Genomic DNA, 109945 nt, shown 5'->3' on the forward strand with positions numbered 1-109945 from the left:
GCGGAACGTCTCGCGAAGGAGCTCGATCTACCGCTGCCGGACGCGCCCTGGCACACCCATCGCGACCGCATCGCGGAGGCTGCGTCAGCCTTCGCGATTCTCGCCGGAAGCTGCGGCAAGATCGCGCGCGACGTCTCGCTGATGATGCAGACCGACGTCGCGGAGGCCTTCGAGCCTGCCGGCGAAGGCCGCGGCGGCTCCTCGACCATGCCGCACAAACGCAACCCGGTCGCCGCCGCAAGCGCGCTGGGCGCCGCCACGATGGCTCCGCAGCTTGCCGCGACGATCTTCGCGGCCCAGGTGCAGGATCACGAGCGCAGCGCAGGGCCCTGGCACGCGGAATGGCCGACGCTGCCGCAATTGATGCTGGTCACCTCGGGGGCGCTGGCCGCCATCGTCGACATCGCCGAGGGCCTCGAGGTCGACGCCGCGCGCATGCGCAGCAATCTCGATGCGACGCACGGGCTGATCATGGCGGAAGCGGTGACCTTCGCGCTGGCCGCCAAGATCGGCAAGAGCGACGCGCATCATCTCATCGAGACCGCCAGCAAGCGCGCGGTCGCCGACAAGAAACATCTGCGCGAAGTGTTGTCGGCCGATTCGCAAGTGACGGCGCATCTTTCGCCAGAGAAAATTGCGGCATTGTTCGAGCCGATGGCCTATCAAGGGGTTTCCCAGGCCCTGATCGACCGGCTGCTCGCTTCCCTGGACCTTTCCTGATGTCATTGCCGGGCTTGACCCGGCAATCCATCATCTGGAAAGACTGATTGTCAGATGGATGCGCGGGTCAAGCCCGCGCATGACGAGGAAAATACCATGCCCATGATCGATGCCGACGGTTGCCTGCTCAACGTCTCCGTCGAGGGCCGCGACGGCGGGCCGACCTTGATGCTCTCCAATTCGCTCGGCTGCACGCTGCAGATGTGGGAGCCGCAGATGAAGGCGCTGACGCAGGTGTTCCGCGTCATCCGCTACGACCGCCGCGGCCACGGCAAGTCCAACGTTCCGCCCGGCCCCTACACGATGGAGCGGTTCGGCCGCGACGTGCTCGCGATCCTCGACGACCTCAACATCGAGAAGGTGCATTGGTGCGGCCTGTCGATGGGCGGCATGGTCGGGCAATGGCTCGGCGCCAACGCGCCCGAGCGCTTCGGCAAGCTCATCCTCGCCAACACCTCCTGCTACTATGCCGAGCCGACCAAATGGCTGGAGCGCATCGACGCCGTGAAGAAGGGCGGCATCGCCGCGGTCGCCGATGCCGTGATCGCGGGATGGCTGACGCAGGATTTTCGCGACCGCGAGCCTGAGATCACGGCGAGGATGAAATCAATGCTGCTCGCCTCCCCCGTCGAAGGCTATCTTGCCTGCTGCGAGGCGCTGTCGACGCTCGACCAGCGCGAGTTGCTGCCCAAGATCAAGAGTCCGACGCTGGTGATCGCCGGCCGCCACGACCAGGCCACCCCGATCTCGGCGGGCGAGTTGATCCGCTCGAAAATTCCGGGCGCCAGCATGACCATCATCGACGCCGCGCATATTTCCAACGTCGAGCAGCCGCACGCGTTCACCGACGCGGTGGTGGGCTTCCTGACGCAGCGTTAGCAACAACCGTCATTGCGAGGAGCGCAGCGACGAAGCAATCCAGACTGCCTCCGCAGACACATTTCTGGATTGCTTCGCTACGCTTGCAATGACGGAGGGGAGGATAGAAATGGACGACCAGAAGCGCCGCGATGCCGGCATGAACGTGCGCCGGAAGGTGCTGGGCAATGCCTGGGTCGACAAGTCGATCGCCAACCGCAATGCCTTCAATACTGATTTCCAGGACATGATCACGCGCTATGCCTGGGGGGAAATCTGGACCCGGCCGCATTTCGACGAGCGCACGCGGCGGGTGCTGGTGATCGGCACCATGGTCGCACTCGGGCAATGGGACGAGTTTCGCCTGCACGTGCGCGCGGCGCTCGCCGAAGGCGGCTTCACGCCCGACGACATCAAGGAGATCCTGCTGCAGCAGGCGATCTATTGCGGCGTGCCGGCAGCGAACCACGCCGTCAAGGAAGCCTCAGCGATTGTGCAGGAGCTCGGCCTGCTCAAGTCCTAGCGACGCAGGGATATCGGCAGGCGTCTCGACGGTCTGCGGAGCCGCCTCGGGCCGCTCGATCAGGATCACGATGGCAGCACCGAGCAGCAGCAACAGCTCGGTGGCATGCAGCCGCAGCGCGGCCATTTCGCCGACCTTCGAAGCCATCACCATGCTGGCAAACGAGATCAGGCTGCCGATCGCCAGCGCGATCCCGAGCGCCTCGTCGCTGCCGCCGGACTTGCGGATGCGGGGAATGCAGAGCAGCACGAGGTAGATCGCAAAGAACGCCACGACGGTCAGCCGGCCGAGCGCAAGCAGCCAGGCGGCACGCACCGTTTCCATGCCAGCCATCTGGAGATGGTCGCTCAAATAGAGCGCAACGGCGACGCTCGGCCGCTCATAGAGGCCGTGAACCGGTGCGACGATGATGTTGAAGGCGACAAGGGTCCAGGCCGGAATGAAATAGGCCGCCAGCAGCGCGCCGTTGACCGAGCCGATCCGCCAATTCCTGAACATGCCACTTCCCGCTTCGTCGATCACGCGCCTTCGCTGGGAAGGCTTTGCCGGGAGCTAACTCGCATCAGACTGTGGCGGCAATTTAAACCCTTTGTTTACCTTAACTGCCCCTCGAGAGGTCGCCGTGCCGGTTCCGGCTCGGCGCCGCCCGGAATGACGACGGAGACGACCAAGAAAAAGGCCCCGCCTGTTGGCGGGGCCTCCTGCTCTTGGGCTCCCAAACTCGTTATTTCTGGCCGTGCTGGCCGCCCTGCTGGCCGGGGCGATCGCCCTGGCGCATCGGATCATTCTGCTGCTGCTGCCCGGGTTTCTGACCCCCGCCCTGCTGCTGACCGGGCTGTTGATCGGGGCGCTGCTGGCCGGGATTCTGACTCTGCTGACCCGGATTCTGGTTCTGCTGCTTCGTCATTCGGGGAACTCCCTTGTTAGACGTCAGAGACGAGATAACCGCTGCCGCCTCGTTTGGTTGCCCACAAAGCCGGGTTCCTCGCAGTTGCGGAACCGGACAACCAAATCAGCTCTGTACAAGACCTTTTGCGGTGGCGTGAGCTGTTGCAGCCGCCAGTTCCCTCCTGTTACAAATCCGGAAGAATGCTTAGGGGCTGCCGGGGCCCAAGAACCTACACTTCCACTCTCCCAAGAGCTCCCTTTTGAGCCCGCGTCAGGTTTGGTACGGCAGCCCATGGATTACTTCGCCCAGCAGCTCATCAACGGTCTCGTTCTGGGCTCGATCTACGGCCTGATCGCCATCGGCTACACGATGGTCTACGGCATCGTCGGCATGATCAACTTCGCCCATGGCGACGTCTTCATGATCGGCGGCTTCATTGCCCTGATCACCTTTCTGCTTCTGATCTCGACCGGCCTGACTGCAATCCCGGTGATCCTGCTGATCGTACTGCTGGTCTCGATGGCGATCACCGCGCTCTATGGCTGGACCATCGAGCGCATCGCCTACCGGCCGCTTCGCCACTCCTTCCGCCTCGCCCCGATGCTGTCGGCGATCGGCATGTCCTTCGTGCTGACCAACTACTCGCAGGTCGCGCAGGGCGCACGAGTCAAGCCGATCCCGCCCGTCATTACCGGCGGCTATACCCTGCACGAGAGCGCGGACGGCTTCGTCATCCAGCTCTCCAATATCCAGATCATCGTGGTCATCACCACCATCGTGCTGCTGGCGATCTTCACCTGGCTGGTGTCGCGGACAAGGCTTGGCCGCGACATGCGCGCCTGCGAGCAGGACCAGACCATGGCGGCCCTGCTCGGCGTCGACGTCGACCGCACCATCTCGATGACCTTCGTGATCGGTGCGGCGCTCGCTGCGGTCGCGGGCCTGATGTACCTGCTCTACTACGGCCTCGTCGATTTCTTCATGGGCTTCGTCGCCGGCATCAAGGCGTTCACCGCTGCCGTGCTCGGAGGTATCGGCTCGCTGCCGGGCGCCATGCTCGGCGGCCTCGCGATCGGCCTGATCGAAACGTTCTGGTCGGCCTATTTCTCGGTCGAGTACAAGGACGTCGCCGCGTTCTCGATCCTGATCGTGGTGCTGATCTTCATGCCGACCGGCCTGCTCGGCCGTCCCGAAGTCGAAAAAGTCTGACGGTCGCACGCGTGACAGCTCCCTCGACCAACCCGGCCAAACCCGCAACGAGCATTCCCGCTCTCCTGAAGACAGCCTTCGTCAACGCGCTGATCGCGCTGGTGCTGTTCTCGCTGATGATCGGCATCCGCACCGAGGCGGGCTCCTCCGGCCAGCTCACCTATTGGACCCGCTTTGGCGACCTCGCCTCCATCGTCGCCGCCGTGTTCGGCGGCTCGATCGTGATCGAACTGCTCAGGCAATGGATCGGCCCGACCGGCGCCGAGAAGCTGGTGCCGCCGGCGGTGCAGAGCGGCATGTCGTTCATCGGCCGGTACCTCGCGCCGGCGCTCCTGATCTTCACGCTGCTGGTGCCTGTCATCTTCTATAACCAGCGCTACATCCTCGACCTCGCGATCCTGGTGCTGACCTATGTCATGCTGGGCTGGGGCTTGAACGTGGTGGTCGGGCTCGCCGGCCTGCTCGATCTCGGCTACGTCGCCTTCTACGCGGTCGGCGCCTATTCCTACGGACTGCTCGCGACCAATTTCGGCTGGTCGTTCTGGATCTGCCTGCCGCTCGCCGGCATCCTCGCCGCGTTCTGGGGCGTGCTGCTCGGCTTCCCCGTGCTGCGCCTGCGCGGCGACTATCTCGCCATCGTGACACTGGCCTTCGGCGAGATCATCCGCCTCGTCATCATCAACTGGCAGGATCTGACCGGCGGCCCCAACGGCGTCTCCGGAATTCCCCGCCCATCCTTCTTCGGCATCCCGCTCGACAACAGCGACGACGGGCTCGCCGCCAGGCTCGGCATCGAATATTCGCCGACGCACCGCATCGTCTTCCTGTTCTATCTGATCCTGGCGCTGGCGCTGCTGACCAACTGGGCGACGATCCGCCTGCGCCGGCTGCCGATCGGGCGAGCCTGGGAAGCCCTGCGCGAGGACGAGGTCGCCTGCCGCGCGCTCGGCATCAACACCACGACGACCAAGCTCACGGCGTTCGCGACGGGCGCGATGTTCGGCGGCTTTGCCGGCGCGTTCTTCGCCACCCGGCAAGGCTTCATCAGCCCGGAATCCTTCACCTTCCAGGAATCGGCTCTGGTGCTCGCCATCGTCGTCCTCGGCGGCATGGGCTCGCAGCTCGGCGTCGCGCTCTCCGCGCTCGCCATGATCGGCGGCTTCGAATTGTTCCGGAGCCTGGAGGGCTATCGCATGCTGGTGTTCGGCATGGCCATGGTGCTGATCATGATCTGGCGGCCGCGCGGCCTGATCGGTCATCGCGCGCCAACCGTGTATCTGACCAAGGCGAAAGCGATCTCCTCCGACCTCGTCAAGGAAGGGCACGGATGAGCGGCGACAAGATTCTCAACGTCGACCGGCTCGCCATGCGCTTCGGCGGCATCGTTGCCGTGCAGGACCTTTCCTTCGGCGCCGAGCGGAAAAAGATCACCGCGCTGATCGGGCCGAACGGCGCCGGCAAGACCACCGTCTTCAACTGCATCACCGGCTTCTACAAACCGAGCGGCGGCGCCATTCGCCTCACCCATGACGGCGGCAGGACGATCGCGCTGGAGCGGCTGAACGATTTCCGCATCGCCAAGCAGGCCAAGGTGGCCCGCACCTTCCAGAACATCCGGCTGTTTCCCGGCATGACCGCGCTGGAAAACCTGATGGTGGCGCAACACAACGCACTGATGCGCGCCTCCGGCTTCACTTTCCTCGGCCTGATCGGCGCCCCCGGCTATCGCGACGCCGAAAAGCGCGCGATCGAGCTCGCCACGGACTGGCTCAAGCGGGTCAATCTGCTCGACCGCGCCGACGATGCCGCCGGCAATTTCGCCTATGGCGACCAGCGCCGGCTGGAGATCGCGCGCGCGATGTGCACCGAGCCTGCACTATTGTGCCTGGACGAGCCCGCCGCCGGCCTCAATGCGCGCGAGAGCGCGGCCTTGAGCGAGCTCTTGCTCTCGATCCGCGACGAGCTCGGAACCTCGATCCTCCTGATCGAGCACGACATGTCGGTGGTGATGGAGATCTCCGACCACATCGTGGTGATGGACCATGGCGTCAAGATCGCCGAAGGCACGCCGCGCGAGGTCCGCGACGATCCCAAGGTGATCGCCGCCTATCTCGGCGCCGATGAGGAAGAGGCGGCGGCCGTGATGGAGGGCGGCTCATGACCGCGGCACCGTCCCCTCTGCTCGCGATCCGGGGTTTGCGCGCCGCCTACGGCAAGATCGAGGCGCTGAAGGGCGTCGACGTCGAGATCAATGCCGGCGAGATCGTGGCGCTGATCGGCGCCAACGGCGCCGGCAAGTCGACGCTGATGATGACGATCTTCGGCAAGCCGCGCGCACGCTCGGGGCAGATCCTGTATGAAGGCCGCGACATCACCGACGTCCCCACCCACGAGATCGCGCATTTGCGCATCGCCCAATCGCCGGAGGGCCGCCGCGTCTTCCCGCGCATGAGCGTGGCGGAAAACCTCCAGATGGGGGCGGATGCCACCGAATGCACCGAGGCCGAACGCGAGGCGACGCTGCAACGCGTCTTCACGCTGTTTCCGCGCCTGAAGGAACGCTACGCCCAGCGCGGTGGCACCCTGTCCGGGGGCGAGCAGCAGATGTTGGCGATCGGCCGCGCCTTGATGAGCCGTCCCCGCCTGCTCCTGCTCGACGAGCCCTCGCTCGGCTTGGCGCCGCTGATCGCGCGCCAGATCTTCGATGCGATCCGCACGCTGAACCGGCAGGACGGCCTGACCGTCCTGATCGTCGAACAGAACGCCAACCACGCCCTCAAGCTCGCCCATCGCGGCTACGTCATGGTCAATGGCCTGATCACTCTGGCCGGTACGGGTGCCGAATTATTGCAGCGCCCCGAGATTCGCGCGGCCTACCTGGAAGGCGGCCGGCACGGCTGACCGGGCCGCCAAGCCCGACCGGCGTCCGGCCGAAGGTGGCGAGATATCTCGCTCGATGCCCGTATTTTGCCGGTGACTTCTCCTCGAATTCATTCGAGAATGGCTTTGGTTTGGACCGGGCACGCCCGGCAACTTCCACAGGCGACCACCCGCGAGGTATCTCATGAAATCACTGAAGCTCATCGGTCTGGCATTCGGCGCATCGCTCGCGCTGTCGGGCGCGGCATTCGCGCAGGATGTCACCGTCGCAGTCGCAGGCCCGATGACCGGCGGCGAGTCCGCCTTCGGCCGCCAGATGAAGAACGGCGCCGAAATGGCCGTGGCCGATATCAATGCCGCCGGCGGCGTCAACGGCAAGAAGCTCGCGCTGTCGGTCGAGGACGACGCCTGCGACCCGAAGCAGGCGCGCTCGATCGCCGAAAAGATCGCCGGCGCGAAGATCCCGTTCGTGGCCGGGCATTATTGCTCGTCGTCGTCGATCCCGGCTTCGGAAGCCTATGCCGACGGCAACGTTCTGCAGATCACGCCGGCCTCGACCAACCCGCTGTTCACCGAGCGCAAGCTCTGGAACGTGGCGCGCGTCTGCGGCCGTGACGACCAGCAGGGCCTGATCGCGGCGCAGTACATCGCCAAGAACTTCAAGGGCAAGAACATCGCGATCCTCAACGACAAGACCACCTATGGCAAGGGTCTCGCCGACGAGACCAAGAAGGCGCTCAACAAGGCCGGCGTCACCGAGAAGATGTACGAGTCCTACAACAAGGGCGACAAGGACTTCAACGCGATCGTCTCGCGCCTGAAGCGCGACAACATCGACCTCGTCTATGTCGGCGGCTATCATCAGGAGAGTGGCCTGATCCTGCGCCAGATGCGCGACCAGGGTCTCAAGACGATCCTGATGGCCGGCGACGCGCTCGCCGACAAGGAGTATGCCTCCATCACCGGCCCAGCCGGCGAAGGCACGCTGTTCACCTTCGGTCCCGACCCGCGCAACAAGCCGACCGCGAAGAAGATCGTCGACGCCTTCAAGGCCAAGAACATCGACCCCGAAGGCTACACGCTCTACACCTACGCGGCGATGCAGGTCTGGTCGCAGGCGGCCAAGAAGGCCGGCACCACCGACGCCAAGAAGGTGATGGAAGCGATGAAGGCCGGCAAGTGGGACACCGTGATCGGCCCGATCGAGTACGACGCCAAGGGCGACATCAAGCAGCTCGACTACGTCGTCTACAAGTGGGACGCCAAGGGCGGCTACGCCGAGATCAAGGGCAACGGTACCTGAGCGCCCTTTCCCGGGCTCGAGATTCCAACACGCCCCGGCTTGCCCGGGGCGTTTCTTTTGCGCGGCGGGTTCAGACGGCCGCAGGCAGCTCGCCGCCGGCTGCAGCCTGGGCTTTCCGAAGCGCCTGCAGCAGATCGTTCGGCCGAAACGGTTTCTGCAGGCAGACCACGCTGGCGAGGTGGGGCGACTGCTCCATGAAATCCAGCGCCGTCATTCCGGACACCGCAATGACGGGAAGCCCCGGGGCGCGCTCGCGCAGGGTCGCGATGACGTCGACACCGCTGATGTCGCCAAGGAAGATATCGACAATCGCAGCGTCAAAGGAGCCTTCCGCGAAGGTGTTCAGCCCGGCGGCCCCGCTGTCGGCCTCGGCAACCTCGTAATGATTGACCCGAAGCACGATCGCGACCATCGCGCGTACGTCCTTCTGGTCGTCGATGATGAGAATACGAGGCATGGGAACAACTCCCGCAGATTGATCAAATCGTTGATTCAAACCTGGAACCCGCCGCAACGGGAGGGCATTATGACACCGCCCAGTAAAGCGCATCTTACCCGATCCTCATTCCGCGTTCCCACCAAAATTAAGTAAGCTGTAACCCTCGGTTGAGTCGTTGCTGCAACAGTTCGCGACACGTGCCCAGAACGGGGTACCCGTGGGGGTCAAGAACGGCCAAACCTTGGAATTGCGGTGATGCTCAAGACGGGTCTGGATGAGATGAACGCGCCTGCGATCGACCGAAGCACGTTTCTTTCAACGTTGCCGGCCACATCGGCCGACCGGACCGCGGCATCATGGATCATCGGCGTTTCTTCGATCCTGTTCGCCTTGACGGTTCCGTTCGCAGGTATCCCGTTACTTCCAATGCCTGCTTTCGTCGCGAGCTATCAGGCAGCCCTGGCGGTGAGCGACATCGTCACGGCCGTGCTGCTGCTGTCGCAGTTTTCGGTGTTGCGGACCCGCGCCCTGCTGTGGCTGTCGAGCGGCTACCTGTTCACCGCTGCGGCAGCGCTGATTCACGCCCTCACCTTCCCCGGCCTGTTCGCACCGACCGGACTGTTTGGCGCCGGCGCCCAGACCACAGTCTGGCTCTACATGATCTGGCACGGCGCCTTCCCGCTGTTCGTACTGGGCTATGCCTGGCTGAAGGAAGAGGACGGCGGCCCCAGAATCCGTGGCGCGACACGCAACGCGATCTACGCCGTCGTGCTCGGCGTGATCGCGACCATCGGTGCCTTCACCTGGATCGTCACGGCCCAGCACGACCTGTTACCGGTGCTGCTTCGCGACGGCCGTTACACCCCGACCATGATCGGGGTCGTGTCCTTCGTGTGGTCGCTGAGCTTCGCCGCAATCGTTTCGCTGTGGTTCCGGCGCCCGCATTCGGTCATCGACGTCTGGCTGATGGTCGTGATGTGCGCATGGTTGTTCGACATCGCGCTGTCCGCAATCGTCAACGTCGCGCGTTTCGATCTCGGATTCTACACGGGGCGTCTGTATGGCCTCTGCGCCTCGAGCTTCGTGCTCGCTGTGCTGTTGATCGAGAACGTTCGCCTCCAAGCTCGGACGGTGGGTCTCGTCGGCCGGCTGCGCGAGCAATCCGCATCGGATCGCGACTTCTATGGCAAGCGCCTCGCCCTGTATGGCGCCGTCGTCGAATCCTCCAACGACGCCATCATCACGCAGTCGCTCAACGGCGTCATCACCGGCTGGAACCGCGCCGCCGAGCGCCTGTTCGGCTATCCTGCCGCAGAGGCCGTCGGCAAGCCGATCGACATCATCGTACCTGAGGACCGCAAGCCGGAAGTCAGGAGCATTCTCAATCGCATCAGCGGCAACGAGTCGATTGCCCAGCACGAGACGGTCCGTCTCAGGAAGGATGGTCGCGCGCTCGACGTCGTCCTCAACGTCTCGCCACTTCGGGCGGAGAGCGGCGAGATCATCGGCGTCTCCAAGATCGCCCACGACATCACCGAGGAGAAGCAATCCAGGGAAAAGCTTCGCCGCGAGATCGAGGAGCGCCAGCGCATCTTCGAGACCTCGCAGGACCTGATCCTGGTCACCGACGGTTTCGGCAATTTCATCCAGGTCAGCCCGAGCGTAAAGGACATCCTCGGATTCAGCCCGGAAGATCTGACCGGTCACAGCGCGACCGAGTTCATTCACCCCGACGACCTCGATAGAACCCGGGAGGAGATGCGCGCGGCACGGCGCGGCGCGGTCAAGCGCAGCTTCGAGGCGCGCTACTATCACTACGACGGACACGAGGTCGCGCTGAACTGGATGGGCACCTGGTCCGAGCCGGCAAAGCGTCACTTCTTCATTGGCCGGGATCTCACGGAGAAGCAGGCCGCCGAAGCCCAGTTCCGGCAGGTCCAGAAAATGGATTCCATCGGCCAGTTGACCGGCGGCGTCGCTCACGACTTCAACAACGTGCTGACCGTCATCACCGGCACGATCGGCATCTTGTCTGACGCGGTCGCCGATAGGCCCGAGCTGGCTGCGATCACCAAGCTGATCGACGACGCCGCCGAGCGCGGCGCGCAGCTGACCAGGCACCTGCTCGCCTTCGCCCGCAAGCAGCCGCTCCAGCCCCGCGAGATCGACGTCAATGCGCTGGCGCTCGAAGCCGCCAAGCTGCTGCACCCCACCTTGGGCGAGCAGATCACCATCATGCCGCAGCTCACCGAGGACGCCTGGCCGGCGCTGGTCGACCCCGGCCAGCTTTCGACAGCGATCCTCAATCTCGCGCTGAACGCGCGTGACGCCATGCCCGAGGGCGGCACCCTGGTGCTGGAGACCCGCAACGTCTTCCTCGACGACGGCTATGCCAGCATGAATGCCGACATGGTCCCCGGCAATTACGTGATGATCGCGGTCAGCGACACCGGCTCCGGAATTCCGCCGGAGCTGATCGACCGGGTGTTCGACCCGTTCTTCACCACCAAGGAGGTCGGCAAGGGCACCGGGCTCGGGCTCAGCATGGTGTTCGGCTTCGTCAAGCAGTCCGGCGGCCACATCAAGATCTACAGCGAGGAAGGCCACGGCACGAGCGTCAAGATCTACCTGCCGCGCTCGAGCGGCGTGCAGGAGAGCGATATCGAGGCTCTGCAGAACGCGCCCATCACCGGCGGCGACGAGAAGATCCTGATCGTCGAGGACGATGCGCTGGTTCGGCAATATGTGGTGACCCAGGTCAAGAGCCTCGGCTATACCGCGCTCGAGGCTGCCAACGGCGCCGAGGCCCTGGCCATCATCGACAGCGACAAGACCATCGACCTGCTGTTCACCGACATCATCATGCCGGGCAACATGAACGGTCGCCAGCTCGCCGATGAAGCCGCCCGCCGCCGCCCCGACCTCAAGACGCTGTTCACCTCGGGCTACACCGAGAACGCCATCGTCCACCATGGCCGGCTGGATTCCGGCGTGCTGCTCCTGGCAAAGCCTTACCGCAAGTCCGAGCTTGCCAAGATGCTCAGGACCGCGCTCGCCGGTTGAGCCCGCGTCCTCCCTGCGCTATCGCAGATCGCGAAATGCACTCAACGATGAGGCCGTCTTGAAAAATCTGCTCACCGATATTGCCGGCGTCCGCGTCGGCCATGCCGAAGATGCGAAAGTGGCCTCCGGCACGACCGCGATCATCTTCGACCAGCCGGCAGTCGCGGCGATCGATGTTCGCGGCGGCGGACCCGGCACGCGCGAAGACGCACTGCTCGATCTGGCCAACACCGTCGAGCGCGTCGACGCAATCGCACTTTCAGGCGGTTCCGCGTTTGGCCTCGATACCGGAGGCGGGGTGCAGGCCTGGCTCGCCGAGCAGGGCCGCGGCCACCGGGTTCGGGAAGCGCTGATCCCGATCGTGCCGGGCGCCATCCTGTTCGATCTGCTCAATGGGGGGGACAAGGCCTGGGGACGGTTCTCGCCCTATCGCGACCTCGGCTACGCCGCGGCGGCCGCCGCCGGCACCGACTTCGCGATCGGCAGCGCCGGCGCCGGCCTCGGTGCCACCACAGCCACGTTCAAGGGCGGGCTCGGCTCGGCGTCGGCGGTGACGCCTGACGGCGTCAAGGTCGCCGCGATCGTCGCCGTCAACGCGGTGGGAAGCGTCACGGTCGGCGATGGACCTTGGTTCTGGGCGGCGCCATTCGAGGTGAACGGCGAGTTCGGCGGACGCGGCCTGCCGGACAAATTCACCGACGACATGCTCCGCATGCGCATCAAGGGCGGCCCTGCCGCGAACGCGCGCGAAAACACCACCATTGGCGCCGTCGTCACCGACGCGGTGCTGACCAAGCCCCAGGCCAAGCGGCTGGCGATGATCGCGCACACCGGATTTGCCCGCGCAATCTATCCGGTGCATGCCCCCCTCGACGGCGACGTGCTGTTTGCGGCGGCCACCTGCGAGAAACCGATCGAGCCGCTGGCTGGCCTCACCGAGCTCGGCATGGTCGCCGCCAACGTGGTCGCGCGCGCGATCGCAATCGGCGTCTATCATGCGACAGCGCTGCCCTTCCCCGGCGCGCTGCCGGCGTGGAAGGACAGATTCGGTTAGAAACGAAACGGTCGATACGGCATTATCCTGGCGGCCGAAGGTGTTCCGCCATGCCGTCTTCCGTGATCAGGTTCTTCCGCTATGCGCCGGACACCCGCGAGCTGAAGGTGACTTTCGTCAGTGGGCGCTTCTATGTCTACGAGGATGTTCCGCCCGAGGTCGCCGCCGCGTTCAGGGAAGCGCGTTCAAAGGGAGCGTTCTTCAACGGCGAAATCCGTGACCGGTATGTCTATCGTGACATCACGCAAGAGTATGCCGGCTGATCCCGGATGCCGCTCAAACGCTCATCGACATCGACGAACCGGCAGCCGCCGAAGAACCCTGCCCCTGCCCGCCTTGCTGCTGCATCAACTGCGCGAACAGATCGTAAGCCGAGTTGCGGGGGCTGGAGGCGCCCGGCACCGTCTTCGACATCTTGAATCCGTCGGCATAGGTGACGGTCGTCGTGGTCGAGCCGTCGGCAGCGGTCGTCGTGGTCGAGGTCGATCCGCCGCCGGGCTTCGACGAGGAATCCGATCCGTCGCCGGCGCCGCCCGCACCTTGCGCGTGATGGTGCCCGTGGCCGCTCTTCAGCGCCTTCGACATCTCATCCAGGCTCACGCCGCCGTCAGCATTCGAATCCAGCTTGGAGAATACGTCGTCGGCCTTTGCGAGGTTGGTCCCGCCGGCGCCGAGTGCGTCCTCGAACTCGGACTTGGTGATGCTGCCGTCACCATCCGCATCAATTTGCGAGAACAGGTCCTTCAGTGCTGCATCCCGGCTCTTCGAGGTCGAAGAGGTCGAGCTTGAGGAGGTCGAACTCGTCGCGCTGCCGGTGTTACCCGCCGACTGGCTCTGCGCTGCGAAGAGAGCGTTCATCGTCTCCGGCGAGATCTGCGGATATTTGCCTGAATTGACCGATGAGGTCGCACCGCTGGTCGTGCTGCTGCTGCTATCGATCGCGAACGGATTGGTCGCGCCCTGCGAAGATCCCGCTTTCTGCGTCGACGATGATGACTTCGAGTTCGTCAGCGACTGGATCGCGTCGAGCGCGCTCGATACGGCACCAAGGGCGAACAACATTGCACAACTCCAACCGATGCGGCATGCCGCAGCCAATGTTCTGCAGGTGATGTCAGCAAGCGGCGTGCCAGCGCAAAAAGTTCAATGAAATCCGCGCTTCGTGCGCATCGCCGAGCCCCGAAACACCGGCAATTCGTGCCGGCGGCGGCAGAAATTTCCGCCCACAGGAAGCACGCCAGCCCTGCATTGCCCGCCGGGGGGGGCCATGTTAGGCGAGGCTCAATCTTCTTTCGGCCGCCACGGGAAACCGCGTCATGACCCAAGCCTTCGCCCCCCGCCCCCTGGCCATTGCCCCCTCGATCCTGGCCTCGGATTTCTCCAGGCTCGGCGAGGAGGTGCGCAGCGTCGACGCCGCCGGCGCGGACTGGATCCATCTCGATGTGATGGACGGTCACTTCGTTCCCAACATTTCCTACGGCCCCGACATCATCAAGGCGATGCGCCCGCACACGAAGAAAGTGTTCGACGCGCACCTGATGATCTCGCCCTGCGACCCCTATCTCGAGGCCTTTGCAAAAGCCGGCTGCGACCACATCACCGTGCATGCGGAGGCCGGTCCGCACTTGCACCGTTCGCTCCAGGCGATCCGCGCACTCGGCAAGAAGGCCGGCGTCTCACTCAATCCCGGCACGCCGGTCAGCACGCTCGAATATGTCCTCGATCTCGTCGACCTCGTGCTGGTGATGTCGGTCAATCCCGGCTTCGGCGGCCAGGCCTTCATCCCCTCCGCGATCGGCAAGATCCGCGACATCCGCGCCATGACGGCGGGACGCCCGATCGACATCGAGGTTGATGGCGGGGTCGGCCCCGACGTTGCGGGCGCGCTCGCGGCGGCGGGCGCCAACGCCTTCGTTGCCGGCACATCCGTATTCCGGGGCGGCACGCAGGAAGCCTACAAGACCAACATCGCCGCGATCCGCAACGCGGCGCTGGGGGCGCGCGGCGAAGCGATCTGATCCGGATCGAGAGCCCACGCGAACGATCGGAATTTTCGCGGCTTTTACGGGTGTTGCAACGCGCAATGCCTAAAATTGCAACCTTGATCCGTACTCATCCGGACTTCACTGATTCGCGCAAATCACCGCAAGTGATTCCTGCCTGCTTTTGACGGGAGGACATCATGACGACGACCCTGATTTGGACTGGCGTAGCATTGTGGCTCGGGTTCAACGCGGCGGTTGCAGCTCGCAGCCGTCATGTAGCGCAGCCGGCGAAGGTTGCGGATTGCGCCCGCATCGTTCACCTTCATCGTCGGCGGGGCTGAGCGCCATGCAGATCGCCCTCGTGAAGCGGCAGCCGAAGCGCAGGTGCAGAATCCCGCGCCGCCCGCATCCGAGCCTCGATTATTTCTTCGGCCGCCTCGAGCGCACTGACGGCGCGCTGGACGACGATGCAGCGCTCGACACGACGGACCTCGATCATTGCTTTCCCTCGCAACGCCGACACTGAGACTTCTTTTCCGGACCGCCCCATGAAACCCCACTGCCCGAACTGCCTGAAAGAAATGTCCAAGGCATCCGCCTCGCGTAACCTGTTCAATTGCGAGCCCTGCCGCGAGATCATCCAGTATTTCGGCGGCAGCGCGGATCACGGCGAGCCCGGCCCGCAATTCTCGTGGCCGATCCGCCGCAAGCGCGTCGCCCACACCGCGCACGCCGCCTGACCACCTTCAAGTCGCCACGCGAATTATCCCGGCGCTCCGCCAGCTTCGGCCTCGCCGACGTCCCCAGCCATCCGCGGCGGCCGTACCACGGTTACGGTGCAACTCGCTTCCGAAGCCACCTTGGCTGAGACGCTGCCGAGCAGCGTGCGCCGGAACGAGCCCTGCCGCGCGCCGATGATGACGTGGTCGACCTGGTTGACCTCGGCGAATTCCAGGATCGCGGCGGCGGGATCGACCGCCTCCAACACATGGGCCGACAGCCGGCTCTCATCCAGCTTGAGCGGCGTCGCCCAATGCCTGAGCGCGACCAGGCGATCGATATGCTTGTTGGAGCCCTGCTCGTCCAGGGTCCGGTCGATCGCGATCCGGTTCAGCTTGAGCACGTTGACGCAGGCAAGCCGCGCTGACGGCAAGGTGGCAAGGATGCGCTCGGTGGTCACGCGCAGCGCCTCGTTCAACTCGGGCGCGCCTTCCATCGTATCGAGCGCCACGGCGAGGATCGGGCTCGATGCGATCTGGGCGGCGACGTCCGATTTCGCGCGTGGCGCCATGACGCCCTGGTTGAAGCGGCGCCGCCAGGCGATGCTGAGGGGGTCGCGTTTCATCCGTTCCGAGCGCGTCGTGAGCCTGACCTGATCCGGATGGGTCAGATCGAAGGCGAGCTGGGACGCCGTCGGATAGCGCCGCACCGGCTCGATCTCGAGGCACCGCAAGACCACCTCCTGGAGCCATGGCGGATAGTCCGCTCGCAACCTTCGCGGCGGATACGGATCGCGCCACAGTCGGCGCCGCATCGCGCGCAGCGTCTCGCCCTCGCCGAACGGCCGCTCGCCGGTGGTGAAGAAATAGAGCAGCACGCCGAGCGAAAACAGGTCGCTGCGCGGATCGTCGCGCACCCCTGACAGCCGCTCGGGTGCCATGTAGGGCGCGGTGCCGTAAGGCAGCCGGAACTCCTCCTGCAGGAGATCGGGCAGGTGATTGTGATGCGACAGGCCATAGTCGATCAGCACCGCCTCGCCGCTCTCGCGGAACATGATGCTGCTCGGCTTGATGTCGTGATGGATCACGTTCTGCCGGTGCAGGTCGGCAAGCGCGGTTGCGATCCTGGCGACGAGCTGCCGGGCTTCGTCGTAAGGCAGCGGCAGCTCAGGCAACCGCTTGTAAAGCGTGGTGCCGCCGATTCGCTCGATCACGACATAGGCCTGGTGCGCGAAATCGCCGGTGCCGAAACAGGCAGGGACGTGTGGACCCGCCAGCCGCGGCAGGATCATCATCTCCATTTCGAAGGAGACGATGGCGGCGGGGTCCTCGCCCTCCGACACCCGCGGGATCTTCATCAGCAGGGGCACGTCGATGCCGGGATGGGTAACCGTCCACAGCGTCGCCATGCCGCCGGCATGAACGCATTCACCGATGGTGTAACCATCGATCACCGCACCGGATTTGACCAGGGGCTTCGGCATCGGCCTCTACCGCCCCTCCGAGAGCCGATCGGCGAGCCAGTGCGGCAGGCCGTTGTCGCGAATCCTGTCCGCCGCGGTGCCGATGTCGTAGGGCGCGCGGCAGTAGGTGATCTGGCACGATTCGGTGTCGAACAGCACGAAGGCCGCCGACGGATCGCCGTCGCGGGGCTGGCCGACCGAGCCAAGCACCGCGAGCCATTGCCGTCCGCGCAGAAGCTGCACGGGAACGTCGGTCTTCGGCACGAAGCTCGTCATCTTCGCCGTCACCGACATCGAATAGAGCGCGGGACGATGGACATGGCCGCAGAACGTGACATGGGCGGGCGTCGCAATCAGACTCTTGGCGGCGTCCACCGTCGAGCGGACATAGTGCCAGCGTTGGGGGCTGGAAGCGTCCGAATGCACGAAGAGACGATCGCTATCCTCGATCAGCATCGGCAGTTCGGTCAGGAACCGCCGCTGCGCGGCGTCGAGCCGGCCGCGGGTCCATTCGATTGCGATTTGCGCCTCGGCGTTCATGGTCTCCGTCGGGGAATTGACCGCCTGGTCGTGATTGCCGCGGACGGCGATCGCCCCCTGGGCAACGAGCTCCATCGCGGTATCCACCACCCATTCCGGATCGGCGCCATAGCCGACGAAATCGCCGAGCAGCACGAACCGCTCAGCGCCCTTGGCGCGGGCAACCTTCAGGCAGGCCTCGAAGGCCTGCCTGTTGCCGTGGATATCCGAAAAGACAGCGAGCAGCACGCACCCTCCACCCTCCAATTCTTATTGAAGGCCGGTAAGGCCAAATTGAGGGAAGTCAAAACCATGCGCCAGCGGCGCGCCGTTTACCAGCGCAGCCTGTCGGCGATGATCCTGCGGAGGATCTTGCGGTGGCGGTGACGAGCCTATTGCTCGTCCTTTGGCGGCATCCGGGGCGGCGGCAGCGGGGTGAAGCTCACGCCTTGCGCGCCGGCCGGCGGGGCGATGAATTCGCCGGTCGAGGAATCACCGCCGGTCGTTTCCATGATCGTCTTGGGTGTCACATATTCCCGTACCATATCAATGAGGCTGCCATCGCCGCCGCCGAAATCCGCGGCGCGGCCACCTTGCGGATGTCCCAGGGCGATCTCGTTCTCCGCGGCATGGGTCTTGTCGGCAAGGGCGTCGTTATAGGGCACGCGGAACGCCCGTGGGATACCGCTTGGGCGATTGTCCTCGTCCAGTTGCTCGACCCACAGATAGATCGAGCCGGGATCGCCCTGAAGCGAATGCGGCTCGACGATGCGGGCCTTCAGCAGCTTGAAGGTCGCCGGCAGCCGGTCGGAGCTGGCCCAGCCGAGCAGCCCGCGCATTTCGCTGAAGCTGACGACGTAGAAGGCACTGGTCACGACCACGGCGACCGCCTTCAGCGACCAGTGCAGCCGCGCATAGACCAGCACGACCAGCAGCAGCGCGCCGATCACGGCGTAGGCGAGCGACAGCGTGAGGATGACCGTTTTCAAATCACTCACGGAGCGTCCTCGCTGCGGGAATCCTCACCCCGGTGTTGGGATCGACACCGGCCCCGTTGGCTCGCACGTTGCGGAAGGTCTCCAGCAGCGATTTAGGTCGCTGGCTCACGTCGATGACCTTGCCCTCGGCATCGAGCCGGAACCGCACCGCCGTCTTCTCGTCGCCGGTGTGGTCGAGCGTGAACTTGTTGTCGAAGACCACCTGCGCGGTCGGATTGAGCTTCTGCACCTTCACATTGGCCGTGACGGGTTCGCCGGTGGTCGCGACGAAATGCGAGACGTTGACGGTGTATTCACCGGGGATCATGCCGCGCAGCGTCACGATCTCCTCGCGGATCGGCGAGGCGATCTTCTTGCCGGCGACCATGATGAAGTCGTTGGCCCCGCCTCGGTCGTCGCGATCGAGGGTCAGGAAGCCGGCCTCGCGATGGCGGTACCAGGCGATGTTGCCGGCGGGATCCTGCACGAACAGATCGAGATCGTCGGGGTGATTGTCCGGCCAGTCCAGCGTGATGATGAACTCCGCCTTGGAGTCGATCTTGCCCTCCTTGGCATCCGGGGAGACCGCGAGCAGCGCGAGGAAAAACAGGAACGCGATCACCTGGAGCGCCTTGAACAGCATCACGCCAAGCGGATCGAACGGCTCCTCGCGCGGATAGAGACCGAAATCATCCATCATGGCGGCATTCCAGAGCCCTGGTCAGAACTCTTTTCCGAGCCCTTGCGCTCCAGCACGGGCGTCACATAGGTTTCGGTCAGCACGACCGCATCCGAGAACACCCGCTGGGTCGCGGCGTCCAGCATGTAGTACTGAATACGGACCAGGATCGAGCCGACGAGGCCGGCGAGCGTCGTGTACATCGCAACCGCCATGCCGTCGCTCATCAGCCCCATCGAAGAGCGCATCGCGACCTTGTCGGCAGCATCCAGCCCCGCGATCGGCGCCAGCATGATGATGAAGCCGACGATGGTGCCGAGCAGGCCGAGCTTCATCAGCGTATCCGAGACGAAGGCGCCGAACCCGTTGGAGCCGCGCAGCCGGTCCGCGAGCGTCCGCAGCAGCAGCGTCTGGTCGACCGGACGGTAATCCTGCGCGGCCGCTTTCGTTACCAGGCTCTGGATGTGGTCGCGCACCAGCCCGCGCGGCAGCACCGCCGCGTTCGCATCGAGCACCTTGCCGCCGTCAGGCGCCGCGAGCGCCTCGCGACAGCGCCGCGCCGCGGCGCCTTCACGCGCGATCGCGCGCGTGCGCAGGAAACAGTGGCCGCAGGTCAGGACATAGAGCACCGCGATGACGCTGGAAATGTAGGTCCGGTCCGAACTCAGCATCAGATGGATCAGGCCGAACCGCCACAGCAGCACAACAGCGAAGATCGAGAGCCCGGTGAAGATCATCCAGAACAGCAGCGCGCTGCGCTCGGATGGGTCCGTCGTAGCAGACGCGATCGGTCCAATCGTGATCGAACTCATGCTGCACTGCTCCTCGCCGGTAACGTTTCCCACTCGATTAGATCAAAACCGCCGTATCCGGTCCAAAGACCCATGCCCAATCCGGCTTGGGAAATTTGCCCGAGCTGCACTCCGGCCACACCCCGCAATTGGCAAGGCGCGGCGGCGTTGTTAGGCTGAGCTTATCAAACGTCGAGGGTGATCGCATGCGCCTCGTGCTTCAGCTTGTCGCCCGCCTGCTGCTTATCGTGGCTCTGTGCCTCGGTGCGGCAACGATATGGGCCACTTTCGACGCCTATCGCAGCGTCGACCGCTCGACGGCGGCCTCGGCGCAGCGGGTCGCGCAGGCGCTTCAGGCCTTGTACTGGCATGAGTTCTTGTTGCGCAGCAGCAGAACGCGCGAGCAGCTTTTGCCGGTTCCGGAATGGCGCACCCTGGAGACGATGAAGCTGATTTCGCCGGGAGTCTGCGTCGAGTTCCAGCCGGCCATCGCATTTGAAAAGCCGCTCTGCGGCCAGAGCGAGGGGCTGGGCAAAACCCCGCCGCGCTGGTTCGCATCGATCGTGCCGATCTTCCTCGGCAGCCATGCCGAGGTGGTGCGCCCGGTCAGCCCCCGCGCCGCCTCGGCCGGAACGGTGGTCGCGACGCCGGATGCCGCGGCCGCGATCTCGCTCGCCTGGGAGTACATCCTCAACGTGATCGACATCGCGCTGTTGATGGCGGCCGCAATCGCACTGCTGGCTTCGCTGGCGATCGCCCATGCGCTGGCCCCGGCGCGCACGATCGTGACCGCCCTGCAGCGCATGGCGCGCGGGCAGTATCGCACCAAGCTGCCGCGCTTCCGCTCGATGGAGCTGGCGATGATCGGCGGCGCCGTCGACGAACTCGGCGGCCGGCTGGAGGAAGCCACCGAGCAGCGCGCCGCGCTGACGCGTCGCCTGATCGAGATCCGCGAAGACGAGCGCCGCGCCCTCGCCCGCGAGCTGCACGACGAATTCGGGCAGAATCTCTCCGCCATCCTCGCCTTTGCCAATACGATCGAGACGGCGAGCACAAAGGGAAAAACCGACCACGGCATCGCACAGGATGCGCGCATGATCTCGCAGGCCACCCATCATCTGATGGCCTCGCTCCGCGATGCGCTGAAGCGCCTGCGCAATCCCCTGCCCGAGGAGCTCGGGCTCGAGGCAAGCCTCGTCAATCTCGTCGACAGCTGGCGCTCGCAGACCGCGGCGCGGCCAACGATCCAGCTCGATCTCCGGGGTGACCTCACCGACATCAGTGGACCGGCCGCCACCACGGCCTATCGCGTGGCACAGGAATGCCTGACCAACGCGCTGCGTCACGGCGCGGCGCGCAAGATCTCTTTGCGCATCGAACGCCGGGCCGGCGAGGACGACGCCCTGCTGATCCGCGTCGAGGACGACGGCGGCGGCGATGCGGAACGCGTCGCGCAATCGGCCGGCTTCGGCCTGACCGGCATCCGCGAGCGCATCACGGCGGCCGGCGGATCGCTCTCGATCCTGCCTGCCCGCGGCGGCCTCAGCGTCGCCGCCACCATCCCGCTCGCCGCATGAGGGCGGAATGAGCGGGGTCGCGGCAACAGGCATCTCCGTGCTGCTGGTCGACGACCACCCGATCGTCCGGCAAGGCTACCGGCGCGTGCTGGAAAGCCAGGGCGATCTGCATGTCGTGGCGGAAGCCGACAACGCCGCGGACGCCTACGGCGCGTTCAAGGCGCATGATCCCGATGTCGTCTTGCTCGACATCTCGATGCCCGGCGCGAGCGGCCTGGAGGCGATCCGCAACATCCGCGCGCGCAGCCCGCGGGCGCGGATCCTCGTCTTCACCATGCACAACGAGGCCGTGCTGGTGAAATCAGCCTTCAGTGCCGGCGCCAGCGGCTTCGTCACCAAGAGCAGCGAACCGTCCGCCGTCGTCACTGCGATCCGCGCCGTGGCGCGCGGCGAGCGGGCCATGAGCGACGATATCGCGCACATTCTTGCCGAGGACAGTTTGTCGGCGGGCTCAGTGTTGGATCAGCTGGGCGAACGCGAGATCGAGATCCTGCGCCAGTTCGCGGGCGGCGCCACCACCGAGCAGATCGCGACGCGTCTCAATCTCAGCGTTAAGACAGTGCAGAACTACCACTATCTGATCAAGACCAAGACCGGCGCGCGCACGGACGCTCAGCTGGTGCGGCTCGCGGCGACGTCCGGGCTGACGCGGATCTAGCAGCAGAGCTGCCGCACTGCGCCGGCTCCTTGAAGCTTCTCAATCCGCCGAACGAAATTGGAACGGACTCCATCGGGCTCTGGTTAGTACCGCAGTGAAGGAGTCACAAGGTCATGAGTAAAGGTCATCACAAGGCAGTCGACCATCCCCCGATCATCACGGTAGGCGAACTCATCGACGAACTCTGCCGCCTGCCGGACACAGCCGTCGTCCACTTCCGCTGCCCAATGCTCGATCAGGAGCTAACCTTCTACCGTCTTCGCAAGCGGTCGAAGGACGCCGTCGAAATCGCGGTCAATGCCTATCCGAACAGTCCGCCGGTCGTGCCATCGTCCAATCCTGCCTTCCACGCGCGAGGAGATGCGGCTCCCCCGTCCTCGCTTCGCGACGGCGGCCTGCTTCACAAGGCGAGAGGTTGATCGGCAGATCAGCGGATCGAACGGGGTCCTGCGGCCTCAGGCCGCCTTCAGACCGCGCAGCAGCAGCGCGAGCGTCGCATCGACGCGCGCGGAAAGATCGGCATCCTTCCACTCGTCGGCATGGGCCGGATGATGGAAACGAACGGTAGCATCGAAGATCGCGCGCGCGGTGGTCTTGACGTCGCCGATGGCGAATGCGCCCTGCTTCACCCCGTCAGTCAGGATCGCCGAGATCTGGTCGATCATCGTTTCCTTGTGGCATTTGACGGCCGCGCAGGCTTCGCGGGCCAAGGTCAAATAGGTGTCGAACATTTCTGGGTCGTCGAGCACGCGCGATCGCTTGGCGTGGAACAGCGTGCGCAGCCAGCGATCGAGCCTGGCCGGCGCCGGGCCCTGCTCCCCGGCGATCTGGCGCAACGGCGCATCGATGCGGTCCAGCCAACGTTTGGCGACGGCCTCGCGCAGCGAGGCCTTGCTCGGGAAATGGCGATAGACGCTGCCGTGGCTCACATCGAGCGCACGGGCAACGTCGACCACGGTGGCCTTGGCAAGTCCAAAGCGCCTCAGCACGTCCTCGGTGACTTCGAGGATCCGCTCCGGCGTCAAGACAACGGCTTCATTCATGCCAGCACCATGTTCCCGTTCGGGGCTCAGTTGTCCGGCGATGGAGCGGCTTCCGAAGCGCCCATTGCCGGTCGTTCGGAAAGCTCTCGCCTCAATGAGGCAGTTTTGCAGCCTGCGCCGCGATCTGGCGCGCCACCAGTAAATTGAGCCAATGCCCAATTGTGCCGGTGAGATTGATGATTTCGGTCGTCATTTTCTTATATCTCCATTCGTCCACGGCCCTCGCCCTTTCGCTGGCGACCTTCGATCCGAGAGGTATTTCGGATCTCCGGCTCCCCCTTGGAGGTGACCGCGGGACACCCAATCGGAGCGTCCGGGAACGGATATACACGCCTCGATGACAGATTTCAATATCTGTCAGTCAATGATCCGTGATTGACAGTTAATATTTTCGGCTGACGTCGCCGCCCCCTGCTGACCGGTCCGGTGGATAGCTCGGCGATCCCGCTCTCCCGGGGGCCAGACCGTTTGTTTCGCCCTGCCTGCTCTGCTAAATCACGGCGTAAAAAGCATTTTGGCCGGCGCCGCCCTCAGGGCCGCCCGCCCACCTTCGTGGAGCCGTCAGATGATCCCCCGCTATACCCGCCCGGAAATGGCCTCGATCTGGGAACCGCAGACCCGGTTCAAGATCTGGTTCGAGATCGAGGCGCATGCAGCGGACGCCCTCGCCGAGCTCGGGACCATCCCCAAGGAGGCCGCCAAGACGGTCTGGGCGAAGGCCAGGGATGCCGTTTTCGACGTCGCCCGCATCGACGAGATCGAGCGCGAGACCAAGCACGACGTCATCGCCTTCCTCACCCACCTTGCCGAGATCGTCGGCCCCGATGCGCGCTTCGTCCATCAGGGCATGACCTCCTCCGACGTGCTCGACACCTGCCTCAACGTCCAGCTCACCCGCGCCGCCGACCTGCTGCTCGCCGACCTCGACAAGGTGCTGGCTGCCCTCAAGAAGCGCGCCTTTGAGCACAAGATGACGCCGACCATCGGTCGCAGCCACGGCATCCATGCCGAGCCCGTGACCTTCGGCCTCAAGCTCGCTTATGCCTATGCCGAGTTCTCGCGCGCCAGGGACCGCCTGATCGCGGCGCGCAAGGAAGTCGCGACCTGCGCCATATCAGGCGCCGTCGGCACCTTCGCGCAGATCGATCCCCGCGTCGAAGAGCACGTCGCCAAGGCCATGGGCCTCGTCCCCGAGCCGATCTCGACCCAGGTGATCCCGCGCGACCGCCACGCGATGTATTTCTCGACCCTCGGCGTGATCGCCTCCTCGGTCGAGCGCCTCGCAGTGGAGATCCGCCACATGCAGCGCACCGAGGTGCTGGAGGCCGAAGAATTCTTCTCCGAAGGGCAGAAGGGCTCCTCCGCCATGCCGCACAAGCGCAATCCGGTGCTGTCGGAGAACCTCACCGGCCTCTCCCGCATGGTGCGCGCCTATGTGACGCCGGCGCTGGAGAACGTCGTGCTCTGGCACGAGCGCGACATCTCGCATTCCTCGGCCGAGCGCATGATGGGCCCGGACGCGACCGTCACGCTCGACTTCGCGCTGGTGCGCCTCGCCGGCCTGATCGACAAGCTGCTGGTCTATCCCGCCAACATGCAGAAGAACCTCGACCGCCTCGGCGGCCTCGTGCACTCGCAGCGCGTGCTGCTGGCGCTCACGCAGAAGGGCGCAAGCCGCGAGGATGCCTACAAGCTGGTGCAACGCAACGCGATGCCGGTCTGGCGGGGAGAAGGCGATTTCCTTGTTCTGCTGAAGAAGGACGCCGAGGTGAAGAAATATCTGACCGACGCCGAGATCGAGGAGCAATTCGACCTCGGCTATCACCTCAAGCACGTCGACACGATCTTCAAGCGCGTGTTCGGCGAGAGCTGAGCGCGCGACCGTAGCCCGGGTGAGCGCAGCGATACCCGGGAGCCGACACACAGAAGTCCCGGATGTCGCTTCGCTCATCCGGGCTACGACAACAGAGACGGATACCCCTCATGCCCATCGTCAACCGCGTTGCCGCCCTCTCCGACGAAATGGCCGCCTGGCGCCACGACTTCCACGAGAACCCCGAGCTGCTCTACGAGGTCCACCGCACCGCCGGGATCGTTGCCGAGAAGTTGCGCGAGTTCGGCTGTGACGAGGTGGTGACGGGCATCGGCCGCACCGGCGTCGTCGGCGTGATCCGCGGCCGCAAGTCCGCATCCGGCAAGACCATCGGGCTCCGCGCCGACATGGACGCGCTCCCGATCATGGAAACCTCGGGCGTGGCCTATGCGTCCAAAGTCCCCGGCAAGATGCACGCCTGCGGCCATGACGGCCACACCGCGATGCTGCTGGGCGCTGCCAAATATCTCGCCGAGACGCGCAATTTCGACGGCACGGCGATCGTGATCTTCCAGCCTGCCGAAGAAGGCGGCGGCGGCGGCAAGGCGATGGTCGAGGACGGGCTGATGACGCGCTGGAACATCCAGGAGGTCTACGGCATGCACAACATGCCCGGCCTGCCCGAAGGTCATTTCGCGACCACCCCCGGCGCGATGCTCGCCTCATCCGACAACATCCAGATCACGGTCCACGGCAAGGGTGGCCACGCCGGCGCGGGTCCGCACAAATCCGTCGACAGCGTGCTGATCGGCTCGCAGATCGTCAACGCGCTGCAGTCGATCGTGGCGCGCAACGTCGATCCGTTGAAGTCGGCCGTCATCTCGATCACGCAATTCCACTCCGGCACGGCCTTCAACATCATCCCTGAAATCGCCGAGCTCGGCGGCACCGTGCGCACGCTCGATCCTGAAGTGCGCGATCTCGTCGAGCGCCGCATCGGCGAAGTCGCCGAGAGCGTCGCCCGTGCCTATGGCGGCTCGGCCGAGACCAAGTACACGCGGATGTATCCGGTGACGATGAACCATGCGCGCGAAGCCGGCCTTGCCGCCGACGTCGCCCGCGACATCGTCGGCGCCGATCGCGTCAACGACAAGTTCATCCCGATGATGGGCGCCGAAGACTTCTCCTTCATGCTGGAGGCGCGTCCCGGCGCGATGGTGCTGGTCGGCATGGGCGACGGCAACGAGTGCCATCACCCCGCCTACGTCTTCAACGACAACATTTTGGGCCACGGCGCCTCGTTCTGGGCGCGTCTGGTCGAGACGCGGATGCCGGCGGGATAGGGCCGCACACCTTGCTGCTGTAGCCCGGGTGAGCGAAGCGACACCCGGGAACGTCCTGCCTGACTGATCCAGTCGCCCGGATATCGCTATCGCTCATCCGGGCTACGATCCAGCGCACGCTGTCTTACCCCTGCACGACCTCATGCCGCATCACGAACGGCGCGAGCAGCGTGTGCACCTCGCCCGCAACCGCCTCGCGCTGGTCCGCCGGCAGGCCCGCGAGCGTCACGGTTGCGATCGAGCCGTGGCTGCCGTGCGCGCCGACCCTGACCTTGCAGTCGATCCCGCGCTCGATCAGCGGCGACAGCACCTTGGTGAACACCCGTTCGGCCGCGTCCCAGCGCAGCTGCGGCTTGAACACCTTGCCGACGCCGGTCACCGGCATCGGGTCGATCGGAATGACCTGGACCGGGACGGCGGCCCGCTCCGGCGTGCGCTCGCGAACCCACGATTCCAGTTCACCGGGCTGTACGCTCGCGCCCGGCTTCAACTGCACGTAACCAACCGGCAATTCGCCGGCATAGGCGTCGGGCTGGCCGACCACAGCGGCGAAGCCAACCGCCGGGTGCTGGAACATGATCTCCTCGATCGGCGCCGGATCGATGTTGTGGCCGCCGCGGATCACGAGATCCTTGGCGCGGCCGGTGATCCATAGATAGCCGTCGGCATCGAGCCGGCCGAGGTCGCCGGAATTGACCCACACATCGTCGACGAACGCGCCCTTGTTGTGCTCGTCGTTGAGATAGCCGCCGAACACGCCGGGTCCAGCCATGATGACGACGCCGATCTCGTCGGATGCGCAGTCGCGGATCGGCCGGCCGTCGGCATCGAGCTGCACGATGCGCACGCGCGCGTAAGGCATGGGAAGCCCGACCGAGCCGAGCCTGATCGGCCGCGACGGATAGGCCAGTGTGTGCACGCTCGACGTCTCTGTCATGCCGTAAACCTCGACCACTGGCAGCTTGAGCTTGTCCTGGATCGCCGAGCCGACGGCGACGGGGATCGCCGAGCCGCCGCCGGCGGCATATTTCAGGCTGGAGATGTCGGCGTTACCAGGCGGCACGCCGAGCGTCGCGGCCAGCACCGTCGGCACGCTGGACAGCGCCTCGGGCTTGAAGCGCTCGACCAGTCTCCAGATGTTCTTCACCGCATTCGGGTTGCGCCAGCCACTCGGCGACAGCACGACCAGCGAGCCGCCGCTCGACAGCATCGTCAGCACCTGTGTCAGCGAACCCCCGACGTGAAACAGCGGCATGCCGAACAGCAAATTGGCGCCGGGCTTCGACTTCAGCAGCAGATTGAGCGCCCAGGCCTGATAGACCTGATTGGCGTGGGTGTGCCGCACCAGTTTTGGCGTACCGGTGGTGCCGCCGGTGTGGAAATAGGCGGCGACGTCGCCGCCCGAGATCTTGCGCCCGCTGACCAGCCGGTCGGACGGCTGCTGCTTGATCAAATCGTTGAAGGCAAAGATGCCCTTCGCCGGATCGCCCCCGCCGAACACCTGCACGATCGCCTTGAGGTGTTTCAACTGCGGGCGGATCTGCTCGACCTTCTGCCAGATGTCGGCGCCCGGCATCGGCCCAAGAGCCACCAGGATCTTGGTGTTCGCGGCTTCCAGGATCTCCGCGATCTGGTGCGGCTCCAACAGCGGATTGACGGGATTGGCAATGCCGGCGGCCTCTGCGCCGAACAGCGTCACGAAGGCATCCGGCACCAACGGCAGCATGAAGCTGATGACGTCGCCTTTCTCCGCGCCGAGCGCGTGAAACATGTTGGCAGCCTGCGTGACACGCGCAATGAAATCGCGGTACGTGACCACCAGTGGCGTGTCGGCGGGATCGGCGTTTTGCAGAAACTGGATCGCCGCCCCGTCGGGATTGCGCGCCGCACCAAGCTTGATCGCGTCAAACGTGCTCTCGGCGGCGATGCGGTCCGCATAGGGGACTTGCTCGAACGCCCGGACCTCCTCGTCTGTCAAAAGATCCGGATAGTCGTTGCCGATAAGCCGATCGAGCGCGTGGATGCCCGCCATGGAATTCCGTCCTCCCTCAGATACATATCCCCGCCCCTGTCTTTTGACATTTTGGTTCGGCGAGGTCCCGACCGATGGCCGGCCGGGAGCAGATAGAATGATCGATGATTTGGCGTTCGTCCATGGCCGGCTGCAACAGCTCGCGCGGCGAGACGCCGGCGTGGCTTTATGGACGATCCGGCGACCAGCCTATTGCGTTGAAATCGGCAGGCGCAGGCATCACGTCGGGCTCGGCGGTTGCCTTACACAGAATTGCGTCTGCACGATTTCGGTCCGACACTTCGATCGGCACGCCCTCTTTGTCCACAGCGAGTATTCCCGTCATCTCGGGCGGTGCGGTCATTCCGTAGCCGTCTCCCTGGCGTTGACGCGGTCGAGTATCTTCCTACCCATCGCAAAAGCTTGCGCATCGCCACGCTCGATCATGGCACGCGCGGCGACGGCGGCGCGGGACAGCAGATCGGGAAGCCGATCGAGATCGATATTGTCGAGAATGCGCGGTCCGTAGCGACGGAGTGCATTGTCGAGCAGCGACTGCAGTTCTTTGGTCAGGCGGTGCTCCGCGCGCATGCGCGAGGCAAGCGCCAGGACTTCGTCGCGTGCAGCCGGCGGAATCAGGACTTCGACACGCACGAGGTCCGCCGCACCCTGACGCGATTGTTCGCAGGGATCATCGGCTTTCTGCCTCATGAAACATCGACGCTGCCACACGTATCCCGGGCACGCAAATTTGTATCCCGGTTACGATAACAAACCATTGTTATGGCTCAGTTTTATTTAATCAGGTTCGAAAGGGATGAACCTCCTCACGCCGTACACGGACCAACTGGCAGCAGCGGCTTGGCCGGACGACCGGCCGCGAGAGCCGAGGACATCATGACCACGCCCCTGCGAGACCACATCACCCCGCTGCTCCTCGCACTTGCCGTGACATCGGGGATCTTGGCATCGGCGATCGCGCTGCCCCGCGAGGCGCTCGCCGCCGACAGCGGGCTCGACAAGATGCGCGCCAGGATCGCGGCTTTCGTCGGCGACAAGATGGAAAAGCTCGGCGGCTCGCGCATCGTCTACAAGGTCGACAGCGACGGCCTGCGCGAGACCGTCGTGGCGGATTTGCGTGACGACGTCTACAAGATCCTGCGCGAGGACAAGATCGCCTTCTCCGGCCTTGCGGTCCGCGACGGCGGCGTCGAACTGAAGATCGCGGACGCCAAGTCGCGCGCGCAGCTCGCGCGCAAGCTCGCGTCAGCCGCGGAGGGATTGCCGTCGCATGCACTCACCGTGACAGATCTCGGCGACGGATTGGTCCGCCTGGCGCCGACCGAGGCCGCGTCCACGGCGCGGCTGCGCGAGCTTGTCGATGATAGCATCGACATGATCGAACAGCGCCTCAAGGATTCCGGCATCAAGCTCGCCAGCGTCCAGCCCGACGGCACCGACCGCCTCCGGATCTTCGTGCCGGGCGAAATGGACCCTGAGCGAGTGGCCGCAATCTTTGCCCGGAAAGTCAAGGTCAGCTTCCGCCTCGTGGACGTTTCGATGCCGGGCGCGCAGGCGCAATCCGGCAGCCCGCCCGAAGGCACCGAAGTCCTGCTCGGCTTCAAGGACAAGATGCCCTATCTGGTGGCCAAGGATAGCGTGCTCGAGGGCGAGGACATCAGCGATGCGACGCCGATCTTTGCGGCCGGCACGAAGGAACCGATCGTCTCGTTTCGCTTCAACGGGCGCGGCACGCGACGCTTCGCCCACGTCACCGCAGAGAATGTCGGAAGGCCCTTCGCCATCGTGCTCGACGACAAGGTGATCTCCGCCCCCGTGATCCGCGAGCCCATCACCGGCGGTTCGGGCCAGATCTCCGGCAATTTCACCCTGGAGGAAGCAAGCAGCGTCACCATGCTGCTGCGCGCCGGCTCGCTGCCTGGACGTCTTGGCCTCGTCGAGCAACAGGTCGTCCAAGCCGCCGCCAAGCCATAACGCGAAGATCGTCCGACGCGCCCCGCCCCGGGCCTCCGCCCCCTCCGCGACGCCGAAGCTCGCCACCGAATCACGGCCGCGTGCGACCAGGGGCACAACCAACGGGCAATTGCCGAAACGGCCGATCAGGCTAAAATTTGCCTCTTGCAGCGTGACGGCCAAAGGCTTCATTTCAGGCGGCCGTCACTCATTTTCGGCTATAGGTGTCGAGCATACCGACCAGGACTGAAGGCCTTACGCGGGGTTAGTACCATGCCGTCCGGCAGCGCAGACATTTCCTCGATCCTCGACCGCATTCTCGATGCGGCAACGGACAACCTCAGGATCGCGAAGATCCTGGTCCAGATGGGCCTGGATCCGAACGACGTCACCTATGATGCGATCTTCAACCGGCTGCTGGAGATCTTCGTCCATAATATCACGCTGGCCAATCTGTTCGCCGCAGTCGGCGCCGGCTTCTTCGTCGCGACCCTCCTGATGCGGACGATGGTGCCCCTGCGCGTCGCCAACATGATCGGCTGCGCGTTCTTCGCCGTGTTCGGTGCACTCTCCGCCAATGTCTCCACCTTCCTGCTCTATCTGTTGCTGCTTCCGATCAATGCCCTGCGCCTGCGGCAGATGCTCAAGCTGGTCAAGAAGGCGCGCCATGCGGCCGAAGGCGACATGTCGATCGAATGGCTCAAGCCGTTCATGACCGAGCGCAAATATCGGCGCGGCGACACGCTCTTCAAGCTCGGCGATCCCGCCAAGGAGATGCTGCTCACGGTCACCGGCAAGTTCCTGGTCAAGGAGATCAACGTCGAGATCGGGCCCGGCGCGCTGATGGGCGAGCTCGGCTTCCTGACGCCGGACAACCGGCGCACCGGCACGATCGAGTGCATCGAAGACGGCCAGGTCCTGACCATCACCTATGACCGGCTGCTGGAGATCTACTTCCAGGATCCGCAGTTCGGCTACTATTTCCTGGTGCTGACCAGCCAGCGCCTGCTGCAGAACATCGATCGCCTGCAGAAGCAGCTGGCGACGGAGCGGGCGGCCACGACGAACAGGATCGCGTGATCGCCGCCGCTCAGTCCAGCAGCAGCGCCATGCCGGGATCGCCCTTCTCCATCGCGCGCCGGTAGGCCGGGCGGGCACTGACGCGGCCGAGATATTTGACCACGTTCGGGCAGCGCGCGACATCATAGGGCTGGAAGTAGCGCATCGTCGTCAGCGAAAAGCCCGTCATGATGTCGGCGGTGGTAAAGGCCTTGCCCGCCAGATATTCGGCTTCGCGAAGACGCGCATCGAGCAGATCGTAGGCGCGATCGAGCCGTCCCTTCATGGCCCGCAGGGTCGGGTTGTCCTTTGCAAGATCCAGCCGATTCAGAATCATCATTCGCCCCATGCTGGGCTGCAACGTGCCATTGGCGAAGTGAAGCCAGTACAGGAACTGCGGGAAGTCGGGATCATTGGGGCCGAGCACCAGACGGCCGTTGCCGTACTTTGCAATGATGTAGTCGACGATGGCGCCGGACTCCGCGAGCACGAGATCGCCGTCGGTCACGACGGGCGCCGCCCCGATCGGGTGCAGCGCCTTGTACTCAGGCGGCGCCAGCATGGTGACGGGATCGCGTGCGTAGCGCTTCAGTTCGTAGGGTAGCCCCAGTTCCTCGCATAGCCAGACGATGCGCTCGGACTGGGACTTGCCGAGATGATGGACGGTGAGCATGGGGCCTCCTGCCGCGGTAAGTTGGGCACGTCATGATATGCCTATAGCCCGCCATTGCCGGGGCCGCATCTCGGCTTGTGCCTGCAGGCAGCGCGTCCGGCCTCCCCCCGAGTAGACCCGCCGCAAAATCGCCCTAAAAACCGAATGGTAACCATGACGGGCTAGGATAATGACGTGACCAATTCTCCGACGATCCTGGTATTCGATTCCGGCCTCGGCGGGCTCACGGTGCTCCGCGAGGTTGTCGCCGCGCGTCCGGACGCCCATTTTGCCTATGTCGCTGACGACGCCTTCTTCCCCTACGGTCACCATAGCGAGGACGAGATCATCGCCCGCGTCGTGCCGCTGATGGGTGAACTGATCGGCACGCATGATCCCGACCTCGTCGTCATCGCCTGCAATACGGCGTCCACCCTGGTGCTGTCTCACTTGCGGGCCGCTTACTCCGTGCCCTTCGTCGGCACCGTGCCGGCGATCAAGCCGGCCTGCGCGCAATCGAGGACCCGCCGTGTCTCCGTGCTCGGCACCAAGGGCACGGTGAAGCGCGAATACACCAAGGCCCTGATCCGCGATTTCGCGCAAGGATGCGAGGTGACGCTGGTCGGCTCGCCCGAGCTCGCTTCGCTGGCTGAAGCCGAGCTCAGCGGCGCTTCCATCAGCGACGGCGCCATCCTGGCCGAACTCGCCCCCTGCTTCGTCGGCGAAGACGCGACCTCGCGTACCGATACGGTGGTGCTCGCCTGCACGCACTATCCGCTGCTGCTCGACCGGATGAAGCGGCTGGCGCCCTGGCCGGTCGACTGGATCGACCCGGCGCCGGCGATCGCCCGCCGCGTCTCGGATCTGCTCGGGCCGCCTGGCGATGGCATCGCACAGTCCGGCGCCGAGATGATCTTCACGTCGAACCGCGTGCACGGCCTCTCGGCCACGCTGACGCCGTTCTTCGGCGGCCGCGCGCTGGCCTGACTTTGCGCCTCGGTGCTGCGCTGCTAGGTTTTGTCGTCGCCACCTCACCGCAGGCCTTCCATGTCGGACCAGACCCCGCCGCTCAACCGCCTCCGCCAATTGTGGCGCGAGGGCCGCCCCGCCTTCGGCGCGATCGCGACCATCCCGTGCGTGCAGACGGTGCAGATCATGGCGCGCTCGCTCGACTGGATCATCGTCGATCTCGAGCATGGACCGATCGGCCTCACTGAAGCGCACGCGATGATCGCCGCGACCACGGGCACGCCGTGCACGCCCCTGGTGCGGATCGCGGCGAACGAGCCGTGGCTTGCGAAAGCGCCGATGGACATCGGTGCCTTCGGCATCAACTTTCCGATGATCACGAACCGCACTGAGGCCGAGAAGGCGGTCCGCAGCGTGCGTTACCCGCCCCGCGGCGACCGGCTCTGGGGACCGTTCCACGCCCCGTTCCGCTGGGGTCAGTCGATGTCCGACTACATGGCAAGCGCCGATGACGAAATGATCTGCATGATCACCATCGAGCATGTCGATGCCGTCAACCGCATCGACGAGATCATGGCGACGCCGGGCATCGACGTCGCGGTGATCGGGCCCGGCGATCTCGCGACGTCCATCAACAAGCGCGGCCAGATGGACGATCCGGAATTGCTGGAGCTGGTCGCGCGCGCCGAGGCCGGCATCCTCAGAAGCGGCGTGCCGATCGGCGGCGTGGCCCGTACCGCCGACCAGGCCAACGCCCTGGTCGATCGCGGCTACCGCGCCATCGCGCTCGGCTTCGACTGGTCGCTGTTCCAGCGCGGCATCATGGCGGCATTCGAGGGCATCAGACGCTGAGCAGGCCGATGCCACCTTGCCGGGAACTGCGGCCCTGCTAGGGTCGCTACCTGGGAGGAAACAATGCTCAAAAAGACCTTGCTCGCTCTTGCCTTCACCGGCCTCGCCTTCGCGGCCTTCGCCCAGCAGCCCGGAATCAAGCGCACCCCGCTCCAGAAGGTCGAATTTCCGGACGGCTACAACACCGTCACCGCCATCGCGGAAGTCCCGGCAGGAGGCTCCGCCGGACGCCATACCCACCCGGGAATCGAGACCGGCTACGTACTCGAAGGCGAGCTCAATCTCCTGATCGACGGTCAGCCGGAGAAAACCCTGAAGGCCGGTGATTCCTACCAGATCCCGGCAGGCGTCGTGCACGACGCCAAGGCCCATGGCGATAAGGCCATGAAAGTGTTGGGAGTTTACGTCGTCGACAAGACCAAGCCGCTGGCGTCGCCGGCTCCCTGAACGGTCGAACCGTTCACCCCCTGATGGGTTGGTTCGTGCTAAGGGAACGGCGAGTGGGAACCCGCTCGCTGCACATTTTGTCATCTTTAGGAACCGAAGACCGATGCGCGGGACGCCAAAGCCCATTTCGCTGCCGCGCCGCCTGATTTGCGACCTCATGCGCGCGTCGATGGACGTTCCGTTCGTTTCGCTCTCCCGTTCGCTCAATATCCGCCCCCTGCTCGAGGCACGCGCCAGCGCCGCCGCACCAGCGGGCTGGGCCGCGACCTTCGTCAAAGCCTTCGCCCTGGTCGCCAGGGACGAGCCGATCCTGCGCACGGTCTACGCCAAATGGCCCTGGCCGATGTTCTACGAATTGCCCCACAGCGTGGCGTCGGTGGCGATCGCCCGGGTCGAGGACGGCGAGGAATGCGTGATGCCGCAGCGAATCGCAGCCCCCGAGGCCATGGCGCTGGCCGCGATCGACGCCGAGATCCGGCACGGCAAGACCGCTCCGATCGCAGACGTCCCGATGTTCCGAAAGATCATGCGGGCAACCCGCCTGCCGCTGCCGCTGCGGCGGCTGTCCTGGGCGATTGGCCTGAATTTCGGCCGCCAGCGAGGCAATTGGTTCGGCAGCTTTGCGGTGAGCTCGGTGGCCGCCTATGGCGGCGGCGAGCTCCACCCCATTACGCCCGGCCCCTTCATCGTCAGCTACGGCCTGGTCGAGCCCGATCAGACCATCCATGTCGTGATCCGCTGGGACCACCGGGTTACCGATGCGGCGCCGATCGCCCGGGTCCTGACCCGGCTGGAACAGGTCCTGAACACGGAAATCGCTGCCGAATTGTGGGCGGCCGGCGCGAAGCCGATAAGGGCGGTCGGAACATGATTCCGAGCCCATTCGCATTGACAGAACGGGCCGAACTCACCTAAAAGCCGCCTGCTCGCGGGCCGATTTCGGCCCGCGAAGCGTTTCGCGACCCGTGGTCCACTCCCTTAAGCTTTGGGGATCGGACCTGTCAGTGCCGGGCTAGCCCGGCACCCAGGAGGGCGCGTTTCCTCAAACCATGTACCTGAAGAGGACGCGATGACTAAGCGCAGTGAGGCGAAGTACAAACTCGATCGCCGTATGGGCCAGAACATCTGGGGCCGCCCGAAGAGCCCCGTCAACCGCCGCGAATACGGCCCCGGCCAGCACGGCCAGCGCCGCAAGGGCAAGCTCTCGGACTTCGGCGTGCAGCTGCGCGCCAAGCAGAAGCTGAAGGGCTACTACGCCAACATCAGCGAGCGCCAGTTCCACAGCATCTATGTCGAGGCGAGCCGCCTCAAGGGTGACACCGGCGAGAACCTGATCGGCCTCTTGGAGCGTCGTCTCGACGCGGTGGTGTACCGCGCCAAGTTCGTCTCGACGATCTTCGCCGCGCGCCAGTTCATCAACCATGGCCACGTCAAGGTGAACGGCCGCAAGGTCAACATCTCGAGCTATCAGGTCAAGATCGGCGACGTGATCGAGGTCAAGGAAGCCTCCAAGCAGCTCGCTCACGTTCTCGAAGCCAGCCAGCTCCCCGAGCGCGACACTCCCGACTATCTCGAAGTCGACCACGGCAAGATGACCGCGAAATACGTGCGTATTCCCCATCTCTCCGACGTGCCGTTCCCGGTGCAGATGGAGCCGCATCTGGTCGTCGAATTCTATTCGCGCTGATAGGCTCGGCAGAACGATATTCAAAGGCCCCGGTTTTCCGGGGCCTTTCTCGTTTGAGGCGACCACTCCATCTCACGATTCTCTTGTGCTAAAGTCGCGAGCAACGGAGCTCGATCATGACGCGCCCTCTCGACGAGGCCTTCGACAAGGTTGATGATCGGCCTCCGCTAAAGCGAGGCAGAGGCTGAAATCGCCCGCGGCGAGTTAGCCAATGCCGACGAAGTTCGAGCCATGTGGAAGAAGCACGGTCTGTAATGTCCTACACCCCTCCCCCCGTCGATCCCAAAGCGCCGCCGGTGCGCATCAATTTGCTGTCCGACACGCAGACCAAGCCGACGGCTGCGATGCGCGAGGCGATGGCACGGGCGGAGGTCGGTGACGAGCAGGTCGGCGACGATCCGACCGTGAACGCGCTGTGCGAGCGGGTCGCCGAGCTGCTCGGCAAGGAAGCCGCGGTCTACATGCCGTCGGGCACCATGTGCAACGTCACCGCGACGCTGGTGCATTGCCGTCCCGGCGACGAGATCCTCGCCCATGAGACCGCGCACATCATCGCCCGCGAAGGCGGCGCGCATGCCGCAATCGGTGGCTTCCAGGTCACCCAGCTGAAGGGCCCCGACGGCCAGTTCACGCCGGAGACATTCCGGAAAGCCCTGCATCCGCGCACGCGCTACCAGCCGCCGCAGACCGTCGTCAGCGTCGAGCAAACCGCCAATATCGGGGGCGGCACGATCTGGAAGAAGGCCGCGCTCGACGAGATCGTCGCGATCGCCAAGCAGCACGGCCTCGTCACCCACATGGACGGCGCGCGCCTGCTCAACGCCACCGTCGCCAGCGGCATCTCACCGCGCGACATGACCGCCGGCTGGGATTCGGCCTGGATCGACTTCTCGAAAGGACTGGGCGCACCGATCGGCGGCGTGCTCGCGGGCTCGCGCGCCTTCATCGACGCGGTCTGGCAATGGAAGCAGCGCCTCGGCGGCTCGATGCGACAGGCCGGCATCTGCGCCGCCGCCTGCATCTACGCGCTCGACCATCACGTCGACCGCCTCGCCGACGACCACGCCAATGCGCGCGCGCTGGCCCGTGGGCTGTCGCAGATCGCAGGAATCGAGGTGCAGGAGCCCGAGACCAACCTGGTGTTCTTCAAGCCCGACGGCGCGGGCATTGCCGGCGACAAGATGGTTGCGGCGCTGCGCCAGCGCGGCGTGACGCTGGCGATGATGGATGGCCGCATCCGCGCCTGCACCCATCTCGACGTCAATGCGGCCCAGGTCGAGGAGACCATCGGATACGTGCGCGAGATCGTGCGCGGAGCGTAAATCCCGTAGCCCGGGTGAGCGAAGCGATACCCGGGGACTGACACGCAGCGATCCCGGATATCGCTTCGCTCATCCGGGCTACGAAGGTGGTGAGACCGCCTCTCAGCGCCCCATCGCCTGATAGATCAGCGTCTTCAGCGCCAGCTGGATCCGGCCGCGCTGCGAGGGCGTCTGCACCATGAAGATTCCGAACAGATCGTCTTCGGGATCGATGAAGAAGAAAGTGCCGCCGACGCCGTCCCAGCGATATTCGCCCAGCGGCCACGCCGTGCCCGGCGGCACCGCAGTGCGCACGGCGAAGCCGAGGCCGAAGCCGGAACTGCCGCCCGGATAATAGCCCTGGTCGCGCGCGATCTTGGTCTCGGGGCCGATGTGATCCGATGCCATCAGCGCGACGGTCTCGGGCTTGAGATAGCGCCGGCCGTCATAGGTCCCGCCGTTCAGCAGCATCTGCGCAAAACGGGCGTAGTCGCCGACGGTGCCCACCATGCCGGCGCCGCCCGATTGCCAGATCGCCGGACGCCTGATGTCGCGAACCGGCGTCGTTGGATTGATGTTGCGATCGGCCGGCATCGGTTCGGCAATGCGCGGGAATTTGGCGGGGTCGCTGACGAAGAATGCCGTCTCCGTCATGCCGAGCGGATCGAGCAACCGCTCCTTCTCGAACTGCAGCAACGTCTTGCCCGAGACGACCTCGACGACGCGGCCGAGCACATCGGTGGCAAAGCCGTAGTCCCACAGCGTGCCCGGCTGCTCGGCGAGCGGCAGCGTGGCGAGCTTCGCGACGAAATCGGCATTGGACACATCGCCATTGAAGAGGTTGGCGGCCGCGTAGAGCTCGCGCACGGCACCGCCGCCAGATGAACCGTAAGGCAGCCCCGCGGTGTGGCGCAGCAGGTCCTTGATCGTGACCGGACGCGCCAGCGGCTCCAGTGCCAGCGAAACCTTGCCGTCCTCCGCCTTCTTCTCGACGCCGACCTTCATATCGGCAAAGGCCGGAATGTACTTTGCGACGGGATCGTCGAGCGAAAGCTTGCCCTCCTCGACCAGCATCATCGCCATGACCGACGTGATCGGCTTCGACATCGAGTAAAGGCGGAAGATCGTATCCGCACTCATCGAGATTTCGGTCGCGACGTCACGGACGCCGAAATTCTCGTAATAAACGGGCTTGCCATGCTGCTGGAGCAGCAAGATGGCGCCGGGGATCTTGCCGGTGGCAACCTCATTCCGGATGTAGTCGGAAACTTTTGTCAGGCCCTCGGGCGAGAAGATGCGTGTGGCGCGCTCGGAGCCTGCCTGCGCGCTCGCGGCACCGACCAGAAACACGAGCGCCGCGATGAGCACGCGGCGCCCGAACGTGTCACTTTTCCATGGCTTCATAGACCAGCTGCTTCAATGTCCGCTGCACGCGCTGGCGCTCGGTCGGGGTCTGCTCCAGCAGCACGAAGAACATGTCCTGCTTGGGATCAATCACGAAATAGCAGCCGGAAGCGCCATCCCATTTCAGTTCGCCGAGATCGCCGGGCGGCGGCGGCTTGGCGTTGCCGGGATCGGTTCGGACGGCGAGCCCGAGGCCGAAGCCAAAACCATCGCCGGGGAAGTAGAAATAGTCGCGATCGACACCTGAGCCCGGGCCGATCTGATCGGTCGTCATCAGCTTGAACGTCTCGGGCTTGAGAATGGTCTTGCCGTCGAGGCTGCCACCGTTGAGCAGCATCTGCGCGAAGCGCTCATAGTCGGCCATGGTCGTCACCATGCCGCCGCTGGCGAACTGGATCTTCTTGGCCACCGTCGGATCGTTGATCCGGCCGACCCGGAAATCGCTGTCGTTCGGCACCGGCTGCGCCAGCAGCTTCTGCTTCTCGGGAGCAGTGACGAAGAAGCCGGTATCGACCATGCCGAGCGGGTCGAGCAGCTTCTCGCGCATGACGTCGATCAGCGGCTTGCCGGCCGCGATCTCCATCACGCGTGCCAGCACGTCGGTGGAATGACCGTATTGCCAAAGCGCGCCCGGCTGGTTGTGCAGCGGCAGTTTCGCGATGCGCTCGGCGAACTCGGCGAGGTCGAAATCGCCGGCATAGATGTTGGCCTCGCGATACGCCTTGCGGACCAGGCTGTCGCCGTAAAAACCATAGGTGATGCCCGATGTATGCGTCAGCAGATCGTGCACCGTCATCGGCCTGTTCGGCGGCACCAGCTCGAGCGATTTGGTGCCGTCCTCCGCCTTCTTCTCGACGCCGACCTTCACGTTGGCGAAGGACGGGATGTATTTCGAGACGGGATCATCCAACTTGATCTTGCCGTCCTCGATCAACCGCACCGCGACCACCGATGTGAGCGCCTTGCTCATCGAGAACAGGCGGAAGATGGTCTTGTCGGTGATCGGTGCCTTGCTGACCACGTCCTGCACGCCGAAGGCTTCGTGGTAGACCGGCTTGCCGTGCTGCCGGATCAGCACGGTCGCGCCGGCGATCTTGCCGGTCGCGACCTCGTTCTTGAAGAATTCGCTGATCTTGCCGAGCTTGTCCTGATTGAAGTGCGCGCCGGCCGGAATCTCGTAGGTGCCCTCGGCTTGCGCCAGCGACATCGCGCCGAGCGACACCAGCGCTCCGCAGACCAGCGCACGCAGTCCAGACCTTGAAATCATATCCCCTCCCCGGAACCTGGCCCGGCGGAGTGTACCGGCCGCATCATCAGGCACAAGGGCCGGGGTGTCGCGCAAGTGCCTTGGCATGGAGCTTGGCACTCAGCTCGGCGAAGCAGCAGAACACGACACGGGTCACGGACGGCGCCGCCGAGAGCCCTTCGACCGTCGCGCGCACCGCAATGTCGGCAGCCCGGTCGGCGGGAAAGTGGAAAATGCCGGTCGAAATCGCGGGGAATGCCACTGAGGTCAGTCCGTGCTTCCCGCACAGCTCCATCGAACGGCGGTAGCAGGAGGCGAGCAGATCGTCCTCGCCGATCGTGCCGCCGTTCCAGACCGGCCCGACAGTGTGGATCACATGCGCGGCCTTGAGCCGGTAGCCCTTGGTGATCTTGGCGTCGCCCGTTCCGCAGCCGTGGAGCATGCGACATTCGGCGACCAGATCGGGCCCGGCGGCCCGATGGATCGCACCGTCCACGCCGCCCCCGCCAAGGAGCGACGTGTTCGCGGCGTTGACGATGGCGTCAACGCTCAGCGTGGTGATGTCGGCGACGATGACCTCGAGCTGGGCGCCGCCAATCCGGCGCGTCAGCTGGGTCATCTATCAGGCCGCGACGACGACGCCCTTCTCGGTGAAAAGCTGCTGCAATTCGCCGGCCTGGAACATCTCGCGGACGATGTCGCAACCGCCGACGAACTCGCCTTTCACGTAGAGCTGCGGAATGGTCGGCCAGTTCGAGTAGTCCTTGATGCCGTTGCGCAGCTCGGCGGATTCCAGCACGTTGAGGCCCTTATAGCCGACGCCGATATGGTCGAGGATCTGGACGACCTGGCCGGAGAAACCGCACTGCGGAAATTGCGGCGTGCCCTTCATGAACAGAACCACGTCGTTCGACTTCACTTCGTTGGCGATGAATTCATCGATGCTCATTTCCGTGTCCTTCCGGGGCGAAGCCCTCACCAATCAACTCGGGCTGGCTCAGCCGATTTAACCCGATACCTGCCTATATATGTAGCCCAAACCGTTGTGCATCCAAAGTAAAATGGCGGCGACACGCCCCCGCTGGCCGGTTTGCCCCCCAGCCGGGTCCATAGGCTGATGACATCAATATCATCGCCGGAGAGGACTTTCATACCGTAACGGAGCCCCTATCTAGGACGAACCCAGGTTTTGGAACCGGGCAACGCCAACAACGTTCTCTTGTCCTGTCTGGAGAAAAACGTGACGAAACAAGCCTCCGCTACGGCCGCCCCCACGCTTTCGTCACTGTCCTCCGTCGGTAACCTCGCCCGGCGGCTGGAAGACGCCTATGTCGCCGTCCGCAACGAGACCGAACGCCGGGCCGCCTCTCTGTCGCCGGAGGACCAGCAGATCCAGTCCATGCCGGATGCGAGCCCGGCGAAATGGCATCGGGCCCATACCACCTGGTTCTGGGAGCAATTCTTGCTCGGCGAGCACGCGGCTGGCTACCGGCCCTTCCATCCCGATTTCGCGTTCCTCTTCAATTCCTATTACGTCAGCGCCGGACCGCGTCATGCCCGCAATCATCGCGGGGATATCACCCGTCCCAGCGCAAACGAGGTCGGCGCCTATCGCAACCATGTCGATGCGGCCGTCGTCAAATTCTTCCGCGAGACCGGCGCGGACAAGCTTCGCGAGATCGCGCCGCTCGTCGAGGTCGGGCTGAACCACGAGCAGCAGCATCAGGAATTGATGTTCACCGACATCCTGCACGCTTTTGCGCAGAACCCGGTCTACCCGGCCTACGATCCGGACTGGCGCTTCCCGGCCTCGACCCGCGGCGCCGATGAATGGCTGACGCTGAACGAGGGCATCCACACCGTCGGCCATGTCGACGACAGTTTCCATTTCGACAATGAGAAGCCGGCGCATCGCGCCCTGGTCGGCCCGGTCAAGATCGCGCGCAATCTCGTCACCAATGCCGAATGGCTCGCCTTCATGCGGGACGGCGGCTACGCGAAAGCAACGCTGTGGCTGATGGACGGCTTTGCCGCCGCCAGCAAGGAAGACTGGCAGGCCCCGGGGCACTGGCGCGAGATCGATGGCCAGTGGCACGTCATGACACTGGCGGGTGTGAAGCCGGTCGATCCCACCGCGCCGGTCTGCCATATCAGCTACTACGAGGCGGACGCCTTCGCGCGCTGGGCCGGCAAACATCTGCCGACCGAGATGGAATGGGAGGTCGCGGCACGCGCCGGCCAGCTCAACGATGCCTTCGGCATCGTCTGGCAGTGGACCCGCAGCTCCTACGCGCCCTATCCCGGCTACCGCGCCATCGAAGGCGCGCTCGGCGAGTACAACGGCAAGTTCATGGTCAACCAGTTGGTGCTGCGCGGCTCCTCGCTTGCAACGCCGGAAGGCCACAGTCGTATCACGTATCGCAACTTCTTCTATCCGCACCACCGCTGGCAGTTCACCGGATTGCGGCTCGCCGACTACGACTAAAATTTCCGACGACAAATGCGCGCCGGACAGCGCGTTCAGGAGAGTATCATGAATGTGCACGCCAGCGCTTTGGCCGAAGCCCATCTTCCCGACGAGCAGACCACCGCCTTCGCCCGCGAGGCGATCGAGGACCTCTCGCAGCAGCCGAAAAAGCTGTCGCCGAAATATTTCTACGACGCCACCGGATCGGAGCTGTTCGAGGCGATCACGCGCCTGCCGGAATATTATCCGACGCGCACGGAGCTCTCGATCCTGAAGGAGCGTGGCAGCGAGATCGCAAAGATCATTCCGGAGCATGCGGCCCTGGTCGAGTTCGGCGCCGGCGCGACCACGAAGGTCCGCCTGCTGCTCAACCAGTGCAAGTTCGCGGCGTACGTCCCCGTCGACATCTCCGGTGACTTCCTGAAGGAGCAGGCGAACGGCCTGAAGCGTGATTTCCCCACGCTCGGCATTTATCCGGTGGCCGCCGACTTCACCACGCCGTTCGAGTTGCCCAAGGCGGTCGCTTCCATGCCCAAGGTCGGCTTCTTCCCGGGTTCGACCATCGGCAATTTCGAGCCGCATGAAGCGCAAGCCTTCCTGAAGAGCGCGCGCGCGATCCTGGGCCGGGGCGCCCAGATGATCATCGGCGCCGATCTCGAGAAGGACGAGCGAGTCCTGCATGATGCCTATAACGATGCGGCCGGCGTCACCGCACGCTTCAACCTCAACGTTCTCGTGCGGATCAACCGTGAGCTCGGCGGCAATTTCGACCTCTCCGCCTTTACCCATCGCGCCATCTACAATCGCGAGCGGCACCGGATCGAGATGCACCTGATCAGCAAGAAGAGCCAGACGGTGCGGCTGCTCGGCACCAGCTTCTCGTTCCGTCCGGGCGAGAGCATCCACACCGAGAGCAGCTACAAATACAGCATCGCGCGCTTTGCAGCCCTGGCACAGGGCGCCGGCTGGCGGGTGCGCGAGAGCTGGACGGATGCGGCGAAGATGTTCTCGGTGCATGCGCTGGAAGCAACGGAGTAAGCCTCCGCACCGTCACTGGAGCGCATCCTTCGAGACGCCCGCCTTTGGCGGGCTCCTCAGGATGAGGTCGGAGTGAGTGGGCGTCAGCTGCAATATGCGCCGATGCTGATCAGCCTCATCCTGAGGAGGCCGCGCAGCGGCCGTCTCGAAGGACGAGGCGCTTGCTCAGCCGTTCGCTTCAAAATTCCTCGGCTTGCTCCGCCGTTGATCCGAGCGACATCGACTCCCACACCGCCACCACGATCATGATCGCCGTCGTCGCGACCGACAGCCAGAGCGGCGGGAGATCGGCCGCGAACCACCACAGCACCAGCAACAGAATGATGCCGATGCCGTGCGAGAGCTGGAGGAAGCCACGGATCGCGTGCTTGAACAGGATGGTGCCGATCAGAAACACCAGCGGGCCGCCAATCGTGCTCACGATGGTGCGCATGTCGGAATGGCCGGTCGGGTGCTTCAGCACCAACTCGTCAGAGACAGCGGTCAGGATGATGCCGGCGATGATGGGCATGTGGAGATAGGTATAGGCAAGCCGCGCCAGCCGGCCGGATTCGGCGGACTTCGAAATGCGCTCGGCGCCGGCCTCGGCACCCCGGTGGAAATAGACCCACCACATCGCGATGGCGCCGACCAGTGCGGAGACGAAGGCCAGGATGTTGTCCGCGGTCCACTCCAGCTCGGCGAAAGTCGCACCGTTGACGACGACGGCCTCACCGAGCGCGATGATCACGAAGAGCGAGCAACGCTCGGCCATGTGGCCGCCTTCGACGGCCCAGGCCTCGACCGACGAGAAACCGAGCTTGGGAACCCAGAAACGCGCCGCCGGCGAGACGTATTCCCAGGTGACCGCCGCAATCCACAGCCATAGCCGCGTCTCGCCCTCGGACAGGCCGCCTGCGATCCACAGCACCGCGGAGATCGAGAGCCAGGTCAGAATCCGGATCGCGTTGTGGCGGACTGCTGTCCTATGCCGCGGCGTTGCGAACAGCCAGAAGGCGGTGCGCCCGATTTGCATCGCCGCATAGGCGATCGCGAACCACAGGCCCCGCCCTTCGAAGGCGGTCGGGATCGTCGTCGACAGTACGAGACCGCCGAGCATCATCAGGAAGAGCATGACGCGGACCGGCGTCAGTTCCGGATTGAGCCAGTTGGTGACCCAGGCGGTGTAGACCCACACCCACCACACCGCGAGAAACAGCACCGCGACGTGCACCGCGCCAAGCGGCGTGAAATGGTGCAGCAGCGTGTGCGACACCTGCGTGACGGCGAAGACGAAGACGAGGTCGAAGAACAGCTCGACATTGGTAACACGGCTGTGCTGGTTCGGCACGATGACGCGAAACATCGCGCCGCGAGAATTGTCCGCAGCCATCGTTGCCTCCCGTCGCGTGATCAGGTCAGGCGCCCGGAACGCCGGTTTGCAGCGCCAGCGCGTGCAGCACGCCGCCCATCTGGCCGCGCAGGGATTGATAGACGATCTGGTGCTGCTGGACGCGGGACTTGCCGCGGAAGGATTCCGAGATCACGGTCGCGGCATAATGGTCGCCATCGCCGGCGAGGTCACGGATGGTCACCTCGGCATCGGGGATCGCTGCCTTGATCATCGCCTCGATATCGTGGGCGTCCATGGGCATTAGGGTCTAGCTCCTGTCTCGGCATCGAATCGCTTGCCGGGGTCGAATCTGCAAAGCCGAACTTGCCGGCATGGCGAAACTTAGCGTGAACGGCCTTCTACGTCACGCCTTCAGGCACTATATCCCTGATCCCATCAGGATAAAGGCACGACAAAGTGCCGCGCGCGGCAGATTGATCGAAAAGGCGTGACATCATGAAGATTCCAGGGCCCGACCACCCGATCACCATCACCCGAAATCCCAGGCGCGTCCGCGTCACGGCGGGCGACATCGTGATCGCCGAGACCAGCAAGGCACTGACCTTGAAGGAGGCCAAATACCCGGCGGTGCAATATGTGCCGCGTGAGGATGCCAACATGGCCCTGCTGGAGCGCACCGAGCGGACCACCCATTGCCCTTACAAGGGGGATGCGAGCTATTACAGCGTCAAGGCCGACGGCAAGGTGCTGGACAACGCGATCTGGACCTACGAGACGCCGTTCCCCGCGATGACCGAGATTTCCGGCCATCTCGCCTTCTATCCGGACAAGGTGAAGATCGAGGAAGTGGGGTAGAGACCGACACAGGTCGTTGCGTCATGGCCGGGCCTCGTCCCGGCCATCCACGTTCTTGGCTGCTCAGGTTTAGATAGTTCGTGAACGCCCGGGACAAGCCCCGGGCATCAGAGATTGATGCAGCCGCTACGCCCTGAAGATCGTCAGCCCCAGTATCAGCAGCACCAGGAAGATCACGACGAAGACGTAGAACAGGAAGCGGGCGATATCGGCGGAGGCGGCCGAAATGCCGGTGAAGCCGAGCACGCCGGCCACGATCGAGACCAGTAGGAAGATCAGCGCCCATTTCAGGATCGTCATCGCAAGCTCCGAGAATCTTGCCGCGCCCCTGCGGCCCAAGCCCTTTTCGGGAACGCTAACTTCGCTGAGCGGAACTGGTTCCTGTGAGCGGCGCACCTCAAACGAGGCTTGCTGAATCCGGTTCCGGGCGGCACAGTCTTGCCGGGGAGCAGGAGCGCAGGGCAGCTATGACGACGATGTCACATTCGGCGACGATCGGCGCGGAGGCGCATGCCGCACCGAAAAGCAAATCGCGCAATCTCTCGCTCGATCGCGCCCGCACCTTCCTGACGCTCGTGGTGCTGCTGCATCATGCGGTGATCCCCTACACCCATTTCGGTCACACCGATCCGGCCTCCTTCGCCGGCTTCGACATGATCGTGCTCGCCACCGACAGCTTCTTCATGGCGATGTTCTTCTTCCTGTCGGGCCTGTTCACCTGGCCCGGCATCGCGCGCAAGGCGCCGTCGGTCTTTTTGCGCGACCGTCTGCTGCGGCTTGGGCTGCCGTTCGCGATCGCGGCTCTCACCGTCATCCCGCTCGCCTATTACGCGATCGCGCTGCGGGCCGAGCCCGAGCTGACCTTCGCGGCATTCTGGTGGAAGACGGTGACGACGGGACCGTGGCCAAGCGGCCCGATCTGGTTCGTGTGGGTGCTGCTCGCCTTCGACCTCACCGCAAGCCTGCTCTACCGCGTCTCCTCGCATCTGGTCGATCCGGTCAACCGCATCTCGCTGCGCGGTTTCGAGCAGCCGGCCGTGTTCTGGCTGCTGCTCGCCGGCGTCAGTTTGCTCGTCTACGTGCCGGCGCTGGTCTATTTCGGCGCCAACAAATGGTTCGAGTTCGGGCCGTTCTCGGTGCAGGCAAGCCGCATCCTGCTCTATTTCTCGTATTTCTTCATCGGCGCCAGCGTCGGCTCGGCGAATTTCGATCGCGGCATCCTCGGCGCGGACGGCCAATTGCCCAAGAACCGCTGGTTATGGGTGATCGTCACGCTGATCCCGTACTGCCTGATGTGGGGCATGATCTACATCAAGCGCGAAATCCTCGGCAATCCCGATCCGCTGCCACACTGGTATCCTGTCTTCTACGGCACGTTCTTCGTGCTGTTCTCTGCCTCGATCCTGCTCGCGATCCTGGCCTTCTTCCTGCATTCGAAGGCGCCGGGCCCGACCCTGCTCGACCGCATGCAGGCGGATGCCTACGGCATCTTCCTGGTGCACTATCCGATCGCACTATGGATCCAGTACGCGCTGTTCGACTACGAGCTGCCGGCGATCGTGAAGGCCACGATCGGCTTCGTGCTTACGGTGATCCTGAGCTGGGGCCTGACGGCGGTACTGCGGAAAATTCCGGGCGCGTCACACGTGTTGTGATATCCGGGCTACGGAGCCCACCACACTCACCGCCGTCATCCTGAGGCGCGAACCTTGCGACGCATTTGCATCGCAAGGTGAAGCCTCGAAGGATGGGCCGCAGACACTTGCAGCCCATCCTTCGAGGCGCGCAAGCGCGCGCACCTCAGGATGACGGTTGGGCTTGCGGCGAGGAAGAATCGGAGTTGGCATGGAGCCGACGGACCTGAGGCAGCGTCCTACGCCGCCTTGCCGCCCATATAGTCCGGCAGCCAGCGCTCGTGCGACGTCCGCAGCGCGTCGATCGCAACAGGCGCTTCGCCCGCGATGGCAATGGCATCGCCGCCGGTGGTGCCGATCCGCACGCAGGGCACCTCGCAGCCGCGCATCTTGGCGAGCACACGGCCGGCTTCGGCTTCCGGCACGGTGACGAGATAGCGCGCCTGATCCTCGCCGAACCAATAGGCCTGCGAGACCAGCGACGTCGGCGCCGCCAGCAGCTTGGCACCGATGCCGCTCGCCATCGCCATCTCGGCCAACGCGACCAGCAGGCCGCCGTCGGAGAGGTCGTGCACGGCGGTCGCGGTGCCCGCATGGATCATGCCGCGCACGCAATCGCCGTTGCGCTTCTCGGCGGCGAGATCGACCGGCGGCGGCGCACCCTCTTCGCGGCCGCAGATGTCGCGCAGATACACCGACTGGCCAAGCCAGCCGTGGGTGTCGCCGACCAGCAGGATCGCCTCGCCCTCGGCCTTGAAGGCGAGCGACGCCGACTTGGTGAAATCGTCGAGCAGGCCGACGCCGCCGATCGAGGGTGTCGGCAGGATCGCGCGGCCGTTGGTCTCGTTGTAGAGCGAGACGTTGCCGGAGACGACCGGGAAGTCGAGGGTGCGGCAGGCTTCCGAGATGCCCTTCAGGCAGCCGACGAACTGGCCCATGATCTCGGGCCGCTCGGGGTTGCCGAAATTGAGATTGTCGGTGATCGCGAGCGGCTTGCCGCCGACCGCGGTGATGTTGCGCCAGGCTTCCGCCACGGCCTGCATGCCGCCCTGATAGGGATCGGCCTCGCAATAGCGCGGCGTGACGTCGACGGTCAGTGCCAGGCCCTTGGGCCCGTCCTCGACACGCACCACGGCGGCATCGCCGCCGGGACGCTGCATGGTGTTGCCGAGAATGACGTGGTCATACTGCTCCCAGACCCAGCGCTTGCTGCACATGTCGGGCGTGCCGATTAGCTTCTCGAGCGCGGCGCCGAGCGCCATCGGCGCAGGCACCTCGCGGGCATGCACGACCGGCAGCGCGGCGGAGGGCACATGCGGGCGGTCGTACAGCGGCGCCTCGTCGCCGAGCTCCTTGATCGGCAGATCGGCCATCACGTCGCCGCCATGCTTGACCACGAAGCGCTTGCTCGGCGTTGTGTAGCCGACCACCGCGAAGTCGAGGCCCCACTTTTTGAAGATCGCCTCGGCTTCCTTTTCCTTCTCGGGCTTGAGCACCATCAGCATGCGCTCCTGGCTTTCCGAAAGCATCATCTCGTAGGCGCTCATGCCGGTCTCGCGGGTCGGCACCGCATCGAGATCGAGGTCGACGCCGAGGTCGCCCTTGGCGCCCATCTCGACCGCCGAGCATGTCAGCCCCGCCGCGCCCATGTCCTGGATCGCGATGACGCAGCCCTTCTCCATGATCTCGAGGCAGGCTTCCAGCAGCAGCTTCTCGGCGAAGGGATCGCCGACCTGCACGGTCGGCCGCTTCTCCTCGGACTTGTCGTCGAACTCGGCCGACGCCATCGAGGCGCCGTGGATGCCGTCGCGGCCGGTCTTGGAGCCGAGATAGACGATCGGCATGTTCACGCCGGAGGCGGCCGCATAGAAGATCTTGTCGGTATCCGCGAGGCCCACGGCCATGGCGTTGACCAGGATATTGCCGTCATAGCGGGTGTGGAAGCGCACCTGGCCGCCGACCGTCGGCACGCCGAAGGAATTGCCGTAGCCGCCCACGCCTGCGACGACACCGGAGACGAGATGCCGGGTCCTGGCATGCTCGGGCGCACCGAAGCTCAGCGCATTGAGGCAGGCGATGGGACGTGCACCCATGGTGAAGACGTCGCGCAAAATGCCGCCGACGCCGGTGGTCGCGCCCTGATAGGGCTCGATGTAGCTCGGGTGGTTGTGGCTCTCCATCTTGAAGACCACGGCCTGGCCATCGCCAATGTCGATCACGCCGGCATTCTCGCCGGGGCCCTGGATCACCCAGGGCGCCTTGGTCGGCAGGCCCTTGAGATGGATGCGTGACGACTTGTACGAGCAGTGCTCGTTCCACATCGCCGAGAAAATGCCGAGTTCGGTGAAGGTCGGCTCCCGCCCGATCAGCTTCAGGATGCGCTCGTATTCGTCGGGCTTGAGCCCGTGGGCGGCAACCAGTTCGGGGGTGATCTTGGGTTCGTTCTTCATGGAATCCAGGCTTTCGGCGGCGGCTGGGCCGTTCTTAGGAACATCCGGGGCTCGCGAAAAGCCCTTTATGGCGCATTTTCCCGCTGTCCCACGTTTTGCAGGCGGGGGCGGCGGGAACAGGAATTGCACGGCGCGGACGGATCGGATTTAAGGGCTCGAGACCCGCAATTGAAGGCCCATTTCCTTGCACGAATTGACCAAAACGCCCCCGCCCCGCCGCCCGGACCTGCACATCGCCACCGAGGGCGAATTTCTGGGCTGGCGGACCTGGATCCGCGACAGTTTTGAAGCCCATGTCGGCCCCTTCTGGCACCTCATCGAGGCGGACGGCAGCGTCCGCAGCGCCTTCCGGGTCGAGAAGAAGCATCTCAACGGCTCCGGGAACGTCCATGGCGGCTGCTACATGGCCTTTGCCGACTACTCCCTGTTTGCAATCGCCACCCATGTCCTGGACAGCCGGGCGGTGACGACCAATTTCGCCTGCGAATTCCTCGACGCGGCACGCGAGGGGGAGCTGATCGAGTGCACCGGCGAGGTCACCCGCGCCGGCGGTTCGCTGATCTTCCTGCGCGGCAAGATGACGTCCGGCGACCGCGTGCTGCTGACCTTTTCCGGCACGATCAAGCGGATGAAGCGGAAGGCGCTCCCTCAGCCAAACGCATAGCTCGGCCGCTTCCCTTTTCGCCCGCCCTCGCCCAGACTTCCTGGCAAGCGCTGTCGCGCCGGGGAGCAGGAACAAGGTGCCGCAGAGCACATCGGAGGCGCGTCGCGCGACGGCGGCCGCAGCAACGCCGTTGCCGTCCATGGCCGCCACCGGCGCCCGCAACTGGCGCGACTATGCGTTGCTGCTCGCGCTCGCGTTCTGCTGGAGCTCGACCTATCCGTTGACGAAGCTGGCGCTTCCCACCATCCCGCCGATCACCTTCATCTCGGTACGCTCGCTGATCGCCGCCGCCTTCCTGTTCGCGATCCTGTGGATGCGCGGCATCAAGGTCCCGACCGACGCGAAGGCCTGGAAGCTGTTCGCCACCCAGCAACTCATCAACTCCACCTTTCCCTTCCTGATCATCACCTGGTCGCAGCAATATGTGCCCGCCTCGAACACGGTGGTGCTGGCCTCGACGACGCCGATCTTCGCCTTCCTCATCACCTCGCTGATCACGCGCCATGAGCCGGCCACGCTCATCAAGCTGGCAGGCGCAATCCTTGGCCTCGCCGGAACGATTCTCATCGTCGGGCTCGACGCGTTGCGGGGTCTCGGCAGCGAGATCGTGGCGGAAATCGCGATCCTGCTCGCCACCATCTCCTTTGCCTGCGCGAGCATCTTCGGCCTGCGCCTGTCCGACTACGATCCGATGGTGGTGGCGGCGGGCTCGGTGCTGTTCGGCGGCCTCGTGCTGCTGCCGCCGTCGCTGATCATCGACCAGCCCTGGACGCTGAGCCCGACCCCGACGGCGATCGTCGCCACCATCGTCATGAGCATCGTCTCGAGCGCATTCGGGTTGATGCTGTTCTACGTCTGCCTCGGCCGCCTCGGCACCCTGACCACGAACGCGCAAGGTTACTTGCGCATCCCGATCGGCGTGGGGCTATCGGTGCTTTTGCTCGGCGAAAGCGTGCCGTCGAACCTGGCGCTCGGCCTGCTGCTGGTGATGGCGGGCGTTGCCGCAATGACGGTGCCGGCTAGGCGGCTGAAGCTGCGATAGCGCAAGACGCGATTACTTGGCGTCGTCCGCCAGCATCTTCCGGTATTTCTCGACGTCGCGCGTCACCAGCTTTTGCAGCACTTCCGGCGCATGTTCGTTCGCATCGGGCGCGACGGTCGACAGATCGGCGAAACGCTTCTTGACCGCGTCGGTTTCGACGGCGGTCCGCGCCGCGGCGTTGAGCTTGGCGATCACGGCCGGCGGCGTGCCCTTGGGCGCGAACAGGCCGTTCCAGCCCTGCGCCTCGAATTCGGGCAGGCCCGCTTCCGCGGAGGTCGGCAGGTCGGGCAGCGTCGCGAGCCGCACGGTCGAGCCGACCACGAGCCCCTTCACCAGCTTCTCGTTGATCGACTGCGAGACCGAGGCGGCAGCATCGCAGACGCCGTCGATCTGGCCGCCGACGGCATCGGTCAGCGCGGGCGCCGCGCCGCGATAGCCGACCAGCGTCGCGTCGATCCCGGCTGCGGTGACGAAGCTCTTGCAGATCAGATAGTTCGACGAGCCAACGCCGGCATGGCCGAGATTGATCTTGCCCGGATTGGCCTTGGCATAGGCGATGAACTCCTTGAGGTCCTTCGCCGGAAAATCCTTGCGCAGCGCGACGATGCCGAACGTCTTCGCCACCATCGCGATCGGCACGAAGGAGTCCGGCGTGAACGGCAGCTTTGGATAGATCGTATAGGTCGCGGCATTGGTGCCGGCATTGCCGATCGCGATGGTGTAGCCGTCGGGCTCGGCGCGGGAGGCGCGTGCCAGCGCGGTCGAACCGCCGGCGCCCGCGACGTTCTCGATCACGATCGTCTGGCCGAGCGCGATGCCCATCTGCTCGGCCACCGCGCGCGCGATCACGTCCGAGGTGCCGCCGGCCGCGAACGGCACGATCATGGTCACGGGACGCTTGGGATAATCCTGCGCGAATGCGCCGGTCGCGAGCGAAATCGACGCGAGCGACAGCGCCGCGATCGCGACGAGCGAACGCTTCAGCCCAAACGCAATCACGCGGCTTTTTCCAGATGCGCGGTCAGGCCCGCGAACAGGCCGCGGCCGTCGGTGCAGCCCATGATGTCTTCGACGTGGTTTTCCGGATGCGGCATCATGCCGAGCACGTTGCCCCCGTCGTTGACGATGCCGGCGATCGAATGCGCCGCGCCGTTGATGTTGCTGTCATCGTCGACCACGCCTTCGGCGGAACAGTAGCGATAGAGCACCCGCCCCTCGCCCTCGAGCCGCTTGATGGTCTCCTCATCCGCCTCGTAATTGCCTTCGCCATGGGCCACCGGCACGCGGATCACCTGCCCGGCATTGTAGCCGCGGGTGAACGGCGTATCGGACCGCTCGACGCGCAGATGCACGTCGTGACAGATGAATTTCAGCCGCGCATTGCGCATCAGCACGCCCGGCAGCAGGCCGGACTCGCAGAGGATCTGAAAACCGTTGCAGACGCCCAGCACGAGGCCGCCCCTGGCCGCGTAGTCGCGCACCGCGTCCATCACCGGCGCGCGTGCCGCGATGGCGCCGCAGCGCAGATAGTCGCCGTAGGAGAATCCGCCCGGCACCACCACGAGATCGGTCCCCGCAGGCAGCGCCGTCTCGGCGTGCCAGACCATCGCCGGCTCGCTGCCCGAGATCAGCCTCAGCGCACGCGCCATGTCGCGCTCGCGGTTGATTCCGGGAAAGACGAGGATGGCGGCTTTCATGGCAGAGGTTCCGACGGTGATGGGAATCGGGCTGGCCAAAGGGCCAATTCGTCAAGAGACATAGCCATTTGACGGGGATTTTACCAGTGCTAGCCTCGCCGGACGGCCTTGTACACAGGCCATAGCCTTGGTCACTTTTGCCCGACGATCTTGCCCGGGATTGAAGCCATGAACGTCCCGTCGCTGCCCACATCCCCCTCCGAGCCGGTGTCCGCCGAGGGCGTCGTCGCCGCAGGCGCCTATGTCGACGGCCGCCGTATCGCCAACATCGCCATCAGCGAAGCCTCGAGCTGGCGGGCCAAGCCCGGCCACGTGGTCTGGATCGGCCTGCACGAGCCCGACATGGCGCTGCTCGGCGCGGTGCAGAAGCAATTCGACCTGCACGAGCTCGCGATCGAGGACGCCAACCACGCCCATCAGCGGCCCAAGATCGAGCAATATGGCGAAGCCCTGTTCATCGTGGCGCGGACGGCGCAGCTGGTCGAGGGCCGCATCGTCTTCGGCGAGACCCACATCTTCGTCGGCGAAGGTTATCTGGTCTCGGTGCGCCACGGCGCCTCGACGTCCTACACGCCCGTGCGCGAACGCTGCGAAAGCTGCCCGCGGGCGCTCGCCCGCGGCGAGGATTACATCCTCTATGCGATCCTCGATTTCATCGTCGACAATTACTCGCCCGTGCTCGAGAGCATTCACGACGAGGTCGAGGGCATCGAGGACGACGTGCTGTCCAAGCCGATCAGCAAGACGCAGATCGAGCGGCTCTACATGCTCCGCCGCGACCTGCTGCGGCTGCGCAACGCGATCGGGCCGCTGGTGGAGGTCTGCCGCCGGCTGGAGCATGACGAGCTGTCGATGGTCCGGCAGGCCATGCAGCCGCTATTCCGCGACGTCACCGATCACGTCCGCAACATCCAGGAGCGCATCGATTCCATGCGCGAGGTGCTGGCCTTCGCCTTCGAGGCCAGCCTGCTGGTCGGCCAGGCACAGGAGACGGCGGTGTCCAAGAAGCTCGCCTCGTGGCTCGCGATCATCGCGATCCCGACCGCGCTGGCCGGCATCTACGGCATGAACTTCAAGCACATGCCGGAGCTGGAATGGGACTACGGCTATTACATGCTGCTCGGCGTGATGCTGACGGCCTGCACCGCGCTGTACTGGCGTTTTCGTCGCGTCGGATGGCTGTGACGGAATTGCCGTAGCCCGGATGGAGCGAAGCGCAATCCGGGACAGTGCCCGCAGATGCACACCCGGATTTCGCTTCGCTCCATCCGGGCTACAAGGACGACCTAACCGATCAGCTCGACCCGATAGTTCTCGATCACGGTATTCGCCAGCAGCTTGTCGGCGGCATCCTTCAACGCCGCCTCCGCCTTGGCCTTGTCGGCGCCGGCGAGCTCGATGTCGAACACCTTGCCCTGCCGGACGCTGGCAACGCCGTCGACGCCGAGCGACTTCAGCGCGCCTTCGATGGCCTTGCCTTGCGGATCGAGGATGCCCGTCTTCAAGGTAACGGTGACACGTGCCTTCACGTCGAAAATCCCCTCAGCTCTTCACCAGCACCGGGCCTGTGCCCTGCGGACGCTCGTTCTCCATGAGGATGCCGAGGCGCTTTGCAACTTCCGTGTAAGCCTCGAGCAAGCCACCGAGATCCCTGCGAAAACGATCCTTGTCGAGCTTCTCGTTCGACTTGATGTCCCACAGCCGGCAGCTGTCCGGCGAGATCTCGTCGGCGACGATGATGCGCATCATCTCGTTCTCGAACAGGCGGCCGCACTCCATCTTGAAATCGACGAGGCGGATGCCGATGCCGAGGAAGAGGCCGGTGAGGAAGTCGTTGACACGGATGGCGAGCGCCATGATGTCGTCGATCTCCTGGGGCGTCGCCCAGCCAAAGGCCGTGATGTGCTCTTCCGACACCATGGGGTCGTTGAGCTGGTCGTTCTTGTAGTAGAATTCGATGATCGAGCGGGGCAGCTGGGTGCCCTCCTCGATGCCGAGGCGCTGCGACAGCGAGCCGGCGGCCACGTTGCGCACCACCACCTCGAGCGGCACGATCTCGACCTCGCGAATCAACTGCTCGCGCATGTTGAGACGGCGGATGAAGTGGGTCGGCACCCCGATGTCGTTGAGGTGCTGAAACAGGTACTCCGAGATCCGGTTGTTGAGGACACCCTTGCCCTCGATCACCTGATGCTTTTTCGCATTGAACGCGGTGGCGTCATCCTTGAAGTGCTGGATCAAGGTACCGGGCTCCGGGCCTTCATACAGAACCTTTGCCTTGCCTTCATAAATGCGACGCCGACGGCTCATGGGGATGTACCGTGTTTTGTTGAAATCCATATATTTGGTGTGCTCCGGTTACCAGGATTACGACCCACAGCGGAGCTGCCGTGAACAGCCGGGAACCCGTCTATGACCCAAGAGAACCTGGAGGAAACAGAACGGGAACCAAGCCTTCCGGCAACCTATCCGATTGGCTGACCGAGCACAATCGATCCGGCCGTCCGGCACCAACTTATACCATCTTGCCTGCGGCTTAACGGCCCGTTGTTTTGCCGATTCGTGCTATCTATGTAGGCATGCAGTCGGGTCGCCGCAACGGAAGGCTCCCGCTCCATTCAGCAGGGGATTTGGAACAAGGTATGAGCCAGTTCGACAAGCGCCAGGAAGGTTTTGAGAAGAAGTTCGCCCTCGACGAGGAGCAGAAATTCAAGGCGGAAGCCCGCCGCAACCGGCTGCTCGGGCTGTGGGCGGCCGAAAAGCTGGGCATGTCAGGTGACGCCGCCACCGCCTACGCCAAGGAAGTGGTCGCGGCTGATTTCGAGGAGGCCGGCGATGCCGACGTCCTGCGCAAGCTGACGGCCGATTTCGCCGCCAAGAACGTCACCGTCACCGAGCAGGCGATTCGAGCCAAGATGAGCGAGCTGCTTGCAGTCGCCGCCGCCGAGGTGAAGGCGGGGAAGTGACTTGACCCATAGAGAGTAGCGAATGGGCGTCCCCATTCGCTGCTCACGATTCGCCACTCGCCTCGTTCACTCCTCCTTGAAGCCGTATTCCGGCACGTTGCCGCTGGCACCGTAATATTTGTACGGCAGGAATTTGCCGCTCATGGTGATCTTGACGCGGTCGCCCTTCGGGTTGGGTAGGCGCTCCATCACCATGTCGAAATCGATCGCCGACATGATGCCGTCGCCGTACTCCTCCTCGATCAAGGCCTTCCAGGCCGGACCGTTCACCATCACCAGTTCGTAGAAGCGATAGATCAGGGGATCGGTCGGCGGCATCGGCATGCCGCGCATCGGTGTCTCGTTGAGCATGGCGACTTCGGACTTCGACAGGCCGAACAGCTCGCCGGCATTGGCCGCCTGCGGCTTCGTCAGCTTCATCTGGCCGAGAATGGCGCCTGTTATCAGCACCTCCGAATAGCCGCCGATCTTCTCGCAGATGTGCTTCCAGCTCCATCCCTTCTCGCGCTTGATGTCGAGCAGCTTTTCGGTGAGGTCTTCGCGTTTCATGCCGGGGTCTCCTTGGTTAGGCACTCAATCCGGGATTTGTCCCGGGCATCCACGTTTGCCGTGGCTCATCGCTGCCCGCCGCAATCGTGAGCCCCGGCTTGCCGATCTGCACCAGCGGTACGTTGCGCGGATCGTGATCGGACATCTCGGTCGTGAAGGTCTTGCTGCGCGTCACCAGGAAATCGATGATGTGGTTGCGCAGCGCATAATAGAGCGGATGGCGGTGCAGATCGGTACGGCCGCGATCCCTCGGCAGCGGGTTCTCGACGACTTCCGCCAGCACCGCGCCGGGCCCGTTGGTCATCAGGAAGATCTTGTCGGCGAGATAGATCGCCTCGTCCACATCGTGAGTGATCATGAACGCGGTCTGCCCCGTCTCCAGGCAGATGCGCCGCACCTCGTCCTGCAGTGTACCGCGCGTCAGCGCATCCAGCGCAGAGAACGGCTCGTCCATCAGCATGATCTTCGGCGTGATCGACAAGGCCCGCGCGATGCCGACGCGCTGCTTCATGCCGCCGGACAATTCCGATGGCCGCTTGTGCTCGGAGCCGGTGAGACCGACGAGATCGATGAAAGTCTGAGCATGCGCCTTCACCCTGGCGCGATCCCAGTTGCGCCATTTCGAGCTCACGGCATAGGCGACGTTGCCGAGCACGGTGCGCCAGGGCAGCAGCGCGTGGCTCTGAAAGATGACGGCGCGGTCGAGGCTGGTGCCGGAGATCGCCTGCCCGTCGACGATCACCGTTCCCTCGCTCGGCGCGTCGAGCCCGGCGAGGATGTTGAGCACGGTGGTCTTGCCGCAGCCGGAATGCCCGATCACGCAGGCGAACTCGCCGCGTGCCATCGACAGCCACAAATTCTCGAAGATGGTGGTCGTGGCGCCGCTGGCGCCGGGATAGCGCTTTGCGATGCCTTCGATGGAGATGAACTTGTTGGTCACAGCCTCTACTCCGGAAACGTGACCAGGCGCGTGAAACGCGCCAGGATCTGGTCGAGCAGCATGCCAATGATCCCGATCAGCAGGATCGCGATGATGACGTTGGTGATCGACAGGTTATTCCACTCGTTCCAGACGAAATAGCCGATGCCGGTGCCGCCGACGAGCATCTCGGCGGCGACGATCACGAGCCAGGCGATGCCGATGGAGATGCGCATGCCGGTCAGGATCGTCGGCGCCGCTGCGGGGAGGATGACGGTGAAGGCGCGCCTGACGGTGCCGACTTCGAGCGTGCGCGCGACGTTGATCCATTCCTTGCGCACGCTGGCGACGCCGAAAACGGTGTTGAGCAGCATCGGCCAGATCGAGCAGATGAAGATGACGAAGATCGCGGAGATCGAGGAATCCTTGATGGTGTAGAGCGCGAGCGGCATCCAGGCCAGCGGCGAGATCGGCTTCAGCACCTGGATGAAGGGATCCAGCGCCTTGCTGAGCAGCGGCGACATGCCGATCAGGAAGCCGAGCGGGATCGCGACCAGCACCGCCAGCAGATAGCCGAGCCCGACGCGCGCGATCGAATAGCCGAGCTGGATGCCGAGCCCCTTGTCGTTCGGCCCGTTGTCGTAGAACGGCCGCCGCAAATGCTCCCACAGCTTGGCGCCGACATCGAGCGGCCCGGGCATCGCCGATTTACCCTGCGTCGCCGTCAGGCCCATCAGCTTGGCGTATTCCGGACTCATCGTCGTCGTGGCGCCGGTCGACCGCGTGGCCAGATGCCAGACGCCGAGGAACGCGGCGAGCAGCACGATGGAGACGAGACCGGCGCGGAGACGGAGGGAAGATGTCATCGGGCGCACCATCGATACTGTGTCCCGGGCGCGGCGCAGCACGAAGTGATGCGACGCAAAACCGGGACCCATGCGGCCACACTGGGTCCCGGCTCAGCGATGCACCACTGCGTGCTGCTTCGCGTCCGGGACACGAGAGAGCTCACCATCACGACGCCTTCCTGATCTTGAAGCTCGCGACATAATCCTCGGGCTTGGCCGGATCGAAGGTCTTCCCCATCACCGAGAACGACTTGTACGCGCTTGCAGGCGGCGACAGGCCCATCTCGGTCATCAGCTTCTTGGTGTCGGTGGCCAAATACACCTGCTCGGCGACCGCCTTGTAGTCGACGTCGCCCTTGATCTGGCCCCAGCGCTTCATCTGCGTCAGCATCCACACCGCAAAGGACTGCCAGGGGAACGGATCGAAATCGACGCGCTTCGCATCCGTCTTCACGCCGCCGAGACCGTCGGCATAGGTGCCGGTCAGCACCTGCTCCAGCACGGTGACGGGCGCGTTGATGTAATTGGCCGGCGCGATCGCTTCCGCGATCTGCTTGCGATTCTCCGCTTTCGACGCATAGGCCGTGGCATCGACGATGGCCCGCGTCAGCGCCGCAAAACTGTTCGGCGCCGTCGTGATGAACTCGCGGCTGGCGGCGAAGCTGCAGCAGGGATGACCGTCCCAGATTTCCTTGGACAGAATGTGCATGAAGCCGACGCCGTCATAGATCGCGCGCTGGCAGATGTTGTCGGGTGCGAGGAAGCCGTCGATGTTGTCGGCGCGCAAATTCGCGACCATCTCCGGCGGCGGCACCGAGCGCAGTTGCACGTCGGTGTCGGGGTCGATGCCATGCTCGGCGAGATAATAGCGCAACAGGTAATTGTGCATGGAATAGTCGAAGGGAATTGCGAACTTCATTCCCTTCCAGTCTTTCGGATCGCGCTTGTCCTTGTGCTTCATCGCAAGCGTGATGCCCTGCCCGTTGATGTTCTCGATCGCAGGCACAGCGAACGGAATCGGGTTCGACCCCAGGCCCAACGAGATCGCGAGCGGCATCGGCGCCAGCATGTGGGCGGCGTCGTATTCCTTGTTGATCGTCTTGTCGCGGACCACGGCCCAGCCGGCGGTCTTGACCACTTCGACATTGAGCCCGTGCTTGGCATAGAAGCCGAGCGGCGCCGCCATGATGATGGGCGTGGCGCAGGTGATCGGAATGAAGCCGACCTTGAGGTCCTTCTTCTCGGGCGCGCCGGCCTGCGCGAAAACTTCGGTCGCCGTCTGCAGCGGAAAGAACTGCGACAGCGCGGCCAGCGCGGTCGACGCCCCGACCGACTTCAGGAAAGCGCGCCGCGCCACGTCCTGCGGAAACATCGCGCGCATCACGGCAGACGCAACCACGCCCTCGTAGCGTTTCTCCTCGCTCTCAACGGGCTCGCAACGCAGGGTCAGGGCAGCCTCGTGCTCTCCCGCCGAGGCGTGCTGGCCGCACACACAACCGGAACGGAGATTGCGATTGGCATCGAATGGATCGTCGAACGTGGACATGTTGCTGCGCCCCTTTGTCACACCGCGCGGCGGACGCCCCTGCCCGCCGCATCAGATCAAAATTCCATCGTGGCCCGGCTACGGCTTGCGCAGCCGGGCCATTGGAAACATGCAGGTTCTATGCCGCCTTGCCTGTTACCTGGGCAGCTACCGGCAGCCCCTGCTCGATCGGCAGCGAGGGGTCACGCGACCATTCGTTCCAGGAGCCGAAATACATCCGCACGTCCTTCACGCCGGCATTCTTCAGCGCCAGGAACGTGTTCGAGGCGCGCGCCCCCTTGAAGCAGTAGAGATAGACCGGCGTCGACGGTGAGATGCCGACGGTAGCGCATTCGGCGAGGATCTCGTCCTTGGACTTGAACCGGGGCCCTTCCGCGGTCGGCTTCATCATGCGGTACCATTCCAGCCACACAGCGCCGGGGATGCGACCCTTGCGCGGGCAGAAATCCTTGCCGTAGGGCGACGAGCTGTCGCCGATCCATTCATCGACATCGCGCACGTCGAGGATGGCGATGCCGGGTTTGCCGACCGCGGCAAGCATCGTCTTCGCATCGATCAGGATGTCGCCGGCTTCCGGCACGATCGCGAACGAGGCCTTCACCGGGGTCGGAACGTCCTTCGTCACCGGCAAGCCCGCGGCCGCCCACGCATCGAAGCCGCCATGCAGCACCTTGATCTTGGGATAGCCGAGCATGGTGAGGAGATAATAGCCGCGGCAGGACTGGCCGAAGCCGGAATTCATCGATTGCTCGTAGATCACCGCCGTCTCCTTGCCGGAGAGACCGGCGGCGCCGAAGGCGTCGGCGAATTTGGTCTTCAGCTCGGCCATGCCTTCCGGCGTCGAGGTCGCGAGGAACGTGAAAATCTCGTGCACGTTCACGGCATTGGGCAGATGCCCGGCGGCGTAGGCGTCGGGATTGCGGGTGTCGATGACGACACAGGGTTCGAGCTTCAAGAGATCGGCAAGTTCGCTGGCAGAGATCAGAACGTCCGTCATTGGCAGCCTCTCCGTTGAGGTTAAGTGGTCTTCTGGGGGTGGACTCGTGAAGCTCAGCAATCGGCGAGCATCTTGCGCAGCTGCTTGGTGGCCGGCGTGACGATCGCCACGAAATAGGCCTCGCGCAGCCGACGCTGCGCGCGGTGGCCTTTGAGATAGCCGCGCGCGCCACAATGCAGCATCGCCGCATGCGCCGCCGCGACGCTGGCCTCGCCGGCGCGAAGCCTGAGCGCAATCACCTTGCGCCAGTAGGTGTCCTCCTCGTTGTAGGGATCGCGCGCCAGCGCCATGGTCTCGGCCTCGAGCTCGGCGGCGAGGTCGCGGAAGTGCACCGGCTGTTGCGGCAAATAGCGGTTGATATGGCCGAGCGGGTTATCCACCTCGTCCATGATGTTGATGCAGTCCTTGATGAGGCCGAGCGCCATGCCGGCCTGCAGCAGGATGAAGCCGGCGCGGATCTTCTTGACGAAGGGGCCGGCGGGATCGGCCAGGATCAGCTCATCCGGCACGAAGACGTCACGGAATTGCACGCCATAGGTGCCGGTGCCGTCCATCGCCATGAACGGCTTGCACGGCGTCAGCGTGATCGCAGGGTCCGAGCAGTCGGCCAGGAACATGACGGTGCCGGGCTCGCCGCTTGCCTTGCCCTGATCATCCTCGCGCTCGAAGATGGTGCCGAAATAATGGCCGGGGCCGAGATTGGAAACCCACGGCAACGCGCCGCGCACGATATAACCGCCCTCGACCTTGCGGCCTTTCAGCTTCAGTTTCTCGATGCCGAAAAAGCTCTTCATCGGGTTCGACAGCCCAGTGCCGCCGAGCACCTGGCCGGTCGAGAAGCCATCGCCGAAGCGCTTTGCCAGTTTCATGTTGGTCGAGTTGGCGGCATACCAGACCAGCGTGTTCTGGCACCAGGCCATGAAGGCCGTGGCGCCGCAGACCTCGCCGATCGCAGCCATCGCCTGGATCGCGCAACGAAGATCGGCGGGACCTTCGTGCGGCACGTGACTGCCCCAGGCGCCGACGGCGCCGAACTTGCGCAGCACCTCGGCCGGATAGACCGAGCCGTCGTCGATGCCGGCGGCAAGCGGCGCGAGATCTTCGCGCGCGATCCGCGCCACCTCCCCTGCAATGGACGGTGCGGGCTGATCCAAAACCTCGGCCCGCGATAAAGCCAGTGAACCCATGATCGTCTCCCGCACCTTGTCCTGGTTGCCGTCTGCTAGATGCCGACCTCGAGATTGACCGGACGCGTGAAGGTGTTGGCCACCGGCGACCATTTCTTCACATGGTCGACCAGCGCGTTGATCTCGTCCTGCGAGACGCCCTCGCACGCCATGTCGACCTTGACCCGCACGTCGGTGAAGCCGACCGGCTTGTCCGAGGTATCGCCGGTGCCCCAGACCGCGGTGATGTTGAGGTCGCCTTCGAGCTCGAGCTCGAGCTTGTTGACGATCCAGCCGCGATGCACGGCGTTGGCATGCAGGCCGACTGCGAGGCAGGAGCCGAGCGCGGCGAGCGAGGCTTCCGACGGATTCGGCGCGGTGTCGTCGCCCAGCAGCCCCGGCGGCTCGTCGACGATGTAGGGCGGCAGGTTGCGGATGTAGTTGGCGTGGCGGAACTTGCCTTCCGCGACCGTCTTGCACTTCAAGGTCTTGACGACCTTCGGATTGGCCTTGCCGCTCGCAATCAGTTGCTCGAGGCCATTCTTGTCGATGGGCGCTAGGCACCCCGTCAGCACTGTCTTTTGAACGACGGCAGTCATCATCTTCTCCCTGGCAGAAGTGGAAAACGGCAGGATACCGAACGGTCTGTTTCCTTGCATGGAGCGTGCCAGAGCAGCCCGAAAACGAAACGCGAGGCATTGGAGCCGCTTAGCGGTGGCTGCCTGTGGATTGATCAGCGGCGTCCTGCTCAAAGGCGATGCAGATGAGAGCGCCGGTGCGAATCTTTTTAGCGCGGAGCAGATGCGGCTTGATGATACCGCGCGGCTGCGATTAAGTTGCAGTCCATGGCCAAGCCTTCACTGAACAAGCCCTCGCTGAACAAGATGTCGTCGAAGAAGAACGCGGCGCATTCAGGCGCCGGCGACGACGAATCCGCGCGCGGGCGCCTGCTCAGCGCCGCCTCGCATCTGTTCTGCAAGAACGGAATCAACGCCACCGGCATCGATGCGATCATCGAGGAAGCCGGCACCGCGAAGACCACGCTGTACAAGCTGTTCGGCTCCAAGACCAATCTCGTCAACGCGGTGCTGGAGAGCGAAGGCAAGCAGTGGCGCGAATGGTTCATAGCCGCGATGGAAGACGGCGGCGGCGATGCACAGGCGAAGCTCACGCGCATCTTCCCGGCCCTGAAGAGCTGGTTTGCCGAAGAGCGCTTCTATGGCTGCCCCTTCATCAACGCGGTCGGCGAGCACGACAAGGACGCCAAGCAGTTCCGCAACATCGCGCTGAAGCACAAGAAGATCGTGCTCGGCCACATCGAGAAGCTTGCCGGCGAGCTCGGCTCGAGCGAGCCTGCCGTACTCGCGCATCAACTCGGCCTCCTGATCGACGGCGCGATCGTCGCCGCGATGATCTCGCGTGATCCCGGCGTGGCAGATACGGCGGCGCTGACGGCCGGTCCCCTGCTCGGCCAGTCGAAGGCGAAGAAGAAGCGCGAGTTGGAGGCGGTGTGAGTCTGCCGTGATCACATGGTGATCCCGTAGGGTGGGCAAAGGCGCGAAGCGCCGTGCCCACGCTCTTCCAGAGATCGAGGGACAACGTGGGCACGCTTCGCTTTGCCCACCCTACGAAATACGTCCGATAAATCTGCCAATCGCCTCCAGCACGGGTCGCTGATCGCCGGCAAAGAACCAGTGATCGTTGCCGTCGAGCTCGACGAACTCCGCGCCCTTGATCCGGCTCGCGATATCGCGGCCGGCTGCGATGCGCACCGCCTTGTCGCCTCGTCGGTGCAGCACCGATGTCGGCACGGCGATTTGCGGCAGCAGGTGTCGCACGTCGGCGTCGCGAAACGCTTCCAGCACGGCCGAGATGCCGCCGGGACTGGAGGCCGCGCGCAAGAGCCCGGCCCACCAGGCGCGCGCCTGGGGATCACCGGCCAGAGTCGGCGCAAATGTCTCGATCCCGACCGGGCCGCCCCATTGCGCAATCAGATGCCTGCTCCAGGCATCATACTGGCTGGCGCGCAATGCGTGCGGATAGTCCTCGGACCAGCACCCCTTGGCCAATGCACCGAACAGGATCAACCCGGCCACGCGGCGCGGCTCGTCGACCGCGAACTTGATGCAGGCCGGGCCGCATTCGGACGCGCCAAACAGCACGACACGGCGCGAGTCCGCGGCCCGCAGCACGGTGCCGATATCCTCCGCAGTGACATCGATGCCGGGCGCCGATCCGACCCGGTCGGACAGCCCGATGCCGCGCCGGTCGAACACGATCAGCCGCCCGAGCTTCATCAACGACGCCAGGAAGGTCCGGCTCGCCGGATGCTCCCAGGCGCGCTCCACATGCGAGACGAATCCCGGCATGACCAGAATATCGAGCGGACCGCGGCCATAGGTCTGATAAGCCAGATGCACGCCGCCGCCCTTCACGTAACGTGTGGTCGGAGTGGCGTGTGGAGCCGCAGCCGGACTCATCAGCGCTTCGGTCTCGGCCTCCGGCGCGACGTCGAGCTCGTCGCGCAGCCGCTGCGTCAGCGCCGCGTGATGGCGTTCAGCCGCGCTTCGGTCGCCCGCCAGCAGCAGGCTGCGGATCAGGTGCCGGCCGTACACTTCGCTGAGCGGATCGAGCTCGACCAGACGCTGCGCATGGGCCGTCGCGGCAAAATGGTCTCCGGCCGCGTTCTTGTCCTGCACGAGACGCTCGAGCGCATGCACCAGCCGGCCCCGTAGCGCCTCGCGGCGAAAGAACGCCCAGTCATCGAATTCGGGACAATCCTCCGGAGCGAACCCCGCCAGGAAGTCGCCCCGGTAAACCAGGCAGGCCTGTTCGAATGCGCCGCGGTCGCAGGCCTCCTCGAACAGATGCGAGTCGAGCTGCAGCTCGACGTCCGGCGACCATCGCAGGCTGGTGCGGTCGGTCTCGAACACGGACTTGCCGAGCGCGAGCTCGACGCGATGAAGCAGCCGCCGCAAGCGCGCCAGGCCCGTCTCACGGGGCGTCTCCGGCCATAGCAGCGTCGCCATCATTTCGCGCGCGACGGCGCTTCTCGCCTCCCCGAGATAGACCAGCAGCGCAAGCCCCTTGCGCAAGGCCAGCTTGATCGGGCGGCCGTCGGCGCGGACCTCGGGGAACCCGAACGTTCCCAGCGAGAAAGCCGTCATGGAAATCCTCTTCTTCCGGCCGGCGTCCCCCGGGGGACGCGCAGGGGACGGTCCGGTGGGTACGATCGGGCCAGATCGAGCCTGCTCGCCGGAGAGCGCCCAGGCTCTGCATGCGGCACCGCCGCCCTCGGCACAATAGGAAAAACCATGTTCGCGCGCCTCGCAATCCTGCTCTATGCCCTCGTGAGCTATGCCGTCTTCACGATTTCATTTCTCTACGCGCTCGGTTTCGTCGGCAATTATGTCGTGCCGAAGTCCATCGACGTCGGCCCCGCTTCGAGTCTGGGCGAGGCCGTATTCGTCAACCTGCTGCTGATGAGCCTGTTCGCCATCCAGCACACCGTGATGGCGCGCCCGGGCTTCAAGCGATGGCTGGCCCAATACATCCCCGCGGCCTACGAGCGCAGCACCTACGTGTTGCTCTCCAGCCTGATCCTCCTCCTCCTGTTCTGGCAGTGGCGGGCGATTCCCGCACCGGTCTGGCAGACGAGCGGAATAGCGGCGTGGGTGCTGACCTCCACGCATTGGCTCGGCTGGCTGATCGCGTTCGCCTCGACCCACATGCTCGATCATTTCGACCTGTTCGGCTTGCGCCAGGCTCTTGCCGCGTCGCGCGGAGCCGAGATGCCCGACCAGTCGTTCCGGACCCCGCTGCTCTACAAGATCGTGCGGCACCCGATCATGCTCGGCTTTCTCCTCGCATTCTGGGCCACACCCGTCATGACGGAGGGCCACCTGCTGTTCGCGCTTGCCAACACCGCCTACATCCTGATCGCATTGCAGTTCGAAGAGCGCGATCTGATCGCCGTATTCGGCGCAACGTATCGGGATTATCGCCGGCGCGTTCCGATGCTGGTGCCGCGACTGTCCGCACGCGGCCGCAACGACGGTCGCCGGCCAGCCGGAGCTCCGTGATGAACGCAATGCTCCCGCTTCCCGCGACGGCGGTCGATGCCGCGACCCTCGCCGATACGCTCGACGGGCTCGACATCGGCCTGTATCTCGTTGCCGCGGATGCGCGCCTCGTGCACGCCAATACGGCCGGGCGCGCCATTCTCGCGGCGCGCGACATCCTGCGCGACGTTCGCGGCCACCTCGTGGCCTGCGATGGCGCAGCCAACCATGTCCTGCAACGGCTGTTCGCCGCGCCCCGACTGGCCGGCGAAACAGCGGTGCCGATGATCGGCGCCGACGGCCAGCGCTTTGTCGCCCATGCCCTGCCGCTGGCATCCGAAGCGCGCCTGTATGCGGATGAGGCTTGCCGCGCCTCGGCCGCCTTGTTCGTTCGCAAGGTGGCCCTGACGATACCGCCTTGCTCCGACGTGATCGGCCAGGTCTTCCGGCTGACGCCGACCGAATTGCGCGTCCTCCTCGCGATCGTCGAACTCGGCAGCGTTCGCGACGTTGCCGCCGCGTTCGGCGTCGCCGGCTCGACGATCAAGACACATCTGCGCCGCCTGTTCGAAAAGACCGGCGCCGCGCGACAGGCCGATTTCGTCAAGCTCGTCGCGGGATATGCGACGCCGCTGAGAAGCACCGGAGAGCCACGATGAAAGCCATTCTCTGCCACGCCTTCACCGGACCCGGCGATCTCAGCCTCGGCGAGATCGATGTGCCCCAGCCTGCCGGCGACGAGATCCTCATCGACGTCCATGCGGCATCCGTGAGTTTCATGGACCAGTTGATGGTCTCGGGCCTCTACCAGATGCGGCCGCAGACGCCCTTCGTGCCCGGCACGGAAGCCTCCGGAACGGTCGTCGCAGTTGGCGGCGACGTGACAAGGTTCGCGCCCGGCGACCGCGTGGCCTGCAGCAGCTGGACCGGCGGCTACGCCGAACGGATGATTGCGAAGGAGTCGAAGACCGTACGCCTGCCTGACGGCGTCGCGTTCGAAGCGGCGGCAACCATCCTGCATAATTACGGCACGGCCTATTATGCGCTGGTCGAGCGGGCGCGAGCCGAGCGCAGCGAAACGCTGTTCGTCACCGGCGCTGCCGGCGGCGTTGGACTGGCCGCCGTCGACCTCGGCCGCCATCTCGGCCTGCGCGTCGTCGCCGGCGTCGGCTCCGACGACAAGGCGGCCCTGGTGCGCGGCTATGGCGCCAGCGCGGTCATCAACTACCGCAGCGAGGATCTGCGCGACCGGATCAAGTCGATCACGTCGGGAAACGGCATCGATGTCGGCTTCGACAATGTCGGCGGCGCGATCTTCGAGCAGATGGCCCGGCTGATGAAATGGGGCGGACGGCTGATGCCGATCGGCTTCGCCGGCGGCGAGATTCCGTCCATCCCGATGAACCTGCCGCTGCTGAAGAACTTCTCCATCGTCGGTGTCTTTGCCGGCGCCTGGGCGGAGAAATTCCCTCAAGAGGGCGCACGCATGAACGACACGCTGATGCAATGGCTCGCCGACGGACACATTCGCCCGCATATCGATCGTCTCCTCCCTTTGGCGGAGGTCGCCGAGGCCATGCGGGCCGTGGCCAACCGGACGGTTCAAGGCCGAATTGTGCTCAAAATCAGGTAAAATGCGCCATGGCCCGGATCATCATCGACAAGCGCTATTGCGGCCCTCCGAATTCCGGCAACGGCGGCTATGTCTGCGGCCGGCTGGCCCGGCACGTCCCCGGGGCTGCAGAGGTGACACTGCGTGCGCCGCCGGCTCTGGACACGCCGCTCGCTGCGGTCGCAATGGACGACGGCACATGGGAGCTTCGCGATGGCGACAAGGCCGTCGCCACCGGGCGCGCCGCGAGTGTCGAGCTTGCGCAGGTCGAGACAGCCACCCTGCCGGAAGCCCGCGCGGCCGAATTGCTCGCACTGTCCAGACCGCATGAGCATCCGCTGCCACACTGTTTTGTCTGCGGTCCCGCAAGGACGAAAGGCGACGGCCTGCGCATCTTCGCCGGCCCGCTCGGCCGTCGCGCGCAGACACCCGTTCTCGCCGCGAGCTGGGTCCCCGATCCGAATCTCGCCGCCGAGGATGGCCTCATCGCCTCCGAATTCCTCTGGTCCGCGCTGGATTGCCCCACCGGCTTTGCCTGCAATTACGACCAACAGGGCGGCAGCTTCGAGAAGACCCCGCTCCTGCTCGGACGGATGGCAGCCCGCATCGAAGCCCGTCCCCGTCCCGGCGTGCCCTGCATCGTCACCGCATGGCCCACCGGCCGCGACGGCCGCAAGCGCACGGCCGAGGCCGCGCTTCACGATGAAGCCGGGAAGCTGCTCGCTGTGGCGAGGACGACATGGATCGCAGTGGAGCGCGAGGTGCAGCTCGGGCGCGGCTGATATAAACCCGATCCCGCAGGGTGGACAAAGCTTCGCGCCTTTGCCCACCGACAAGATCGCATTACAGCAAGGTCTTGGAGAAACCCGCCGCAAGATGATCGATCAAGGCGCGCACGGCCCGCGGTAGACCTCGTCGTGTCGTAAACACGAGATGCACGATACCCGGGTGACCACGCCAGTCCGACAGCACATGGACGAGCTTACCCTGCTCGAGCGCCTCCCGGCAAAGATGGTCGGGCAGAAGCGCAATGCCGAGTCCCGCGACCGCCGCATCACGCACTGCGCTGAAGTCACCGCATCCCATCCGCGGCTCGTGCCTGTGGATGCGAGCTTGCCCGTCATTCGTCTCCAGATGCCATTCCACCATCGCGTCGTCATCGGAGGTCGCGAGCGTCGGAAGTGCGGCAAGATCGTCGAGAGTTCGCAGCCGGCTTGCCAGTTGCGGGCTTGCGACAAGGATCCGCATCGATGTGCCGAGCGACCGCATGGTGAGTGCCGCGTCACCGACGAGCACAGAACGGACCCGCAGGGCCACGTCGATCCGCTCCTCAATCAGGTCCACCGGCCTGTCGATGGCAACGAGTTGCAGGCGTACCTTGGGATAGCGCGTCAGGAAGCTCGACACGAGGCCGGACATCTCCCCGACCATGCCGGTCGGACAGCTGAAACGAATGCGGCCGTGCGGCTCGGCCTGCGCTTGCGTGACCAGCGCCTCGGCCTGTTCGGCCTCCGCCATGATGGCGCGACAGCGCTCGTAGAAGGCCTGGCCCACTTCGGTGACGCGGAAGCGTCGACTCGAGCGTTCGATCAGGCGCAACCCCAGGCGTTCCTCGAGCCCGGCAATCCGCCGGCTCAGCTTGGATTTGGGCTCGTGCAGCGCCCTTCCCGCGGCGGCGAATCCGCCGTGCCCGACCACCTCGGCAAAATAGGCGAAGTCGTTCAAATCAGTCTTCATCGTTCCTCTCATAGAACGTTGAGTACCAAATTTGCTTTCTACCGTCACCATCGTTCCAACCGCATATACGACGGGTGACGGCGCTTCTGCCGGGAATTCCAAAGGAGACGAACGATGACCAACAGGTTCAACAACAAGGTCGTGGTGGTGACCGGCGGCACCAGCGGCATCGGACTTGCCACCGCAAAGGCTTTTGCGGCCGAGGGCGCCTCGGTTTTCATCACCGGCCGCCGCAAGGACACGCTGGACGCAGCAGTGAAATCGATCGGCGGTCGCGTGACCGGCGTGCAGGGCGACATGGCCAATCTCGCCGACATCGACCGGCTCTACGACGCCGTCCAGAAGAAGCACCAGCAGATCGACGCGATCTTCGCCAATGCCGGCGGCGGCGAGTTCGCACCGCTCGGCGCCATCACCGAGGAGCACTATCAACGCACTTTCGACACCAACGTGAAAGGCGTTCTCTTCACCGTGCAGAAGGCACTGCCCCTGCTCCGCGACGGCGCGTCCATCGTGCTGAACGCCTCGACCACGAGCGTCTCGGGCACGCCCGCCTTCAGCGTCTATTCGGCGACCAAGGCTGCCGTGCGCAATTTCGCGCGCACCTGGATTCTCGACTTGAAGGATCGGCGCATCCGCGTCAACGCCGTCAGCCCCGGTGTGACCGAAACGCCCGGGCTGAACCATCTGTTCGGCGCCGGCGAGCAGGCCGAAGGCACCAAGACTCATCTCGCGAGCATGATCCCGGCCGGCCGCGTCGGCCAGCCCGAGGAGATCGCGAAGGCTGTTCTGTTCCTCGCCTCCGACGAGGCCAGCTTCGTCAACGGCGTCGAGCTTTTCGTCGACGGCGGTCAGGTGCAGATCTGAGCGCACGTTCGATCAAGCTGGAAGCATGCTTCGACCGCCGGACATTCCGTCCGGCGGTAAGGCAGACCGCCTTAATTTACCTTCCATCAAGCACGGCTTGCGATCAGGGAACCCTGTAAACACGGCTTTAGGAGCCCCCGCCTTTATCATCCGCACGACAAGGGGATACTTTGGGATGCGGTCCGACGCTGGACGATACAGCTTGCCACGCTGGCGCGTGATGCAGTGGTTGACGGACGTCGGTCCCGACGTGCCGGCCGACATTCGTGCAGCCCTCATCGCCCAACTCTTCGGTGCGGTCCCGATCTTTGCCGGAGGCGCCATCAATTCGGTCGCGATCGCGGCCATCATCGCCTATCGACAGCAGACGGCGCCGCTCATCGCCTGGTTCGTGCTCGAACTCGTGATTTGCCTGGCGCGCCTCGCGATCCTGCTCGCAGCACATCGCGCGATCCGGCTGCATCGCCCGACCCCGACCGATCTTCATCTCCTGTTCTCGATGGCCTGGAGCCTGAGCCTCGGCCTTGGCGCGATGGCGAGCATCGCGAGCGGCGACTGGCTCGTGGCGATGCTTGCTTGCATGTCCACGGCCGCGATGATCGGCGGCATCTGCTTCCGCAATTTCGGTGCGCCGCGATTTGCCGGGCTCATGATCCTGATCAGTCTCGGCCCCGTCGTCCCTTACATCGCCCTTCTTCACGAGCCGGTGCTCTACATCATGATCTACCAGATCCCGATGTATCTCGCGGCCATGACCGGCGCGGCCTTCCGGCTCAACAGGATGCTGATCACCACCATGCAGGCCGAGCGCGAGAACAGCCGTCGCGCGCACCATGACGCACTCACGGGTCTGCTGAACCGCGCCGGGTTGGTCGGTGCGCTCGAAGCGGAGCTCGCGCAAGCCGTCCGTGAGCCGCGCTCCTTTGCTCTGTTCTTCGCCGATCTCGATGCGTTCAAGCCGATCAACGACACGTTCGGGCATGCAGCCGGCGATGAGGTGCTGAAGACTGTCGCCGGGCGGTTGCGCAAGGCGGTGCCCGAAGGCGCGGCCATCGCGCGGATGGGCGGCGACGAATTCGTCGCCCTGGTCGATGGCATCACGGCCGAGCAGGCACAGGCGATGGGACAACGCATCGTCGGCGAGATCGCAAAGCCCTATCAGGTCGACGGGGAGACCCCTGTGATGATCGGCGTGAGTGTCGGCATCGCGCTGTCACCCGATCACGGTTCCCAGGTGGACGAATTGCTCGCGGTCGCGGATGCGGCCCTCTACGAAGCGAAATCCGGCGGCAAGTCGCGCTGCTGCCTGGCGACGCTTGAGGGCGGCCTGACTGTGCTGCGCCGGCTCCAGAATAACCGCAGGCGTGCCACGCACGCGATCAGCGCGGCGGCCTGACCGCGTCCTCTCTCGCGTTCGTGTGACGCGCGGCTCAGCTCATCCGGTCTGCAGCCCACCCCATAGCCGTCCTGCCGAAGAAAGCTCCCAGCGCGCCGAACATCGCGGTCGTCCCGACATTCCACATCAGGATCATGGCCGAGGCATCGATGGTGTGGAACAGCGACAGTGCCACGGCCGTAAGCGCGCCGACACCGAGGCTGCCCGTGATCGCGACCGCAGCCGGCTGAAGAACGGCTGCGTAGCGCAGCATGAAGCAAAGCAGACACGAAAGGGGTAGGCCCGTCAGCACGAGCGTGGAGAAGCACCGCACAGCCTCGCCCGGACTCACCCCCTCCGGTCCAATCACGACCCAATGGGTCAGGCACTGATAGCCAACGTTGGACAGCCAGACGACAAGAGCGGGAACGGGAAGCAGCAGCCAGAGCTTCGAGCGGTCGGGCAGGCTGACGACGAAGGCCGCGATGGCCGCGAGGATGCCTGTCGCAAGCGCCGCTGCCGTGCGCGTGGCGAAGGCCGTCTCCCGCAGCCGGTCGCCGAGGTCGGGTCGAATGCCGCGATTGACTGCGATCAGCGCCAGCAGCAAGGCGGCAAATCCAAGCCAGCCAAGGGCGCGCACCAACGGCGGCTGCAGTCGTTTCACCGGCTTCATGTCCGACGCAAGCGTAGCGATGAGGTCGGGCGTATCGATCATGGCTGGATCCGGTCGGAAAAAAGTCTTTGCAGGTTCTTCAGAGCCCGGTGAACGTTCACCTTGAGCGCTACGACCGACATGCCGCTCGCATGCGAAGCGTCCTTCAGGGACATGTCCTGCAGTTTGACGAGCCGCAGCGCCTTCTGTTGAGCCGGCGGCAGGGTTTCGACGGCAGCCTGCAGATGATGCCCATCCAGGCCCGTATCGGATTGCGGCTCTGCAACGGCTTCGTGTTCGCGCTCCATTGCGACCTCCCGGCGGCGGATGCGGCCCCAACCGCGCAGCCGGTCGACCAGCCGACGCTTGGCGATGGTCACGAGCCAGGGGGCGAAGGGACGCGCGGGGTCATAGGTGTGTCTGATCGCGTGCACCGTCAGCAGAATATCCTGGATGGCGTCCTCTACGTCGGCGCCATCTCGAAGTCGCGGCGTCGCCAACGAACGCAGGAATGGGGATATCTCCGTCAGCAGGCGATGATAGGCGACCCGATCGCCGTCCTGCGCCCGCGCCATCAGGATCGACCAGTCGAGCTCGCGCGCCTGCCGGGTATCCCGTGCATTGGAGCCGCTGCCATCGATCACCTTGAGCAGCACCATGCGTCACAGCCGCGTCGTCAGGTCGACCAGCCAGTCCGGCATGGCGCGCGTCAGGGATGTCTCGATCAGCTTGTCGAAGCCGGTCAGAATGAAAAGACCCGCCAGAACGAGCATCCCGCCCATCGCGGGCTTGGCGACCTGCGCAACCCGCATCATGCCGTCGCGCCGGGCGAGGATTGCCTGGCGCGAACCGTAGGCGAGCAGGAGGATCGGCGTTGCCGCGCCAAGCGCAAAGGCGGTCATGGTGGCTGCCGCCGAAGCCAGGTCGCGGCCCTGCGCGGCGAGCCCGACGGCTGCTCCCAGCGTCGGGCCCGTGCAGGGCGACCAGACCACGCCGAGCAAGGCGCCAATGACGAACTGACCGCCGAGTCCCCGCGGCGTGACGCGATCGAGCAGCGTCTGACCGCCCGTTGCAAGCGGCGCGGCCGCCGCGGCCAGCCTGCCCTGCAGCGCCGGGACCAGCAACACCAGCCCCATGATCGCAAGCAGCGCGGCAGTCGCCAGGCGCAGGACGGCGGGATCGATGCCGGCACTGAACCCGACCGTCGCCAGCGTGATGCCGACCGCTGCAAAGGACAGCGATAGCCCCGCTGCCAGCGCGACTGGTCCCCACGCATGGCGCTCGACGGCCGCGAACAGCACGATCGGCAAGATCGGCAGCACGCATGGAGATAGCGTCGAGAGCGCGCCGGCCACATAGCCGAGCGCCAGCGTGACCGACATGATCAGAACGCCTTGGCGACCATGGCTCGGATCGCAGCGGGATCGGTTTCGCCCGTCGAACGGCCGATCTCCTTTGCCCCACGATAGACGATCAAGGTGCTCTGGTTCTGAACCTTGAGCTGCCTGAGGACATCCTTTGCGCTGTCGAAATCCACGTCGAGGATGACGAGGTCAGGCCTCTCCTGCTCGATCTGCTGCACGATCGGCTTCTGCTTTCGGCAGGTGGGGCACCAGGGTGCTGTGACCTCGATCAAGACAGGCTTGTTGGCCGCCTGAGCCGCCTGGAGGGCTTTCGGTTCATACGGCTGGGCGGCATGGGCAAGGGTAGGCAGGACCAAGGCGGCCGCGACCAGCATGGCCTTGGAAAACGTGAATGACATGGGTCTCTCCGTTCGAACGCTCTGAAGGCATTTGCGCCCCCGAAAGAGACTGTTCGCAGCGAAGGAACCAAAAGTTACGCTTGGCGGAAAAGAAACGGATGTCCTCGACCTGCCGGCGTCCGTTCGCAGTGCGAAGCGTCGCTGATGCAGGAACGCCGCGATGGCGGACGGCCGGCTACGCGCCCTGCTCCATCATCCCCGCGAGCCGCGCCAGCTCCGCCTCGAGATCGCGCTCGACATCCGCCGCGCGGATCTCGAGCACCCGATAGTCCCGCGCCTCGAGCCAGCTCCGCCGTCCCGCACGGTCCGCTGCGATCGCCTCGCCCTCGCCCGGGTTGACCAGCTCGATCGCGATCCGGTGCGGGAACGAGACGAAGTCCGGGATATGGCGCCCCACAGGAGTCTGGCGCTTGAACAGGCCTGCAAAGCGGCGGTCGCGGGTCAGGGCCTGCCAGAGCAGGCGCTCGGCGTCGGTCGGATTGCGGCGAAGCAGGCGGGCGAGGCCGCGCACGGTAGAACCGCTATCGGGCGTCCCGCTGCCGTGCTCGGCGAGCAGAGCGCGCAGGCGCGTGGCCTGCTCGCCGTCGAGCACGCCGCCCTTGGCTGGGCCCTTGCGTCCCTCGGCGATCGCCATGATCACCCCGTGCAAGGTGTGCATGTCCTGCTTGGTCGGCTCCATCCGGCTGAAAATGTTGCGCAGGTTGACCAGCATGGTGTCGCGCTTCTCGGCCGGGCGCAAAAATTCCACCTTGTCGAGCTCACGGATGAGGTTGTCGAAGAACGCCTGCATCTGGTGCTGCGAGGCGCGCTCGGACCGCTCCGGCATGGCGTGCGGCAGCTCGCCTGAGGTCGCCCGCTTGAACCATTCATAGCCGACCAGCAGCACGGCCTGGGCGAGGTTGAGCGAGGCGAAGCCCGGATTGACCGGGAAGGTGATGATGCGGTTGGAGAGGCCGACCTCTTCATTGGTCAGTCCCCAGCGCTCGCGGCCGAACAGGATGCCGGCCCTGCCGCCGGCCGCGAGGTGACCCGCGATCTCGCCGGCCGCCGCCTCCGGCCCGACCACCGGCTTGGCCTGATCGTGCGGGCGCGCGGTGGTGGCAAACAGCAGGTCGAGGTCGGCGACGGCCTCTTCGACCGTGCCGAACAATTGGACCGTTTCCAGGATGTGGTCGGCACCGGCCGCGGCCCGCTGCGCGGCGATGTTGGGCCAGCCGTCCCTGGGGTTGACGATGCGCAGGGCGCCAAGCGCGAAATTGCCCATGGCGCGCGCGGCCATGCCGATGTTTTCCCCGAGCTGCGGCTCGACCAGGATGACGATGGGACCGTCGAGGGAGAGACCGGCCTTGCTCTTGTCAGTCCCCGACATCTCGTCTCGCTTTCACGCTTGTCCCTCAAGGCCTTGGCAGGGTCGCCTCAGGAATTGATTCATGCCGGCCGCCCAGATCTCCCTGGGACCGGCTGCCCGTTCGCCTGTCGTTTGCCTGTCCTGACGAAATTCTCAAGGGAAATAACGGGTTGGAATCGACTTTTGAATCTCGCTTGAAGCCTCAGCCCCGCCCCGGCCTTTGGGCCCCTCCCCGCCCCCCGTCTGTGGAGGCTGGATCGGCTAAAAGTGCATAATCCCTTGGCTTTCGCCCGCCGCGTCCGGGTGCTATGACGCCGCGGATATTCCCGTGGCGCGCCAAAAGCGCCGTTCCCAAGAGGCTTCCCCGATCATGGCAAAAATCAAGGTATCCAATCCCGTCGTCGAACTCGATGGCGACGAGATGACCCGGATCATCTGGCAGTACATCAAGGACAAGCTGATCACCCCGTTCCTGGATGTCGAGCTGATGTATTTCGACCTGGGCATGGAGTACCGCGACCACACCAACGATCAGGTCACCATCGACGCCGCCGAAGCCATCAAGAAGGTCGGCGTCGGCGTCAAGTGCGCCACCATCACCCCGGACGAGGCCCGGGTGAAGGAGTTCAACCTCAAGCAGATGTGGAAGTCGCCGAACGGCACCATCCGCAACATCCTCGGCGGCGTGATCTTCCGCGAGCCGATCATCTGCAAGAACGTGCCGCGCCTGGTTCCCGGCTGGACCAAGCCGATCATCATCGGCCGCCACGCCTATGGCGACCAGTACCGCGCCACAGATTTCAAGTTCCCGGGCAAGGGCACCCTGTCGATGAAGTTCGTCGGCGAAGACGGCACCGTGATCGAGAAGGAAGTGTTCAAGGCACCGGGCGCCGGCGTCGCCATGGAGATGTACAATCTCGACGATTCCATCATCGACTTCGCCCGCGCCTCGCTGAACTACGGCCTGCTGCGCAACTACCCGGTCTACCTCTCGACCAAGAACACGATTCTCAAGGTCTATGACGGCCGCTTCAAGGACATCTTCCAGGACATCTACGACCGCGAGTTCAAGAAGGAATTCGAGGCCAAGGGCCTGACCTACGAGCACCGCCTGATCGACGACATGGTGGCCTCGGCGCTGAAATGGTCGGGCGGCTACGTCTGGGCCTGCAAGAACTACGACGGCGACGTGCAGTCCGACACGGTCGCGCAGGGCTACGGCTCGCTCGGCCTGATGACCTCGGTGCTGCTCACCCCCGACGGCAAGACCGTCGAGGCCGAAGCGGCCCACGGCACGGTGACCCGCCATTACCGCGAGCACCAGAAGGGCAAGGAGACCTCGACCAACTCGATCGCCTCGATCTTCGCCTGGACCCGTGGCCTGTCGCACCGCGCCAAGCTCGACAACAATGCCGAGCTCGCCAAGTTCGCCAACACGCTGGAGAAGGTCTGCGTCGACACCGTCGAGGCCGGCTACATGACCAAGGACCTCGCGCTCCTGGTCGGCGCCGACCAGCGCTGGCTCTCGACCACCGGCTTCCTCGACAAGGTCGCCGAGAACCTGACCAAGGAGCTGGCGGCCTGAGCCGACCGCAATTTCGCCCGACTGGGCCAGACATGATCACGGGCCGCGCAACAGCGCGGCCCGTTTCTTTTTGGGTCCTTGCCCGGAGATGCCACCATGTTGATCAAGCTTGCCGGCCCCACGATGCTGTTCGCGGCCCTGATCGGACCGGCCGGGGCTGCAGAGCGACTGCCCGACGCCATCGCCGCACCGGGCGAGAGCGTCGTGCTCAGCGTCCACGCCGAGGGCGCGCAGGTCTATGAATGCAAGGCGGGTAGCGACGGCAAGCTCGCCTGGGCCTTCCGCGAGCCGATCGCGACGCTGCTGTCCGAGGGCAAGACCATCGGCCGGCATTATGCCGGCCCGAACTGGGAGTTCGCCGATGGCAGCGCGGTGGTCGGCAAGGCTATCGGCAACGCACCTGGCGCAACGGCAGCCGATATCCCCTGGCTGAAGCTCGAGGTCGCCGCCCGCCGCGGCAGCGGCACCCTTACGCCGGTCACCACCGTCCAGCGCATCAACACCCATGGCGGCAAGCTCGACGGCGCATGCGACAAGGCCGGCGAGTTCAAGAGCGCGCCCTACTCGGCCGAATATGTCTTCCTGAAGAAGGGTTGAGGCCGATGCTCTTCATGGTGATCGAACGCTTCAGGGACCGCGATCCCATCCCGGTCTACCGGCGCGTGCGCGACGAGGGCGTCAAGTTTCCGGAAGGCCTGAAATATCTCGGCAGCTGGATCGAGCCGAATTTCGACCGCTGCTTCCAGCTGATGGAATGCGACGACGCGCGCCTGCTGCAAGAATGGGTGTTGAACTGCCAGGGCAACGGCATGACCTTCGAGATCGTACCGGTCGTGCCCAGCAAGGAGACGCGCGAGGTTGTCGCGCCCTTCCTCGACCGAACCTGACGGCTACCCCGGGCTCTCTTCCTGCTCGGCCTGAGCCAGCTCCGCCAGCGCGAGGTCGCCGGTATCGGCGAGCCTCGCCTTGGCGGTGGTGTGGACGTGGTCGGCGAGCGTCGGCATGCGCGCGATCAAGGCGTGAAAATCCTGGGCGTCGAGCACGAGCAGGCGCGTCTTGCACGTCGCCGTCACCGTGCCGCTGCGTTTTGTCTTGTGCAGCAGCGCGATCTCGCCGAAGAAGGTGCCGTCGGTGAGCCGCACCTGCTGGCTCGGCAGCGCGATCTCGACCTCGCCGGCGGTGATGAAATACATCGACGAGGCCGCATCGCCGCGGCGGACCAGGATTTCGCCCTGCTCGATGGTGCGCGCGCGCAAGAGGCGCATGATGTCGGCGATCTCCGCGGCCGACAGATGCGAGAACAGCGGCACCCGCGCCAGCATGCCCCAGGTGACGACGAAGTCGCGCCGCTTCACCTCTTCGGCAAAGGCGGTGGAGATGATCGCGACCGGCAGCGCGATCATGGCAAAGCCTGAGATGATGGCGAACGTGGAGACCAGCTTGCCGAGCGCCGTCACCGGCACCACGTCGCCATAGCCGACGGTGCCGAGCGTCACGATCGCCCACCACATCGCCTGCGGGATGGTGCCGAGCTTGTCCGGCTGCACGTCGCGCTCGATGGCGTAGAGCAGCGAGGCGAAGGACAGGACCGCGCCGATCAGGATGACGATGCAGCCGATCAGCGCCCGCCGTTCGGCGTGCACGGCGGCGAGCAGCGAGCGCATCGCCGGCGAATAGCGGATCAGCTTGAAGAACGGCAGCACGCCCAGCGCCGCCAGCGTCGCGTGCCGGCCGGTGGCGAGCACGACGGACGCGGGCAGGAACGCCATGAGGTCGATGATGCCGAGCGTCGAGAAGACGTAGCCGAACCGGTCGGACAGCGCGGAGCCCTTGCGCTGGGTGTGTCCCGCCACGGTCCACATCCGCGCCAGATATTCCAGCGCGAACACCATCGCGGCGAGGGCTGTGACGACCGAGAACAGCGTGCCGAATTGCGCGTCCAGCTCCGGCACCGATGCGAGGATCATCGCGACGACGTTGAGTACGATGACGCCGATGATGAACTTGATGAAGCGCGACCCGGCTGAATAGGCCAACGGGTCGTGCTCCAGCAATTCATAGAGGCGATCCCTCAAATCGGGATCTCGCAAGCCACGTTCTCGCGGAACGGGGCGCATGGCGATTTACGCGCCTGCCATCGCTTTTTCGATCGCCGCCAGCGCGTCCGTGGCCTTGGCGCCATCGGGGCCCCCGGCCTGCGCCATGTCGGGCCGGCCGCCGCCGCCCTTGCCGCCGAGCGCTTCGGAAGCGATTTTCACCAAATTCACCGCGTTGAAACGCGCGGTGAGGTCGGCGGTGACGCCGACCACCACGCCGGCCTTGCCGTCCTCGGTGACGCCGACGATCGCGACGACGCCGGAGCCGACCTGCTTCTTGGCCTCGTCGGCCAGGCTCTTGAGATCCTTCATCTCGATGCCCTCGACCGCGCGCGCCATCAGCTTGACGTCGCCGACCTCGCGCACACCGGAAGCTGCGCCATTGCCGACAGCCGCACCGCCGCCCATCGCCAGCTTCTTGCGGGCGTCGGAGAGCTCGCGCTCGAGCTTCTTGCGCTCCTCCATCAGCGCGGTGATGCGCGCGGGGACGTCGTCGATCGAGGTGCGCAGCTCGTTGGCCGCGGTCTTGGCCAGCGCCATGGTCTCGTTGGCGTGCCTGCGCGCATAATTTCCGGTCAGCGCCTCGATGCGGCGCACGCCGGAGGCAACCGCGCTCTCGCCGGTGAGCGTGATCAGGCCGATATCGCCGGTGCGCCTCACATGCGTGCCGCCGCAGAGCTCGACCGACCAGCCGAGCGCGTTGGTGCCGCGCTCGCGCGCGGTCCGGCCCATCGAGACGACGCGGACCTCGTCGCCATATTTCTCGCCGAACAGCGCGCGCGCGCCGGCTTCGCGGGCCTCGTCGACGCCCATCACGCGCGTCGTGACCTCGTCATTCTCAAGCACCACGTCGTTGGCGATGTCCTCGACGCGGGCCAGTTCCTCCGCCGTGATCGGCTTCGGATGCACGAAGTCGAAGCGCAGGCGATCCGGCGCGACCATCGAGCCGCGCTGGGCGATGTGGTCGCCGAGCACCTGGCGCAGCGCCTCGTGGATGAGATGCGTCGCCGAATGATGCGCGCGGATCGAGAAGCGCCTGGAATGATCGACCTCGAGCTGGAGCGCAGTGCCGAGCTTGAGCTCGCCGCTCTCCACTGTGCCGACATGCACGAAGAAATCGCCGAGCTTCTTCTGCGTGTCGGTGACGCGGAATCTGATGCCGCCCTCGCCCGTGAGCACGCCGGTGTCGCCGACCTGGCCGCCCGATTCCGCGTAGAACGGCGTCTGGTTCAGCACCAGCGCACCGGTCTCGCCGGCCTTGAGGCTCGTGACCTCAGCGCCGTCCTTCACCAGCGCGGAGACCACGCCTTCGGCACTCTCGGTCTCGTAGCCCAGGAATTCGGTGGCGCCCAGCTTTTCGCGCAGCGGAAACCAGATCGCCTCCGACGCAGCCTCGCCCGACCCCTTCCAGGACTCGCGCGCCTTGGCCTTCTGGCGCTCCATCGCGTCGGTGAACGAGGCCTGGTCGACGCTGATGCCGCGCGACTTCAGCGCGTCCTGCGTCAGGTCCAACGGAAAACCATAGGTGTCGTAGAGCGTGAAGGCGACGTCGCCGTCGAACATGTCGCCCTTCTTCAAGGACGCGCTCTTCTCGTCGAGGATGGCAAGGCCGCGGGTCAGCGTCTTGCGGAAGCGGGTCTCTTCCAGCCGCAGCGTTTCCTCGATCAGGTTCTCCGCGCGCATCAGATCGGGATAGGCCTGGCCCATCTCGCGCACCAGCGCCCAGACCAGCCGATGCATCAGCGGCTCTTTCGCACCCAGCAGCTGCGCATGGCGCATGGCGCGGCGCATGATCCGGCGCAGCACGTAGCCGCGGCCCTCGTTCGAGGGCAGCACGCCGTCCGCGACCAGGAAGGCCGATGAACGCAGATGGTCGGCGATGACGCGGAACGAAGCCACCGTCTGCTCGTTCGGGCCGTGGCCCAGCGCGGACGAGGTCGCATCGATCAGATGACGGAACAGGTCGGTCTCGAACACGCTGTCGACGCCCTGCATGATGCAGGCCATGCGCTCCAGGCCCATGCCGGTGTCGATCGAGGGACGCGGCAGATCCACGCGCTCCTCCTTCGTCACCTGCTCATATTGCATGAACACGAGATTCCAGAATTCCAGGAAGCGGTCGCCGTCCTCTTCCGGCGAGCCCGGAGGTCCGCCCCAGATATGATCGCCGCGGTCGATGAAGATCTCCGAGCACGGGCCGCACGGACCGGTGTCGCCCATCGCCCAGAAATTGTCCGAGGTCGGGATGCGGATGATGCGATCCTCGGAGAAGCCGGCGATCTTCTTCCACAGGCCGGCCGCCTCGTCGTCGGTATGATAGACCGTGACGAGCAGCTTGTCCTTCTTCAACCCGTACTCTTTGGTGATGAGCTTCCAGGCCAGCTCGATCGCGCGCTCCTTGAAATAGTCGCCGAACGAGAAATTGCCGAGCATCTCGAAGAAGGTGAGATGGCGCGCGGTGTAGCCGACATTGTCGAGGTCGTTGTGCTTGCCGCCGGCGCGCACGCATTTCTGCGACGTGGTGGCGCGCTGATAGGGCCGCTTCTCGACGCCGGTGAAGACGTTCTTGAACTGCACCATGCCGGCATTGGTGAACATCAACGTCGGATCGTTGCGCGGCACCAATGGCGAGGACGACACGATCTCGTGGCCGTTCTCGGCAAAGAAGTTCAGAAAGGTCGACCTGATCTCGTTGACGCCGCTCATGTTCATCCAATCGGGTGTGCTGGAGCATGATCCGGAAAAGTGCGAAGCGGTTTTCCGGAAAGATCATGCTCAAACAAAGAGCTAAAGCGCGATGACTCTCATCGTGCTCTAGGACCCGCTTCTCGCCATCCAAACCGTAACGTTAAGGCTGATATCTGCGGGCCAAAGCGCTTTTAGACAAGGCCAGCTGCGCTGTCCAGAAACTGTGCAAGGAGATCAGAGGGTTGCCGCAGGCGCTCAATCCCGTTGGATAGGACGCGCGGACGCGTTGACAGGCTTGGCCCCGCTGTGGTCTTTACCCATCTGTATCGTACGGCCACGTCGGGAGAGACCGGCTTTAGGCAGCCGGCGCCGAAGGAGCAACCGCCCCGGAAACTCTCAGGCAAACGGACCGCGTGGCTTTGACAGCATCTGGAAAGAGGCGCCGGCGGGCTTAAGGCCCGGACAGCGTCCGCCGACGGGATAATACTCTCAGGCACAGCGACAGATGGGGCTTCGACTGGTGTCCATCGGGGAATCGTCCCCGGGGAACCGCCGAGGGCCCCTTAAGATGCTAGCGCACGACAAAGACTCCCTGAAACGTACGCCCCTTCATGGGCTTCATGTCTCCCTGGGCGGCAAGATGGTGCCGTTCGCGGGCTATGACATGCCCGTGCAATACCCCGCGGGCGTGCTGAAGGAGCACCTCCACACCCGGGTCTCCGCCGGCCTGTTCGACGTCTCCCATATGGGCCAGATCGCGCTCCGGCCGAAATCCGGCCGGGTCGAGGATGCCGCCCGCGCGCTGGAGCGGCTGGTCCCTCAGGACATCGTGGCGATCGCGCCGGGACGGCAGCGCTACGCCCAATTCACCAACGACAACGGCGGCATCCTCGACGATTTGATGGTCGCCAATTTCGGCGATCACCTCTTCCTGGTCGTCAACGCCGCCTGCAAGGACGCCGACGAGGCGCATCTGCGCGCGCATCTCTCCGACGTTTGCGTCGTCGATTCTCTCGCAGATCGCGCGCTGATCGCGCTGCAGGGACCGAAGGCCGAGGCGGCGCTGGCGAAATTGTGTGCAGAGGCGCCCGCCATGAAGTTTATGGATTCCGGCCCGCGCAAGGTCGCCGGCATCGACTGCTTCGTCTCGCGCTCCGGCTACACCGGCGAGGACGGATTCGAGATCTCGGTCCCCGCGGCCGAGGCCGAGCGCCTCGCCAAGACGCTGCTCGAAAATCCCGATGTGCTGCCGATAGGCCTGGGCGCCCGCGACAGCCTGCGGCTGGAGGCCGGGCTCTGCCTCTACGGCCACGACATCGACACCGCGACCACGCCGGTCGAGGCCGCGCTGGAATGGTCGGTGCAGAAGTCCCGCCGCAGCGGCGGCGCGCGCGCCGGCGGCTTTCCCGGTGCCGAAAAGATCCTCGCTGATTTCGATCAGGGCGCGGCCCGTCGCCGTGTCGGCCTGCTCGCCCAAGGACGCGCGCCGGTGCGCGAGGGCGCGCCGCTGTTTGCGAATGACGCGGGCGGCGAGCCGATCGGGCAGGTCACCTCGGGCGGCTTCGGCCCGAGCCTGAACGCGCCGGTCGCGATGGGTTATGTGCCCACGAGCCAAAGCGCGCTCGGCACAAACCTGTTTGCCGAAGTGCGCGGCCAGCGCTTGGCCGTGCAGGTCGCCGCGATGCCTTTCGTCAAGAACACCTACAAACGCTGAGGACCGACAATGACCACGACGCTGTACACCTCCGACCATGAATGGCTCGCTATCGACGGCGACGTCGCCACCGTCGGCATCACCGACTATGCCCAGCAGCAGCTCGGTGACGTCGTGTTCGTCGAATTGCCCAAGGTCGGCCGCGCGCTGAAGAAGGCGGAAGCCGCCGCCGTCGTGGAATCGGTCAAGGCCGCCTCCGACGTCTACGCGCCCGTGACGGGCGAAGTGCTCGAAGCCAATGCCGAGCTCGTGGCCGAGCCGGCGCTGGTGAATTCCGACGCGCAAGGCAAGGCCTGGTTCTTCAAGATCAAGATGGCCGACAGAAGCGAGCTCGGCGGCCTCATGGATGAAGCCGCGTACAAGGCACATACAGCGTGAGGATATGAGCCGAGACGTCTCCACACACTCACTGTCATCATCCGCGAAGGCGGATGATCCAGTACGCCGCGCCCTCTCGGTTCAAGCCGTGACGGCTGCGTGTACTGGATGCCCCGCCTTCGCGGGGCATGACGGCGACAGCGAAATCTAGCGAGGACCCATGATGACCGCGCACCGCAAATCCAACGGCGACACCGCCAGCTTCGTTCGCCGCCACATCGGCCCGTCGGCGCGCGACGTCACCGCCATGCTCGAAACCGTCGGCGCGAAAAGCGTCGACGCGCTGATGGCGGAGACGCTGCCGGCCTCGATCCGGCAGGCTTCCCCGCTCGATCTCGGCAAGCCGCTCAGCGAGACCGAGGCGATCGCGCATATGGCCGAGCTCGCCGCCCGGAACCAGGTCTTCACCTCGCTGATCGGCCAAGGCTATTCCGGCACGATCCTGCCCGCGGTGATCCAGCGCAACATCCTGGAGAACCCGGCCTGGTACACGGCCTACACGCCGTATCAGCCCGAGATCAGCCAGGGCCGGCTGGAGGCACTGCTCAACTTCCAGACCATGATCTGCGACCTCACCGGGCTGGATGTGGCCAACGCCTCGCTGCTCGACGAGGCCACCGCCGCAGCCGAAGCGATGGCGCTCGCCGAGCGGCACTCGCAGGTCAAGGCGCAAGCCTTCTTCGTCGACAAGGACGTGCATCCGCAGACGCTGGCCGTGATGCGCACCCGCGCCGAACCGCTCGGCTGGACCCTGATCGTCGGCGATCCCCTCACCGACCTCGCTGGGACTGACGTGCTCGGCGCGCTGCTGCAATATCCGGGTTCTTCCGGCGCAGTGCGCGACCTCCGGCCCGCAATCGCGACACTGAAGGCCAAGGGTGCGCTCGCGATCGTGGCCGCCGACCTGCTGGCCCTGACACTGCTGGCCTCGCCCGGCGAACTCGGTGCCGACATCGCGATCGGCTCCGCGCAGCGTTTTGGCGTGCCGATGGGTTATGGCGGGCCGCATGCGGCCTATATGGCGGTGCGCGATGCGCTGAAGCGCTCGCTGCCCGGCCGCATCGTCGGCCTCTCCGTGGATTCCCGCGGCGCCCCCGCCTACCGCCTCGCGCTGCAGACCCGCGAGCAGCACATCCGTCGCGAGAAGGCGACCTCGAACATCTGCACTGCGCAGGTGCTGCTTGCCGTGATCGCCTCGATGTATGCGGTCTATCACGGGCCGGAAGGCCTGACGCAGATCGCGCGCAATGTGCATCGCCGCACAGCCGTGCTCGCGAGCGGCCTGCGCAAGCTCGGCTTTGTGCCTGACAGCGAGACCTTCTTCGACACGATCAGCGTCGATGCCGGCGCTGGGCGAGCCGAGATCGTCGCCCGCGCGGCAGCCGAGAAGATCAATCTCGGTGTCGGCGAGACCAGCCTGCGCATCGCGCTCGACGAGACCACGACATCAGCGACGATCGAAGCAGTCTGGCGAGCCTTCGGCGGCACGCTTGCTTACGCCGAGGTCGACGCGGAGACGCGCGAGGCGCTGCCGGACGATTTGAAGCGCACCACCGCGTTCCTGACCCATCCCGTGTTCCACGCGCATCGCTCGGAGACCGAGATGCTGCGCTACATGCGCAAGCTCAGTGACCGCGACCTCGCGCTCGACCGCGCCATGATCCCGCTGGGATCCTGCACCATGAAGCTGAACGCCACCACCGAGATGATGCCGCTGACCTGGCCGGAGTTCGCGACGCTGCATCCGTTCGTGCCGCGCGAGCAGGCCGCCGGCTATCACGCGCTGTTCGCCCGGCTGGAAAAATGGCTGTGCGACATCACCGGCTATGACGCGATCTCGCTGCAGCCGAATTCGGGCGCGCAGGGCGAATACGCCGGACTCCTGGCCATCCGTGGCTACCATGCCGCGCGCGGCGAGACGCACCGCAAGATCTGCCTGATCCCCTCCTCCGCCCACGGCACCAACCCGGCCTCGGCCGCGATGGTCGGCATGGACGTGGTGGTGGTCGCCTGCGAGAAGAACGGCGACGTCGACGTCAATGATCTCCGCGCCAAGGCCGAGAAGCATTCGAACGACCTCGCCGCGGTCATGATCACTTATCCCTCGACCCACGGCGTGTTCGAGGAGCACATCCGCGAAATCTGCGACATCGTGCACGGCCATGGCGGCCAGGTGTATCTCGACGGCGCCAACCTCAACGCGCAGGTCGGCCTGAGCAGGCCCGGCGATTACGGCGCCGATGTCAGCCATCTCAATCTGCACAAGACGTTCTGCATTCCGCATGGCGGCGGTGGTCCCGGCATGGGCCCGATCGGCGTCAAGGCGCACCTCGCGCCGTTCCTTCCCGGTCATCCCGCGACGCGCGCGGATGCTCCCGTCGGTCCGGTCTCGGCCGCGCCGTTCGGCTCGGCCTCGATCCTGACCATCTCCTACATCTATATTCTGATGATGGGCGGCGAAGGATTGAAGCGCGCCACCGAGATCGCGATCCTCAACGCCAACTACATTGCCGCGCGCCTCGATCCGCACTTCCCGGTGCTCTACAAGAACGCCAAGGGCCGCGTCGCGCATGAATGCATCGTCGATCCCCGGCCGTTGAAGACGACATCAGGCGTCACCGTCGACGATATCGCCAAGCGCCTGATCGACTACGGCTTCCACGCGCCGACCATGAGCTTCCCGGTCCCGGGCACGCTGATGATCGAGCCGACCGAGTCGGAATCGAAGGCGGAGCTGGACCGCTTCTGCGACGCCATGATCGCGATCCGGAAGGAAATCGCCGAGGTCGAGGCCGGCCGCTTCAAGATCGAGGCCTCGCCGCTGCGCCATGCCCCGCACACCGTGCACGACATCGCGGACGACGATTGGAAGCGGGCCTATACCCGCAGCGAAGGTTGCTTCCCCGCGGGCAGCTCGCGCACCGACAAATACTGGAGCCCGGTCGGCCGCGTCGACAACGTCTATGGCGACCGCAATCTGGTGTGCTCCTGCCCGCCGGTGAGCGATTACGCGCAAGCCGCGGAGTAAAGGGGCGTGGGGTGGGTTACGCGGGCGGCTGCGCGAAGCGCAGGCGACGGCGCAACCCACCGCGTCTGCTTCCGCAGTCACAAGGATGGTGGATTACGCGAGCGGACTGCGCTTCGCGCAGCCGCGGGCTAATCCACCATACGGCAATGATTTACGGCGCAATCAGCAACCGCGTGTCGCGATCCCAACGCCAGAGCCGCTCGTTGGTCAGTTCGGTCCCGCCCCACCAGCGCTTGATCGAGTTGTGGCGCCACATATCGTCTTCCCGAGCGACAAGGGAACGTCCGAGTTCGGTGAGCGTGACCTTCCACTCGCTCCTGCCGAAGTAGCGATCCTCATTGTCGAACGCCGGATCACCCAACAGAACGGGCGGTACCGGATGCTCCGCCAGTTCGATCAAGGCATCTTGCGCCTCGCCGGCATCGAACACATCGCGATAACACCTCGCTTCGGAGATGTATTTTGGGTCGGCGTGCCCTTCATTCACACAGCCCAGCATATCCATTTCGGTAGCACCGAGCCCGGTCACCTTGTCTGGAAGCTCTTCAAGCAACGCAATGAGCGCCGATCGAAGTCTCGGAAAGATCATCAGATCCGTCATCAGCAGATCGAAACAGGATCCTGGCGTCTCAGCCCGATAGGCGCGCCAGGCGCGGCCTGCCATCACCAAATGATCGTCGGCGACCTTGAAGGACGGCAACTTCCATTTTGCGACGGACTCCGCAGCATAGCCCGCAACGGGGGCGTCCGCATGCACCAGGCTCAGCTTGGTCGTGATTTCCTTGTAGGGACGAAGCAGGTCGAGCAGCCAGACAAGCACGAGCTGATCGTTCGGCAAAGGATCAACCCATATTTCGATCGAGTCGAACTTTGCACATAGCTCGAAGAAACCGATATCGCGCGTACCGAAACCGTCCACCGCCCCGCAACCGGCTCCATCCAGCCAGTGATCGCCCGGATTGCCATGTTTCGCCGATCGCCGCTCCAGCCCCATCAAGAGCTGCTCCTCGGAAGCCAATTTCCCCCGGACGAAGCGTGGGACGAAGCCCACCGCAACATTCGCAATAAAGGACTGACGGAGCGTATCTGCCGCAAGATCGTTTGTTGCCAGGATCAAATGTGACACGGTCGCCTCTCAAACTCTGGAGCATACCAGCTGCGCCCGGGCATCAGCCAGGCGCAGCCAGCAAGCGCGTCTCGGGGTACCAGCGCCAAAGCCGCTCGTTGGTGAGAAGCGTACCGCCCCACCAGCGGCGGATCGGATTATGACGGCGGAAATCCTCGGCGCCTGCCAGCACGGCCTTGCCCAGATCCGTGAGGGACAATCGGGATTGCTTGTATCGTGCGTGACGGAGGGCATCGTCGTGCATGTCGAGCGTGAATGGCCCCTCCACCAGCCCCGTGACCGCCGGCATGGGACAGCGCGCGAGTCCATCGAGCAGCGCGCCAACTTCCCAATAGTCGAAAACGCGCCGCGCGTTGGGTTTCTGATATCCCGGGAACACGTCGAACGGCGGCACCTCACCCGGCGCAATCAGTTGCAGTATCCGTGTTTCCGTGGCCCCAAGGCCGTTGGTGGTGTTTGGAAGCTCTTCGAGCAGGGCAACAACGCAGCGCTCGAGCTGCGGAAGCAGGCGCAAGTCCGCGTCGAGGAGGTCGAACCAGGCCTGCGGCGTCGGCGCGCGATAGGCCTGCCACGCACGACGAGCAAGCTCCAGATGATCCTGCATGGGCTTGATGGCCGGTGGGTCCAGCTTCGCAAGCTGCTCTGGCTTGACCTCACCCACGGCAAAGTCCAGGTCACGTATCGAGAGCCTGGAAACTGCCGCTTCCTCGCTGCCGCAATGATCAAGCAGCCAGAGCAGAAGTAACTGCGCATTCGGCTCTGGTCCCATCCACAGTTCGGCCGTGTCCCATTCTGACAGCAGGTCGATCAGACCGCGCCCCTTCAACCCAGCCCCTTCCAGGCGCCAGGCCGGCGTGTCGTCCAGCCAGTTCTGACCGAGTTGCTGCGTCGTCCGTGGGGAGAAGAATGCCTGGCACTCCGCCGCGGACGGCAACGGTCCCTCGACTAGCCGACGTTCGATCGCAATGACGAGATCGCCAAGGCCGGCCCCTCGTATCCCGCCGGCGGCGGATGAATCCGATGTCATGATGAGCCGCGTCACGCCGGCGTCCAGACGGAGAGTTTTTCCGCCTTCGGAAGCGGCCTCCACTCCAATTGGAAATGCAACGGTATGACGATCTCGGCCCACCCCGATCGAGCAAGATCACGGCCGCCACCCCAGCCAGCCAAGATCAGACGCTTCATCGTCCCACCTCACTGTCACGACAGCCCAAAACGAAGCAGGCACCGAAGACGTCGGCAACTCAACGTCCTCAGCGCCCGCTCCTCGCGAAAATTGTTCGCGTTAGGGATTACTCCTCCGCCGGCTCTTCGCCGTCGGCGTCGCGCTCCGGCGTGCCGGCGAGGATCTGCTCGGCGATCAGGCCGGAATTCTGACGGATCGAGGTCTCGATCTTGGCGGTGATGTCGGGGTTGGCCTTCAGGAACGCTTTCGAGTTCTCGCGACCCTGGCCGAGGCGCTGGCTGTCATAGGAGAACCAGGCGCCGGACTTCTCGACGATGCCGGCCTTGACGCCGAGATCGAGGATCTCGCCCATCTTGGAAACGCCCTCGCCGTACATGATGTCGAACTCGACCTGCTTGAAGGGCGGCGCCAGCTTGTTCTTGACGACCTTGACGCGGGTGGTGTTGCCGACCACTTCGTCGCGCTCCTTGATCGCGCCGATGCGGCGGATGTCGAGGCGGACCGAGGCGTAGAACTTCAGGGCGTTGCCGCCGGTGGTGGTTTCCGGCGAGCCGTACATCACACCGATCTTCATGCGGATCTGGTTGATGAAGATCACCATGGTGTTGGACTTGTTGATCGAGGCCGTCAGCTTGCGCAGCGCCTGGCTCATCAGACGCGCTTGAAGTCCCGGCAGCGCATCGCCCATCTCGCCCTCGAGCTCGGCCTTCGGCACCAGCGCCGCGACCGAATCGACCACCAGAACATCGACCGCACCGGAGCGCACCAGCGTGTCGCAGATCTCCAGTGCCTGCTCGCCGGTGTCCGGCTGCGAGATCAGGAGCTCGTCGATGTTGACGCCCAACTTGCGGGCATAGACCGGGTCGAGCGCGTGTTCAGCGTCGATGAAGGCGCAGATCCCGCCCTTCTTCTGCGCTTCCGCAACCGTATGCAGCGCCAGCGTGGTCTTGCCCGAGGATTCCGGCCCGTAGATTTCCACGACGCGCCCCTTGGGCAGGCCACCGATGCCGAGCGCGATGTCGAGCCCGAGCGAACCCGACGACACCGCCTCGACGTCCATCGACCGGTCGTTCTTGCCGAGCTTCATCACCGAGCCCTTGCCGAACTGACGCTCGATCTGGGAGAGCGCGGCGGCGAGAGCTTTACTCTTGTCCATGGAAGATCCTTCGACGATACGCAGGGCAGTGGCGGACATTGGTCGTGCTCCTTATGGCGAGGATTCGGGTGCGGGACAAACGATTGGCGAGGCGGCTCGTCGATAAAAGTATCGTACCCTATTTGTTCTAAGTTCGCAATATGTTCTTTTGCGGATTCCCCAACCCCCCTCCTCAATCCCCTGCTCGCCATCCCCCTGTGCGCACAAGTGCACAGACGCCGGCGCCAATCATGGTCCCTAATGACCCGTCACCGCACGACGCCTGGCCACTATCGGTGATGAGAACGCCGATTGCGCTCCCGCCTTCCTCGCGCGGAAAGGAGCATGCCATGTTCAAGCGACGACGTTTCAAGCAGCAGCTGACCCTTCAGGACCGGCTTTCCGCATGGGGGAAGCAGGTCAAGCAACAGGCCTCCGAGCTTCCGCCCGGGCCCGAGCGGGATGCCCTGCTGAAGAAGGCCCGCCAGGCCGATGTCGCCGATCATCTGCAAGACTGGGCCAAATCCCCCGGACTGCAACCGCCGAAATAGCAGGGCTGCGGCAACGTCCTCCCCGACCGAAGCTGACCTGCATCAACGACGCATGGACCGGCCCCCGTCAGAATTACATAATGCTGCGGCACCGAACCTTTTCGCGGTCTCCGGGCTTCTCTAGGATGAGGCCCGCAACTCTTGCCGCAACTCTCACCGCAACTCTTGGGGATCTCAGGCATGACCGGAAACGAGCGCCAGCAAACGACCAGGCGAAGTCCCCTGCTGCAGGCGGCGCATGAGGAGATGATCAAGTTCGAGCGCCAGGAAAACGAGTTCCGCAGGAAGGACCGCGAAGAGCGCGCCAGCGAGCTCCATCTTCCCTTGAACGACATCAAGATCCACTAGCGTTCGCCGGAGCTGCTTGAGAGGTACCTCAGCACCGTCAAGGCGCTGAGGTACCGCTGGAATGTCCTTGACGCCTACTGTGCATGGGGTTGTTTTGCCGTTTTGAGAATGCGGCATGCTCCGCGCCCCCATCATCGCGGGGCACGGCTGGCCGCCCCCCGCGCCACCCAGTCTAAAGCAGCGCCAGCAGCACGAGGCCGATCACCAGCACGACGAAGCCAGCCGCTGTCGCGGCGGCGAATGACCGCTCTACGTTATCCATGATGCCACCCCTGGTCGGCGTGCCACGTTTCCCCCATGGCTGCGCCGAACGGCGTGGAATCTTGCCGATGGGTGTGTCCGCAGTCGTGCGGACGGATGTCGAAATTGGGACGGGTGCGGGGCCAGTCTGCGGCCCCGGGATGCGGAAATCTGCCGCCTGTCAGGCTGCCGTAAGCGGGGCCGGCTAGGGTGATGCCGCTATGGTGTTGCAGCCCAGCACCTCAGCCTCCAATAACTCTCTGCCCCGTCTGGCACTCGCCAGGCGGGGCCTTTTCATGCCTGCCGGGCGTTCGGGGATCCCTCTCCTCCTGCGTCAGCAGCAGCGAGAAGGCGCGGATCGCGGGCGCGGCCAGCAGCACGATCGGCAGCATCGCGGCCCATGCGATCAGCCACGACACCATCCAGTGCGCGACGAAGCTCATCGCGCTGCCTGCTGGCAGGCTCGCAATTCCCGACGCGACCAGAGAAGTCAGTCCGGACTGGATGATTCCGAAGACGAAATGACTGTAGCGGCGGGGAATGCCGAGCATGACGGGCCCACGTTGTTTCTGCCATCGTCACACCAAGCAAAGCACATACCGCCGCTTGCAGCGAATCGGTCATCCCCGGCGCCCGCGATGCGGGCTGTTGGATCGGCCGCTCCATGCAGCCGGGTGCAGCCCAGGAACTCTGTTCTTGGTCGGAGAACCACGGAGCTTTCCGTAACCCGGAACCATCAGGCAGCGTGGCGTGTTTCGGACCGGGCTTCGCTTGTTTCGGCGCACGCGCGTTTTCGAGATATCCCCGAACTATCCGGGGCTTACCGCCAAAATTTGCTTGTGTCCGGGATATTGTGACGCCCAACATGTTTGCGGTCATGGAAGTGAATCGTGGGGAGGTCACCATGAATCACAGGGGCATCGAGTTCACCGTCGCCAAGACGGCGATCCCCGGAATCTGGCAGTGGCAGTTCCGCATCGGCGAGCAGGTCAAGTCCGGCAAGACCGAAACGAAAATCGATCTGTTGGCGATCCGGCGCGTGCAGCTGCGGATCGACCGGGAGCTGAAGCGATCGGCCGGGCAGCCTGAACCGGGCGGATGACGGTCGGAGTCGGATGGCGCCTTGTGCGCCGCCACGGCTGGCGGTTGCGGCGGAACATCATCCGTAGCCGCCCGGAATTGATCTGACGGTGGTTTGGGATTGGACTGCGCGCGTTCATGGCCTGGGGCGAGGCCGTCACGCGTGCGATCGGTGCCAGCCATGCCGCTGTATTTCTTTCGAATCCGGAATGGAAGTTACTCGGGCTGCGCGGACCAGGCGACGGAGTTCGCCGATCGCAATTCGGCCTGGAAAGAAATGACCAATGTCTGCGCCGACATGACCGCCGGCATTGCCCGCAAGCTCCAGGAAAATTCCGAGTGGCACATGGAACTGCTGGACGAGACCAAGGAGCCCGTGTTCCGGATCCGCATCGTTGCCGAAACCCTCGACTAGCAAGCACCTCTAGTCCGCGCTGGGCAGCCGCCGCATGGTGAATTCGATGTCCCCGCCGGGCAGCTCGCGCCAGCTCTCGACAACGCTCATATAGCCGGCCTTGGGGTAGCGGGCGAAGAAGGCCTGCGCCCTTTCCCGCGCCGCCGCGCGCGGCAGCGTGAAGGTCTCGCGCAGATAGCCGTCGCGGACGGCCTGGCCCGGTTTGCCGGCGATGTTGCGCCGGCGCGCCATCCGCTCGGCGAGATCCCGCGGACGGTCGGCCATGTCCTGCCCTCCTCTACGCGCTACGCTCAGCCCAATGTAGGGCCTGGGCCGGACGAAGAGGAGTCCCATCCGAGAGGCGCCATTGCCGCCTCCTGAACGGAATTCGGTCAATTGGCAGCCGTGCCGCTTTTGGTCTTTTTCGGCGCGCTGGTGGCGGCCGAGGCCTTCGGCGCCGCCGGCTGCTTCGGCGGATCGGAACGCATGCCGCCCCAGGGATCGTTGGACGTCTTGGAATCCGGGATCTTCTTCAGCGTTTCCTTGTAGGCCTTGTCGCGCTCGGCTTCCGCGGCCTTCTCCTCGGGGGTCTTGCTCGGGGCTTCCTGCAGCAAATTCAGATTGGGCATTTGCGCATAGGCAGGTCCCGCCAGCACGGCCAGCACCGCGGCGAAACGGAAAAGCTTCATCGTCTACTCCTTGATCCATGAGGCACGAATCGTCCGCACCTCGTCATCCCAGTCGCGGCCGTAGAGGCCGGTCGAGGCCCGCTAGAGCCGGTCCGATCTGCACGATTTCGGCGCATGCAGCCAGTCGTCCCAGATCGGACCGCATTTGGTGCACCCGCTCAGCCCGAGGCCGAGCGCTGCCAAACCAAAGACGAGGACAAACCGACGCAACATCATCCACCCACACCCAAGCAAGGCATCATATCGGGCCAAGTCAGGCATTTTCAAGCCGACCGGACCGGCGCCAGACCGGGTGACTTTGCCGCGCCGATGCGCGCACAATGCGCGAAACATCCGGCAATACAGGAGAGCGCGACAGCAATGCAAATGCAGCCAGACGCCGAATTCGGCCTCGCCGACGCCAGACGCATCCTCGGCGAGGTTTTTGCCCCCTGGGTCCAGGATCTCAACCTCACCGTCGAGCGCCTCGAGCACGCGCCGCCGGCGGATGCGCCGGACTGGCAGCCGGGCGCGCTGCTGCGCATGCCGTTTTCCGAGCGGTTGTGCCGGAACGGCGGCATCGTCTGCGGCCAGGCCCTGATGGCGCTCGCCGACACCGCGATGGTGATCGCGATCCTGGCGGCCAATCGCGGCTACCGCCCCATGACCACGGTCGACCAGACCACGCATTTCATGCGCGCAGTGTCCTCATCGGACGTGCTGGCGGACGCCCGCGTGGTACGGCTCGGGCGCACCATGAGCTTTGGCCGCGTCACGCTGCTCTCGGCCGCCGACAACAAGCCGGTCGCGATGGTATCGAGCGCGTTCGCGATGTTGCCGGGCTGAGCGGCATCTCAAAGCAAAAGAGCCGCGTGAGCGCAAAGCGCGTCGCGGCTCTCCATTGCGGTCTCCGCGAAGCGAGCGGCCGAAGCACGATTGCATCCGCGCTTCGGTCCCCAGGCCCCCAGGTGACTTCAAAATTCAGGTGACTTCAAAATTCAGGTGACTTCAAAATTCAGGTGACTTCAAAATTCAGGCGACTTCAAAGATCGGGTGACTTCAAAGATTACTTGCCGAGCACTTCGTCGGCCGCGGTGACGATGCTGGCGGTCGGATTCTTTCCGCAATAGGCACCGAACTTCTTGGCGTTCTCGATGAACACGTCGGTGTCGATGATCGCGTTGTCCTCGTCGCCCTTGTACCAGCCGTCCATCCAGGTCAACACGACCTGGATGTTGTCCTCGCCGCTCTCGAGGAACTGCTTGCAGCTCATGGTCGAGAGGTCCCACTTGACGGCGTGGGCGGGCATCGACGACAGCGAGAACGCGGCGGCGAGCAGAAGCGAAAGCGTGGTCTTCATCAGTATCTCCATCGGCGCGCAGCGCCATAAAAGAACAGCGTGTGGGGAAAGTCGGCGGGGAAGATTCTCCGCGTCAACGTCGTAAACGAAGTCTGAAGCGCCGAGCAAGTAGCGCCAGTATTGAGTTTAGTTCAACGTAATTTCTATGCACTATTTCACGACCATCATGATGGACCGACGCCGATGATCGAGAAACGTGCAGCGCAGCGTCACCGTGTTTTCAAGGGTGGAACGATCACCTTTGAAAACGGCGGTATTCCCTGCACCGTGCGAAACATGTCGGCGGGCGGCGCGGCGATAGACCTCGACACCCCCGTCACATTGCCGCAATCGTTCACGCTATCGATCGCGCACGACGATCTCGTCCGGAATTGTCGCACAGTTTGGCGCAGTGACAAGCGCGTCGGCCTCGCCTTCGTGCAATAGCGCGCGCGATGTGAACGAACGTTCGCATCGCATCCACAACACGATTATGATTGCCTGATACGACGACGGCGACACCAGCGCGCAAGGCTCGCGAACCTCGCCGATCACAGGCGCCTTGCCATCGATTCCGCAAGTGCGGTTGACGCAAAGCTCGGCGACACCGTCGATCAGTCGCCGACTGGTGAGCAGAACAGCATGACGTCGGGCGGCCCTCGACGAGGTGTCACCTCGCCTGGAAGCTGCCTTCACCACATCGCATCGGGCGAGCACATCACGCGATCACCGGCGCGGAATTCCGAAGACTCGGTGCCGACGCCGGCTTGCCGATTTCGACTTCCCTATTTCGGCTTCTTGGCGGGTTCTGTCGGGCGCGCCCCGCCCCACGGATCGTACTTCTCCTTGGACTCGGGAATACGCTCGAGTGCGGCCTTGTAGGCTTTCTCGTCGACCTTGGGCTTGTTGTCCGCCGGTTTGCCTGCGTCATTGGGGGGCCGCCGGGTCTGCGCTTGCGCAGGGGCAATCGCCAGCGCCATCACCGCAGCCGCTATGACCAAAATCCTCATTGAGGCAATCCCCTTCGTCTGGGGTAGAAACCTAGCCTGCAATTCCGGAATATGAAATGCCGCGGGGTCTAGTACTTCAGCAAAATTTGATTGCCGGGCACTTCGCTCGCTCGCGTTCGTGCCTATTTGTCGGCCCGCAGGGGACCTTCACGGATGTTGCGGATCATTGCTCATGCGGCGCTGCTCACCGAAGCGCTTGCGCTCGGTGGCTGCGGCTTTGCCGACAGCCGCGCACCGGTGCCGGAATTCATGCGCATGAAGGAAACCGAGCAGCCGCCGCCCGAAGCCGCCCCCGACGTCAAGCGCGTGGTGCGCGAGCAGATCGACGTGGTCTTCCTCACCACCTCCTATCCGCGCGCCGTGCACGTCGCCATGCCGCATCGTGAGGTGCGCGGACCGGGCTGGACCGCCTGCGTCCGCGCCGAGCTCACCTCCGCGACCGGCACCTCGCTCGGCGCCCAGACCTACATCGTGACGATATCGGGCGGAAAGGTGGTCGACCGCCGGCGCGCGGGAGCCGACGACATCTGCGGGACAGAGACCTACGAGCCGATTTAGGAGCCGCGGCAAAGAGCGGGCTCCGGGAAAAACTTGCAAACCAGCCGGGAACAATCACCGCCTCCCCTTCTTGTCGTCCCACAGGGCAGTTGCGGTGGAGGACAGAATGAAGACATTTACGATTGCGCTTTTGGCAGGCGTCGGCGCTTTGGCAGCCGCGTCGGGTGCGAAGGCATCCGATATCTACACGAGCAGCGAGTACACCAATCCGGATCTCGTCCAGCAGGTTCGGCTTGTCTGCGACGACGCCGGCCGCTGCTATCGCACCCGCGGCGGCGCGCGCGTGATCGTGCGCGATTCCTACAACTCCATGCCGCGTGATGGCTACTATGAGCGGCGGACGTATCGTCGCGACTGGGATGACGGGCCGCGCGCCGGCGTCGGTATTCGCGCTCCCGGCGTCAGCGTCGGCGTAGGCGTCGGCGACGGCCGCTGGTAATAACAGCGAGCTAAGGCAAAAGGACCGGACGACGATCGTCGCCCGGTCCTTCTCGCATCAGACGCCCAACGGCGCCGCTCAACTGGAAGCAGTCTGCTGCTGGAACTGATCGTACGCCGCGATCGCATCGGCTGCGTACATCAGCGACGGTCCGCCGCCCATATAGACGGCCATGCCGAGCGTCTCCTCGATCTCTTCGCGTGTCGCACCGAGCTTGACCAGCGCTTCGGTGTGGAAGCCGATGCAGCCGTCGCAATGCGCGGCGACGCCGAGTGCCAGCGCCATCAGCTCCTTGGTCTTCTTGTCCAACGCGCCGTCCCGCGTGGCGGCCTGGGCGAGTGCGGAAAATCCCTTCATGGTGTCGGGAATGTCGCTTCGCAGCTTCTTCAGATTGGCCGAGATGTTCCTGGTGATGTCGACGTAGTTCTTGTCCATTGGATCCTCATGAGCTGGATTTGGCTGTGGTCGAAGCCGCCTCGCGCGGCGCGCGCAAGGCGATGTAGATCGCGGGGATCACCAGCACGGTGAGCAGGGTCGACGAGGCAAGTCCGAACAGAAGCGAGATCGCCAATCCCTGAAAGATCGGGTCGAGCAGGATCGTTGCGGCCCCGATCATGGCCGCAAGCGCGGTGAGCAGGATTGGCTTGAAGCGGACCGCGCCGGCTTCCAGCACCACCTCGCGCAGCGACTTGCCGTCCGCGCCGCTGTGACGGATGAAATCGACCAGCAGGATCGAGTTGCGCACGATGATGCCGGCCAGCGCGATGAAGCCGATCATCGAGGTCGCGGTGAACGGCGCGCCCAACAGCCAGTGCCCGATCAGGATGCCGATCAGCGTCAGCGGTATAGGCGTAAGGATGACGAGCGGGAGACGAAAACTCCTGAACTGGGCGACGACCAGCACGTAGATGCCGAGGATGGCCGCACCGAAGGCGGCGCCCATGTCGCGGAAGGTCACCCAGGTGATCTCCCATTCGCCGTCCCACAGCAGCGTCGGACGCGACTCGTCGGTCGGCTGGCCGTGCAGGCTGATCGCGGGCTTCGGCAGCCTGCCCCAGTCATGGGCCTCCACGCGGTCGGCAACCGCGAGCATGCCGTAGAGCGGCGCCTCGAAGCGTCCGGCGAGTTCGGCCATCACCATATCGGCGAAGCGGCCGTCGCGGCGGAAGATCGTCGGCGAGCCCTGCTCCATCGTCGCCTTCACGACCTGACCGAGCTCGACCACCGTCCTGCTGCCGGGCAACGTGTTCGCCGGCACCGGCGTCGAGGCCAGCGCCTCGTCCCAGACCAGATCGCGTTTTCCGAGATGCACCGCGATCTCGATCGGGTTGCGGTCCTCGCCGCGATGCGAATAGCCAATCGAGATACCGCCGAACAGCGCCTGAATGGTGTCGTAGACATCGCGCTGCTCGACGCCGAAGAATTCGAGCCGGTCCTGGTCGATCGAGAGCCGTAACCGGGGCCGCTTGGCGCCGATGGAATCGTCGACGTCGACGATGAACGGCACTTCCGCGAACACCTTCTTGAGCTCGGCCGTGACCGCACGGCGTGTGGCTGCATCGGGACCGTAGACCTCGGCGAGCAGCGTCGAAAGCACCGGCGGCCCGGGCGGCACCTCGACCACCTTGATGCTGGTGCCCGCTGGCGTATCGAGCGCCTTCAGCTTCTCGCGCAGCTCCAGCGCGATCTCGTGGCTCGCGCGCTTGCGCTCGCCCCGCGCGGCCAGGTTGACCTGCACTTCGCCGAGTTCGGGCCTCTCCCGCAGATAATAATGCCGCACCAGGCCGTTGAAATTGAACGGCGCCGGCGTGCCGGCATAGGATTGCAGCGAGGTGACCTCCGGCAATTGCCGCGCGATCTCGGCCGCGCTGAACAGCGTGCGCTCGGTCGCCTCCAGGCTCGCCCCTTCCGGCAGGTCGACGACCACGGCGATCTCGGACTTGTTGTCGAACGGCAGCAGCTTGACCGTCACCGACTTGGTCGCAAACAGCGTCATCGACGCCAGCGTCGCGATGCCGACGCCGAGCAGGAATATCCAGGCCGACCGCTTGCTGCGCACGATCGGCGTGGCGAACCGCCGGTAGAGCCGACCGAGCCGGCCTTCATCATGCGCCGCATGCGCGGAGGCCACCTCGCCCTTTGGGGCGAGCTTGAGCATCAGCCAGGGCGCGACCACCATCGCGACGAAGAACGAGAACAGCATGGCAGCCGACGCGTTGGCCGGGATCGGCGCCATATACGGGCCCATCAGGCCCGACACGAACAGCATCGGTAACAGTGCCGCGACCACGGTCAAGGTCGCGACGATGGTGGGATTGCCGACCTCCGCCACCGCCTCGATGGTCGCCTGCAGGCGCGGCCTGCCGTCGCGCATGCCCCAGTGCCGCGCGATGTTCTCGACCACGACGATGGCGTCGTCGACGAGAATGCCGATGGAGAAGATCAACGCGAACAGGCTGACACGGTTGATGGTGTAGCCCATCAGATTGGCGGCGAACATCGTCAGCAGGATCGTCGTGGGAATCACGACGAAGGTCACCAGCGCCTCACGCCAGCCGATCGCGACCGCGATCAGGATGACGATCGAGACGGTCGCAAGGCCGAGGTGGAACAGCAGCTCATTGGCCTTCTCGTTGGCGGTCTCGCCGTAGTCGCGCGTCACCGTCACCTGGATATCCTCGGGGATCAGGCGCGACTTCAAGCCCTCGAGGCGCTTGGCGATGTTCTCGGAGACGACGACGGCATTGGCACCGGCCCGCTTGGCCAGTGCGAGACTGACGGCGGGCGTCCTCGCCCAATGCCCGCCGGCATCGCGCGAATCCGTCCAGACGCGATGCTCGACGGTGCTCGGGCCGACGACGACGGAAGCAACGTCCTTGACGTAGACCGGCCGGCCGTCGCGGCTCGTGATCAGCAGCAATCCGATGTCGGGAATGCCGGACAGCGTCTGCCCCGCCGCGACGCTCCGCACGATGCCGGCATCGCGGACCTGCCCGGCCAGGAACGAGCGATTGGCGTCCTTCACCTTGGCCACGAGTTGCTGCAGCGTGATCCCGAACAGCGACAGCTTCTCCGGATCGGGCTCGACCCGGATCTGTTGCGCCGCGCCGCCGGAAATGTAGGTCAGGCCGATGTCGTCGACCTTCATCAGCTCCGATCGCAGCTTGTCGGCGAGCTCGTAGATGTCCTTGTCGGTCCAGCGGCCGGCGGCCTCCGGCTTCGGCGACAGCGTCAACACCGTCACCGCGACGTCGTTGATGCCCCGGCCGACGATCAGCGGCTCGGGAATGCCGACGGGAATGCGGTCGAGATTGGCGCGGATTTTCTCGTGCACCCTGAGGATGGCATCCTCGAACTTGGTGCCGACCAGGAAGCGCGCGGTGACCATCACGCGGTCGTCCTCGGTCTGGCTATAGACATGCTCGACGCCGTCGATGCCCTTGACGATCGATTCCAGCGGCTTGCTCACCAGCTCCACCGCGTCCGGCCCGCGCAAGCCGTCGGCATTGACGCGGATGTCCACCATGGGAACGCTGATCTGCGGCTCCTCCTCGCGCGGGATCACCACGACGGCGATCAGCCCCACGACGAGTGCCCCGATCAGGAACAGCGGCGTCAGCGGCGATGCGATGGTCGACCGGGTCAACCGTCCTGACAGACCGAGATTCACGGCTGCACCAATTGGTCACCGACCTGGATACCCGAGAGGATTTCGAGCCCGTCCGGAAGCGAAGGCGTCGGCATGTCGCGGCCGCGCTGCACCGGCACGTCGATCGTCTCGCTGCCTTTCCGGAGCTGGACGTAGTCGATGCCGAACCGCGTCGTCACGCAGCTCGAAGGAATCACGAAGGCCGGCCGCGTGCCGCTGGCGATCCAGACACGCAAGCGATCCCCGACGAAATATTCGCCGAGCCCCTCGACGGTCGCGTCCGCAATGACGCGCCCCTCCTCGATCTGGGGATAGACGAGGTCGATCACGCCGCGCTTCGAGGCTTCTCCCGCCAGCTCCGCGCCATCGACGCGGACCTTGTCGCCGGCCTTCAGAAACCGCGCATGGCGCTCCGGCACGCGCAGCCGCAGCTTGAAGTTCTGCTCGGCGACCGTCACGATCGGGTCGCCGGCGAGCACGACGGATCCCAACGTGATCAGCCGCTTCAACACGCGCCCGTCCGCCGGCGCGAGCACCTGTCCCTGGTTGAGCTGCTCGTTGATGACGGCACGCTCCGCAGTCTTGGCGCGCAGGCCGTTGTCGGCGACATTGAGCGCCGTGCGCTGTTCGTCGAGCTTGATGCGCGGCAGAATACCGCGCTCGACCAGCCCTTCGGTCCGGGTGAAGTCGAGCTGCGCCTGCTTGGCCTGAGCCTGCAGCGCCTCGATCTGCGCGTCGAGCGATTTCATCTGCAGGACCAGCTTCTCATCGCCGATGGCCGCGATGACTTGACCGGCGGTGACGCGATCGCCTTCCCGCACCTTGAGCTGAACGACAGTGCCGCCGATCCGGCTACGCGCGGGGACCACGCTGATACTCTCGACGGTCGCGAAGACCGCCTTCTCGTCGGTGACCGGCTGTTGCGCGACGGTCAGCGTTTCCGCGGCGCCAGCAGATCCCGTCGGTACTCCGATTGCCGCCCACGCAGCCAGAAGCCCCAGGCGCGCCAGATGTTGCAAAGGACACATCCCTACCGTCATCGGTTCCATCACACCGCGTCGCGGTGCCCTTTCATTTCATCGACATCGGGCGCCGGCGTGTTGATCTCGCGCAAGGCGCAGCCGCTCGCCATTTCCTAGGCTTCATTTCGTCCTTGCGGACTTCGGCGCGCAAAACACCTGATAGAGCGTCTTCAGGATTGCGCGCGCCGGCTCGCTGGCGATCGAATAGAAGATCGTTTGCGCATCGCGCCTGGAGGCGACCAGGCCATCCTTGCGAAGGAGCGCAAGATGCTGGGAGACCGTCGAGTCCCGCAAGCTCAGGAACTCGGCCAGCTCGCCGACCGACCGCTCGCCGTCGATCAGCTGGCAGATGATGAGAAGACGGTGACGATTCGAGAGCGCCTTGAGCAGCTCGCTCGCCTGGTCCGCCGCCCGCTCCATGATTTCGCTATCTATTTTCATACTTGCGTATATACGCAAATACGAATATATAGTCAAGCGCCGCATGACGATCGGACCTGAACCGGTGAAGCGGCCTGATCCAACGGAGGTTACCCATGGCGGAGATTGTCGTAATCGGTGCCGGTCTGAGCGGAACGCTGATGGCCTATGAATTGCTGCCCCAGTTGAGAAAGGAGGATCGCCTCAGCGTCGTCTCGCAAGGCGCGGTCTATCATTTCGTGCCCTCGAATCCGTGGGTGGCCGTCGGCTGGCGCAAGCGCGAGGAGATCGAGATCGATCTCGCAAACGTCATGAAGCGCAAGGGGGTGCGCCTGCTGACGCAAGGCGCAAAGCGCGTCCACCCCGAGGAGAACCGTATCGAGCTCGGCGACGGCTCGTCGATCGACTATGATTATCTGGTCGTCGCGACCGGTCCCGAACTCGCCTTCGACGAGATCCCCGGCCTCGGCCCGCAGGGCCACACGCAATCGATCTGCCACGTCGATCACGCCGCGCACGCGAAGGACGCGTTCGAAAAACTCGCGGCGAACCCCGGCCCGGTCGTGATCGGCGCCGTTCAGGGCGCCTCCTGCTTCGGGCCCGCCTACGAGTTCCTCTTTATCCTGGAGACAGAGCTGCGCAGGCGCAAGTTGCGCGACCGGGTGCCGATGACCTTCGTCACTTCGGAGCCGTATATCGGCCATCTCGGTCTCGACGGCGTCGGGGACACCAAGGGTCTTCTGGAAAGCGAGATGCGCGAGAAGCACATCAAGTGGATCACCAACGCCCGCGTCGACAATGTCGCCCCCGGCTTGATGACGGTGGAAGAACTCGCCGACAACGGCACGTCCCGCAAGGCCCATGAACTGCCTTTTGCCTATTCGATGATGTTGCCCGCCTTTCGCGGCGTCGAGGCGGTGCGCGGTATCGAGAAGCTGACCAATCCGCGCGGCTTCGTCATCGTCGACAAGCATCAGCAGAACCCTGCCTTCCCCAACGTGTTTGCGGTCGGCGTCTGCGTCGCGATCGCGCCGGTCGGCGCGACACCGGTGCCGGTCGGCGTCCCCAAGACCGGCTTCATGATCGAATCCATGGTGACGGCGACCGCGATGAACATCGGCGCCCTGCTCCGCGGCAAGGCGCCGACGGCGCAGCCGACCTGGAACGCGATCTGCCTCGCCGACTTCGGCGATTCCGGCGTCGCCTTCCTCGCGCAGCCGCAGATCCCGCCGCGCAACGTCAATTGGTCCTCCAAGGGCGAATGGGTGCACTTCGCCAAGGTCGCCTTCGAGAAATACTTCCTGCGCAAGATGCGGCGCGGCGAGAGCGAGCCGTTCTACGAGCGCTTCCTGCTCGACCGGCTGAACATCGCCAAGATCAAGGAGGTCCGAACCGGCACATGAGTACGACACGCCAGATCGTCTGCGGACATTGCCGGCGCATCAATCGCCTGCCGGCCGAACGCGCTCCGCAAGGTGCGCGCTGCGGCGCCTGTCACCAGCCGATGTTCGCCGGCCAGCCGATCGAGGTGGACGAAGCAGCCTTCGACCGCCATGTCGCCAGCAGCGACATTCCCGTGCTGATCGACGTCTGGGCGCCATGGTGCGGACCCTGCCGCGCCATGGCACCGATGTTCGAGCGCGCGGCGCAGGCGCTCGAACCCGGCGTGCAGCTGTTGAAGCTGAATTCAGACAATGCACCCGCATTGTCGTCGCGGCTCAACATCAGCGGCATTCCGACGCTGCTGTTGATGCATGGGGGTCGCGAGATCGCCCGCCATTCCGGCGCGATGGATACGCGCAGCATCGTCGCCTGGACCGAAGCCAAACTGAACCGTTCGTAACGTCGCCAATCAAAAGGAGCCTGCCATGAATGTCGATAAAGCCGTCCTCGCCTTTGCGGGGTTCGTCGTCCTGCTCGGTCTCGCACTGGGCACTTATGTGAATGCGTATTGGTACCTGCTGACGGCGTTCGCCGGGCTGAACATGTTGCAGGCCTCGTTCACGGGATTCTGCCCGGCGGCGATCGTGTTCAGGAAGCTGGGCCTGAGCAGCGGCTGCGCGTTCTCCTGAACGCAACGCAGATGCAGTCAGTGATGCGGGGGAATTTGCCATGACCGACGACACCTTCATCGAGGGGCCTCTCTACGAGAAGCGCAGGAAGGTCTATCCGCAATCGGTCCACGGGCGGTTCCGCCGCATCAAATGGGCGATCCTGTGCGTCACGCTCGGGGTTTATTATCTCCTGCCGTTTGTGCGCTGGAATCGCGGACCCGGCCTGCCCGACCAGGCGGTGCTGATCGACCTGCCGCATCGCCGCTTCTATTTCTTCTTCATCGAGCTGTGGCCGCAGGAGGTGTATTACTTCACCGGCCTCCTCATCCTCGCGGCCATGATGCTGTTCCTGATGAACGCAGTCGCGGGGCGGCTGTGGTGCGGCTATCTGTGCCCGCAGACGGTGTGGACCGATCTGTTCTACGCCGTTGAGCGCTGGGTCGAGGGCGATCGCCGCGAGCGCATGCAGGGCGACAAGCGCTACTGGAGCTTCGACCACATCCGGAAGGTCGCACTCAAACACTTCCTCTGGGTCATGATCGCCTGGTGGACCGGCGGCGCCTGGGTGCTGTATTTCGACGACGCGCCGACCCTGGTGAAGGAGCTCGCCACCTTCCAGGCCCCGTTCATCGCCTATCTCTGGATCGGCATCCTGACCGCCACGACCTATGTCTTCGCCGGCCACGCCCGCGAGCAGATGTGCATCTACATGTGCCCGTGGCCGCGCATCCAGGCGGCCTTGACCGACGAATGGGCGCTCAACGTCACCTATCGACGCGACCGCGGCGAGCCGCGCATGTCGGTGAAGAAGGCGGAAGCCGCCCGTGCCCATGGCGATTTCGCCGGCGATTGCGTCGATTGCCACCAGTGCATCAATGTCTGCCCGACCGGCGTCGACATCCGCCACGGCATCCAGCTCGGCTGCATCCAGTGCGGCCTGTGCATCGACGCCTGCGACAACGTAATGAGCGAGATCGGCCGGCCCCAAGGCCTGATCGGCTACGACACCGACATCAACATGCAGCGCCGGCGCGAGGGCAAGCCGCCGATCTATCGTATCGTGCGCGCGCGCACGCTGATCTATGTGGCCGCGATCGCCATTGTCGGCAGCGTCATGCTGTACACTCTCGCCACGCGCGCGACCCTGGACGTCAACGTGCTGCACGAGCGCAATCCGCTGTTCGTTCAGCTCTCGGATGGCGGCGTGCGGAACGATTACACCGTGCGCATCCTCAACAAGGGCGCAGAGCGATCTTTCGCGCTCAAGGTCTTGGACCTGCCAGGCGCCACGGTTCGCGTCGCGGGCGTCGAACCGGGACCAGACGGTAACACGATCGTCCTTGTTGGACAGGATCAGACCCGCGAGGTCCGGATGTCGGTGCAGGTTTCGCCCGACCGCGTGCCCAAGTCCGCGATCGATATCGGAGTTGAGATCACCGATGTCGCAAGCGGGGAGCGCGCCGAGGCGCGCGATCATTTCGTGCCGAAGGAGTGAAAGTCGATGCTGCGGAGCAATCGTCTCAAGCCATGAGACGTTGCAGCCTCGACTGCGCGCGCGGGGCCATGACGATGTCAGGCGCGAGCTGGACCGAACTGTCGTGCACGACCTCTTCCGTCACGACGTTGAACCGAACCAGCTCCGCCTGGCCGAACGCCGTCGAGATCGCGACGTCGGCGGCGTCGCGGCCGCGGGCAATGACGATCCGGCCGATGCGCGGATGGTTGTGGCGCGCGTCGAACGTGTACCATCGACCACCGATATAGGCCTCGAACCAGGCGCTGAAATCCATCGGTGCCGGGTCGGGAGGCACCCCGATATCGCCGAGATAGCCGGTGCAATAGCGCGCTGGAATGTTCATGCAGCGGCACAACGTCACGGCCAAATGGGCGAAGTCCCGGCAGACGCCGATGCGCTCGGCATGACCTTCGGACGCCGTGCGGTCACCGCGTGCAAACTGGTAGCCGAATTTGATGCGGTCGTGGACATAGTCGCAAATCGCCTGCACGCGCTGACCGCCGCCTTCAATCTTGCCGAAGGTCGACCAGGCCAGATCCGCCAGTTTCTGGGTGTCGCAATAGCGGCTGCCCAGCAGATAAACGAGCGTGTCGTCGGGCAGGTCCTGAAGCTGAAGCTGAGCTGCGAACGGCGCCGCCGGCTCGGGAACGCCGGAATCTGCGATCACGAAGTCGTTGCGGATCTCGATCAGACCGCTTGGCGCGACCACGCGGGTGCAGACGTTGCCGAAGGCATCGAGGTAGTCCCTGGTGGCAACACCGGGCGTGGTCTGGATGGCGTGCGGGGACAAGAGATCGCCGTGCCGCGACGGATGCACACTCAGCATCAGGATCATCGGGACGTCTTGAAGGCAATTGAACGCAATGTCGTAGCCGGCGCGAATCTTCAAGATCGTCTCCTCGGAGTCGTCGTTGACCTCAGCGCAAACACCTGCCCCGGCGCATTCGTTCCGCGTCTTCGGCTGCAGCGCTGCTGAAATGAAGGGCAATTGTGCCTGTCGCCCCCTTTCCTCTGCCGTATCCCTCGAATCCCTGCTTGGACCGGGGACGAAAGCAGGGTCATATGGCCGCGGGCCGGAAGCGAGCACATGACAACCTACGCCGTCCACCACAGAACGATCTACCGCTATCGTCAGCCGGTGAAGCTCGGGCAGCACCAGCTGCTATTCCGGCCACGCGACAGCTACGACCAGCGCCTGCTGGACTGCCGGCTCGTCATCCGGCCCGAACCCGCCGAAATCCGCTGGATTCACGACGTCTCGGGCAATTGCCTCACGCTGGTCGACTTCGACACCGTGAGCGACCGGCTCGAGTTCGACACCACTATCGAGCTCGACCATACGCCGGAGAACACGCCGGACTTCCGCATCGAGGACTACGCCCGCGAGCATCCGTTCGCCTATGCGGACAGCGAGTTGCCAGATCTCGAACCCTATATGCGTCGCCATCATCCCGACGATGTCGCCGTGGAGGAGTGGTTGGCCAAGTTCGTGGCAGCGGACGGCCGGCGGCCCACGGGCCAATTGTTGATGACGCTCAACGAGGCCATTGCCGAAGGCTTCTCCTACCAGCGCCGGACGATGCGGGGAACACAGACGCCTGCGGAGACGCTTGAGTTGCAGCAGGGGACATGCCGCGACTTCGCGCTGCTGATGATGGAGGCGGCACGCGCGCTCGGCTTCGCCGCCCGCTTCATCACCGGCTATGTCTACGTCGCCGATCGCGACGGGCCGGCGCGGCTCGGCGGCGGCTCGACCCACGCCTGGTGCTCGATCTACGTGCCCGGCTCGGGCTGGGTGGAGTTCGATCCGACCAACGGCATCGTCGGCAATCGCGACCTGATCCGGGTCGGCGTCGCCCGGACGCCGCAGCAGGCCATTCCGCTCTGGGGCTCCTATTGGGGAGAACCCGAGGACGATCTCGGCATGGAAGTCTCGGTGAACGTGAAGACCGAGCGGGCTCCTCCGGCCGACCAGCCCGCCGCGACATCGTCAACGCGACGTTAACAATTTCGCGCAATTTGACGCGGCGCCCGAACGGCATTTTCCATCCTATGCGCTAGCATGCCCCACAGAACTCGGGCTCGGCCCGCGTGAACGGGGACGAGGGACGTGGTCGACATCGCGCAGCAGGCAGCGATCCATCCGGCACCGGCGGCGGATGCCACGACGGCGCGCGTGCCGCTCACGGCGATCGACCCCGGCCAGTGGCGCGCACTCGCGCAGCGGGCGATCGAGCCGAACGGGTATTACCTGCCCGGCTGGGAGCTCGCCGTCAGCGCCACCGCGCGCGGCCGCACCGAAGCCTCGGCCTTGCCCGCATTCGACGGCTCATCGTCGCGGCTGATCGGGCTGATGCCGGTGATCCCGCTATGGCGCGCCCTGAAGATCCCCCTGCCCGCGCTGGTGAGCGCGCACCCTTACGGCACGCTGTGCAGCCCGCTGATCGACCGCGACGCTCCGATCGAGGCGGCCACGCAACTGTTGCAACGGGCCCGCGAGGCCGGCGCGCATGCGCTGGTGCTCAACGACATCGCGCTCGACGGTGCCGCGATGAATGCACTGAAGCAGGTCCTGGACCGCGACGGCCTGACGCCGCGCGTGCTGTCCTCCTACGTCCGTGCCAGCCTGGATGCGACGCAAAATGACGAAACGCTGCTGCGCGAAGCGCTCGGCGCCAGGAAGCTCAAGGAGTTGCGCCGACAACGCCATCGTCTCGAAGAGCACGGCCCCGTTGCGTTCGACGTGGCCCGCCGGCCTGACGGGATCGGGCCCGCCCTCGAGACATTCCTGCAGCTCGAAGCCAGCGGCTGGAAGGGCAAGCGCGGCACCGCGCTGGTCCAGCACGCCGGCGATGCGACCTTCATTCGCCGCGCCGTGCCGGCCCTGGCCGAGACCGCGCAGTGCGAGATCATCACGCTTCGGGCCGGGACGACGCCGGTGGCCGCCGGCATCGTGCTGCGCCATCAGGACCGCGCCTTCTTCTTCAAGCTCGGCATCGACGAGCGCTTTGCGAAATATTCCCCCGGCGTGCAGCTCACCCTCGAGCTGACCCGCCATCTCTGCGCCGATCCCTCCATCGCCAGCGCGGATTCCACCGCGAGCGCCGACCACCCCATGATCAACCCGATCTGGCGCGGGCGTTTTACGATCGGCGACGTGCTGATCCCGTTGCGGCGGCACGATCCGGTCGTGGCGCTCATCCATGGCGCCTTGCTGGGCCGCAACGCCGCGCATGAGGCTGCGCGACGTCTGGTCCGCCGGCTCCGCAAATCAGCGAAAACTACTCCGCCGCCTGCGCGTTGATCTCCGCCGAGACCTGGCGGATGGCGCGCGCGAGCAGGTTCGGATCCTGCGCGCCGGAAACGGCGTATTTCTGCGCAAAGACGTAGGTCGGTACGCCGGAGATGCCCTTCTCGGCGGCCTCCTGCGCGTCCGCCGAAACGCGCGCGACGTCCTCGTCGGTGGCGAGGCGCTTGCGCACGTCGTCGGCATCGAGGCCGATATCGGCCGCCGCCTGCACCAGCACATTCACATCGGTGAGATCGCCGCCATCGCGGAAATACAGCTCCATCAGGCGCTGCTTCATCTCGGGCGCCTTGCCGATCGCTTCCGCCCATAGGATCAAGCGATGGCAGTCGGTCGTGTTGGGCTGGCGCGCCACCAGCTCGGGCTTGTAGAGAAGGCCTTCCTCGCTCGCGGCCGCGACGACGCGCCCCGCAATGCCCTTGTAAGCCTCGACCGAGCCGAATTTCTGGGTGAGATAGTCGTCGCGGCTGATGCCCTCGCGGGGCACCCAGGGATTGAGAAAGAACGGGCGGAAATTGAGCTTAACCGGGACGTCCGGCACCAGCGCCAGCGCGCTCTCGATCCGGTGCTTGCCGATATAGCACCAGGGGCACACCACGTCGGAGACGACGTCGATCTGGAGCGGTTTCAGCGTGCTCATGTCAGGCGCCTCCTTCGGGCGATAAGGGTTCGTCGGAAGATAAGCCGAACCCGCTCCGAGGCAAGGGCGTTAAGGATGGGCG

Annotated in this window: 119 protein-coding genes and 1 riboswitch (1 of these 120 running past the window's edge); of the genes, 63 read left to right on the forward strand and 56 right to left on the reverse strand. The window is 64.8% G+C overall.

All coding sequences use genetic code 11. The features are described from left to right. From CIT40_RS22085 to CIT40_RS22095, 3 genes are all read left to right on the forward strand, one after another. A protein-coding gene (locus CIT40_RS22085) for a 3-carboxy-cis,cis-muconate cycloisomerase (RefSeq protein ID WP_094895596.1) crosses the window boundary here: on the forward strand, nt 1-720 show its 3' portion. The gene continues 636 nt to the left of window position 1, outside the view; the window shows 720 of its 1356 coding nt (coding positions 637-1356); its start codon lies beyond the left edge, outside the window; its stop codon occupies nt 718-720. Between the two features lie 96 nt (nt 721-816). Further along, entirely contained in the window at nt 817-1599 is a 783-nt protein-coding gene (gene pcaD / locus CIT40_RS22090; RefSeq protein ID WP_094895765.1) for a 3-oxoadipate enol-lactonase, read from the forward strand. A 109-nt stretch (nt 1600-1708) separates the two neighbouring features. After that, nucleotides 1709-2101, forward strand: coding sequence for a carboxymuconolactone decarboxylase family protein (locus tag CIT40_RS22095; protein ID WP_014494190.1), 393 nt, complete (start codon nt 1709-1711; stop codon nt 2099-2101). Here CIT40_RS22095 and CIT40_RS22100 read toward each other — a convergent pair. Further along, on the reverse strand, nt 2063-2599 hold the full coding sequence (locus CIT40_RS22100) for a hypothetical protein (RefSeq protein ID WP_094895766.1): 537 nt from the start codon (nt 2597-2599) through the stop codon (nt 2063-2065). The genes CIT40_RS22095 and CIT40_RS22100 overlap by 39 nt on opposite strands. 226 nt (nt 2600-2825) lie before the next feature. Next, nucleotides 2826-3008, reverse strand: coding sequence for a hypothetical protein (locus CIT40_RS22105; protein WP_094895597.1), 183 nt, complete (start codon nt 3006-3008; stop codon nt 2826-2828). Nucleotides 3009-3281: 273 nt separating this feature from the next. Between CIT40_RS22105 and CIT40_RS22110 the strand changes: the two genes are divergently transcribed. The 5 genes from CIT40_RS22110 to CIT40_RS22130 all read left to right on the forward strand — a co-directional run bounded on the left by CIT40_RS22110 (nt 3282) and on the right by CIT40_RS22130 (nt 8382). Next, the gene (locus CIT40_RS22110) at nt 3282-4199 is read left to right on the forward strand and encodes an ABC transporter permease subunit (RefSeq protein ID WP_015685118.1); all 918 of its coding nucleotides are present in this window, start codon (nt 3282-3284) and stop codon (nt 4197-4199) included. Between the two features lie 11 nt (nt 4200-4210). Beyond that, nucleotides 4211-5530 carry a high-affinity branched-chain amino acid ABC transporter permease LivM gene (gene livM, locus CIT40_RS22115; RefSeq protein ID WP_094895598.1) on the forward strand — a complete coding sequence of 440 codons (1320 nt, stop codon included), beginning with the start codon at nt 4211-4213 and terminating at the stop codon, nt 5528-5530. Then, nucleotides 5527-6360 (forward strand): ABC transporter ATP-binding protein, encoded by an 834-nt coding sequence (locus CIT40_RS22120; protein WP_094895599.1) that lies wholly within the window; start codon nt 5527-5529, stop codon nt 6358-6360. The genes livM and CIT40_RS22120 overlap by 4 nt, the downstream gene beginning before the upstream one ends. After that, nucleotides 6357-7100, forward strand: coding sequence for an ABC transporter ATP-binding protein (locus tag CIT40_RS22125; RefSeq protein ID WP_094895600.1), 744 nt, complete (start codon nt 6357-6359; stop codon nt 7098-7100). Before CIT40_RS22120 ends, CIT40_RS22125 begins: the two co-directional genes overlap by 4 nt. 163 nt (nt 7101-7263) lie before the next feature. Further along, nucleotides 7264-8382 (forward strand): branched-chain amino acid ABC transporter substrate-binding protein, encoded by a 1119-nt coding sequence (locus tag CIT40_RS22130; protein ID WP_094895601.1) that lies wholly within the window; start codon nt 7264-7266, stop codon nt 8380-8382. Nucleotides 8383-8452: 70 nt separating this feature from the next. On the opposite strand, the gene CIT40_RS22135 is transcribed toward CIT40_RS22130, so the two are convergent. Then, the gene (locus CIT40_RS22135) at nt 8453-8839 is read right to left on the reverse strand and encodes a response regulator (protein ID WP_094895602.1); all 387 of its coding nucleotides are present in this window, start codon (nt 8837-8839) and stop codon (nt 8453-8455) included. A gap of 237 nt (nt 8840-9076) precedes the next feature. On the opposite strand from CIT40_RS22135, the gene CIT40_RS22140 reads away from it, so the two are divergent. The 3 genes from CIT40_RS22140 to CIT40_RS22150 are packed head-to-tail and all read left to right on the forward strand — an operon-like array spanning nt 9077 to nt 13201. Continuing rightward, on the forward strand, nt 9077-11884 hold the full coding sequence (locus CIT40_RS22140; protein ID WP_094895603.1) for a PAS domain S-box protein: 2808 nt from the start codon (nt 9077-9079) through the stop codon (nt 11882-11884). A 58-nt stretch (nt 11885-11942) separates the two neighbouring features. Continuing rightward, nucleotides 11943-12938, forward strand: coding sequence for a P1 family peptidase (locus tag CIT40_RS22145; RefSeq protein ID WP_094895604.1), 996 nt, complete (start codon nt 11943-11945; stop codon nt 12936-12938). Nucleotides 12939-12988: 50 nt separating this feature from the next. After that, nucleotides 12989-13201: a KTSC domain-containing protein gene (locus CIT40_RS22150; RefSeq protein WP_094895605.1), complete on the forward strand. Its 213-nt coding sequence runs from the start codon at nt 12989-12991 to the stop codon at nt 13199-13201. Nucleotides 13202-13214: 13 nt separating this feature from the next. On the opposite strand, the gene CIT40_RS22155 is transcribed toward CIT40_RS22150, so the two are convergent. Then, nucleotides 13215-13949: an EF-hand domain-containing protein gene (locus tag CIT40_RS22155; RefSeq protein WP_244612010.1), complete on the reverse strand. Its 735-nt coding sequence runs from the start codon at nt 13947-13949 to the stop codon at nt 13215-13217. Here CIT40_RS22155 and CIT40_RS22160 point away from each other — a divergent pair. From CIT40_RS22160 to CIT40_RS22175, 4 genes are all read left to right on the forward strand, one after another. Next, nucleotides 13831-14088, forward strand: a complete 258-nt coding sequence (locus CIT40_RS22160) for a hypothetical protein (RefSeq protein WP_244612031.1) — start codon at nt 13831-13833, stop codon at nt 14086-14088. The genes CIT40_RS22155 and CIT40_RS22160 overlap by 119 nt on opposite strands. Nucleotides 14089-14254: 166 nt before the next feature. Further along, the gene (rpe, locus tag CIT40_RS22165; protein WP_094895607.1) at nt 14255-14956 is read left to right on the forward strand and encodes a ribulose-phosphate 3-epimerase; all 702 of its coding nucleotides are present in this window, start codon (nt 14255-14257) and stop codon (nt 14954-14956) included. 313 nt (nt 14957-15269) lie between these two features. After that, nucleotides 15270-15449 carry a hypothetical protein gene (locus CIT40_RS22170; RefSeq protein ID WP_094895608.1) on the forward strand — a complete coding sequence of 60 codons (180 nt, stop codon included), beginning with the start codon at nt 15270-15272 and terminating at the stop codon, nt 15447-15449. Nucleotides 15450-15471: 22 nt separating this feature from the next. Then, nucleotides 15472-15663: a hypothetical protein gene (locus CIT40_RS22175; protein WP_094895609.1), complete on the forward strand. Its 192-nt coding sequence runs from the start codon at nt 15472-15474 to the stop codon at nt 15661-15663. A 23-nt stretch (nt 15664-15686) separates the two neighbouring features. On the opposite strand, the gene CIT40_RS22180 is transcribed toward CIT40_RS22175, so the two are convergent. The 5 genes from CIT40_RS22180 to CIT40_RS22200 form a co-directional block, all read right to left on the reverse strand. Beyond that, nucleotides 15687-17126 carry a serine/threonine protein kinase gene (locus tag CIT40_RS22180; RefSeq protein ID WP_094895610.1) on the reverse strand — a complete coding sequence of 480 codons (1440 nt, stop codon included), beginning with the start codon at nt 17124-17126 and terminating at the stop codon, nt 15687-15689. A 6-nt stretch (nt 17127-17132) separates the two neighbouring features. Further along, entirely contained in the window at nt 17133-17873 is a 741-nt protein-coding gene (locus CIT40_RS22185) for a metallophosphoesterase family protein (protein ID WP_094895611.1), read from the reverse strand. A 143-nt stretch (nt 17874-18016) separates the two neighbouring features. Beyond that, on the reverse strand, nt 18017-18622 hold the full coding sequence (locus CIT40_RS22190; protein ID WP_094895612.1) for a hypothetical protein: 606 nt from the start codon (nt 18620-18622) through the stop codon (nt 18017-18019). Next, nucleotides 18615-19301 carry a hypothetical protein gene (locus tag CIT40_RS22195; RefSeq protein WP_094895613.1) on the reverse strand — a complete coding sequence of 229 codons (687 nt, stop codon included), beginning with the start codon at nt 19299-19301 and terminating at the stop codon, nt 18615-18617. Before CIT40_RS22195 ends, CIT40_RS22190 begins: the two co-directional genes overlap by 8 nt. Further along, nucleotides 19298-20092: a MotA/TolQ/ExbB proton channel family protein gene (locus CIT40_RS22200; RefSeq protein WP_094895614.1), complete on the reverse strand. Its 795-nt coding sequence runs from the start codon at nt 20090-20092 to the stop codon at nt 19298-19300. Before CIT40_RS22200 ends, CIT40_RS22195 begins: the two co-directional genes overlap by 4 nt. Before the next feature lie 185 nt (nt 20093-20277). Here CIT40_RS22200 and CIT40_RS22205 point away from each other — a divergent pair, with 185 nt between their 5' ends. The 3 genes from CIT40_RS22205 to CIT40_RS22215 all read left to right on the forward strand — a co-directional run bounded on the left by CIT40_RS22205 (nt 20278) and on the right by CIT40_RS22215 (nt 22725). Beyond that, nucleotides 20278-21648, forward strand: a complete 1371-nt coding sequence (locus CIT40_RS22205) for a sensor histidine kinase (protein WP_094895615.1) — start codon at nt 20278-20280, stop codon at nt 21646-21648. 7 nt (nt 21649-21655) lie between these two features. Beyond that, entirely contained in the window at nt 21656-22306 is a 651-nt protein-coding gene (locus CIT40_RS22210; protein WP_094895616.1) for a response regulator, read from the forward strand. A gap of 113 nt (nt 22307-22419) precedes the next feature. After that, the gene (locus CIT40_RS22215) at nt 22420-22725 is read left to right on the forward strand and encodes a hypothetical protein (protein ID WP_094895617.1); all 306 of its coding nucleotides are present in this window, start codon (nt 22420-22422) and stop codon (nt 22723-22725) included. A 36-nt stretch (nt 22726-22761) separates the two neighbouring features. Here CIT40_RS22215 and CIT40_RS22220 read toward each other — a convergent pair whose 3' ends face one another. Then, entirely contained in the window at nt 22762-23349 is a 588-nt protein-coding gene (locus CIT40_RS22220; protein WP_162307610.1) for a TetR/AcrR family transcriptional regulator, read from the reverse strand. Nucleotides 23350-23914: 565 nt separating this feature from the next. Between CIT40_RS22220 and purB the strand changes: the two genes are divergently transcribed. Next, the gene (purB, locus tag CIT40_RS22225) at nt 23915-25222 is read left to right on the forward strand and encodes an adenylosuccinate lyase (protein WP_094895619.1); all 1308 of its coding nucleotides are present in this window, start codon (nt 23915-23917) and stop codon (nt 25220-25222) included. Nucleotides 25223-25332: 110 nt separating this feature from the next. Then, nucleotides 25333-26505, forward strand: coding sequence for a M20 aminoacylase family protein (locus CIT40_RS22230; RefSeq protein WP_094895620.1), 1173 nt, complete (start codon nt 25333-25335; stop codon nt 26503-26505). Between the two features lie 124 nt (nt 26506-26629). Here CIT40_RS22230 and CIT40_RS22235 read toward each other — a convergent pair whose 3' ends face one another. The 3 genes from CIT40_RS22235 to CIT40_RS22245 all read right to left on the reverse strand — a co-directional run bounded on the left by CIT40_RS22235 (nt 26630) and on the right by CIT40_RS22245 (nt 29227). Further along, nucleotides 26630-28537 carry an acyl-CoA synthetase gene (locus tag CIT40_RS22235; protein WP_094895621.1) on the reverse strand — a complete coding sequence of 636 codons (1908 nt, stop codon included), beginning with the start codon at nt 28535-28537 and terminating at the stop codon, nt 26630-26632. Nucleotides 28538-28703: 166 nt separating this feature from the next. Next, nucleotides 28704-28880: a hypothetical protein gene (locus CIT40_RS22240; RefSeq protein ID WP_155526001.1), complete on the reverse strand. Its 177-nt coding sequence runs from the start codon at nt 28878-28880 to the stop codon at nt 28704-28706. Beyond that, nucleotides 28877-29227: a hypothetical protein gene (locus CIT40_RS22245; RefSeq protein ID WP_094895622.1), complete on the reverse strand. Its 351-nt coding sequence runs from the start codon at nt 29225-29227 to the stop codon at nt 28877-28879. Before CIT40_RS22245 ends, CIT40_RS22240 begins: the two co-directional genes overlap by 4 nt. Before the next feature lie 186 nt (nt 29228-29413). Here CIT40_RS22245 and CIT40_RS22250 point away from each other — a divergent pair, with 186 nt between their 5' ends. Together CIT40_RS22250 and CIT40_RS22255 are read left to right on the forward strand one after the other, a co-directional pair. Next, nucleotides 29414-30511 carry a SecDF P1 head subdomain-containing protein gene (locus tag CIT40_RS22250; RefSeq protein ID WP_094895623.1) on the forward strand — a complete coding sequence of 366 codons (1098 nt, stop codon included), beginning with the start codon at nt 29414-29416 and terminating at the stop codon, nt 30509-30511. A gap of 252 nt (nt 30512-30763) precedes the next feature. After that, nucleotides 30764-31570: a Crp/Fnr family transcriptional regulator gene (locus CIT40_RS22255; RefSeq protein WP_162307611.1), complete on the forward strand. Its 807-nt coding sequence runs from the start codon at nt 30764-30766 to the stop codon at nt 31568-31570. 10 nt (nt 31571-31580) lie between these two features. Here the strand turns inward: CIT40_RS22255 and CIT40_RS22260 are convergent, their stop codons facing one another. Then, a complete protein-coding gene (locus tag CIT40_RS22260) occupies nt 31581-32222 on the reverse strand; it encodes a glutathione S-transferase family protein (RefSeq protein WP_094895624.1) in 642 nt (213 codons plus the stop codon). 174 nt (nt 32223-32396) lie between these two features. On the opposite strand from CIT40_RS22260, the gene murI reads away from it, so the two are divergent. The 6 genes from murI to CIT40_RS22290 all read left to right on the forward strand — a co-directional run bounded on the left by murI (nt 32397) and on the right by CIT40_RS22290 (nt 37478). Beyond that, complete coding sequence (gene murI, locus CIT40_RS22265; RefSeq protein WP_094895625.1) at nt 32397-33188, forward strand: glutamate racemase; 792 nt, start codon at nt 32397-32399, stop codon at nt 33186-33188. Between the two features lie 60 nt (nt 33189-33248). After that, on the forward strand, nt 33249-34022 hold the full coding sequence (locus CIT40_RS22270) for an HpcH/HpaI aldolase family protein (protein WP_094895626.1): 774 nt from the start codon (nt 33249-33251) through the stop codon (nt 34020-34022). Nucleotides 34023-34085: 63 nt separating this feature from the next. Further along, nucleotides 34086-34469, forward strand: a complete 384-nt coding sequence (locus CIT40_RS22275) for a cupin domain-containing protein (protein ID WP_094895627.1) — start codon at nt 34086-34088, stop codon at nt 34467-34469. Between the two features lie 103 nt (nt 34470-34572). Beyond that, nucleotides 34573-35340, forward strand: coding sequence for an acyltransferase (locus tag CIT40_RS22280; protein ID WP_094895628.1), 768 nt, complete (start codon nt 34573-34575; stop codon nt 35338-35340). A gap of 198 nt (nt 35341-35538) precedes the next feature. After that, nucleotides 35539-36156, forward strand: a complete 618-nt coding sequence (gene rpsD / locus CIT40_RS22285) for a 30S ribosomal protein S4 (RefSeq protein WP_094895629.1) — start codon at nt 35539-35541, stop codon at nt 36154-36156. A gap of 254 nt (nt 36157-36410) precedes the next feature. Beyond that, nucleotides 36411-37478 carry a threonine aldolase family protein gene (locus CIT40_RS22290; RefSeq protein WP_094895630.1) on the forward strand — a complete coding sequence of 356 codons (1068 nt, stop codon included), beginning with the start codon at nt 36411-36413 and terminating at the stop codon, nt 37476-37478. 102 nt (nt 37479-37580) lie between these two features. Here the strand turns inward: CIT40_RS22290 and CIT40_RS22295 are convergent, their stop codons facing one another. From CIT40_RS22295 to grxD, 4 genes are read right to left on the reverse strand one after another with little or no spacing between them, the layout of a single operon-like run. Further along, nucleotides 37581-38861 (reverse strand): serine hydrolase domain-containing protein, encoded by a 1281-nt coding sequence (locus tag CIT40_RS22295; protein ID WP_094895631.1) that lies wholly within the window; start codon nt 38859-38861, stop codon nt 37581-37583. After that, a complete protein-coding gene (locus CIT40_RS22300) occupies nt 38842-40128 on the reverse strand; it encodes a serine hydrolase domain-containing protein (protein ID WP_162307612.1) in 1287 nt (428 codons plus the stop codon). The genes CIT40_RS22295 and CIT40_RS22300 overlap by 20 nt, the downstream gene beginning before the upstream one ends. A 46-nt stretch (nt 40129-40174) precedes the next feature. Next, entirely contained in the window at nt 40175-40726 is a 552-nt protein-coding gene (locus CIT40_RS22305) for an O-acetyl-ADP-ribose deacetylase (protein WP_094895633.1), read from the reverse strand. Between the two features lie 3 nt (nt 40727-40729). After that, nucleotides 40730-41056, reverse strand: coding sequence for a Grx4 family monothiol glutaredoxin (gene grxD, locus CIT40_RS22310; RefSeq protein WP_094895634.1), 327 nt, complete (start codon nt 41054-41056; stop codon nt 40730-40732). A gap of 240 nt (nt 41057-41296) precedes the next feature. On the opposite strand from grxD, the gene egtB reads away from it, so the two are divergent. Beyond that, the gene (gene egtB, locus CIT40_RS22315) at nt 41297-42592 is read left to right on the forward strand and encodes an ergothioneine biosynthesis protein EgtB (protein WP_162307613.1); all 1296 of its coding nucleotides are present in this window, start codon (nt 41297-41299) and stop codon (nt 42590-42592) included. A 48-nt stretch (nt 42593-42640) separates the two neighbouring features. After that, nucleotides 42641-43612: an L-histidine N(alpha)-methyltransferase gene (egtD, locus tag CIT40_RS22320; RefSeq protein ID WP_162307614.1), complete on the forward strand. Its 972-nt coding sequence runs from the start codon at nt 42641-42643 to the stop codon at nt 43610-43612. Nucleotides 43613-43790: 178 nt separating this feature from the next. On the opposite strand, the gene CIT40_RS22325 is transcribed toward egtD, so the two are convergent. Both CIT40_RS22325 and CIT40_RS22330 read right to left on the reverse strand, forming a co-directional pair. Then, on the reverse strand, nt 43791-44984 hold the full coding sequence (locus CIT40_RS22325; protein WP_094895636.1) for a low temperature requirement protein A: 1194 nt from the start codon (nt 44982-44984) through the stop codon (nt 43791-43793). A 25-nt stretch (nt 44985-45009) separates the two neighbouring features. Then, nucleotides 45010-45246, reverse strand: coding sequence for a BolA family protein (locus CIT40_RS22330; RefSeq protein ID WP_018316584.1), 237 nt, complete (start codon nt 45244-45246; stop codon nt 45010-45012). Between the two features lie 194 nt (nt 45247-45440). Here CIT40_RS22330 and CIT40_RS22335 point away from each other — a divergent pair, with 194 nt between their 5' ends. Further along, nucleotides 45441-45800 (forward strand): DUF427 domain-containing protein, encoded by a 360-nt coding sequence (locus CIT40_RS22335; RefSeq protein ID WP_094895637.1) that lies wholly within the window; start codon nt 45441-45443, stop codon nt 45798-45800. Between the two features lie 126 nt (nt 45801-45926). Here the strand turns inward: CIT40_RS22335 and CIT40_RS22340 are convergent, their stop codons facing one another. After that, nucleotides 45927-46100, reverse strand: coding sequence for a DUF1328 domain-containing protein (locus CIT40_RS22340; protein ID WP_007612121.1), 174 nt, complete (start codon nt 46098-46100; stop codon nt 45927-45929). A 167-nt stretch (nt 46101-46267) separates the two neighbouring features. On the opposite strand from CIT40_RS22340, the gene CIT40_RS22345 reads away from it, so the two are divergent. Beyond that, complete coding sequence (locus CIT40_RS22345) at nt 46268-47455, forward strand: acyltransferase family protein (RefSeq protein WP_094895638.1); 1188 nt, start codon at nt 46268-46270, stop codon at nt 47453-47455. A 218-nt stretch (nt 47456-47673) separates the two neighbouring features. Here CIT40_RS22345 and purL read toward each other — a convergent pair whose 3' ends face one another. Next, nucleotides 47674-49884: a phosphoribosylformylglycinamidine synthase subunit PurL gene (purL, locus tag CIT40_RS22350; protein WP_094895639.1), complete on the reverse strand. Its 2211-nt coding sequence runs from the start codon at nt 49882-49884 to the stop codon at nt 47674-47676. A gap of 184 nt (nt 49885-50068) precedes the next feature. Between purL and CIT40_RS22355 the strand changes: the two genes are divergently transcribed. After that, nucleotides 50069-50548 carry a PaaI family thioesterase gene (locus CIT40_RS22355; protein WP_162307615.1) on the forward strand — a complete coding sequence of 160 codons (480 nt, stop codon included), beginning with the start codon at nt 50069-50071 and terminating at the stop codon, nt 50546-50548. A 76-nt stretch (nt 50549-50624) separates the two neighbouring features. Further along, complete coding sequence (locus CIT40_RS22360; protein ID WP_094895640.1) at nt 50625-51590, forward strand: DMT family transporter; 966 nt, start codon at nt 50625-50627, stop codon at nt 51588-51590. Between the two features lie 12 nt (nt 51591-51602). Here the strand turns inward: CIT40_RS22360 and CIT40_RS22365 are convergent, their stop codons facing one another. Both CIT40_RS22365 and purQ read right to left on the reverse strand, forming a co-directional pair. Next, nucleotides 51603-52589 (reverse strand): tripartite tricarboxylate transporter substrate binding protein BugD, encoded by a 987-nt coding sequence (locus CIT40_RS22365; protein WP_094895641.1) that lies wholly within the window; start codon nt 52587-52589, stop codon nt 51603-51605. Next, nucleotides 52586-53287, reverse strand: coding sequence for a phosphoribosylformylglycinamidine synthase subunit PurQ (gene purQ / locus CIT40_RS22370; protein ID WP_094895771.1), 702 nt, complete (start codon nt 53285-53287; stop codon nt 52586-52588). Before purQ ends, CIT40_RS22365 begins: the two co-directional genes overlap by 4 nt. Before the next feature lie 168 nt (nt 53288-53455). Here purQ and CIT40_RS22375 point away from each other — a divergent pair, with 168 nt between their 5' ends. Continuing rightward, nucleotides 53456-54472: a magnesium and cobalt transport protein CorA gene (locus CIT40_RS22375; RefSeq protein WP_094895642.1), complete on the forward strand. Its 1017-nt coding sequence runs from the start codon at nt 53456-53458 to the stop codon at nt 54470-54472. A gap of 101 nt (nt 54473-54573) precedes the next feature. On the opposite strand, the gene purS is transcribed toward CIT40_RS22375, so the two are convergent. Together purS and purC are read right to left on the reverse strand one after the other, a co-directional pair. After that, nucleotides 54574-54816, reverse strand: coding sequence for a phosphoribosylformylglycinamidine synthase subunit PurS (purS, locus tag CIT40_RS22380; protein WP_007602264.1), 243 nt, complete (start codon nt 54814-54816; stop codon nt 54574-54576). A 13-nt stretch (nt 54817-54829) separates the two neighbouring features. Further along, nucleotides 54830-55597: a phosphoribosylaminoimidazolesuccinocarboxamide synthase gene (gene purC / locus CIT40_RS22385; protein ID WP_172782948.1), complete on the reverse strand. Its 768-nt coding sequence runs from the start codon at nt 55595-55597 to the stop codon at nt 54830-54832. Nucleotides 55598-55929: 332 nt separating this feature from the next. Here purC and CIT40_RS22390 point away from each other — a divergent pair, with 332 nt between their 5' ends. Further along, nucleotides 55930-56253 carry a DUF1476 domain-containing protein gene (locus CIT40_RS22390; RefSeq protein ID WP_094895643.1) on the forward strand — a complete coding sequence of 108 codons (324 nt, stop codon included), beginning with the start codon at nt 55930-55932 and terminating at the stop codon, nt 56251-56253. 66 nt (nt 56254-56319) lie between these two features. Here CIT40_RS22390 and cynS read toward each other — a convergent pair whose 3' ends face one another. The 7 genes from cynS to CIT40_RS22425 all read right to left on the reverse strand — a co-directional run bounded on the left by cynS (nt 56320) and on the right by CIT40_RS22425 (nt 62877). Beyond that, nucleotides 56320-56802, reverse strand: a complete 483-nt coding sequence (cynS, locus tag CIT40_RS22395; protein ID WP_094895644.1) for a cyanase — start codon at nt 56800-56802, stop codon at nt 56320-56322. Between the two features lie 16 nt (nt 56803-56818). Continuing rightward, the gene (locus CIT40_RS22400) at nt 56819-57742 is read right to left on the reverse strand and encodes an ABC transporter ATP-binding protein (RefSeq protein WP_094895645.1); all 924 of its coding nucleotides are present in this window, start codon (nt 57740-57742) and stop codon (nt 56819-56821) included. 5 nt (nt 57743-57747) lie between these two features. Beyond that, nucleotides 57748-58587 (reverse strand): nitrate ABC transporter permease, encoded by an 840-nt coding sequence (gene ntrB / locus CIT40_RS22405; RefSeq protein ID WP_094895772.1) that lies wholly within the window; start codon nt 58585-58587, stop codon nt 57748-57750. Between the two features lie 148 nt (nt 58588-58735). Next, nucleotides 58736-60115 (reverse strand): CmpA/NrtA family ABC transporter substrate-binding protein, encoded by a 1380-nt coding sequence (locus tag CIT40_RS22410; protein WP_094895646.1) that lies wholly within the window; start codon nt 60113-60115, stop codon nt 58736-58738. 118 nt (nt 60116-60233) lie between these two features. Beyond that, nucleotides 60234-61112, reverse strand: a complete 879-nt coding sequence (locus CIT40_RS22415; protein ID WP_094895647.1) for a sulfurtransferase — start codon at nt 61110-61112, stop codon at nt 60234-60236. 53 nt (nt 61113-61165) lie between these two features. Further along, nucleotides 61166-62299 (reverse strand): acyl-CoA dehydrogenase family protein, encoded by a 1134-nt coding sequence (locus CIT40_RS22420; RefSeq protein ID WP_162307616.1) that lies wholly within the window; start codon nt 62297-62299, stop codon nt 61166-61168. Nucleotides 62300-62334: 35 nt separating this feature from the next. Next, the gene (locus CIT40_RS22425) at nt 62335-62877 is read right to left on the reverse strand and encodes an OsmC family protein (RefSeq protein ID WP_094895773.1); all 543 of its coding nucleotides are present in this window, start codon (nt 62875-62877) and stop codon (nt 62335-62337) included. A 246-nt stretch (nt 62878-63123) separates the two neighbouring features. Here CIT40_RS22425 and CIT40_RS22430 point away from each other — a divergent pair, with 246 nt between their 5' ends. Beyond that, entirely contained in the window at nt 63124-63792 is a 669-nt protein-coding gene (locus CIT40_RS22430) for a TetR/AcrR family transcriptional regulator (protein WP_162307617.1), read from the forward strand. A gap of 111 nt (nt 63793-63903) precedes the next feature. Here CIT40_RS22430 and CIT40_RS22435 read toward each other — a convergent pair whose 3' ends face one another. Continuing rightward, entirely contained in the window at nt 63904-65445 is a 1542-nt protein-coding gene (locus CIT40_RS22435; protein WP_094895649.1) for a bifunctional AfsR/SARP family transcriptional regulator/alpha/beta hydrolase, read from the reverse strand. 147 nt (nt 65446-65592) lie between these two features. On the opposite strand from CIT40_RS22435, the gene mddA reads away from it, so the two are divergent. The 4 genes from mddA to CIT40_RS22455 are packed head-to-tail and all read left to right on the forward strand — an operon-like array spanning nt 65593 to nt 68733. Continuing rightward, nucleotides 65593-66360: a methanethiol S-methyltransferase gene (gene mddA, locus CIT40_RS22440; protein ID WP_094895650.1), complete on the forward strand. Its 768-nt coding sequence runs from the start codon at nt 65593-65595 to the stop codon at nt 66358-66360. Continuing rightward, nucleotides 66360-66998, forward strand: coding sequence for a helix-turn-helix transcriptional regulator (locus CIT40_RS22445; RefSeq protein ID WP_094895651.1), 639 nt, complete (start codon nt 66360-66362; stop codon nt 66996-66998). The genes mddA and CIT40_RS22445 overlap by 1 nt, the downstream gene beginning before the upstream one ends. Continuing rightward, nucleotides 66995-67972, forward strand: coding sequence for an NADPH:quinone oxidoreductase family protein (locus CIT40_RS22450; protein WP_094895652.1), 978 nt, complete (start codon nt 66995-66997; stop codon nt 67970-67972). Before CIT40_RS22445 ends, CIT40_RS22450 begins: the two co-directional genes overlap by 4 nt. An 8-nt stretch (nt 67973-67980) precedes the next feature. Further along, the gene (locus CIT40_RS22455; protein ID WP_094895653.1) at nt 67981-68733 is read left to right on the forward strand and encodes a hotdog family protein; all 753 of its coding nucleotides are present in this window, start codon (nt 67981-67983) and stop codon (nt 68731-68733) included. Nucleotides 68734-68794: 61 nt separating this feature from the next. Here the strand turns inward: CIT40_RS22455 and CIT40_RS22460 are convergent, their stop codons facing one another. Continuing rightward, a complete protein-coding gene (locus CIT40_RS22460; RefSeq protein WP_094895654.1) occupies nt 68795-69688 on the reverse strand; it encodes a LysR family transcriptional regulator in 894 nt (297 codons plus the stop codon). Between the two features lie 114 nt (nt 69689-69802). Here CIT40_RS22460 and CIT40_RS22465 point away from each other — a divergent pair, with 114 nt between their 5' ends. Both CIT40_RS22465 and CIT40_RS22470 read left to right on the forward strand, forming a co-directional pair. Further along, entirely contained in the window at nt 69803-70555 is a 753-nt protein-coding gene (locus CIT40_RS22465; protein ID WP_094895655.1) for an SDR family NAD(P)-dependent oxidoreductase, read from the forward strand. A 25-nt stretch (nt 70556-70580) separates the two neighbouring features. Continuing rightward, nucleotides 70581-71951, forward strand: a complete 1371-nt coding sequence (locus CIT40_RS22470) for a GGDEF domain-containing protein (RefSeq protein WP_334265208.1) — start codon at nt 70581-70583, stop codon at nt 71949-71951. A 34-nt stretch (nt 71952-71985) separates the two neighbouring features. On the opposite strand, the gene CIT40_RS22475 is transcribed toward CIT40_RS22470, so the two are convergent. The 5 genes from CIT40_RS22475 to CIT40_RS22495 form a co-directional block, all read right to left on the reverse strand. Continuing rightward, on the reverse strand, nt 71986-72645 hold the full coding sequence (locus tag CIT40_RS22475) for an NrsF family protein (protein WP_094895657.1): 660 nt from the start codon (nt 72643-72645) through the stop codon (nt 71986-71988). Further along, nucleotides 72642-73241, reverse strand: coding sequence for a sigma-70 family RNA polymerase sigma factor (locus CIT40_RS22480; RefSeq protein ID WP_202975461.1), 600 nt, complete (start codon nt 73239-73241; stop codon nt 72642-72644). Before CIT40_RS22480 ends, CIT40_RS22475 begins: the two co-directional genes overlap by 4 nt. A 3-nt stretch (nt 73242-73244) precedes the next feature. Further along, complete coding sequence (locus CIT40_RS22485) at nt 73245-73964, reverse strand: cytochrome c biogenesis CcdA family protein (RefSeq protein ID WP_094895658.1); 720 nt, start codon at nt 73962-73964, stop codon at nt 73245-73247. A 2-nt stretch (nt 73965-73966) separates the two neighbouring features. Next, the gene (locus tag CIT40_RS22490; RefSeq protein ID WP_094895659.1) at nt 73967-74344 is read right to left on the reverse strand and encodes a thioredoxin family protein; all 378 of its coding nucleotides are present in this window, start codon (nt 74342-74344) and stop codon (nt 73967-73969) included. 175 nt (nt 74345-74519) lie between these two features. Continuing rightward, nucleotides 74520-75713, reverse strand: coding sequence for a TrmJ/YjtD family RNA methyltransferase (locus tag CIT40_RS22495; protein ID WP_094895660.1), 1194 nt, complete (start codon nt 75711-75713; stop codon nt 74520-74522). Between the two features lie 349 nt (nt 75714-76062). Here CIT40_RS22495 and CIT40_RS22500 point away from each other — a divergent pair, with 349 nt between their 5' ends. From CIT40_RS22500 to CIT40_RS22510, 3 genes are all read left to right on the forward strand, one after another. Continuing rightward, on the forward strand, nt 76063-77277 hold the full coding sequence (locus tag CIT40_RS22500; protein WP_094895661.1) for an NADP-dependent isocitrate dehydrogenase: 1215 nt from the start codon (nt 76063-76065) through the stop codon (nt 77275-77277). A 96-nt stretch (nt 77278-77373) separates the two neighbouring features. After that, a complete protein-coding gene (locus CIT40_RS22505; RefSeq protein WP_094895662.1) occupies nt 77374-77874 on the forward strand; it encodes a DUF3455 domain-containing protein in 501 nt (166 codons plus the stop codon). Between the two features lie 5 nt (nt 77875-77879). Further along, nucleotides 77880-78164, forward strand: coding sequence for a DUF3303 domain-containing protein (locus tag CIT40_RS22510; protein ID WP_094895663.1), 285 nt, complete (start codon nt 77880-77882; stop codon nt 78162-78164). A gap of 3 nt (nt 78165-78167) precedes the next feature. On the opposite strand, the gene CIT40_RS22515 is transcribed toward CIT40_RS22510, so the two are convergent. Together CIT40_RS22515 and alaS are read right to left on the reverse strand one after the other, a co-directional pair. Further along, nucleotides 78168-79394: a cyclic nucleotide-gated ion channel gene (locus tag CIT40_RS22515; RefSeq protein ID WP_094895664.1), complete on the reverse strand. Its 1227-nt coding sequence runs from the start codon at nt 79392-79394 to the stop codon at nt 78168-78170. 6 nt (nt 79395-79400) lie between these two features. After that, entirely contained in the window at nt 79401-82079 is a 2679-nt protein-coding gene (gene alaS, locus CIT40_RS22520; RefSeq protein ID WP_162307618.1) for an alanine--tRNA ligase, read from the reverse strand. A 312-nt stretch (nt 82080-82391) separates the two neighbouring features. Beyond that, nucleotides 82392-82482, forward strand: a riboswitch (glycine riboswitch). A gap of 147 nt (nt 82483-82629) precedes the next feature. On the opposite strand from alaS, the gene gcvT reads away from it, so the two are divergent. From gcvT to gcvP, 3 genes are all read left to right on the forward strand, one after another. Further along, entirely contained in the window at nt 82630-83775 is a 1146-nt protein-coding gene (gcvT, locus tag CIT40_RS22525) for a glycine cleavage system aminomethyltransferase GcvT (protein ID WP_094895666.1), read from the forward strand. A gap of 9 nt (nt 83776-83784) precedes the next feature. Further along, complete coding sequence (gene gcvH / locus CIT40_RS22530) at nt 83785-84153, forward strand: glycine cleavage system protein GcvH (RefSeq protein ID WP_094895667.1); 369 nt, start codon at nt 83785-83787, stop codon at nt 84151-84153. Between the two features lie 163 nt (nt 84154-84316). Beyond that, nucleotides 84317-87181, forward strand: coding sequence for an aminomethyl-transferring glycine dehydrogenase (gcvP, locus tag CIT40_RS22535; protein WP_162307882.1), 2865 nt, complete (start codon nt 84317-84319; stop codon nt 87179-87181). A gap of 151 nt (nt 87182-87332) precedes the next feature. Here the strand turns inward: gcvP and CIT40_RS22540 are convergent, their stop codons facing one another. From CIT40_RS22540 to recA, 3 genes are all read right to left on the reverse strand, one after another. Then, nucleotides 87333-88307 (reverse strand): hypothetical protein, encoded by a 975-nt coding sequence (locus CIT40_RS22540; RefSeq protein WP_094895669.1) that lies wholly within the window; start codon nt 88305-88307, stop codon nt 87333-87335. A gap of 43 nt (nt 88308-88350) precedes the next feature. Next, nucleotides 88351-89349: a hypothetical protein gene (locus tag CIT40_RS22545; protein WP_094895776.1), complete on the reverse strand. Its 999-nt coding sequence runs from the start codon at nt 89347-89349 to the stop codon at nt 88351-88353. A gap of 250 nt (nt 89350-89599) precedes the next feature. Further along, nucleotides 89600-90688, reverse strand: coding sequence for a recombinase RecA (gene recA / locus CIT40_RS22550; protein ID WP_063195387.1), 1089 nt, complete (start codon nt 90686-90688; stop codon nt 89600-89602). A 290-nt stretch (nt 90689-90978) separates the two neighbouring features. On the opposite strand from recA, the gene CIT40_RS22555 reads away from it, so the two are divergent. After that, entirely contained in the window at nt 90979-91179 is a 201-nt protein-coding gene (locus tag CIT40_RS22555) for a hypothetical protein (RefSeq protein ID WP_094895777.1), read from the forward strand. Between the two features lie 180 nt (nt 91180-91359). After that, nucleotides 91360-91527 (forward strand): hypothetical protein, encoded by a 168-nt coding sequence (locus tag CIT40_RS22560; protein ID WP_094895670.1) that lies wholly within the window; start codon nt 91360-91362, stop codon nt 91525-91527. 482 nt (nt 91528-92009) lie between these two features. On the opposite strand, the gene CIT40_RS22565 is transcribed toward CIT40_RS22560, so the two are convergent. Continuing rightward, a complete protein-coding gene (locus CIT40_RS22565; protein ID WP_244611828.1) occupies nt 92010-92318 on the reverse strand; it encodes a DUF2798 domain-containing protein in 309 nt (102 codons plus the stop codon). Nucleotides 92319-92671: 353 nt separating this feature from the next. Between CIT40_RS22565 and CIT40_RS22570 the strand changes: the two genes are divergently transcribed. Next, entirely contained in the window at nt 92672-92869 is a 198-nt protein-coding gene (locus CIT40_RS22570; protein ID WP_094895778.1) for a hypothetical protein, read from the forward strand. Between the two features lie 159 nt (nt 92870-93028). Then, on the forward strand, nt 93029-93262 hold the full coding sequence (locus CIT40_RS22575; RefSeq protein WP_028142812.1) for a DUF6894 family protein: 234 nt from the start codon (nt 93029-93031) through the stop codon (nt 93260-93262). 9 nt (nt 93263-93271) lie between these two features. Here the strand turns inward: CIT40_RS22575 and CIT40_RS22580 are convergent, their stop codons facing one another. Together CIT40_RS22580 and CIT40_RS22585 are read right to left on the reverse strand one after the other, a co-directional pair. Continuing rightward, nucleotides 93272-93526 carry a hypothetical protein gene (locus tag CIT40_RS22580; RefSeq protein ID WP_094895671.1) on the reverse strand — a complete coding sequence of 85 codons (255 nt, stop codon included), beginning with the start codon at nt 93524-93526 and terminating at the stop codon, nt 93272-93274. Nucleotides 93527-93633: 107 nt separating this feature from the next. Beyond that, the gene (locus tag CIT40_RS22585) at nt 93634-93930 is read right to left on the reverse strand and encodes a hypothetical protein (RefSeq protein WP_094895672.1); all 297 of its coding nucleotides are present in this window, start codon (nt 93928-93930) and stop codon (nt 93634-93636) included. Nucleotides 93931-94290: 360 nt separating this feature from the next. Here CIT40_RS22585 and CIT40_RS22590 point away from each other — a divergent pair, with 360 nt between their 5' ends. After that, nucleotides 94291-94755 carry a PaaI family thioesterase gene (locus CIT40_RS22590; protein ID WP_094895673.1) on the forward strand — a complete coding sequence of 155 codons (465 nt, stop codon included), beginning with the start codon at nt 94291-94293 and terminating at the stop codon, nt 94753-94755. A 220-nt stretch (nt 94756-94975) separates the two neighbouring features. Here the strand turns inward: CIT40_RS22590 and CIT40_RS22595 are convergent, their stop codons facing one another. After that, on the reverse strand, nt 94976-95269 hold the full coding sequence (locus CIT40_RS22595) for an HdeA family protein (protein WP_162307619.1): 294 nt from the start codon (nt 95267-95269) through the stop codon (nt 94976-94978). Nucleotides 95270-95452: 183 nt separating this feature from the next. Here CIT40_RS22595 and CIT40_RS22600 point away from each other — a divergent pair, with 183 nt between their 5' ends. Continuing rightward, on the forward strand, nt 95453-95695 hold the full coding sequence (locus CIT40_RS22600) for a PilZ domain-containing protein (RefSeq protein WP_162307620.1): 243 nt from the start codon (nt 95453-95455) through the stop codon (nt 95693-95695). A 338-nt stretch (nt 95696-96033) separates the two neighbouring features. Here CIT40_RS22600 and CIT40_RS22605 read toward each other — a convergent pair whose 3' ends face one another. Then, nucleotides 96034-96258 carry a hypothetical protein gene (locus CIT40_RS22605; RefSeq protein ID WP_094895780.1) on the reverse strand — a complete coding sequence of 75 codons (225 nt, stop codon included), beginning with the start codon at nt 96256-96258 and terminating at the stop codon, nt 96034-96036. A gap of 153 nt (nt 96259-96411) precedes the next feature. Between CIT40_RS22605 and CIT40_RS22610 the strand changes: the two genes are divergently transcribed. Together CIT40_RS22610 and CIT40_RS22615 are read left to right on the forward strand one after the other, a co-directional pair. Then, on the forward strand, nt 96412-96816 hold the full coding sequence (locus CIT40_RS22610) for a hypothetical protein (protein ID WP_094895676.1): 405 nt from the start codon (nt 96412-96414) through the stop codon (nt 96814-96816). Nucleotides 96817-96922: 106 nt separating this feature from the next. Beyond that, the gene (locus CIT40_RS22615) at nt 96923-97255 is read left to right on the forward strand and encodes a hypothetical protein (RefSeq protein WP_094895677.1); all 333 of its coding nucleotides are present in this window, start codon (nt 96923-96925) and stop codon (nt 97253-97255) included. A 78-nt stretch (nt 97256-97333) separates the two neighbouring features. Here the strand turns inward: CIT40_RS22615 and CIT40_RS22620 are convergent, their stop codons facing one another. From CIT40_RS22620 to CIT40_RS22635, 4 genes are all read right to left on the reverse strand, one after another. After that, nucleotides 97334-97690, reverse strand: coding sequence for a carboxymuconolactone decarboxylase family protein (locus CIT40_RS22620; protein WP_094895678.1), 357 nt, complete (start codon nt 97688-97690; stop codon nt 97334-97336). Between the two features lie 7 nt (nt 97691-97697). Next, a complete protein-coding gene (locus CIT40_RS22625) occupies nt 97698-100925 on the reverse strand; it encodes an efflux RND transporter permease subunit (protein ID WP_094895679.1) in 3228 nt (1075 codons plus the stop codon). After that, the gene (locus CIT40_RS22630; protein WP_094895781.1) at nt 100922-101932 is read right to left on the reverse strand and encodes an efflux RND transporter periplasmic adaptor subunit; all 1011 of its coding nucleotides are present in this window, start codon (nt 101930-101932) and stop codon (nt 100922-100924) included. Before CIT40_RS22630 ends, CIT40_RS22625 begins: the two co-directional genes overlap by 4 nt. Before the next feature lie 114 nt (nt 101933-102046). Then, entirely contained in the window at nt 102047-102346 is a 300-nt protein-coding gene (locus CIT40_RS22635; RefSeq protein ID WP_414645363.1) for an ArsR/SmtB family transcription factor, read from the reverse strand. Between the two features lie 116 nt (nt 102347-102462). On the opposite strand from CIT40_RS22635, the gene CIT40_RS22640 reads away from it, so the two are divergent. From CIT40_RS22640 to ccoG, 4 genes are read left to right on the forward strand one after another with little or no spacing between them, the layout of a single operon-like run. Then, on the forward strand, nt 102463-103749 hold the full coding sequence (locus CIT40_RS22640; protein WP_094895681.1) for an NAD(P)/FAD-dependent oxidoreductase: 1287 nt from the start codon (nt 102463-102465) through the stop codon (nt 103747-103749). Further along, nucleotides 103746-104189: a thioredoxin TrxC gene (trxC, locus tag CIT40_RS22645; RefSeq protein ID WP_094895682.1), complete on the forward strand. Its 444-nt coding sequence runs from the start codon at nt 103746-103748 to the stop codon at nt 104187-104189. The genes CIT40_RS22640 and trxC overlap by 4 nt, the downstream gene beginning before the upstream one ends. A gap of 25 nt (nt 104190-104214) precedes the next feature. Continuing rightward, nucleotides 104215-104418 (forward strand): YgaP family membrane protein, encoded by a 204-nt coding sequence (locus CIT40_RS22650; protein WP_028181089.1) that lies wholly within the window; start codon nt 104215-104217, stop codon nt 104416-104418. Between the two features lie 40 nt (nt 104419-104458). Then, complete coding sequence (gene ccoG / locus CIT40_RS22655; protein WP_094895683.1) at nt 104459-105895, forward strand: cytochrome c oxidase accessory protein CcoG; 1437 nt, start codon at nt 104459-104461, stop codon at nt 105893-105895. 25 nt (nt 105896-105920) lie between these two features. On the opposite strand, the gene CIT40_RS22660 is transcribed toward ccoG, so the two are convergent. Further along, nucleotides 105921-106805 carry a transglutaminase-like domain-containing protein gene (locus tag CIT40_RS22660; protein WP_094895684.1) on the reverse strand — a complete coding sequence of 295 codons (885 nt, stop codon included), beginning with the start codon at nt 106803-106805 and terminating at the stop codon, nt 105921-105923. A gap of 198 nt (nt 106806-107003) precedes the next feature. Between CIT40_RS22660 and CIT40_RS22665 the strand changes: the two genes are divergently transcribed. Beyond that, on the forward strand, nt 107004-107921 hold the full coding sequence (locus CIT40_RS22665; RefSeq protein WP_094895685.1) for a transglutaminase family protein: 918 nt from the start codon (nt 107004-107006) through the stop codon (nt 107919-107921). Nucleotides 107922-108026: 105 nt separating this feature from the next. Beyond that, entirely contained in the window at nt 108027-109220 is a 1194-nt protein-coding gene (locus tag CIT40_RS22670) for a GNAT family N-acetyltransferase (RefSeq protein WP_094895686.1), read from the forward strand. Here CIT40_RS22670 and CIT40_RS22675 read toward each other — a convergent pair. Then, nucleotides 109198-109863, reverse strand: a complete 666-nt coding sequence (locus tag CIT40_RS22675; protein WP_094895687.1) for a DsbA family oxidoreductase — start codon at nt 109861-109863, stop codon at nt 109198-109200. The genes CIT40_RS22670 and CIT40_RS22675 overlap by 23 nt on opposite strands. Between the last annotated feature and the right edge of the window lie 82 nt (nt 109864-109945).

Origin of the sequence: Bradyrhizobium amphicarpaeae, assembly GCF_002266435.3 — a bacterium.
In the GTDB taxonomy this organism is placed as follows: Bacteria; Pseudomonadota; Alphaproteobacteria; order Rhizobiales; family Xanthobacteraceae; genus Bradyrhizobium; species Bradyrhizobium amphicarpaeae.

Excerpts from the sequence above, each read along its gene's own strand:
- pcaD (WP_094895765.1), top strand. The coding sequence starts at position 817 with ATGCCCATGATCGATGCCGACGGTTGCCTGCTCAACGTCTCCGTCGAG.
- CIT40_RS22095 (WP_014494190.1), top strand. The coding sequence starts at position 1,709 with ATGGACGACCAGAAGCGCCGCGATGCCGGCATGAACGTGCGCCGGAAG.
- CIT40_RS22100 (WP_094895766.1), bottom strand. The coding sequence starts at position 2,599 with ATGTTCAGGAATTGGCGGATCGGCTCGGTCAACGGCGCGCTGCTGGCG.
- CIT40_RS22105 (WP_094895597.1), bottom strand. The coding sequence starts at position 3,008 with ATGACGAAGCAGCAGAACCAGAATCCGGGTCAGCAGAGTCAGAATCCC.
- CIT40_RS22110 (WP_015685118.1), top strand. The coding sequence starts at position 3,282 with ATGGATTACTTCGCCCAGCAGCTCATCAACGGTCTCGTTCTGGGCTCG.
- CIT40_RS22120 (WP_094895599.1), top strand. The coding sequence starts at position 5,527 with ATGAGCGGCGACAAGATTCTCAACGTCGACCGGCTCGCCATGCGCTTC.
- CIT40_RS22125 (WP_094895600.1), top strand. The coding sequence starts at position 6,357 with ATGACCGCGGCACCGTCCCCTCTGCTCGCGATCCGGGGTTTGCGCGCC.
- CIT40_RS22130 (WP_094895601.1), top strand. The coding sequence starts at position 7,264 with ATGAAATCACTGAAGCTCATCGGTCTGGCATTCGGCGCATCGCTCGCG.
- CIT40_RS22135 (WP_094895602.1), bottom strand. The coding sequence starts at position 8,839 with ATGCCTCGTATTCTCATCATCGACGACCAGAAGGACGTACGCGCGATG.
- CIT40_RS22140 (WP_094895603.1), top strand. The coding sequence starts at position 9,077 with ATGCTCAAGACGGGTCTGGATGAGATGAACGCGCCTGCGATCGACCGA.
- CIT40_RS22150 (WP_094895605.1), top strand. The coding sequence starts at position 12,989 with ATGCCGTCTTCCGTGATCAGGTTCTTCCGCTATGCGCCGGACACCCGC.
- rpe (WP_094895607.1), top strand. The coding sequence starts at position 14,255 with ATGACCCAAGCCTTCGCCCCCCGCCCCCTGGCCATTGCCCCCTCGATC.
- CIT40_RS22170 (WP_094895608.1), top strand. The coding sequence starts at position 15,270 with ATGCAGATCGCCCTCGTGAAGCGGCAGCCGAAGCGCAGGTGCAGAATC.
- CIT40_RS22175 (WP_094895609.1), top strand. The coding sequence starts at position 15,472 with ATGAAACCCCACTGCCCGAACTGCCTGAAAGAAATGTCCAAGGCATCC.
- CIT40_RS22180 (WP_094895610.1), bottom strand. The coding sequence starts at position 17,126 with ATGCCGAAGCCCCTGGTCAAATCCGGTGCGGTGATCGATGGTTACACC.
- CIT40_RS22195 (WP_094895613.1), bottom strand. The coding sequence starts at position 19,301 with ATGATGGATGATTTCGGTCTCTATCCGCGCGAGGAGCCGTTCGATCCG.
- CIT40_RS22200 (WP_094895614.1), bottom strand. The coding sequence starts at position 20,092 with ATGAGTTCGATCACGATTGGACCGATCGCGTCTGCTACGACGGACCCA.
- CIT40_RS22205 (WP_094895615.1), top strand. The coding sequence starts at position 20,278 with ATGCGCCTCGTGCTTCAGCTTGTCGCCCGCCTGCTGCTTATCGTGGCT.
- CIT40_RS22210 (WP_094895616.1), top strand. The coding sequence starts at position 21,656 with ATGAGCGGGGTCGCGGCAACAGGCATCTCCGTGCTGCTGGTCGACGAC.
- CIT40_RS22215 (WP_094895617.1), top strand. The coding sequence starts at position 22,420 with ATGAGTAAAGGTCATCACAAGGCAGTCGACCATCCCCCGATCATCACG.
- CIT40_RS22220 (WP_162307610.1), bottom strand. The coding sequence starts at position 23,349 with ATGAATGAAGCCGTTGTCTTGACGCCGGAGCGGATCCTCGAAGTCACC.
- purB (WP_094895619.1), top strand. The coding sequence starts at position 23,915 with ATGATCCCCCGCTATACCCGCCCGGAAATGGCCTCGATCTGGGAACCG.
- CIT40_RS22230 (WP_094895620.1), top strand. The coding sequence starts at position 25,333 with ATGCCCATCGTCAACCGCGTTGCCGCCCTCTCCGACGAAATGGCCGCC.
- CIT40_RS22235 (WP_094895621.1), bottom strand. The coding sequence starts at position 28,537 with ATGGCGGGCATCCACGCGCTCGATCGGCTTATCGGCAACGACTATCCG.
- CIT40_RS22240 (WP_155526001.1), bottom strand. The coding sequence starts at position 28,880 with ATGACCGCACCGCCCGAGATGACGGGAATACTCGCTGTGGACAAAGAG.
- CIT40_RS22245 (WP_094895622.1), bottom strand. The coding sequence starts at position 29,227 with ATGAGGCAGAAAGCCGATGATCCCTGCGAACAATCGCGTCAGGGTGCG.
- CIT40_RS22250 (WP_094895623.1), top strand. The coding sequence starts at position 29,414 with ATGACCACGCCCCTGCGAGACCACATCACCCCGCTGCTCCTCGCACTT.
- CIT40_RS22255 (WP_162307611.1), top strand. The coding sequence starts at position 30,764 with ATGCCGTCCGGCAGCGCAGACATTTCCTCGATCCTCGACCGCATTCTC.
- CIT40_RS22260 (WP_094895624.1), bottom strand. The coding sequence starts at position 32,222 with ATGCTCACCGTCCATCATCTCGGCAAGTCCCAGTCCGAGCGCATCGTC.
- CIT40_RS22270 (WP_094895626.1), top strand. The coding sequence starts at position 33,249 with ATGTCGGACCAGACCCCGCCGCTCAACCGCCTCCGCCAATTGTGGCGC.
- CIT40_RS22275 (WP_094895627.1), top strand. The coding sequence starts at position 34,086 with ATGCTCAAAAAGACCTTGCTCGCTCTTGCCTTCACCGGCCTCGCCTTC.
- CIT40_RS22280 (WP_094895628.1), top strand. The coding sequence starts at position 34,573 with ATGCGCGGGACGCCAAAGCCCATTTCGCTGCCGCGCCGCCTGATTTGC.
- rpsD (WP_094895629.1), top strand. The coding sequence starts at position 35,539 with ATGACTAAGCGCAGTGAGGCGAAGTACAAACTCGATCGCCGTATGGGC.
- CIT40_RS22290 (WP_094895630.1), top strand. The coding sequence starts at position 36,411 with ATGTCCTACACCCCTCCCCCCGTCGATCCCAAAGCGCCGCCGGTGCGC.
- CIT40_RS22295 (WP_094895631.1), bottom strand. The coding sequence starts at position 38,861 with ATGAAGCCATGGAAAAGTGACACGTTCGGGCGCCGCGTGCTCATCGCG.
- CIT40_RS22300 (WP_162307612.1), bottom strand. The coding sequence starts at position 40,128 with ATGATTTCAAGGTCTGGACTGCGTGCGCTGGTCTGCGGAGCGCTGGTG.
- CIT40_RS22305 (WP_094895633.1), bottom strand. The coding sequence starts at position 40,726 with ATGACCCAGCTGACGCGCCGGATTGGCGGCGCCCAGCTCGAGGTCATC.
- grxD (WP_094895634.1), bottom strand. The coding sequence starts at position 41,056 with ATGAGCATCGATGAATTCATCGCCAACGAAGTGAAGTCGAACGACGTG.
- egtD (WP_162307614.1), top strand. The coding sequence starts at position 42,641 with ATGAATGTGCACGCCAGCGCTTTGGCCGAAGCCCATCTTCCCGACGAG.
- CIT40_RS22325 (WP_094895636.1), bottom strand. The coding sequence starts at position 44,984 with ATGGCTGCGGACAATTCTCGCGGCGCGATGTTTCGCGTCATCGTGCCG.
- CIT40_RS22330 (WP_018316584.1), bottom strand. The coding sequence starts at position 45,246 with ATGCCCATGGACGCCCACGATATCGAGGCGATGATCAAGGCAGCGATC.
- CIT40_RS22335 (WP_094895637.1), top strand. The coding sequence starts at position 45,441 with ATGAAGATTCCAGGGCCCGACCACCCGATCACCATCACCCGAAATCCC.
- CIT40_RS22340 (WP_007612121.1), bottom strand. The coding sequence starts at position 46,100 with ATGACGATCCTGAAATGGGCGCTGATCTTCCTACTGGTCTCGATCGTG.
- CIT40_RS22345 (WP_094895638.1), top strand. The coding sequence starts at position 46,268 with ATGACGACGATGTCACATTCGGCGACGATCGGCGCGGAGGCGCATGCC.
- purL (WP_094895639.1), bottom strand. The coding sequence starts at position 49,884 with ATGAAGAACGAACCCAAGATCACCCCCGAACTGGTTGCCGCCCACGGG.
- purQ (WP_094895771.1), bottom strand. The coding sequence starts at position 53,287 with ATGAAAGCCGCCATCCTCGTCTTTCCCGGAATCAACCGCGAGCGCGAC.
- CIT40_RS22375 (WP_094895642.1), top strand. The coding sequence starts at position 53,456 with ATGAACGTCCCGTCGCTGCCCACATCCCCCTCCGAGCCGGTGTCCGCC.
- purC (WP_172782948.1), bottom strand. The coding sequence starts at position 55,597 with ATGAGCCGTCGGCGTCGCATTTATGAAGGCAAGGCAAAGGTTCTGTAT.
- CIT40_RS22390 (WP_094895643.1), top strand. The coding sequence starts at position 55,930 with ATGAGCCAGTTCGACAAGCGCCAGGAAGGTTTTGAGAAGAAGTTCGCC.
- cynS (WP_094895644.1), bottom strand. The coding sequence starts at position 56,802 with ATGAAACGCGAAGACCTCACCGAAAAGCTGCTCGACATCAAGCGCGAG.
- ntrB (WP_094895772.1), bottom strand. The coding sequence starts at position 58,587 with ATGACATCTTCCCTCCGTCTCCGCGCCGGTCTCGTCTCCATCGTGCTG.
- CIT40_RS22410 (WP_094895646.1), bottom strand. The coding sequence starts at position 60,115 with ATGTCCACGTTCGACGATCCATTCGATGCCAATCGCAATCTCCGTTCC.
- CIT40_RS22415 (WP_094895647.1), bottom strand. The coding sequence starts at position 61,112 with ATGACGGACGTTCTGATCTCTGCCAGCGAACTTGCCGATCTCTTGAAG.
- CIT40_RS22420 (WP_162307616.1), bottom strand. The coding sequence starts at position 62,299 with ATGGGTTCACTGGCTTTATCGCGGGCCGAGGTTTTGGATCAGCCCGCA.
- CIT40_RS22425 (WP_094895773.1), bottom strand. The coding sequence starts at position 62,877 with ATGACTGCCGTCGTTCAAAAGACAGTGCTGACGGGGTGCCTAGCGCCC.
- CIT40_RS22430 (WP_162307617.1), top strand. The coding sequence starts at position 63,124 with ATGGCCAAGCCTTCACTGAACAAGCCCTCGCTGAACAAGATGTCGTCG.
- CIT40_RS22435 (WP_094895649.1), bottom strand. The coding sequence starts at position 65,445 with ATGACGGCTTTCTCGCTGGGAACGTTCGGGTTCCCCGAGGTCCGCGCC.
- mddA (WP_094895650.1), top strand. The coding sequence starts at position 65,593 with ATGTTCGCGCGCCTCGCAATCCTGCTCTATGCCCTCGTGAGCTATGCC.
- CIT40_RS22445 (WP_094895651.1), top strand. The coding sequence starts at position 66,360 with ATGAACGCAATGCTCCCGCTTCCCGCGACGGCGGTCGATGCCGCGACC.
- CIT40_RS22450 (WP_094895652.1), top strand. The coding sequence starts at position 66,995 with ATGAAAGCCATTCTCTGCCACGCCTTCACCGGACCCGGCGATCTCAGC.
- CIT40_RS22455 (WP_094895653.1), top strand. The coding sequence starts at position 67,981 with ATGGCCCGGATCATCATCGACAAGCGCTATTGCGGCCCTCCGAATTCC.
- CIT40_RS22460 (WP_094895654.1), bottom strand. The coding sequence starts at position 69,688 with ATGAAGACTGATTTGAACGACTTCGCCTATTTTGCCGAGGTGGTCGGG.
- CIT40_RS22465 (WP_094895655.1), top strand. The coding sequence starts at position 69,803 with ATGACCAACAGGTTCAACAACAAGGTCGTGGTGGTGACCGGCGGCACC.
- CIT40_RS22470 (WP_334265208.1), top strand. The coding sequence starts at position 70,581 with ATGCTTCGACCGCCGGACATTCCGTCCGGCGGTAAGGCAGACCGCCTT.
- CIT40_RS22475 (WP_094895657.1), bottom strand. The coding sequence starts at position 72,645 with ATGATCGATACGCCCGACCTCATCGCTACGCTTGCGTCGGACATGAAG.
- CIT40_RS22480 (WP_202975461.1), bottom strand. The coding sequence starts at position 73,241 with ATGGTGCTGCTCAAGGTGATCGATGGCAGCGGCTCCAATGCACGGGAT.
- CIT40_RS22485 (WP_094895658.1), bottom strand. The coding sequence starts at position 73,964 with ATGTCGGTCACGCTGGCGCTCGGCTATGTGGCCGGCGCGCTCTCGACG.
- CIT40_RS22490 (WP_094895659.1), bottom strand. The coding sequence starts at position 74,344 with ATGTCATTCACGTTTTCCAAGGCCATGCTGGTCGCGGCCGCCTTGGTC.
- CIT40_RS22495 (WP_094895660.1), bottom strand. The coding sequence starts at position 75,713 with ATGTCGGGGACTGACAAGAGCAAGGCCGGTCTCTCCCTCGACGGTCCC.
- CIT40_RS22500 (WP_094895661.1), top strand. The coding sequence starts at position 76,063 with ATGGCAAAAATCAAGGTATCCAATCCCGTCGTCGAACTCGATGGCGAC.
- CIT40_RS22505 (WP_094895662.1), top strand. The coding sequence starts at position 77,374 with ATGTTGATCAAGCTTGCCGGCCCCACGATGCTGTTCGCGGCCCTGATC.
- CIT40_RS22510 (WP_094895663.1), top strand. The coding sequence starts at position 77,880 with ATGCTCTTCATGGTGATCGAACGCTTCAGGGACCGCGATCCCATCCCG.
- CIT40_RS22515 (WP_094895664.1), bottom strand. The coding sequence starts at position 79,394 with ATGCGCCCCGTTCCGCGAGAACGTGGCTTGCGAGATCCCGATTTGAGG.
- alaS (WP_162307618.1), bottom strand. The coding sequence starts at position 82,079 with ATGAGCGGCGTCAACGAGATCAGGTCGACCTTTCTGAACTTCTTTGCC.
- gcvT (WP_094895666.1), top strand. The coding sequence starts at position 82,630 with ATGCTAGCGCACGACAAAGACTCCCTGAAACGTACGCCCCTTCATGGG.
- gcvH (WP_094895667.1), top strand. The coding sequence starts at position 83,785 with ATGACCACGACGCTGTACACCTCCGACCATGAATGGCTCGCTATCGAC.
- gcvP (WP_162307882.1), top strand. The coding sequence starts at position 84,317 with ATGACCGCGCACCGCAAATCCAACGGCGACACCGCCAGCTTCGTTCGC.
- recA (WP_063195387.1), bottom strand. The coding sequence starts at position 90,688 with ATGTCCGCCACTGCCCTGCGTATCGTCGAAGGATCTTCCATGGACAAG.
- CIT40_RS22555 (WP_094895777.1), top strand. The coding sequence starts at position 90,979 with ATGTTCAAGCGACGACGTTTCAAGCAGCAGCTGACCCTTCAGGACCGG.
- CIT40_RS22560 (WP_094895670.1), top strand. The coding sequence starts at position 91,360 with ATGACCGGAAACGAGCGCCAGCAAACGACCAGGCGAAGTCCCCTGCTG.
- CIT40_RS22565 (WP_244611828.1), bottom strand. The coding sequence starts at position 92,318 with ATGCTCGGCATTCCCCGCCGCTACAGTCATTTCGTCTTCGGAATCATC.
- CIT40_RS22570 (WP_094895778.1), top strand. The coding sequence starts at position 92,672 with ATGAATCACAGGGGCATCGAGTTCACCGTCGCCAAGACGGCGATCCCC.
- CIT40_RS22575 (WP_028142812.1), top strand. The coding sequence starts at position 93,029 with ATGCCGCTGTATTTCTTTCGAATCCGGAATGGAAGTTACTCGGGCTGC.
- CIT40_RS22580 (WP_094895671.1), bottom strand. The coding sequence starts at position 93,526 with ATGGCCGACCGTCCGCGGGATCTCGCCGAGCGGATGGCGCGCCGGCGC.
- CIT40_RS22585 (WP_094895672.1), bottom strand. The coding sequence starts at position 93,930 with ATGAAGCTTTTCCGTTTCGCCGCGGTGCTGGCCGTGCTGGCGGGACCT.
- CIT40_RS22590 (WP_094895673.1), top strand. The coding sequence starts at position 94,291 with ATGCAAATGCAGCCAGACGCCGAATTCGGCCTCGCCGACGCCAGACGC.
- CIT40_RS22595 (WP_162307619.1), bottom strand. The coding sequence starts at position 95,269 with ATGAAGACCACGCTTTCGCTTCTGCTCGCCGCCGCGTTCTCGCTGTCG.
- CIT40_RS22600 (WP_162307620.1), top strand. The coding sequence starts at position 95,453 with ATGATCGAGAAACGTGCAGCGCAGCGTCACCGTGTTTTCAAGGGTGGA.
- CIT40_RS22605 (WP_094895780.1), bottom strand. The coding sequence starts at position 96,258 with ATGAGGATTTTGGTCATAGCGGCTGCGGTGATGGCGCTGGCGATTGCC.
- CIT40_RS22610 (WP_094895676.1), top strand. The coding sequence starts at position 96,412 with ATGTTGCGGATCATTGCTCATGCGGCGCTGCTCACCGAAGCGCTTGCG.
- CIT40_RS22615 (WP_094895677.1), top strand. The coding sequence starts at position 96,923 with ATGAAGACATTTACGATTGCGCTTTTGGCAGGCGTCGGCGCTTTGGCA.
- CIT40_RS22620 (WP_094895678.1), bottom strand. The coding sequence starts at position 97,690 with ATGGACAAGAACTACGTCGACATCACCAGGAACATCTCGGCCAATCTG.
- CIT40_RS22630 (WP_094895781.1), bottom strand. The coding sequence starts at position 101,932 with ATGTGTCCTTTGCAACATCTGGCGCGCCTGGGGCTTCTGGCTGCGTGG.
- CIT40_RS22635 (WP_414645363.1), bottom strand. The coding sequence starts at position 102,346 with ATGGAGCGGGCGGCGGACCAGGCGAGCGAGCTGCTCAAGGCGCTCTCG.
- CIT40_RS22640 (WP_094895681.1), top strand. The coding sequence starts at position 102,463 with ATGGCGGAGATTGTCGTAATCGGTGCCGGTCTGAGCGGAACGCTGATG.
- trxC (WP_094895682.1), top strand. The coding sequence starts at position 103,746 with ATGAGTACGACACGCCAGATCGTCTGCGGACATTGCCGGCGCATCAAT.
- CIT40_RS22650 (WP_028181089.1), top strand. The coding sequence starts at position 104,215 with ATGAATGTCGATAAAGCCGTCCTCGCCTTTGCGGGGTTCGTCGTCCTG.
- ccoG (WP_094895683.1), top strand. The coding sequence starts at position 104,459 with ATGACCGACGACACCTTCATCGAGGGGCCTCTCTACGAGAAGCGCAGG.
- CIT40_RS22665 (WP_094895685.1), top strand. The coding sequence starts at position 107,004 with ATGACAACCTACGCCGTCCACCACAGAACGATCTACCGCTATCGTCAG.
- CIT40_RS22675 (WP_094895687.1), bottom strand. The coding sequence starts at position 109,863 with ATGAGCACGCTGAAACCGCTCCAGATCGACGTCGTCTCCGACGTGGTG.